The sequence below is a fragment of the Micromonospora sp. NPDC049230 genome (assembly GCF_040647875.1).
Lineage (GTDB): Bacteria > Actinomycetota > Actinomycetes > Mycobacteriales > Micromonosporaceae > Micromonospora.
The window spans coordinates 1-103,099 of record NZ_JBEZCZ010000028.1 but is presented as its reverse complement, the minus strand read 5'-3'; the positions used below and the strand labels follow the sequence as shown (position 1 = coordinate 103,099).

91 protein-coding genes, 1 tRNA gene, 1 other RNA gene and 1 pseudogene are annotated in these 103,099 nt (G+C 71.2%); 26 read left to right on the top strand and 68 right to left on the bottom strand.

From position 1 onward, the window contains the following. Window positions 1–97: 97 nt before the first annotated feature. Window positions 98–2,983 (top strand): annotated as a pseudogene (locus AB0A95_RS22760) (DUF3427 domain-containing protein); the annotation flags it as partial. Between the two features lie 64 nt (window positions 2,984–3,047). Here AB0A95_RS22760 and AB0A95_RS22755 read toward each other — a convergent pair. Further along, on the bottom strand, window positions 3,048–3,782 hold the full coding sequence (locus AB0A95_RS22755; protein WP_357557760.1) for an LPXTG cell wall anchor domain-containing protein: 735 nt from the start codon (window positions 3,780–3,782) through the stop codon (window positions 3,048–3,050). A 164-nt stretch (window positions 3,783–3,946) separates the two neighbouring features. Here AB0A95_RS22755 and AB0A95_RS22750 point away from each other — a divergent pair, with 164 nt between their 5' ends. Continuing rightward, window positions 3,947–4,252, top strand: a complete 306-nt coding sequence (locus tag AB0A95_RS22750) for a hypothetical protein (RefSeq protein WP_357557759.1) — start codon at window positions 3,947–3,949, stop codon at window positions 4,250–4,252. Here AB0A95_RS22750 and AB0A95_RS22745 read toward each other — a convergent pair. Next, a complete protein-coding gene (locus AB0A95_RS22745; protein ID WP_357557758.1) occupies window positions 4,249–6,348 on the bottom strand; it encodes an MMPL family transporter in 2,100 nt (699 codons plus the stop codon). The genes AB0A95_RS22750 and AB0A95_RS22745 overlap by 4 nt on opposite strands. A gap of 267 nt (window positions 6,349–6,615) precedes the next feature. On the opposite strand from AB0A95_RS22745, the gene AB0A95_RS22740 reads away from it, so the two are divergent. Then, window positions 6,616–6,765, top strand: a complete 150-nt coding sequence (locus AB0A95_RS22740) for a hypothetical protein (RefSeq protein WP_357557757.1) — start codon at window positions 6,616–6,618, stop codon at window positions 6,763–6,765. Here AB0A95_RS22740 and AB0A95_RS22735 read toward each other — a convergent pair. The 3 genes from AB0A95_RS22735 to AB0A95_RS22725 form a co-directional block, all read right to left on the bottom strand. Continuing rightward, entirely contained in the window at window positions 6,743–8,098 is a 1,356-nt protein-coding gene (locus AB0A95_RS22735) for a hypothetical protein (protein ID WP_357557756.1), read from the bottom strand. The genes AB0A95_RS22740 and AB0A95_RS22735 overlap by 23 nt on opposite strands. Window positions 8,099–8,341: 243 nt before the next feature. After that, window positions 8,342–9,580 carry a cellulose binding domain-containing protein gene (locus tag AB0A95_RS22730; RefSeq protein WP_357557755.1) on the bottom strand — a complete coding sequence of 413 codons (1,239 nt, stop codon included), beginning with the start codon at window positions 9,578–9,580 and terminating at the stop codon, window positions 8,342–8,344. After that, the gene (locus AB0A95_RS22725) at window positions 9,577–10,689 is read right to left on the bottom strand and encodes an RICIN domain-containing protein (RefSeq protein WP_357557754.1); all 1,113 of its coding nucleotides are present in this window, start codon (window positions 10,687–10,689) and stop codon (window positions 9,577–9,579) included. Before AB0A95_RS22725 ends, AB0A95_RS22730 begins: the two co-directional genes overlap by 4 nt. 281 nt (window positions 10,690–10,970) lie before the next feature. Here AB0A95_RS22725 and AB0A95_RS22720 point away from each other — a divergent pair, with 281 nt between their 5' ends. After that, window positions 10,971–11,408, top strand: coding sequence for a VOC family protein (locus AB0A95_RS22720; RefSeq protein ID WP_357557753.1), 438 nt, complete (start codon window positions 10,971–10,973; stop codon window positions 11,406–11,408). Window positions 11,409–11,448: 40 nt separating this feature from the next. Here AB0A95_RS22720 and AB0A95_RS22715 read toward each other — a convergent pair whose 3' ends face one another. The 3 genes from AB0A95_RS22715 to AB0A95_RS22705 form a co-directional block, all read right to left on the bottom strand. Further along, the gene (locus AB0A95_RS22715) at window positions 11,449–12,390 is read right to left on the bottom strand and encodes a hypothetical protein (RefSeq protein ID WP_357557752.1); all 942 of its coding nucleotides are present in this window, start codon (window positions 12,388–12,390) and stop codon (window positions 11,449–11,451) included. 86 nt (window positions 12,391–12,476) lie between these two features. Next, the gene (locus AB0A95_RS22710) at window positions 12,477–13,019 is read right to left on the bottom strand and encodes a hypothetical protein (protein ID WP_357557751.1); all 543 of its coding nucleotides are present in this window, start codon (window positions 13,017–13,019) and stop codon (window positions 12,477–12,479) included. 45 nt (window positions 13,020–13,064) lie between these two features. Further along, complete coding sequence (locus AB0A95_RS22705) at window positions 13,065–14,213, bottom strand: hypothetical protein (RefSeq protein WP_357557750.1); 1,149 nt, start codon at window positions 14,211–14,213, stop codon at window positions 13,065–13,067. A gap of 245 nt (window positions 14,214–14,458) precedes the next feature. Between AB0A95_RS22705 and AB0A95_RS22700 the strand changes: the two genes are divergently transcribed. Next, entirely contained in the window at window positions 14,459–16,012 is a 1,554-nt protein-coding gene (locus AB0A95_RS22700; RefSeq protein ID WP_357557749.1) for a gluconokinase, read from the top strand. A gap of 64 nt (window positions 16,013–16,076) precedes the next feature. Here the strand turns inward: AB0A95_RS22700 and AB0A95_RS22695 are convergent, their stop codons facing one another. The 9 genes from AB0A95_RS22695 to AB0A95_RS22655 form a co-directional block, all read right to left on the bottom strand. Then, window positions 16,077–16,361 carry an antibiotic biosynthesis monooxygenase gene (locus AB0A95_RS22695; protein WP_357557748.1) on the bottom strand — a complete coding sequence of 95 codons (285 nt, stop codon included), beginning with the start codon at window positions 16,359–16,361 and terminating at the stop codon, window positions 16,077–16,079. A gap of 125 nt (window positions 16,362–16,486) precedes the next feature. Further along, window positions 16,487–17,263 (bottom strand): hypothetical protein, encoded by a 777-nt coding sequence (locus AB0A95_RS22690; RefSeq protein WP_357557747.1) that lies wholly within the window; start codon window positions 17,261–17,263, stop codon window positions 16,487–16,489. A gap of 70 nt (window positions 17,264–17,333) precedes the next feature. Continuing rightward, the gene (locus tag AB0A95_RS22685; RefSeq protein ID WP_357557746.1) at window positions 17,334–18,092 is read right to left on the bottom strand and encodes a MerR family transcriptional regulator; all 759 of its coding nucleotides are present in this window, start codon (window positions 18,090–18,092) and stop codon (window positions 17,334–17,336) included. 39 nt (window positions 18,093–18,131) lie between these two features. After that, complete coding sequence (locus tag AB0A95_RS22680) at window positions 18,132–20,384, bottom strand: EAL domain-containing protein (protein ID WP_357557745.1); 2,253 nt, start codon at window positions 20,382–20,384, stop codon at window positions 18,132–18,134. A gap of 366 nt (window positions 20,385–20,750) precedes the next feature. Next, window positions 20,751–20,984 (bottom strand): zinc-ribbon domain-containing protein, encoded by a 234-nt coding sequence (locus tag AB0A95_RS22675; RefSeq protein WP_357557744.1) that lies wholly within the window; start codon window positions 20,982–20,984, stop codon window positions 20,751–20,753. A 108-nt stretch (window positions 20,985–21,092) separates the two neighbouring features. Continuing rightward, window positions 21,093–21,962 (bottom strand): SRPBCC domain-containing protein, encoded by an 870-nt coding sequence (locus AB0A95_RS22670; protein ID WP_357557743.1) that lies wholly within the window; start codon window positions 21,960–21,962, stop codon window positions 21,093–21,095. Continuing rightward, window positions 21,955–22,512, bottom strand: coding sequence for a helix-turn-helix domain-containing protein (locus AB0A95_RS22665; RefSeq protein ID WP_357557742.1), 558 nt, complete (start codon window positions 22,510–22,512; stop codon window positions 21,955–21,957). The genes AB0A95_RS22670 and AB0A95_RS22665 overlap by 8 nt, the downstream gene beginning before the upstream one ends. Before the next feature lie 101 nt (window positions 22,513–22,613). Beyond that, a complete protein-coding gene (locus AB0A95_RS22660; RefSeq protein WP_357557741.1) occupies window positions 22,614–23,957 on the bottom strand; it encodes a class I SAM-dependent methyltransferase in 1,344 nt (447 codons plus the stop codon). Further along, window positions 23,954–25,351: an FAD-binding oxidoreductase gene (locus AB0A95_RS22655; RefSeq protein WP_357557740.1), complete on the bottom strand. Its 1,398-nt coding sequence runs from the start codon at window positions 25,349–25,351 to the stop codon at window positions 23,954–23,956. Before AB0A95_RS22655 ends, AB0A95_RS22660 begins: the two co-directional genes overlap by 4 nt. A gap of 92 nt (window positions 25,352–25,443) precedes the next feature. Here AB0A95_RS22655 and AB0A95_RS22650 point away from each other — a divergent pair, with 92 nt between their 5' ends. After that, window positions 25,444–25,914: a YbaK/EbsC family protein gene (locus tag AB0A95_RS22650; protein ID WP_357557739.1), complete on the top strand. Its 471-nt coding sequence runs from the start codon at window positions 25,444–25,446 to the stop codon at window positions 25,912–25,914. A gap of 86 nt (window positions 25,915–26,000) precedes the next feature. Then, window positions 26,001–26,711 (top strand): RICIN domain-containing protein, encoded by a 711-nt coding sequence (locus tag AB0A95_RS22645; protein ID WP_357557738.1) that lies wholly within the window; start codon window positions 26,001–26,003, stop codon window positions 26,709–26,711. A 19-nt stretch (window positions 26,712–26,730) separates the two neighbouring features. On the opposite strand, the gene AB0A95_RS22640 is transcribed toward AB0A95_RS22645, so the two are convergent. Beyond that, on the bottom strand, window positions 26,731–28,035 hold the full coding sequence (locus AB0A95_RS22640; RefSeq protein WP_357557737.1) for an MFS transporter: 1,305 nt from the start codon (window positions 28,033–28,035) through the stop codon (window positions 26,731–26,733). Between the two features lie 52 nt (window positions 28,036–28,087). Here AB0A95_RS22640 and AB0A95_RS22635 point away from each other — a divergent pair, with 52 nt between their 5' ends. Continuing rightward, entirely contained in the window at window positions 28,088–29,095 is a 1,008-nt protein-coding gene (locus tag AB0A95_RS22635) for a helix-turn-helix domain-containing protein (protein WP_357557736.1), read from the top strand. A 64-nt stretch (window positions 29,096–29,159) separates the two neighbouring features. Here AB0A95_RS22635 and AB0A95_RS22630 read toward each other — a convergent pair whose 3' ends face one another. The 6 genes from AB0A95_RS22630 to AB0A95_RS22605 are packed head-to-tail and all read right to left on the bottom strand — an operon-like array spanning window position 29,160 to window position 35,561. Further along, window positions 29,160–29,624, bottom strand: coding sequence for a hypothetical protein (locus AB0A95_RS22630; protein WP_357557735.1), 465 nt, complete (start codon window positions 29,622–29,624; stop codon window positions 29,160–29,162). A 28-nt stretch (window positions 29,625–29,652) separates the two neighbouring features. Continuing rightward, window positions 29,653–31,605 carry a VWA domain-containing protein gene (locus AB0A95_RS22625; protein ID WP_357557734.1) on the bottom strand — a complete coding sequence of 651 codons (1,953 nt, stop codon included), beginning with the start codon at window positions 31,603–31,605 and terminating at the stop codon, window positions 29,653–29,655. 2 nt (window positions 31,606–31,607) lie between these two features. Beyond that, on the bottom strand, window positions 31,608–33,068 hold the full coding sequence (locus AB0A95_RS22620; RefSeq protein ID WP_357557733.1) for a sigma 54-interacting transcriptional regulator: 1,461 nt from the start codon (window positions 33,066–33,068) through the stop codon (window positions 31,608–31,610). A 48-nt stretch (window positions 33,069–33,116) separates the two neighbouring features. After that, complete coding sequence (locus tag AB0A95_RS22615) at window positions 33,117–33,767, bottom strand: response regulator transcription factor (RefSeq protein ID WP_357557732.1); 651 nt, start codon at window positions 33,765–33,767, stop codon at window positions 33,117–33,119. Continuing rightward, entirely contained in the window at window positions 33,764–35,008 is a 1,245-nt protein-coding gene (locus tag AB0A95_RS22610) for a histidine kinase (protein ID WP_357557731.1), read from the bottom strand. The genes AB0A95_RS22615 and AB0A95_RS22610 overlap by 4 nt, the downstream gene beginning before the upstream one ends. A 55-nt stretch (window positions 35,009–35,063) precedes the next feature. Then, window positions 35,064–35,561 (bottom strand): hemerythrin domain-containing protein, encoded by a 498-nt coding sequence (locus AB0A95_RS22605; protein ID WP_357557730.1) that lies wholly within the window; start codon window positions 35,559–35,561, stop codon window positions 35,064–35,066. 98 nt (window positions 35,562–35,659) lie between these two features. On the opposite strand from AB0A95_RS22605, the gene mgrA reads away from it, so the two are divergent. Next, window positions 35,660–36,655, top strand: a complete 996-nt coding sequence (gene mgrA / locus AB0A95_RS22600) for an L-glyceraldehyde 3-phosphate reductase (protein ID WP_357557729.1) — start codon at window positions 35,660–35,662, stop codon at window positions 36,653–36,655. Window positions 36,656–36,674: 19 nt separating this feature from the next. On the opposite strand, the gene AB0A95_RS22595 is transcribed toward mgrA, so the two are convergent. Further along, window positions 36,675–37,574, bottom strand: a complete 900-nt coding sequence (locus AB0A95_RS22595; RefSeq protein ID WP_357557728.1) for a lytic polysaccharide monooxygenase — start codon at window positions 37,572–37,574, stop codon at window positions 36,675–36,677. Window positions 37,575–37,737: 163 nt separating this feature from the next. Between AB0A95_RS22595 and AB0A95_RS22590 the strand changes: the two genes are divergently transcribed. After that, on the top strand, window positions 37,738–37,860 hold the full coding sequence (locus AB0A95_RS22590; protein WP_357071839.1) for a 50S ribosomal protein L36: 123 nt from the start codon (window positions 37,738–37,740) through the stop codon (window positions 37,858–37,860). A 52-nt stretch (window positions 37,861–37,912) separates the two neighbouring features. On the opposite strand, the gene AB0A95_RS22585 is transcribed toward AB0A95_RS22590, so the two are convergent. Continuing rightward, entirely contained in the window at window positions 37,913–39,304 is a 1,392-nt protein-coding gene (locus AB0A95_RS22585) for a fatty acid--CoA ligase family protein (protein ID WP_357557727.1), read from the bottom strand. After that, complete coding sequence (locus AB0A95_RS22580) at window positions 39,294–40,832, bottom strand: NAD(P)-binding domain-containing protein (protein ID WP_357557726.1); 1,539 nt, start codon at window positions 40,830–40,832, stop codon at window positions 39,294–39,296. Before AB0A95_RS22580 ends, AB0A95_RS22585 begins: the two co-directional genes overlap by 11 nt. A gap of 63 nt (window positions 40,833–40,895) precedes the next feature. Here AB0A95_RS22580 and AB0A95_RS22575 point away from each other — a divergent pair, with 63 nt between their 5' ends. The 8 genes from AB0A95_RS22575 (at window position 40,896) to AB0A95_RS22540 (ending at window position 49,843) form a co-directional block, all read left to right on the top strand. Next, window positions 40,896–42,410: an aromatic amino acid ammonia-lyase gene (locus tag AB0A95_RS22575; protein ID WP_357557725.1), complete on the top strand. Its 1,515-nt coding sequence runs from the start codon at window positions 40,896–40,898 to the stop codon at window positions 42,408–42,410. Beyond that, window positions 42,400–43,965: an NAD(P)-binding domain-containing protein gene (locus AB0A95_RS22570; RefSeq protein WP_357557724.1), complete on the top strand. Its 1,566-nt coding sequence runs from the start codon at window positions 42,400–42,402 to the stop codon at window positions 43,963–43,965. Before AB0A95_RS22575 ends, AB0A95_RS22570 begins: the two co-directional genes overlap by 11 nt. A gap of 1 nt (window position 43,966) precedes the next feature. Continuing rightward, a complete protein-coding gene (locus AB0A95_RS22565; protein ID WP_357557723.1) occupies window positions 43,967–44,956 on the top strand; it encodes an alpha-hydroxy acid oxidase in 990 nt (329 codons plus the stop codon). Next, complete coding sequence (locus AB0A95_RS22560; RefSeq protein WP_357557722.1) at window positions 44,953–46,203, top strand: cytochrome P450; 1,251 nt, start codon at window positions 44,953–44,955, stop codon at window positions 46,201–46,203. Before AB0A95_RS22565 ends, AB0A95_RS22560 begins: the two co-directional genes overlap by 4 nt. Continuing rightward, window positions 46,200–47,459: a cation:proton antiporter gene (locus AB0A95_RS22555; RefSeq protein WP_357557721.1), complete on the top strand. Its 1,260-nt coding sequence runs from the start codon at window positions 46,200–46,202 to the stop codon at window positions 47,457–47,459. The genes AB0A95_RS22560 and AB0A95_RS22555 overlap by 4 nt, the downstream gene beginning before the upstream one ends. 64 nt (window positions 47,460–47,523) lie before the next feature. Beyond that, entirely contained in the window at window positions 47,524–48,180 is a 657-nt protein-coding gene (locus tag AB0A95_RS22550; protein WP_357557720.1) for a response regulator transcription factor, read from the top strand. Next, window positions 48,177–49,388 (top strand): HAMP domain-containing sensor histidine kinase, encoded by a 1,212-nt coding sequence (locus tag AB0A95_RS22545; RefSeq protein ID WP_357557719.1) that lies wholly within the window; start codon window positions 48,177–48,179, stop codon window positions 49,386–49,388. The genes AB0A95_RS22550 and AB0A95_RS22545 overlap by 4 nt, the downstream gene beginning before the upstream one ends. A gap of 194 nt (window positions 49,389–49,582) precedes the next feature. Next, window positions 49,583–49,843: a YciI family protein gene (locus tag AB0A95_RS22540; protein WP_357557718.1), complete on the top strand. Its 261-nt coding sequence runs from the start codon at window positions 49,583–49,585 to the stop codon at window positions 49,841–49,843. Between the two features lie 87 nt (window positions 49,844–49,930). Here the strand turns inward: AB0A95_RS22540 and AB0A95_RS22535 are convergent. Next, a tRNA-Ala gene (locus tag AB0A95_RS22535) sits at window positions 49,931–50,003 on the bottom strand. A gap of 89 nt (window positions 50,004–50,092) precedes the next feature. Next, window positions 50,093–50,683 carry a YqgE/AlgH family protein gene (locus AB0A95_RS22530; RefSeq protein WP_357557717.1) on the bottom strand — a complete coding sequence of 197 codons (591 nt, stop codon included), beginning with the start codon at window positions 50,681–50,683 and terminating at the stop codon, window positions 50,093–50,095. A 320-nt stretch (window positions 50,684–51,003) separates the two neighbouring features. Here AB0A95_RS22530 and mdlC point away from each other — a divergent pair, with 320 nt between their 5' ends. Continuing rightward, window positions 51,004–52,599: a benzoylformate decarboxylase gene (mdlC, locus tag AB0A95_RS22525; RefSeq protein ID WP_357557716.1), complete on the top strand. Its 1,596-nt coding sequence runs from the start codon at window positions 51,004–51,006 to the stop codon at window positions 52,597–52,599. Between the two features lie 29 nt (window positions 52,600–52,628). Here mdlC and AB0A95_RS22520 read toward each other — a convergent pair whose 3' ends face one another. The 10 genes from AB0A95_RS22520 to pruA form a co-directional block, all read right to left on the bottom strand. Further along, complete coding sequence (locus AB0A95_RS22520) at window positions 52,629–53,582, bottom strand: hypothetical protein (protein WP_357557761.1); 954 nt, start codon at window positions 53,580–53,582, stop codon at window positions 52,629–52,631. Window positions 53,583–53,628: 46 nt separating this feature from the next. Further along, window positions 53,629–54,117 (bottom strand): hypothetical protein, encoded by a 489-nt coding sequence (locus tag AB0A95_RS22515; RefSeq protein ID WP_357557715.1) that lies wholly within the window; start codon window positions 54,115–54,117, stop codon window positions 53,629–53,631. 140 nt (window positions 54,118–54,257) lie between these two features. After that, window positions 54,258–54,932 carry a hypothetical protein gene (locus tag AB0A95_RS22510; RefSeq protein ID WP_357557714.1) on the bottom strand — a complete coding sequence of 225 codons (675 nt, stop codon included), beginning with the start codon at window positions 54,930–54,932 and terminating at the stop codon, window positions 54,258–54,260. Between the two features lie 72 nt (window positions 54,933–55,004). Further along, window positions 55,005–55,380: a transfer-messenger RNA gene (ssrA, locus tag AB0A95_RS22505) on the bottom strand. 104 nt (window positions 55,381–55,484) lie between these two features. Continuing rightward, the gene (gene smpB / locus AB0A95_RS22500) at window positions 55,485–55,964 is read right to left on the bottom strand and encodes an SsrA-binding protein SmpB (protein WP_357071795.1); all 480 of its coding nucleotides are present in this window, start codon (window positions 55,962–55,964) and stop codon (window positions 55,485–55,487) included. A 151-nt stretch (window positions 55,965–56,115) separates the two neighbouring features. Next, window positions 56,116–56,991: a permease-like cell division protein FtsX gene (ftsX, locus tag AB0A95_RS22495; protein ID WP_357557713.1), complete on the bottom strand. Its 876-nt coding sequence runs from the start codon at window positions 56,989–56,991 to the stop codon at window positions 56,116–56,118. 67 nt (window positions 56,992–57,058) lie between these two features. Beyond that, on the bottom strand, window positions 57,059–57,739 hold the full coding sequence (gene ftsE / locus AB0A95_RS22490; protein ID WP_030331491.1) for a cell division ATP-binding protein FtsE: 681 nt from the start codon (window positions 57,737–57,739) through the stop codon (window positions 57,059–57,061). A 118-nt stretch (window positions 57,740–57,857) separates the two neighbouring features. After that, window positions 57,858–58,979, bottom strand: a complete 1,122-nt coding sequence (prfB, locus tag AB0A95_RS22485; protein WP_357557712.1) for a peptide chain release factor 2 — start codon at window positions 58,977–58,979, stop codon at window positions 57,858–57,860. A 121-nt stretch (window positions 58,980–59,100) separates the two neighbouring features. Continuing rightward, window positions 59,101–59,616, bottom strand: a complete 516-nt coding sequence (locus AB0A95_RS22480; protein ID WP_091393967.1) for a PadR family transcriptional regulator — start codon at window positions 59,614–59,616, stop codon at window positions 59,101–59,103. Window positions 59,617–59,793: 177 nt separating this feature from the next. Further along, window positions 59,794–61,422, bottom strand: coding sequence for an L-glutamate gamma-semialdehyde dehydrogenase (pruA, locus tag AB0A95_RS22475; protein WP_357557711.1), 1,629 nt, complete (start codon window positions 61,420–61,422; stop codon window positions 59,794–59,796). A 429-nt stretch (window positions 61,423–61,851) separates the two neighbouring features. On the opposite strand from pruA, the gene AB0A95_RS22470 reads away from it, so the two are divergent. Beyond that, window positions 61,852–62,940 carry a hypothetical protein gene (locus tag AB0A95_RS22470; protein ID WP_357557710.1) on the top strand — a complete coding sequence of 363 codons (1,089 nt, stop codon included), beginning with the start codon at window positions 61,852–61,854 and terminating at the stop codon, window positions 62,938–62,940. Between the two features lie 34 nt (window positions 62,941–62,974). On the opposite strand, the gene AB0A95_RS22465 is transcribed toward AB0A95_RS22470, so the two are convergent. Continuing rightward, complete coding sequence (locus AB0A95_RS22465; protein WP_357557709.1) at window positions 62,975–63,484, bottom strand: hypothetical protein; 510 nt, start codon at window positions 63,482–63,484, stop codon at window positions 62,975–62,977. A 215-nt stretch (window positions 63,485–63,699) separates the two neighbouring features. Between AB0A95_RS22465 and AB0A95_RS22460 the strand changes: the two genes are divergently transcribed. Both AB0A95_RS22460 and AB0A95_RS22455 read left to right on the top strand, forming a co-directional pair. Next, window positions 63,700–63,927 carry a helix-turn-helix domain-containing protein gene (locus AB0A95_RS22460; protein ID WP_357557708.1) on the top strand — a complete coding sequence of 76 codons (228 nt, stop codon included), beginning with the start codon at window positions 63,700–63,702 and terminating at the stop codon, window positions 63,925–63,927. Window positions 63,928–64,278: 351 nt separating this feature from the next. After that, window positions 64,279–64,875: an Rv3235 family protein gene (locus AB0A95_RS22455; protein WP_357557707.1), complete on the top strand. Its 597-nt coding sequence runs from the start codon at window positions 64,279–64,281 to the stop codon at window positions 64,873–64,875. Window positions 64,876–65,207: 332 nt separating this feature from the next. Here AB0A95_RS22455 and secA read toward each other — a convergent pair whose 3' ends face one another. Beyond that, on the bottom strand, window positions 65,208–68,135 hold the full coding sequence (gene secA / locus AB0A95_RS22450) for a preprotein translocase subunit SecA (RefSeq protein WP_357557706.1): 2,928 nt from the start codon (window positions 68,133–68,135) through the stop codon (window positions 65,208–65,210). 177 nt (window positions 68,136–68,312) lie between these two features. On the opposite strand from secA, the gene AB0A95_RS22445 reads away from it, so the two are divergent. Together AB0A95_RS22445 and AB0A95_RS22440 are read left to right on the top strand one after the other, a co-directional pair. Next, window positions 68,313–69,455, top strand: coding sequence for a GNAT family N-acetyltransferase (locus AB0A95_RS22445; RefSeq protein ID WP_357557705.1), 1,143 nt, complete (start codon window positions 68,313–68,315; stop codon window positions 69,453–69,455). Continuing rightward, complete coding sequence (locus AB0A95_RS22440; protein WP_357557704.1) at window positions 69,452–70,564, top strand: GNAT family N-acetyltransferase; 1,113 nt, start codon at window positions 69,452–69,454, stop codon at window positions 70,562–70,564. The genes AB0A95_RS22445 and AB0A95_RS22440 overlap by 4 nt, the downstream gene beginning before the upstream one ends. 59 nt (window positions 70,565–70,623) lie before the next feature. On the opposite strand, the gene raiA is transcribed toward AB0A95_RS22440, so the two are convergent. The 8 genes from raiA to efeU form a co-directional block, all read right to left on the bottom strand. Beyond that, entirely contained in the window at window positions 70,624–71,265 is a 642-nt protein-coding gene (gene raiA / locus AB0A95_RS22435; protein ID WP_357557703.1) for a ribosome-associated translation inhibitor RaiA, read from the bottom strand. A 245-nt stretch (window positions 71,266–71,510) separates the two neighbouring features. Continuing rightward, window positions 71,511–72,215, bottom strand: a complete 705-nt coding sequence (locus AB0A95_RS22430) for a ComF family protein (RefSeq protein ID WP_357557702.1) — start codon at window positions 72,213–72,215, stop codon at window positions 71,511–71,513. A gap of 12 nt (window positions 72,216–72,227) precedes the next feature. After that, on the bottom strand, window positions 72,228–74,042 hold the full coding sequence (locus AB0A95_RS22425; RefSeq protein WP_357557701.1) for an LpqB family beta-propeller domain-containing protein: 1,815 nt from the start codon (window positions 74,040–74,042) through the stop codon (window positions 72,228–72,230). Further along, entirely contained in the window at window positions 74,039–75,796 is a 1,758-nt protein-coding gene (mtrB, locus tag AB0A95_RS22420; protein WP_357557700.1) for an MtrAB system histidine kinase MtrB, read from the bottom strand. Before mtrB ends, AB0A95_RS22425 begins: the two co-directional genes overlap by 4 nt. 12 nt (window positions 75,797–75,808) lie before the next feature. Beyond that, window positions 75,809–76,498 carry an MtrAB system response regulator MtrA gene (gene mtrA / locus AB0A95_RS22415; protein ID WP_110564421.1) on the bottom strand — a complete coding sequence of 230 codons (690 nt, stop codon included), beginning with the start codon at window positions 76,496–76,498 and terminating at the stop codon, window positions 75,809–75,811. Between the two features lie 208 nt (window positions 76,499–76,706). Further along, window positions 76,707–77,984: an iron uptake transporter deferrochelatase/peroxidase subunit gene (efeB, locus tag AB0A95_RS22410; RefSeq protein WP_357557699.1), complete on the bottom strand. Its 1,278-nt coding sequence runs from the start codon at window positions 77,982–77,984 to the stop codon at window positions 76,707–76,709. Between the two features lie 25 nt (window positions 77,985–78,009). Beyond that, the gene (gene efeO / locus AB0A95_RS22405) at window positions 78,010–79,143 is read right to left on the bottom strand and encodes an iron uptake system protein EfeO (RefSeq protein WP_357557698.1); all 1,134 of its coding nucleotides are present in this window, start codon (window positions 79,141–79,143) and stop codon (window positions 78,010–78,012) included. Between the two features lie 23 nt (window positions 79,144–79,166). Beyond that, complete coding sequence (gene efeU, locus AB0A95_RS22400; RefSeq protein ID WP_357557697.1) at window positions 79,167–80,069, bottom strand: iron uptake transporter permease EfeU; 903 nt, start codon at window positions 80,067–80,069, stop codon at window positions 79,167–79,169. A 171-nt stretch (window positions 80,070–80,240) separates the two neighbouring features. Here efeU and AB0A95_RS22395 point away from each other — a divergent pair, with 171 nt between their 5' ends. Continuing rightward, window positions 80,241–80,399 (top strand): hypothetical protein, encoded by a 159-nt coding sequence (locus AB0A95_RS22395; protein WP_357557696.1) that lies wholly within the window; start codon window positions 80,241–80,243, stop codon window positions 80,397–80,399. Between the two features lie 117 nt (window positions 80,400–80,516). Here the strand turns inward: AB0A95_RS22395 and ahcY are convergent, their stop codons facing one another. The 13 genes from ahcY to AB0A95_RS22330 form a co-directional block, all read right to left on the bottom strand. Beyond that, window positions 80,517–82,016: an adenosylhomocysteinase gene (gene ahcY / locus AB0A95_RS22390; protein ID WP_357557695.1), complete on the bottom strand. Its 1,500-nt coding sequence runs from the start codon at window positions 82,014–82,016 to the stop codon at window positions 80,517–80,519. Between the two features lie 282 nt (window positions 82,017–82,298). Continuing rightward, window positions 82,299–83,462 carry a mannose-6-phosphate isomerase, class I gene (gene manA, locus AB0A95_RS22385; RefSeq protein WP_357557694.1) on the bottom strand — a complete coding sequence of 388 codons (1,164 nt, stop codon included), beginning with the start codon at window positions 83,460–83,462 and terminating at the stop codon, window positions 82,299–82,301. 3 nt (window positions 83,463–83,465) lie between these two features. Continuing rightward, window positions 83,466–84,467: a cation diffusion facilitator family transporter gene (locus tag AB0A95_RS22380; protein ID WP_357557693.1), complete on the bottom strand. Its 1,002-nt coding sequence runs from the start codon at window positions 84,465–84,467 to the stop codon at window positions 83,466–83,468. Window positions 84,468–84,614: 147 nt separating this feature from the next. Next, window positions 84,615–85,814, bottom strand: a complete 1,200-nt coding sequence (locus AB0A95_RS22375) for an SIS domain-containing protein (RefSeq protein WP_357557692.1) — start codon at window positions 85,812–85,814, stop codon at window positions 84,615–84,617. Next, window positions 85,811–85,996 carry a Trm112 family protein gene (locus tag AB0A95_RS22370; protein WP_091394023.1) on the bottom strand — a complete coding sequence of 62 codons (186 nt, stop codon included), beginning with the start codon at window positions 85,994–85,996 and terminating at the stop codon, window positions 85,811–85,813. The genes AB0A95_RS22375 and AB0A95_RS22370 overlap by 4 nt, the downstream gene beginning before the upstream one ends. A gap of 94 nt (window positions 85,997–86,090) precedes the next feature. Then, window positions 86,091–87,476 (bottom strand): phosphomannomutase/phosphoglucomutase, encoded by a 1,386-nt coding sequence (locus AB0A95_RS22365; protein ID WP_357557691.1) that lies wholly within the window; start codon window positions 87,474–87,476, stop codon window positions 86,091–86,093. Between the two features lie 69 nt (window positions 87,477–87,545). Then, window positions 87,546–88,667: a hypothetical protein gene (locus AB0A95_RS22360; protein WP_357557690.1), complete on the bottom strand. Its 1,122-nt coding sequence runs from the start codon at window positions 88,665–88,667 to the stop codon at window positions 87,546–87,548. A gap of 367 nt (window positions 88,668–89,034) precedes the next feature. Beyond that, window positions 89,035–89,772, bottom strand: coding sequence for an endonuclease V (locus tag AB0A95_RS22355; RefSeq protein ID WP_357557689.1), 738 nt, complete (start codon window positions 89,770–89,772; stop codon window positions 89,035–89,037). Between the two features lie 56 nt (window positions 89,773–89,828). Further along, window positions 89,829–90,077 carry a hypothetical protein gene (locus AB0A95_RS22350; RefSeq protein ID WP_357557688.1) on the bottom strand — a complete coding sequence of 83 codons (249 nt, stop codon included), beginning with the start codon at window positions 90,075–90,077 and terminating at the stop codon, window positions 89,829–89,831. 95 nt (window positions 90,078–90,172) lie between these two features. Continuing rightward, window positions 90,173–90,817 (bottom strand): tetratricopeptide repeat protein, encoded by a 645-nt coding sequence (locus tag AB0A95_RS22345; RefSeq protein WP_357557687.1) that lies wholly within the window; start codon window positions 90,815–90,817, stop codon window positions 90,173–90,175. Window positions 90,818–91,292: 475 nt separating this feature from the next. Continuing rightward, on the bottom strand, window positions 91,293–95,258 hold the full coding sequence (locus AB0A95_RS22340) for a toxin glutamine deamidase domain-containing protein (protein ID WP_357557686.1): 3,966 nt from the start codon (window positions 95,256–95,258) through the stop codon (window positions 91,293–91,295). Window positions 95,259–95,273: 15 nt separating this feature from the next. Further along, on the bottom strand, window positions 95,274–95,606 hold the full coding sequence (locus AB0A95_RS22335; protein ID WP_357557685.1) for a hypothetical protein: 333 nt from the start codon (window positions 95,604–95,606) through the stop codon (window positions 95,274–95,276). Further along, a complete protein-coding gene (locus AB0A95_RS22330; protein WP_357557684.1) occupies window positions 95,603–96,025 on the bottom strand; it encodes a YbaB/EbfC family nucleoid-associated protein in 423 nt (140 codons plus the stop codon). The genes AB0A95_RS22335 and AB0A95_RS22330 overlap by 4 nt, the downstream gene beginning before the upstream one ends. A gap of 79 nt (window positions 96,026–96,104) precedes the next feature. Between AB0A95_RS22330 and AB0A95_RS22325 the strand changes: the two genes are divergently transcribed. Further along, window positions 96,105–97,346, top strand: a complete 1,242-nt coding sequence (locus AB0A95_RS22325) for an SUKH-3 domain-containing protein (RefSeq protein WP_357557683.1) — start codon at window positions 96,105–96,107, stop codon at window positions 97,344–97,346. A gap of 10 nt (window positions 97,347–97,356) precedes the next feature. Here AB0A95_RS22325 and AB0A95_RS22320 read toward each other — a convergent pair whose 3' ends face one another. The 6 genes from AB0A95_RS22320 to AB0A95_RS22295 all read right to left on the bottom strand — a co-directional run bounded on the left by AB0A95_RS22320 (window position 97,357) and on the right by AB0A95_RS22295 (window position 102,701). Continuing rightward, window positions 97,357–98,031 carry a hypothetical protein gene (locus AB0A95_RS22320; RefSeq protein ID WP_357557682.1) on the bottom strand — a complete coding sequence of 225 codons (675 nt, stop codon included), beginning with the start codon at window positions 98,029–98,031 and terminating at the stop codon, window positions 97,357–97,359. A gap of 57 nt (window positions 98,032–98,088) precedes the next feature. Next, window positions 98,089–98,766 (bottom strand): M15 family metallopeptidase, encoded by a 678-nt coding sequence (locus tag AB0A95_RS22315; RefSeq protein ID WP_357557681.1) that lies wholly within the window; start codon window positions 98,764–98,766, stop codon window positions 98,089–98,091. Continuing rightward, on the bottom strand, window positions 98,763–99,893 hold the full coding sequence (locus AB0A95_RS22310; protein WP_357557680.1) for a D-alanine--D-alanine ligase family protein: 1,131 nt from the start codon (window positions 99,891–99,893) through the stop codon (window positions 98,763–98,765). Before AB0A95_RS22310 ends, AB0A95_RS22315 begins: the two co-directional genes overlap by 4 nt. Next, on the bottom strand, window positions 99,890–100,903 hold the full coding sequence (locus AB0A95_RS22305; RefSeq protein WP_357557679.1) for a pyridoxal-phosphate dependent enzyme: 1,014 nt from the start codon (window positions 100,901–100,903) through the stop codon (window positions 99,890–99,892). The genes AB0A95_RS22310 and AB0A95_RS22305 overlap by 4 nt, the downstream gene beginning before the upstream one ends. A 71-nt stretch (window positions 100,904–100,974) precedes the next feature. Continuing rightward, the gene (locus AB0A95_RS22300; RefSeq protein ID WP_357557678.1) at window positions 100,975–102,039 is read right to left on the bottom strand and encodes a HAMP domain-containing sensor histidine kinase; all 1,065 of its coding nucleotides are present in this window, start codon (window positions 102,037–102,039) and stop codon (window positions 100,975–100,977) included. Then, entirely contained in the window at window positions 102,036–102,701 is a 666-nt protein-coding gene (locus AB0A95_RS22295) for a response regulator transcription factor (RefSeq protein WP_357557677.1), read from the bottom strand. The genes AB0A95_RS22300 and AB0A95_RS22295 overlap by 4 nt, the downstream gene beginning before the upstream one ends. Window positions 102,702–103,099: the final 398 nt, after the last annotated feature.

The window sequence follows — 103,099 nt, the reverse complement described above, 5'->3', positions numbered from 1 at the left end:
TCCCGGTTGACCCCCGTTGAATTCGAGACCATCATGCACCCACCGGCCAGTCAGGCCGCGTGACTACACCTGTCACCTGCCGGTGCAGCAGACCCACCAGATCAACCTGGCGAACCAGATCGCCGAAGCCATCGCCACCCTCAGCCCAAAGGCAGCGACAGCACAGGACCAGGTCACCGACACCAAGCACCTGCTGCACGCCATCGCCGCCCCGCCGACCCCGCCCGCGCAGCCCACCTTTCCGCAGCGCCCCACCACTCCCCTCTCCACCGGCGCGCTGCTGGTCAACGGCCGTCACCAGCCCCGCATCGGCCACGAGGTCAACCACGAGATGGCCTCCGCCGAGAGCGTCGACCTGCTGTGCGCGTTCATCAAGTGGTACGGCCTTCGCATCGTCGAGCCGGCCATCCGTGAGCTGATCGCCCGTGGTGGCAAGGTCCGCGTCATCACCACCACCTACCTCGGCGCGACCGATCAGCGGGCGCTGGACCGCCTCAAAGAACTCGGTGCCGAGGTCAAGGTGTCGTACGAGACGAGGACGACAAGGCTGCACGCCAAGGCGTGGCTGTTCCGCCGAGCAAACGGCACCACTACCGCGTACGTCGGCTCGTCGAACCTGTCGAAGACCGCGCTTGTGGACGGCGTGGAGTGGAACGTCCGCATCTCGAACATGGAGCAGCCGCACGTCATCGACACGTTCACGGCGACGTTCGAGGACTACTGGAACGATCCGGCGTTCGAGGCGTACGACGTGACCCGGGACGCCGAGCGGCTACGGCACGCGTTGAGCGGGGAGCGCCGCGACCAGGCGCCCACCGAGATCTCCAACCTGGACGTGCGCCCGTACCCGTATCAGGCCGAGATCCTTGCCGACCTGGACGCGGAGCGGTTGGTGCACGGCCGATGGCGCAACCTGGTGGTGATGGCGACCGGCACCGGCAAGACGGTGGTCGCCGCCCTCGACTACCGCCGGCTGCATCGCGACAACAGGGTGGATTCCCTGCTCTTCGTCGCTCATCAGGAGCAGATCCTGCGGCAGAGCCTGTCGACGTTCCGGCAGGTGATGGGGGACGGCAGCTTCGGCGAGACGCTTGTCGCGGGTGAGAGGCCGAACGGCTGGAAGCACGTCTTCGCCTCCATCCAGTCGCTGCACCGCCGGGAGGTGGACCCCGAGGCGTACGACATGGTGATCGTCGACGAGTTCCACCACGCGGAGGCGCCGACGTACGCGCGGCTGTTGGAGCGGCTGCGTCCCCGCGTACTCCTGGGGCTGACGGCGACCCCCGACCGGGCCGACGGCGGCGACGTGCGCCGGTGGTTCGACGGCCGTGCGGCAGTTGAGCTGCACCTGTGGGAGGCGTTGGAGCGGCAACTGCTCGCGCCATTCCAGTATTTCGGGCTGCACGACGACGTGGACCTGTCGCAGGTCACCTGGAAGCGCGGGCAGGGCTACGACCTGGCGGAACTCAACGTCCTCTACACCGGCAACCACGCTCGGGCGCGGTCGGTGCTGCGGGCGGTCGGCGACAAGGTGGACGTCGGGCGGATGCGGGCGCTCGGGTTCTGCGTGAGCATCGGGCACGCGGAGTTCATGACCGGCTGGTTCCGGCAGCACGGCGTCGCGGCGGCGGCGGTGACGTCAGGTGTCGACCGCACGACGCAGCAGGGGCTGCTGCGGGACTTCAAGGCCGGCAAGCTGCGGGTGCTCTTCACTGTCGACCTGTTCAACGAGGGCGTCGACCTGCCGATGGTCGACACGATCCTGCTGCTGCGACCCACCGAGAGCGCCACGATCTTCCTGCAACAGCTCGGCCGTGGCCTGCGCCTCGACGACGACAAGCCCTGCCTGACCGTGCTCGACTTCATCGGCGGGCAGCACGCCAACTTCCGGTTCGACAGGCGGTGGCGGGCGTTGACCGGGGTGAGCCGGCGGGCGATCATCGAGGCGGTCCGTGACGACTTCCCGAGCCTGCCCAGCGGCTGCCACGTCGAGCTGGACCGCGTGGCAAAGGAAAAGGTACTCGCCAACCTGAAGAGCGCGCTGCCCACCTCCAAGGCCGGCCTGGTGTCTGAGCTGCGGCAACTCGGCGACGTCAGCCTGGCGACGTTCCTGCGCGAGACCGGCCTGGAGATCGAGGACGTCTACCGCTCGGCAAGCATCGGCGGCTGGACCGGGCTGCGGCGACTCGCCGGCATCGAAACGTCCGCGCCTGGCGAGGATGACCGGGAGTTGGGCCGGGCCATCTGTCGCATGCTGCACATCGACGACACCGACCGGCTGGAGCTACTGACCCGGGTCGCGGCCGGACCGGCCGCGCCAGGTCAGCAGGTGTACGCGGGCAACGGCCGCCTGCTGGACATGCTGCACTTCAGCCTCTGGGGGCCGAACGCACCCCTGGCCACCCGCGACGAACGGCTCACCCGACTGTGGAAGGAGCCGGCGCGCTGCATCGAGTTGCGGCAGGTTGCCGAGGTGCTGCGGGACCGCATCCACCGGGTCACGCCGGCCACCGCCCCCGGTGCGGTGCCGTTGCGGGTGCACGCCCGGTACAGCCGCAACGAGGCGTGCGCCGCCTTCGGCATGACCAACCCGGGCTCGCTGCGGGAGGGGGTGAAGTGGCTGCCCGACGCGGGCGCTGACCTGTTCTTCGTGACCCTGGTCAAGTCGGAGGCGCACTACTCCCCCACCACGATGTACGCCGACCGGGCCATCACCGACAGCCTGTTCCAGTGGGAGTCGCAGAGCACCACCTCGGCGGCGTCGGCGACCGGGCGGCGCTACACGTCGGGCGGCTCGTCGGTGCACCTGTTCGTCCGGGAGACCCGGATCGCCGACCGCGATTTGGGGGCGCCGCCGTATCTCTACGCCGGCACCATGACGTACGAGTCGCACAGCGGCGACCGCCCCATGCGCATCCTGTGGCAACTCCACCACGCCCTGCCCGCCGACGTGTACGCCACCGCGCGGACGATCGCCGCCTGAGCCTTCCGCGCCGCACTGAACGCGCCCGGCCCGACGAAGCATCGGGCCGGGCGCGTCGAAAGAGCTATGCGACGAAGCGGGCCCGGCGTCGGCGCCCGATCACGAAGACCGCGCCGCCGATGAGCAGAAGCGCAGCGCCGATGCCGGCCATGGTCGCGGTTTGGGCACCGGTCACCGGCAGCCCGCCGTCGCCGCCGCCCGCGCCCGCGGGGGTGGTGGAAGAGGCAGGGGTCGGCACGACGGTCGTCGTGGCGCTCGGTGAGGCGCTCGGCGTGGCGGTCGGCGTCGCGGTGGGCCGAGACGTCGGGGTCGCCGTCGGCTGAGACTTGCAGTCCTCCACACGCGCGGCGTACAGACCTTCGTTCAGGTAAGCCAGGTAGGCATCGGCGGCTTCCTCGTCGAGCACGTCCTGCGCGGCGGCCTTCACGTTGGGGCCAGCGCCCGTCATCGTCTGGCCCACCGAGATCCGCAGAGCAGTCAGCCAGACTGTCTGCAAATCCTTCTTGAGGAACGCGCGAAGCTCATCCGGCGTGCCCTTCAGCCGCGCCTGGATCCTGTCCGGCAGGACGGGCAACGAGTCGGTCGCGGCCAGGATTTCGGCGCTCAATATCCGCAGCTGCTGATTCGTGGCGGTGTCCAGGTTGATGGTGACAAGCTCGCGAATGTCCTTGTACACGGTGCGCTCGACCGTCTGGCAGGCCGCGTTCAGGCCGGGCGCCTTGGTTTGCGCCATCGCCGGTGCCGCCGGAACCAGAAAAGCCAGCGCTATGAGGGCACCGGCCGTGAACTTCCGTCGCATGTGGATCTTCCTCCCCGTGTTGATCAAAGCATGGCGATATTACAGTCAGCCGGCGGAGAGGGATGCCCCACGGATCAGCGGAGTCGGGTAGGTCACCGGCACCCCGCCCGTCCAGCAGCCGCCGTTGAACGCCACCGTCTGATCAATGGAGGCAGCGAACCCAGGTGGACCTGTCGCAGGTCACCTGGAAGCGCGGGCAGGGCTACGACCTGGCGGAACTCGACGTCCTCTACACCGGCAACCACGCTCGGGCGCGGTCGGTGCTGCGGGCGGTCGACGACAAGGTGGACGTCGGGCGGATGCGGGCGCTCGGGTTCTGCGTGAGCATCGGGCACGCGGAGTTCATGGCCGATCGGTTCCGGCAGCACGGTGTCGCGGCGGCGGCGGCGGTGACGTCAGGTGTCGACCGCACGACGCAGCAGGGGCTGCTGCGGGACTTCAGGGCCGGCAAGCTGCGGGTGCTCGACTAGCTCGGTTGGTCGACGGCGCGGGCGTGTCGCCCGCCGGCTGGCCGCTCGTCCCCGTGGCCCGGCCACCACGCCTTGTGCCCGATCAGCGCGGTCAGCGCCGGGACGAAGAACATCGACATGACGAACGCCGACAGCACGATGCCGATCGCCACCGCGAAGCCCATCTGCTGAAGGAAGGAGATCGGCGCGAGCAGCAGCACCGCGAACGTGCCGGCCAGGATCAGTCCGGCTGCCGCGACGGTTGGGCCGGCGTGTTGCACACCGATGGCGGCGGCCTCGTGTGGTGCGTTGCCCTCCCGCGCTTCCTCGCGTAGTCGGGCGATCATCAGGATGTTGTAGTCGGTCCCGATCGCCACCACGAAGAGGTAGAGGATGATCGGCAACTGGAAGGTGACACCGGGCTCGCCCTGAAGCCCTTGGAAGAGGTAGACGGTCGCGCCCAGTGTGGCGGCGAAGTTGAGCAGCACCGCGATCACCAGATAGATCGGCGCGACCAGGCTGCGCAGCAGCAGCGCGAGGATGAGCGCGATCAGGCCGGCTGCGACCGGCAGGATCACCGACAGGTCGCGGTTGTTCGCCGAGTTGATGTCCGCGAAGATCGCGGTGGTCCCGCCCACCAGCGCCCGGGTGCCGGGCGGCGCCGACGCGTGCACGGCATCGCGCAGGTCCTCGCGGACGAGGGTGATCGCCTTGTTGGCGACCGGGTTCTCGTTGAGCAGCAGATTGACTCGGGCCACACTCGGGTCGGTGCTGCGCTCCGGCGGCTGCGCCTGGCCCACACCCGGGGCTTTCGCTATGGCCGCGGCGAACTCGTTGACCTGCTGCTCGGTCAGTTGTGACCCGTTACTGGTGGTCAGGTAGACCTCGGTGGGGGCGAGCGCACCGGCGGCGAACCCGCGCTGGAGGTCCTGCGCGGCCTTCGCCGACTCGGTGTCCTGCGGGAAGCCGGCGCTGAAGTCGTAGTCGGCCTTGTAGCTCAGCACGCCTGCGGCGAGCGCGACCAGGATGATGCCGGAGATCGCCGCGACGAGTGCCGGCCGGCGCCCGACAGTGCTGCCGAGCCGGTGCGAGATGGTGGCCTTGGGCGTACGCTGCCAGGCCTTCGACGGCCAGAAGACGTACCGGCCGAGCAGCGAGACGACCGCCGGGACGAGGGTGAGCGAGGTGACGAGCATGACGCCGACCGCGATCGCGAGCGCCGGGCCGAGCGAGCCGAAGAAGCCCAGGGAGGCGAGGAGCAGCACGAGGAACGCGACGATTACCGCTCCGGCGGCCGAGGTGATGACCTCGCCGACCCGCTGGACGGTGACGATCATCGCGGTGCGCTTGTCGTCGCCTGCGCGCAGCCGTTCCCGGTAGCGGAAGAGCAGGAACAGGATGTAGTCGGTGCCGATGCCGAACAGCACGATCAGCAGGATCGTCTGGAGGTCCTGACTGACACTGAGGTCGAATGCCTTGCCGGCGGCGGCGACAAGACCCGTCGTGATGCTCAGGACGACGCCGACGACCACCACGGGCAGCAGCGCGGCGATGGGGCTGCGGAAGATGATCAGGATCAGTCCGATGATCAGGATGATCGTCGCGATGCCGACCACGGCGAAGGCGTTGTTGAAGGTGTCCTCGTTGTCGACGAAGCTCGCCACGTCGCCGGCCACGCCCGCGGTCAGTCCACTGTTCGCCAACTCCGGGCCGATGTCCGCTCGCAGATCGCGGACGGCGTCGAGCAGGGTCGGGTCGTCGGGGGTGGGGGCGTCGAGCCCGACGTTGACGATCTGCACCGACCTGTCCGGTGCCACTGCTTGCGGACCGGTCTGGTAGCCGGACGTGTGCGGGATGTTCTTGGCCTTGAGCGCCTGGGCGAGCTTGCCCACCGTCGACTCGTCCGCCGGCGTCAGCTTCTGCCCGTCGGCGCGCTTGACCACGATGACCGCTGTCGCGGTGGCCTGCTGTGGAAACGCCTTCTGCCCGAGTTCGGTGGCCTGCACGGACTCGTACGAGCGGGGCAGGAAGCTTTCCTGATCCGCTGAGGTGATGTCGCCGAGCGATGGTGTGGTGAGGATGATGGCCGCCGCCACCACCACCCACCCGGCAATCACCCACCACGCTCTGCCCACAACGAATCTGCCCAGCCGCTCGAACATGGTTCCCCCCGTGCGTTCGACACCACAGTCGTCTGGGCCTGGAGCGCCCAGGGCGCGCGCCCCATCACTCTTCCGGGTGGTCTTCGCTACCCGCTGTGCAGACTACAGTCGCCCGCCAAGCCTTTTCGGATACTTGGCCGTCAAGGGTGGCGGGAGTTTCAGATGTCGGGGCAACACGAGGACCGGCAGCCCAGGTAGCTACGTCCGGGCCGCGAGTGCGGCTTGCCGACCTCCGCCGGTGAAGGTGGCTGGGAGGCGTACGTCGACGACCAGATCGACGTTGTGGCGCTCCGCGAGACGTACCCCTGCTGGCCGGCGGCCGAGCTGGCCCGCGCTGTCGCCGGCGCGCTCATCGTTGCAGCGTCGCGGTAGCGTAGCCGTCCGGGTAGAACTGGTAGTAGTCGCGGTACCGGACCGTGAAGATGGTGGTGCCGCGCGGCAGCGAGTAGGTGAGGGTGTATCTGCCGGTGGCGTCCAGCTTGCCGCGCCAGAACTCCCGCTCGGCCCCGCCGTTGGTCGACGCGGTGATCCACCAGTAGTTGTCGTCACCGATGGGCGAACTCCACGTCACGGTGAGCCGCGCGGTCTGCTTGTCCTTGCCGCCCCCGAGCTGGGCGGTGACGGCCAGGTCGGTGACCGGCGGCGTCGGCGGGTGCGCCGGCCCGAAGGAGTGCAGCAGCTGAGTTTCCTGGTAGGGATCGGTCGAGGTGACCGCCCAGGCCCGGGTGCCGTCCCGGTTCACCAGCAGCGTGCCCGCCCAGAGGCTGTCGTCGCTGCGGAAGTCGACGGCGTACGTCGGGACCGTGCTGCCCTTGGCGTAGAGGTAGACATCGGCGGCACCGGAGGCGGTCAAGGCGCGGCCGATGGCGACGGTCGAGCCGTCCCCGGACCAGGCGGCGTCCTGCGGATAGACGCCGCTCGGATAGACGTTGGCGTCGGCGAGATCCGGCAGCCGGTACGAGTGGTGCTCGTACGGGCTGCCCACCGTCTCCACCACTTCGGTGCCGTCCGGGCTCACGGCGTAGTCGATGAGGTTGCTGCCGGTGTAGTCCCGCTGTGCGACGATCGTCGGGCTGTCACCGGAGACATCGATGACATACGTGGTGACGGGCGAGTACCCGGTGTCGCCGGCGACGAGGAGACCGGGCGCGCCGGGGCTGGCGTCGATGATCGGATGGTGGTTGGGGCCCGCGGTGTAAACCACTGGCGAGGTTCCGGGCGCGGACCAGACCAGCAGACCGCCGGAGCCGATACCGGCGTCGATGAACCCGCCGACGACCTTCTCGCCAGTCGGTTCGACCGTGTACAGGTGGGCGCCGACGGGTGCGGGATAGCTGGCGATGATGGTGAGCGTGGCGGCATCCAACGCGATGATCCGGTTGAAGCCCTGGGCCGCGTACAGGAAGCGTCCGTCGGCACTGAGGACGAGGTCGGAAATGTCGGCGACCGCGGTGACCTGGGACAGCAGGCGGCCGTCGAGATCGGTCACCACCAGCGGCAGTGCGCCACCAACCCCCTGTGCGATGTATAGGCGGCCGCGCGCTTCGTCGAGCTCGATCGCCCGCAGGTCGTCCACCGGCAGCTGGACGCCGACGCTCTTCAGCACGGCCGGCTCGGCGGCGGCCGGGGCAGCTCTCAACAGCTCCCCAGCACTGAGCCCGATCGCCGCGAACACCCCGGACGCCAGCAGTTGGCGACGCCGCATGACACCTCCCCGTGTCGGCCAGCCGCATGCTGACGGCAAGGCGAGATCTTATTACCGGGCTCCCTGCTGGCGCTGTCCCGCACCGCTCGGCCCGCCCTACCGCAGCCGTCCACGGTGGGCGGAAGGGCGCACGAGCCGCCGCGCCCTCGACGCTGGCGTCGCGTGACGCTGGCCGGGGGCGCGGCGATCGACAGGTGGGCTCCGATCGGAGCCGCACGACTCGCGGTTACGTCCTGCGGCTGGTCACGGGCTCACGCAGGTCGGTGACGTGGTGGCTGGCGTGCCGGAGCCGAGGAAGCCGAAGCTCGTGGTGGCACCGGCGGCGAGCGAGCCGTTGTAGGAGACGTTGCGTACCGTCGCGGTTGACCCGCTGGTGCTCAGGGTGCCGCTCCAGACCTGGCTGATGCTCTGGCCGTTGTTCAGCTCCCACCTGACGGTCCATCCGTTGATGGCGGCGGTGCCGGCGGTCACTGTCACCTCGCCCTGGAAGCCGCCGGACCACGAGTTGACGGTGCGGTAGGTCGCGGTGCAGGTGGGGCCGGAGGGTGGTGGCGTGGTGGGCGTACCAGTGGTGGGCGGGGCGGACGTGGGCGGCGCCGGCGGGCCGTCCGACGGCACCAGCGGGCAGGTGGCGTTGTACCGCGAAACGCCGGTGCTGTCCGCCAGTGGGCAGAGGAACTGGGTGTAGCGGGTGTCGTTGTCCAGGAACGTCTTGAGCCAGGGGATCAGCAGCCGCATCTCGGTGGGGTTCGGCCTGGTGAACGAGAGGTGGTCGTTGCCGGCCAGTTCCGCCCAGGCATGTTCCACCCCGGCGGGCAGGGTGTTGTAGATGCCCTGCACGTAGGAGGGCGTGACAGTGCCGTCGTTCTGTCCGGACACAAGCATGGTGGGGACCTGGGTGGTGGACATGTTCAGGTTGTTGCCGGGCGTACCGGGTGCGAGGCCGACCGCCGCCTTCAGGGTCGGCCTCCGGAGGGCGGCGAGGAGGGTTCCGGCGCCGCCCGCCGAGTGGCCCATGACGCCCAGCCGGTTGGCGTCGACCCGGTTGCGCAGCGGGCTGGTTCGGGTGAGGTAGTCCAGTGCGGCGAGCAGCTGGGTGGCGCGGGCGTCGGCGCCGTCGGTGCGGCTGTTGGTCTCGATGCCGATCACCACGAACCCGAAGGACGCCAGCCAGGGGCCCATCCAGGCTTCCTCGTTGGCGAACAGGGCGGAGTAGCCGGGAACGATCGCCACCGCACCCCAGGTGCCCTGGCTGGTGTCGGTCGGGTAGTAGACGTACCCGCCGTTGAAGCCGTTGCCGGCGGGCACTGTCGCCTGCGCCGTGGCGAAGGGGCCGCGGGTGGCGGCGACGCTGGCCGGGGTCGGATCCGGACCTCGTTGGTACGGGCTGTCGGCGGCGGCCGCCTCCCGGGTCGTTGTCGCCAGCGCCAGGCCGAGGACCGCCGCGAGCGCGGCCGTCAGCCATCGTGTGGGCTGCTTCATCTGCGGCTCCACTGCTGGTTTGCCTGGCCGGTGCAGGTCCAGAGGACGAGCTTCGTGCCGTTGGCGGTGCCCTGGTTGTACGGGTCCAGGCAGAGGCCGGACTGCACGCCGGTGATGGTGCCGTTCGCGTTGACGTTCCACTGCTGGTTCGTCCCGCCGTGGCAGTCGTAGATGGTGACCTGGGTGCCCGGCGCGGTGCTGTTGCCGGCGGCGTCGAGGCACTTGTTGCCGTAGACGGTCAGCGCCTTGCCGGACGTGTACGTCCACTGCTGGTTCGTGCCACCGTGGCAGTCCCACAGGTTGACCTGGGTGCTGTTGGTGGTGGAGTAGCCGGGGACGTCGACGCACCTGCCGGACCGGGTGCCCACGATCGTGGTGGTCTGTCCACCGCCGCTGCCCGGATTGCCGATGCTTCCGGGCACCGACTGCAACGCGGCGTACCAGCGGGCGGCCATCTTGTCGTAGCCGCCAGCGGTGGGGTGGACGCCGTCGATCAGGTCGGCGGTGGTGAGAGCGCTGTGCATGTCGACAAGGTGCACCCGCTTGCCGGCGTTCACCTTGCTCTGCACGATGCCGGGGATCGCCGCGTTGAAGGTGCGGTTGGCCGCCTCCTGGCCGCTGTTGGAGAGCGGAATGAGCTGCGCCACGAACACCTCAGCGGTGGGCGCGGTGGTGGTGATCTTGTCGATCAGGGTGGAGAGCCGGTTCGGGGCGGTGCTCACGTTGTAGTTCTGGAGAATGTCGTTGGTGCCGATGTGCAGCAGGACGGTCTGCGGCCGTTGGGTGTTCAGCCAGTTGACGATGTTCGCGTCGATCTGGTCGATGCGCCAGCCGGGATGCCCCTGGTGGTCGTGGTCACCGAGGCTGGCCGGCCCGTTGAACTGCGACCCGACGAAATCCACTGTGTACCGATTGGTGGCGAGGCGCTGCCACAACCCGATGCGGTACCCGCCGGGCACCTGGGTGCCCTCGGTGATGGAGTCGCCGAGCGGCATCACCCGCACCCCGCCGTTGGATTCCGCGTTGGCCGGCCCGGTGGGTGTCACCACTCCGGCGACCACGACACCGAGCGCGGCGAGCGTCGCGAGCCATCGTGCCCTCGTTCGCATAGCTTTCTCCCCTGGTTTGGTCGAGCTGGCCGAGGGCATGGGCCGGCCGGGAGGGCCGCCACGGGCAGCCGGCAACCTCTGCAAGCGGGGCCGGCCGGACCGAGCAGCCGCCGGCTGCCGGGCATTTACCCGGCGGGCGCCGATCGTCACATCGGCATGGCGTTACTGCCTCAGCACTGGGACGAGTGTGAGCGTTAACAGAGAAGAGTGTAGATTCCTCGGATTGATCTGGTCTACTGTCTGCCGCGCCCTCCGAGTGATCGGAGCGTTAGGTTACGAGGATGGAGCAGCGGATCAGTCTGATCACCCTCGGCGTCTCGGACCTGGCGCGCGCCACGGCGTTCTACCGGCACCTCGGCTGGCACGGCCAGGAGGTCGAGGAGACGGTCTTCCTCCAGGCCGGCGGCCTGGCCCTCGTGCTCTGGGGTCGCGACAAACTCGCCGCCGACGCCGGCATCGACGATCCCGGCACCGACGGCTTCGGCGGGGTGACCCTGGCCCAGAACGTCCGCTCCCGGGCCGAGGTCGACGAGGTGATCGCCACCGCGATCGAGGCCGGTGCCACGGTGACCAAGCCGGCCGGGGAGACCCTCTACGGCGGCTACGCCGGCTACTTCGCCGACCCGGACGGTCACCTGTGGGAGGTCGCCTGGAACCCCGGCTTCACCCTCGGCCCGGACGGCTCCCTGACCGTGCCCGATTTCAACGCGATGGACTGAGCACGCCGCACGAAAGCACGCCCGCACGGAACACAGCCGATCAGGACGCCGGTGACGGACAGAGCAACGGGTCCAGCAACGAAGGTTGCGACGGATCCAGGCAGACGCGCACCAGCGCGGGATCGGGCGAGGGCGACGCGGGCGCGGTCGGCGAGACCGGCGGGGTCGGGGCGGTGGACGGGTCCATGGTGGCCTCCGGATCGGGCGTCGGACCGACCGACCCCATGGCGCTGGGCCCCAGCGCACCGGGACCCAGCGTCGCGAACACCACCGCCGCGACGGCGGCAGCGCCGAGTGCCCGGCGGTCGGGGCGGACCGCGGTCCGTGGTGCATCCTCCGGGCCCACCATCGGCAACGGCGTGGGCCGGGCGTGGCGGTGGGCGCTCCGCAACGCGTCGACCCGCGCGGCAACGTCGGCGCGCTCCCCGGCGGCCACGGCGACGGCGAGGGTGAGGTAGAAGCGGAAGTTCACCACGGCGTTGACCGGGACCAGCAGCCCCGACAGTCGACGGTGATCGGGCAGCAGGGTGACCGGGACGTGGGGGTGGTGGGCGGGGCCGACCAGGTCCGCGTGGTGCCACTCGCGCCGCTGCGCACGACCGGCGAAGGCGACCCGGTGGCTGGTCACGACGGCCATCCCCGTGTCGACCGCCCGCAGGCCTGCCGGCAGCGCCTCGGCCGAGGCGGAGGCGAAGTCGCACGGACCCGGCCTGGGCAGGCCCGGGACGTGCCGCGCCTCGGCCTCGACGAGTTGGGCGACGGGCAGGACGCGGAAGACGAGTTCGTCGTCGTCGAGATCCACCGGCAGGCCGGTGCGGGGCTGCGTACACCCGAGGAAGCCGGCGGCTTCGATGCGCAGCCGGGCCAGGTGGTCGTCGCGGCGCAGCCAGGCGTCGGTGGCGTCACGGTACACGCGCTGCCGGCGCTCGTTCTCGCGCTCGGCCCAGGCGATCCGCCAGGGGGCGCAGGCCACGGAGGTCACGGTCACACGCGATACAACCGCTCGTGTACGTGACAGGGAACGCCACCGCGATCGATGTATCCCGTTGCGCCCGAAAGGAGAGAGTTTCAGCCGGCGCGGCGCGGGAGGCGCACCGGCCCCTGCGGGTTCCCGGCGGGAAACCTCGACCGGGTACGCGGCGGGTACGCCTCGCAGTGCTCGGCCCACTGCTCGGCGGCGGTGGCGAGGGCGTCCGCCGAGACGGTGATGATCAGCGGGTAGATCGCCCCGGACGGGCGGCGCATCCACGGCGGCAGCGACTCGGCGGAGAACTCCACGATCAGCTCCAGCCGGCGGGGACGGAGCACCCGGCTGCGCAGGGCCAGGTTGGGTTCGGTGAAGCGGACCATCGCCGGTGGCGCGTTCGACCCGAGGGCCGCGGTGGCCTGCCCGTGCAGCCAGCCGCCGAACGCCCGGGCCTCCTCGACCATGAGGCTCGGGTAGTGGTGCGACCAGGTCTGACCGTCGGCGGTACGGGCGTCCACCTCGATGAGCAGCCAGTCGTGCCAGCCGGGTGCGGCCCGGTCGGGGTCGTCGGGCGGATCGATGCCAGGCTGGTAGCCGACGGGGCGTATCCGCACCCGCGCGCCATCGTCAGACCGGATCTCCACTCGATCATTGTGACCGACCAAAACGGGCTTAAGGCACCAAATAGGTTACTTCGTGATCGTTCGCCGCACGCCCCGGTGCTCGGCGCAGGCGTCGGACCGGCCGCCGGCCAGGCTGACCGAGCCGTCCCGACACTGCACGAGGTAACCCCGCCCGGCCCAGAACTGCGGCACGCAGTCGAACCAGTCGCACACCTCGGTGGCGGGCTTCCGGATCCGGGTGCCACCGCAGAAGCCGTACCCCAGGGGGTTTTGTGGCGCCCCGCAGCGCGCATCGCCGGTCGTGCCGGGTGCCGGGCGGGGCGACTTCGCCGGCTTCGGCGTTTTCGGCGCCGGGGTGCCGCGGGTGAGCGCCGGGGGCGCCGGACGGATCAGCACCGGCTCGCCGCTGGGGGTGGCGGCGGCGGCGACCTCCGGGCCGCCGGTGGGGTCGGACGGGTCCGACTCGATGAGCGCCGCCGGCACCAGCAGCGCCAGCGCGGCAGCCACCGCGATGGTCCGGCGACCACCGGGTACGAACGACGAGAGCCGGGCCTGTCCGGGGGTGGCCACGGCCGGCCGGAACGGCTTGAGCTGGGCGTGCTCCGCGATCAGCTCGTCGAGTTGGGCGAGCACCGCGGCGCGCTGTTCGATCGCGTCGGCGAAGGCCAGGGTCAGCTTGAACCGGAAGTCCGGTGCCGCGTCGGTGGGCAGCAGCAACCCGGCGGTAGGCCGGCGATCCAGCAACTGGATCAGGGTGACCGGCGACGCGGGGTCGTGAGCCAGGCCGGTCATCCGGCCGTACGCCCAGTCGCGCCGGCCGCGGCCGCCGAGCAGCACCAACCGGCGGCTGGTGATCACGGCCATGCCGGCGTCGGTGACGCGCACGCCGTCGGGGCGGCGCGGGCGTAGCGGTCCGGCCGGCAGGGCGACAGTGAGATCCGGGGCGGGCAACACCGCCGTGTGTCGTACCTCGACCAACTGCGCGGCGGGCAGCGCCCAGAGCACCACCTCGTCGGCGGTCAACTCCATCGGCAGGCCCGCACCGGCCGCGGCGGAGCCGTGGAAGTCGGCGGCCAGGGCGCGTAGTCGCCGCAACTCGTCGTCACGGCGTCGCCAGGCCGTCTCGGCCCCCCGGTACGTGCTGACCCGCCGCACGTTCTGCCGGTGCGCCCACCGGTACCGCCATGTGGAACCCGTCGAATCAGTCTTCGCCACGCCGACTCCTTCGCCGCGTAGGCCACCAAATCTGGGTGTCTCCTCGTTCAACAGCCACGGCGCGGCACCCGGAAACGCCGGATCGGGCGAAATACCCGATTGGCCGCTGAAACCACCCAATCGGCCGATACTGCCGCGTCGGCGGTCCTCCTGCGCGCGTGTCGCGCGGGGGCGGTCGCCGTCTCGGTAACGTCAGCCGAAGCCGGGTGGCGTCGCCGCCGCACCGCCGCGCGAAGGGGGTGAGCATGCCGCAGGAGACCCGGTTCGGCGTCGTCATCGGCGTCGACATCGGCACCACGAGCACCAAGGCCGTCGCGTACGGCACCGACGGGCGGCAACTCGGCAGCCACTCGGTCGGCTACCCGCTCGACGACCCGCAACCCGGCTACGCCGAGCAGGACCCGCAGCTCATCCTCGACGCGGTGCTCAAGTCGGTGAGCGTGGTCGTGGCCGAGCTGGTCCAGCCGGTCGCCGGGCTGTCGTTCAGCTCCGCCATGCACAGCCTCATCGGGCTGGACCCGGACGGCAATCCGCTCACCCCCTCGGTGACCTGGGCCGACTCACGCTCGACCCAGCAGGCCGAGCGGCTTCGGGCGGTCCCGTCCGGGCTGGCCCTGCACCGGCGCACCGGCACGCCGATGCATCCGATGTCGCCACTGCCCAAGCTGCTCTGGTTCGCCGAGCAGGAACCGAAGCTCTTCGAACGCGTCGCGCACTGGGTGGGCATCAAGGACTGGGTGCTGCTGCGGCTCTGCGACGCGCTGGTCACCGACCACTCGATGGCCTCGGCCAGCGGCCTGCTGGACATCTACCGGCTGGAATGGGACAGCGAGGCGCTGGCCATCGCCGGCATCACCGAGGAGCAACTCCCCCAACTGGTCGCCACCACCGCCGTACTCCCCGGCCTCACCCCGCAGGCGGCGGCCGCGACCGGCCTGCCGGAGCGCACCCCGGTGGTGGTCGGCGCCGGGGACGGGCCGCTCGCGAACCTGGGCCTGGGGGCGGTGCACCCCGGCATGGTGGCCTGCTCGATCGGCACCAGCGGCGCGATGCGGGTGATGGTCGAGCGACCCGGCGTGGACCCGCTCGGCGGCGTGTTCTGCTACGCGCTGACCGAGCACCGCTGGGCGGTCGGCGGTGCGATCAACAACGGCGGCATCGTCCTCAAGTGGGCCGGCGCGGCGCTCGCCCCGGACCTGGGCGAGAACGCCGAGGAGGACCTGGTCGCCCTGGCGGCCCGCGCGCCGGTCGGCTCGGGCGGGCTCATCATGCTGCCGTACCTGCACAGCGAACGGGCACCACACTGGAGCGCGCTGCCGCGCGGCGCGTACGTGGGGTTGACCCACAACCACCGCCGCGAGCATCTGATCCGCGCCGCGCTGGAGGGGGTCTGCCAGCAGCTCGCGCTGGTGCTCAGCTCGGTGCGGGCGGCCGGCAACGAGGTCCGCGAGATCCGTGCCGGTGGCGGCTTCGCCCGCAGCGGCCTGTGGCGGCAGATGCTCGCCGACGTGCTCGGCCTGCCGGTGAGCTTCCCGGCCGCGCACGAGGGGTCCAGCTTCGGCGCGGCGCTGCTCGGCATGCAGGCGCTCGGGCTGATCGCCAGCATCGACGTCGCCGCCGACCTCGTCCGGATCGAGGAGACGGTCCGCCCCGACCCGGCCGCCGCCGCCACGTACGCGGCGCTGCTGCCGCTGTTCGCCGAGCTGTACGAGGCGCTGGCACCCACGTTCACCTCGCTCCGCCGGATGGCACCCGGCCTGCCCGCGGAACCCGAGCCCGCGACCCCGCCCCCGATGTGACAGTTCGGCCGGCCCGCCTCGGGTCGACCCCGCTCCGGCTCGACCTGCCGCCGGGGCGAGCGGGTCAGGGGGCCTCCACCCCGGCGATCAGGTAACGCTGCACGTCGGCGTCGAGGATGGCCGCCTCCTGCGCGTCACTCGGCCCGGAACCACGGAACGCCGCAAGCTGCTCCGCGGACTCCCAGCGTTCGTAGACGTGGATCCGACCGGGCTCCAGCGGGTCGGCCGCGAGCAGGAAGTCGAGGCAGCCGGCGGCGGCACGCGCCTGCGTGATCACCTCTTCGCAGCCGGACAGGTAGGCCTCGCGCGTGGCCGGCTCAACCTGCAAACTGCCTGCGATGATCAACATGGGGACCTCCGGGGGTCGGTGCCTGATGAGGTTGATGCCCGTGAGTCATCGTTATACCTGTGAGTCATCACGCTTATGGGGACATCGCCGCCCGGACGGGTGCCGCCAGTCCCGTCGACCCCGCGTCAGGCGCCGGGAATGTTCGCCGGTGGGTCCTCGCCGACCAGGTCGGCCGCCGGCGGGTCGGCCGACACCGACAGCCCGAAATCCGAGTACGTCAGGTCGAGCTGGGCGGTCTGCGACTGCTCGCTGGCCAACTCGATGCGGTAGCGGACCAGCCGACCCTGCTCGTCGACGGCCGCCGTGAACGGCACCGCCCCGGCCCGGGCACCCAGCACGTTGCCGACCCCTTCGCCCAGCACCGCGCTTCTCTCACGCAGGTCCAGCGTGCCGGCGTACTCCCGCACACCGGTCTGCCGCACTGTCGTCGCCGCGGTGAGGGTGCCGGCCAGCTTGGTGTTGTCCAGGCCCTGCTGGGCGGGCGGCGACCCCGGAGCGCCGACGTGCCACCAGGTCTTGCCGTCCCAGACCGGGACGCGGCGGTCCGGAGCGCTGATCCGCACGTAGACGTCCGGCCCGGTGGTGAGCCGTTCGATCGTCACCGCACCGGCGGGCACCTTGAGCGAGGTGGTCTCCAGACCGCGCTTCGTCAACGGGTCCCAGAGCACCACAGTGCCGTCCCCGCCCGCTGTCCCGCCGGTGTCCAACGTCAGCCTGTAAGCCTGCTTGTCGATCTTCGCGGCGGCCGCCGACAGGACACCGGCCGGGTCGGTCGGGGCTGGCGACGCCCCGGCGCGACCCGCGTCGGGTTCGTCGCCGGTGGCCACCAGCAGTGCCCACACCCCGGCGGCCACCGTCACGGCCAGGACGGCACCAGCGGCGATCAGCTTCGGTTTCTGCACTGTCATCTCCCCGGGGGCGGTGCGGTCCGGCCAGAGTAGCCGGACCGCGAGCGCCGCCGATCCGGGCCGATCAGGCGCGGCTGATCGCGTTGGCGTGGATGGCCTCGTTCAGGTAGACGGCCAACCCCGGCGCCATGTTCTCGTAGTACGCGGTGAACCGCTCGTCGGCCAGGTACATGTCGGCCAACCCGGTGTGCATCTCGTACGGACACTCGTAGAACCAGCGGCTGATGAGCTGTCGGTGCTCCTCGGCCAGGTCCATCGCCTCCGGGCTGTCCGCCGGCACGCCCGAGCCGAACACCGCGACGATCCGCCGACCCCAGTCCTCGTTCTCCGCCTTGTTCCGCAGCCAGTCGGCCTTGGTGTAACGGGCGACCCGCCGGTTCGACTCCCGGTACGCCTCGGTGTCACCCCAACGCTGCTCCACCTCGGCCTCGTACTGCTCCGGGTCGACGTCACCGAAGACCTCGAACCGCTCCTCCGGGGTGAGTTGGATGTTCATCTTGCTCGCCTCCATCGCGAACTCGATCGCCGTGACCATCTCCTGCAACCGCTTCACCCGTCCCGTCAGCAACTCGTGCTGACGGCGCAGGTGCGCGGCCGGGTCGGCCGCCGGGTCGTCGATGATCGCGGTGATCTCCTCAAGCGGGAAACCCAACTCCCGGTAGTACAGGACGAGTTGCAGCCGTTGCAGGTCCGCGTCGTCGTAGCGGCGGTAACCCGCCGGGGTCCGCCCGCTGGGCGAGAGCAGACCGATCTCGTCGTAGTGGTGCAACGTCCGCACCGTCACGCGAGCGACCTTCGCCACCTGACCCACCGTGTACGCCATGGTTCCCCTCCCTTCCGGAAACCAGGCTCCCGCCTGCCGCTACGTCAGGGTCAAGCCCTGATTCTGGCCCACCTTGGCGGGCACGTCCGGCCGCCCGTACAGATAGCCCTGACCGCGCGGGCACCCGATCGCGGCGACCGCCTCGTGCTGCCGCTCGGTCTCCACCCCCTCGGCGACGACGGTCAGATCGAACGCACCGGCCAACCGGGTGACCATCTCCACAGTGGCGTACGCGCGGTCGTCCGACCCCAGCCGGGCCACGAACGACCTGTCGATCTTCAGCTCGGTCGCCGGGATGCGGTGCAGGTAGCTCAGCGACGAGTATCCCGTACCGAAGTCGTCGATAGCGATCTTGATGCCCAACTCGCGTAGCTGGTGCAGTCGCTCCAGCACCGCCTCGGTGCCCTCGATCAGTGCCGACTCGGTCAGCTCCAGGGTCAGCGCCCGCGGCGCCAGCCCGGCGGCGCTGGTGGCAGCGGTGACCGTGGCGATCAGGTCCGGACGGCGCAGGTGCGCGGCGGCGATGTTCACCGCCACTGTCGCGTCCGGCGCGCGGCCCCGCCAGGTCGACGCGGCCCGGCACGCCTCGTGGATCACCCACCGGTCGATGGGCAGGATCAAACCGGTCTCCTCGGCCAACGGCAGGAACCTCGACGGCGGCAGCATCCCCAGCCGGGGGTGCCGCCACCGCACCAGCGCCTCGGCGCTGCGCACCTCGCCGGTCGCCAGGTCAACGATGGGTTGGAACTCGAGACACAGTTGGTCCTCGTCGACCGCGCGACGCAGATCGGCGATCAGCTCGGCACGCGACACGGCCGACTCACGCAGCGCCGAGGTGCACGTCCGGTACGCGGACTTCCCGGCCGCCTTGGCCGCGTACATGGCGATGTCGGCGTCGCGCAGCAGGTCGGTGTGCGAGGCGTGCTGCGGACCGAACTCGGCGATGCCGATGCTCGCCGACGGGTGCACCCCGACGTCGTCCTCACCGTCGGAGGGTCGCAGCGCGTCCAGCAACCGCTCGGCGAGCCGCTCGGGTGAGACCGGTCGGTCACCGTCGACAAGCACCGCGAACTCGTCCCCGCCGAGTCGGGCGATGATGCCGTCGCCGTCCACCACGGCCCGCATCCGGGCCGCCAGTCCGGTCAGCAGGGTGTCGCCGGTGGCATGCCCGAAACGGTCATTGACCTGCTTGAACCCGTCCAGATCGAGCAGCAGCACAGCCACCGGCCGCCTCTCCCGCAGGGCCAGGCGCAGCCGCCTGTTGAACAGCAGCCGGTTGGGCAGCCCGGTGAGCTGGTCCCCGTACGCGAGACGGCGCAGCCGGACCACGAGCCGCAGGTTCTCGTTCGCGGCCAACCCCTGCCGCACGCCGAGGGCCGCGAGCAGCGCCATCATGGTCACGAAGACCAGTTGCGGGGTCTGCCCGGTGGGTTGGCGGGCCAACACCACAGCGACGACTGCCCCACCCACCGGCAGGTACGGCAACGCCACCCGCCACCACGGCGGCAGCGGCGACTCGGCGGCCTCGTCGGTGCCGTCGCAATCCGGCGGTGGCGGCTGACGAGTGGCCAGGCCGATCATCAGGTAGCTCACCGGCCAACACAGGTCGATCGGGTGACCGGCGGTGTAGTCGGCACGCGCGACAAGCGAGACGTAGACGACGTCGGCGACGACACGCAGGGTGAGGCTCGCCGCGAGCATGCTCATCGGCCGCCACATCGGGCGGGCCGGCCCGGACACCGCGACCAGGATCGTGAGCTGCATCAGGTCGAACATCGGGTAGAGCAGCCCCAACGTGCGCGCCGGGTCGGCCAACTCGGCGGCGGCCACCCCACGGAAGACCAGCACCCAGCCGATCGGCACCAGGGCCAGGGCGACGATCACGCCGTCCAACAACGTGCGCGCCCGCCCCACCGCGGTCCGCGGCGCGGACGGCGAGCTGAGCAACGCGGCCGTGCCGGTGAGGATGCCTGCGGTGAAGACCACCCCGACCACCGGCGTGTGCGGCAGGTCGCCGCCGACGAGACGCTGCACCGTCCAGATGGCCCGTCCCAGCGCGGCGAGCGCCATGGTGACGGCGAGCAGCGTCCAGAACCGGCGCAGCGGCACCGGGTGCCGACGCGCCACCCCGACGCACGCGACAGTTGCCCAGCCGGCCACCAGCATCCCGCCGACGTCGCTGACCAGGGCGGCACCCGGCAACGAGGCGAACAGCCAACACGCCTCCACGAGGATGACCGCAGCCGCCAGAATCGCACCGGCGGGGTTGAGCTTCCCCACAGCCTGCTTCACGTCCTGACGGGACACGGGTGCTCCGGCTTCGTCGTGCGTGCACCCTCGGAAGGACCGGTCCACGGCAAACCCCGAAAGCCTAACCAGCGCCCAGGTACGCCGCCAGAGCCGAGGGCCCGCGCCGGTCGAGCCATCGCCGGCCCCGCGAACCCGCGGCCCATCCCCGGGCCTCGACCTCGATCAACTGCGACCGCCGGAGCGGTTCCAGGGTGAGCGGGGCAACGCGGTGCCGGCCAGCGGGCGGCGAGGCCGTCGGCGTCTGCGTCGCCCCGGAGTGCAGGGCGGGCGGGCGACGGTGTGTACCGCCACGTCGGCCGGGGGCATCGGTCGGCCGAGCAACCAGAACAGGAGGCGATCCATCCCGGGTCAGCCGACCGGGAGGCGTTCGGCGTCGGACTTCGAGATCTCGTACTGCGCCGCGCAGAAGGTGCACTGCTGCGCGTACCGGGTGCGGATCGGGATGAGGGGGATGAAGAAGAGTGTGAATTTCGTCGACCGGCGGGTGATCACCTGCGCGGCGTGGTTGCCGCAGTGGCGGCAGACCTGCTGCACGACACCGGATCGGTCGACCTTGGTACGCAGACCAAAGATGAAGAACATCGCCCGCCAGTACCCACCCAACCGCGAAAAGTCACCCCGCAGCGCCGACGAACGCGCCGCGAGCGCCGACCTCTGCGGGGTCGGCGCTCGCGGCGGGGTGTCAGTGACTCAGTTGGCGGGCTGGGGCTCCAGGCCGGGGACCTCCTCGGCGATCCAGATCGGCTGCCAGTCCGGCACCTCGTGGTAGCGGCGCAGCTCGGCCAGGCCGGCAACCGACCCGCTCCAGGCCGCGTACGGGGGGTTGGCCTCGTCGAAGCCGCTCTGCACGAAGGTCAGCGTGGTGCGCCCGTCGGACTCGGCGAGCTCCCAGCTCGTGACGCCGACCGGGCCCCAGTCGACGGACATCTTCCGGCCCGGCTCCAGGTCGACCACCTTGGCCGCGTAGCCGCTCTCGAAGCCACCCATGGCGTACCGGCCGCCGACCCACGGCTCGATGCCGATCGGGTAGCCGAACCAGGCACTGGACTGCTCGGAGTCGGTCAACGACTCCCACACCTTGTCCGCCGGGGCGGCGATGACCAGCTCGCCGCGCAGGTCGGCGGAGGTGAAGTCGGTGCGCGGCAGCAGCGGCCGACCCTCCAGGTGGGCGGCCAGGTTGGCGATGGACAGCGCCCAGTACGTCTGGAGCACACCCCGGATGCTGGAGCCGCTCATCGCCTCGGCGAAGTCGAAGTGGCTCTGCGTCAGCGTCAGCACCGTGCTGTCCGGGCCCTCGGCGGTGAGCTGGAACTCGCTTGTCGTCTCCACCCCGTCGAGCAGCCAGCCGAAGCGCAGCGTGTCGTCGTCGGCGTGCAACAGCCGCTGGTGCGGGGCGTCACCCTCGGGCGTGTAGCGGCCCCAGAACTCGTACCGCTGGGGCAGCTCGACCTCGGCGTGCTCGGCCAGCCAGAGACGCAGCTCGGCCGGGTCGGTCAGCGCCCGGCGAACGCGCCCGACCGGCGCGGAGAGACGGGCCTGCACCTTCAGTGGTTCAGTCATTGTCGTTGCCTTTCGGATAGCAGGCCACGGCGAGCTTGAAGGCATCCCCTTCGCTGCCGCCGTAGCGGGTGAACAAGTCCTGAAGTGCGGTTTGCAGGTCGTGCAGGAACTGCTGGCGTTGCTCCGCCGGCACCCGGATCGCGCCGGAGACCCCGATCGAGGGCAGCTCGGGCGCCGCCCGGTCCAGGGCGGCGATGTCGGCCTGGACCTCTTCCATCAGGTCGAGCAGGTAGCCGAGGCTCAGCTCGTCGCCGGCCCGGCGCAGCCCGATCCGACCGACGAGCCGGGGGGACAGCCAGTACGACCGGGCAGCCGCCTGGTAGATGCCCTCGGTGATGCCGCGGACCTTGCGTTCGTTGACCAGCTCGACGAGGCCAGCCGCGACGAGCTGCTTGACGTGGTAGTAGACGCGTTGTGGCGTCTGGTCGAGTCGAGCCGCGACCTCGGTGCAGGTGCGCGGTTCGGCCAGTTGCCGCAGCACCTCGACGCGCTGCGGCTTGAGCAGGACTTCGGCCTGCTCGATCTGCTCCAGGTACAGGACATCTCTCATGGCAAAACCAGTTTGTACGTACAAAATTTGTTTGTCAATCGGTTCGCGAGAAGCCGCGCCGACTTTCTTCGGCGCGGCTTCAGGCAACGCTCAGCAGATGGTCAGGGCAACCAGTCGGGCCGCAACGGGTAGCCGTTCACACCGTCCGGGCCGTTGTGCGTGGCCAGCACCTGGTGCAGCTGGATGCCGTTGCGTTCGAACGCCATCCGTGACCCGGCCATGTAGAGCCCCCACACCCGGGCGGTGCCCGCGCCCACCTCGGACACGCAGAAGTCCCAGTGCTCCACCAGGTTGCGGCACCAGGCGGCAAGCGTCAGCGCGTAGTGCTGGCGCAGATTCTCCTCGTGGTGCACCTCCAACCCGGCGTCGTGCACCTCGCTGATCAGCCGGCCCGGGCCGGCCAACTCGCCGTCCGGGAAGACGTACCTGTCGATGAACGCGCCGGAGCGGTGCGGCGCCCGATTGTCCGCACGCGTGATGGTGTGGTTGAGGAGCCGACCCCCGGGGCGCAGCCGGGACCGCAACGCCCCGAAGTAGGTCGGGTAGTTGCGCACCCCGATGTGCTCGGTCAGACCGATCGAGGAGATGGCGTCGAACCGCTCCGCCGGCGCGTCCCGGTAGTCCAGGTGCCGCACCTCGGCCAGCCCGGTCAGCCCCTCCCGCTCGATCGCCGCCTGCGCCCACTGCGCCTGCGCCTTCGACAGCGTCACCCCGAGCGCCTTCACGCCGTACTCGCGGGCGGCATGCCGGACCATGCCGCCCCAACCGCAACCCACATCCAGCAGCCGCATCCCCTTCCTGAGCGCCAGCTTGCCGGCGACCAGGTCGTACTTGGCAGCCTGGGCCTGCTCCAACGTGTCGCCCGGAGACCGGAAAACCGCGCAGGTGTACGTCATCGACGGGCCGAGCACCTTCTCGTAGAAGGCGTTGGAGACGTCGTAGTGGTGCGAGATCGCCGTGCTGTCGCGCACCCGCGAGTGCCGCAGCCCGTTCATCACCCGCTTCCACCGCGGCTGCGCCTCCTGCGGTGGAGCCGGCGGTGGCATCAGCCGCTCCCAGCCCAGCCCACGGACCAACGCCAACCCGTCGGCCAGCGACGGTGGGCGCAGGCGCAGCTCGTCCTTGAGCACCCGCAACGCCTCGTACGGGTCACCCGGGTGCACCCCCTGCAACGCCAGGTCACCACTGACGTAGGCCCGGGCCATGCCCAGGTCGCCGGGGGCGGTGAGCAGGTAGGACAAACCCCGTTCGGAACGGATCGCCAGGGTGATACCGGCGTCGGACGGGCCGACGGAGCTGCCGTCGTACCCGGTGATCCGCACCGGCAACGGCCCGGCCGTGACCGCGCGGATGACATCCGCCACTGTCGGACCCGTCTGCCGGCCCCCCGCCGGCGGGGTGGCGGGGACGCTCGCCGCCCCCTGATCTCTGTCGGTCAGGCTCATGCTCGTGCTACCGCCTTTTCGTACAATCCCGTCAGCCGGTGGTCCGGGTCGTAGCGGTCTTTCACCGCCCGCCACGTGTCGCCGCCGTACAGGCGATCGAAGGCGTCCCGGTCGTAGTACGCGTCGGAGTAGAGCGACTTGTGCCCGCCCGACTCCGACACCCTGCGTTCGATCGTGCGGTTGACGTCGCCGTCGGCGGCGCCCGGCGCGATCGGCACGCTCCCCCAGAACCCAATGTTGACGTAGTCCTGCCCCGGCCGGAGTGGATACAGCGGCCAGGACCGTGCCGAACCCGCACCCGCCGGCTCACGCAGCCGCAACGGGCACAGCCACACCGGGTTCATCCCCACCGCGCCGGCGAACCAGCGCAGGAAGTCAGCCGTCTGGTCCAGTGGGATCTCCACGTCCTGCACGACCCGCTCCCGGGCCGGCTGCCCCCGCAGCCGGTCGATCCGGGCCGCCACCTGGTGCCGGTGCTCAAGGCGGACCAGTCGGTGGTAGAAGTCGCTGCGCCGGTAACGCGCCGGCCAGAGCCTGCGCATGACGGGGTGCTGCGCGCCGAACGCCGCCGAACACCAGAACCAGTCGGTGTCCCAGCGCCAGAGGTAGTCGTACGCGGTGAGCACGTCGCGGGTGCGCCGGCGCAGCGACCGGTAGTAGATCGCCTGCCCGGTGTAGTCGCTGGGCGGGCCGGCGGCGTCGGTGAACGTGGCGAACACCAGGTACGCCTCGCCGGGGCTGAACATCACCCCGTCCATCGCGTCGACCGTCTCGCCGGCCCAGGACCGGGTCGCGGTCACCTCGGCGATCGCGTCGGTGAGCGCCTCCAGGTCGGTGAACCGGACGTTGCGCAACGCCACGTACCGGCCGACCTGTTGCAACTCGATGCGCAGCCGGGTGGCGTAGCCGAGGCTGCCCAGCGAGTTGGGGAACGCCCGGAACAGGTCGGCGTGCTCGCCGTCGGGTCGGGCGGTGACGATCTCGCCGGAGCCGGTGAGCACATCCAACTCCCGGACCGACTCGTGCGGCAGGCCGTTGCGGAACGAGGTGGACTCGATCCCGAGGCCGGTCACCGCCCCGCCCAGCGTGATGGTGCGCAACTGCGGCACCACGAGCGGCATCAGCCCGTGCGGCAGCGTCGCGTCGACCAGGTCCTCGTAGGTGCACATGCCCTGCACGTCGGCGGTACGCCCGGCCGGGTCGACCGACAGCACGCCGTTCAGGCCACTCACGTCGAGCCCCGGAACCCGGGGAGCGGACCGGGGGCGGAACAGGTTGGAGGTGCGTTTGGCCAGCCGGACAGGCTCGCCCGTGGGCACCGCGGCGTACGACCGCCGCAGCGTGTCCACCGCTTGATCATGGTCAATGGGGTGATCCACACGCTCAGCGCGCATGTGATCACCTTACGCGCGTACTCGCGAAACCGTGGGATGTCGGCCCGGCAGTTTCCCGTCCGGGCGCGGGCCCGACGGTTACCGTGGCGGGCATGCCATCGCCCGCGATCACCGCCCTGAACGCCGCCGGATTGCCATATCGGCTGGTCAGCCATGGTGCGGCCGGCAGTCTCGCGGAGGCCGCCGCGGCCCGGGGAGTGGCGATCCCCGACGTGGTGAAGACGATAGTGGTCCGCCGCAGTGCGGATGATCACCTGTTCGTGCTCACCCCCGGCGACCGGGTCGTGTCCTGGCCCAAGCTGCGGACCCTGCTCGGGGTGCACCGACTCTCCATGCCGGACGCTGCCGGCGCCCTGGCCGCGACCGGCTACGAGCGCGGCACCATCACCCCGTTCGGTGCGAGCACGGCCTGGCCGGTGATCGCCGACGAGCGGCTGCGCGGCCGGGAGATCACGTTGGGCGCCGGGGAACGTGGTCTCGCCATCGCGCTCGACGCCGACGCCGCCATCGCCGCTCTCGACGCCACAGTGGCCGACGTCACCGACCCGCAGCCCACCCGCTGACCGCTGACCGCTGTCCGCGCCGGTCCGGGTCGTCGGCCGACCCACCGATTGGCCGTCCCCGCCGGCCGTGGGTGAGGATGGCGCCTATGTCCGCGCCCGAGGAACGCCACCCCGACCCCACCGGCGAGGAACGCCGCCCCGACCCCGTCGGCACCGTCTACGGCGGCGGCCGACGGGCGACACGACGCGGTCCACTGGCAGATCCGCTGTTGCGGGTGGCGCTGGCGGTCGGGCTGGTCGGCGTACTCCTCGGGGTGCTCTTCGCCACCGGGCTCTTCGACGGTGACGACGAGCCGAGCGTGCCGGCGACGGTCGGGGCCTCGTCCTCCGCCGCGGCGCCCACCGACGCGGCGGCCCAGCCGAGCCCGAGCGCACCCGCCGAGCCGCTGTCCGGGTCCCGCGTGTTCAAGGCCGACTCGGGCCTGTGCCTGGGGCTCTACGGCGAAGGCCAGCAGGCGAAGGCCCACCTGGCTGTCTGTACCGGCGACCCGGAGCAGGATTGGGTGATCACCCCGGTCGGCCCGGAGGCGTCGACGGTGGCCAATGCCGCGTCCGGGCAGTGTCTCGACGTCGAGGGTGGCAGTCAGGACGACGGCGCGCCGCTGATGCAGTTTCCCTGTCACGGTGGGGCCAACCAGCAGTGGCGGCTGAGCCCTACCGGGGGCGGCCCGGTGCTGATGGTCGCGGTGCACAGCGGCAAGTGCGCCCAGGCCGACGACGAGGGCACCGCGGCCGGCGACGACATCCGGCAGCGGCCCTGCGACGACGGGTCAGCCCAGCAGTGGACCCTGGGCTGACCGCCCACGCCGTGCCGTCTCAGCCCTGGAACCTCCACGCCTTCGGTGCGGTCGCGGCAGCCAGCACGGCCTCCGGGACCGCTCGGCCCGGCCTGCGACGCAGCAGCAACGACAGCCCGGCGGCGCCGATCGACAGCGCCCCGGCCACGTACCAGGCCACCGCGTAGTCGCCGAGGCGGTCCCGCACCAGCCCCGCACCCGTCGCGGCGAGGGCCGCACCGAACTGGTGGGCGGCGAACACCCAGCCGAACACCACGGCACCGGCGCCGCCGAAGTACTCCCGGCACAGCGCCACCGTCGGCGGCACGGTGGCCACCCAGTCCAGGCCGTAGAAGACGATGAACACGAGCATGCTCGGCTCGGCGGTGCCGGTGAACAGACTCGGCAGGATCAGCAGCGACGCCCCCCGCAGCGCGTAGTACATGCCGAGCAGCAACCGACTGTCCACCCGGTCGGTGAGCCAGCCGGAGGCGATCGTCCCGACGATGTCGAAGAGCCCCACCAGGGCGAGCAGCCCCGCCGCCGTGGTCTGGGGCATGCCGTGGTCGTGCGCGGCCGGCACGAAGTGCGTACCGACGAGGCCGTTGGTGGTCGCCCCGCAGATCGCGAACCCGCCGGCCAGCAGCCAGAACGGCCGGGTCCGGGCCGCGGTCGTCAGCGCGCCCAGCGCCCGGGTCGCCGCGCCGCCGGTCACCGGCGGCGCCGCGACGACCTCGGTCGCCCCGTAGGCCGGCAGACCGAGATCCGCCGGGTGCTCGCGCAGCAACCACACCACCAGGGGTACGACCGCCAGTGCCGCTCCGGCCACGACGAGCGCTGCGGTACGCCAGCCGTGGTCACGGACCAGGATGGCGACAAGTGGCAGGAACACCAGCTGGCCGGCCGCCCCGCCGGCGGTCAGCACTCCGGTGACGAGGCCCCTGCGCTGCACGAACCAGCGCCCGGTGATGGTGGCCACGAACGCCAGCGCCATCGAGCCGGTGCCCAGCCCGACCAGCACACCCCAGCAGAGCAGCAGCTGCCAGCTCGCTTTCATGAAGACGGTGAGTCCGCTGCCGGCGGCGACCAGCAGCAGCGCCACCGAGACCACCCGGCGGATGCCGAACCGGTCCATCAGGGCGGCGGCGAACGGCGCGGTGAGCCCGTAGAGCAGCAGGTTGACCGACACGGCGGCGGAGATCGTGGCCAGTGGCCAGCCGAACTCCTCGTGCAGAGGGTGCAGCAGCACCGACGGGGTGGCGCGGAAGCCGGCCGCGCCGACCAGCGCCACGAAGGCGACGGCGGCGACCAGCCAGGCCGGATGCAGAAGGCGGTTCTTGGTCACCCGACCAGTCTGGGCGGGACCAGGCACCGCAACGAGTGGCCGGAAAGCCATCATGCGCAATAATCGGGCCATGATGCCTCGCCCGCACCGGATCGCCGTACTCGCCCTGGACCACGTCGTCGGCCTGGACCTGGGCACCCCGTCCCAGGTCTTCAGCACCGCCCGGGCGGTCGACGACACGCACTTCTACGACGTCCGGGTGTGCACACCGGGCGGCCGGCCGGTCCGCAGCACCGCCGGGTTCCAGGTGCTACCCGACCATGGTCTGGAGTTGCTCGACACCGCCGACACGGTGATCGTCCCCGGCATCCACGACGGCAGCGCGTTGACCTCGGGCACCGTCGAGCCGGAGGCGGCCGAGGCGCTACGGGCGGCGTACGAGCGGGGTGCCCGGATCATGTCGATCTGCACCGGTGCGTTCGTGCTGGCCGCCGCCGGCCTGCTCGACGGGCGTCGGGCGACCACCCACTGGGCGTTCACTGAGCAGTTCCGTCGGCTGCACACCCGAGTCGACCTCGACCCGGGCGTGCTCTTCATCGTCGACGACCGGGTGTTCACCTCGGCCGGAGTCGCCGCCGGCATCGACCTCTGCCTGCACGTCATCCGCCTCGACCACGGCAGCGAGGTGGCCAACCGGGCGGCCCGTCGCTGCGTGATGCCGCCGTGGCGGGACGGCGGCCAGGCGCAGTACATCGAGCGACCGGTGCCGAAGGCCACCGACACCAGCACCGCGGGCGCGCGGGAGTGGGCCCGGCAGCGGCTGCACGAGCCGATCGCCCTGCGTGACCTGGCCGAGCAGGCGCGGATGAGCGTGCGGACCTTCACCCGGCGCTTCCGCTCCGAGACCGGCCTGAGCCCGGCGCAGTGGCTGTTGCAACAGCGCACCGATCACGCGCGGCTGCTGCTGGAGACGACAGACCTCACCGTCGACCAGATCGCCCACCGCACGGGTTTCGGCACCACCGCCGCCCTGCGCCAGCAACTCCACCAACGCATCGGCGTAGCCCCGTCCACCTACCGCCGCACCTTCCACCCCCGCTCCGAGGTGATCAACGGCTGATCCGCCGTGCACAAGCTGTCGCCAGCGTGCCGGGCTTCCCCGGCCGGCGCTCGACCGCCGCCGCTCAGGCCCGGAGCAGGTGCAGTTGGGACTGGTGCTTCGGGAGGTGGACCCTTGTGTGCAGGTCCAGGGTGCGGGACCAGGGCAGCGGCTCGTCCACGATGAGGTCGAAGCCCTCACGCAGGTGCGTCTCGACCGGGGTTTCCGCGGCCAGGCCCAACTGGTCGACCAGCCCGCACAGCCGGTCGCTCGTGCCGTGCAGCAGCGCGGCCAGGCCCCGCAGCCCACCCTGCTCGGCGGCGAGCGCGTCGAGCTGCGGGCGGTGCATGTCCTCCTCCAGCTCGTAGTAGGCGAACGGCGACCCGGCCAGCAGCGCCTCGGTGGCCTGGATCATCAGCTCGTCGTTGGCGACCAGGTGCGCGACGATCTGCTCGGCACTGAGCTGCCCGTCCGGAGCCGGACCGAATCCCCCGGCGTCGACCTCCGCGAACAGGGCACCGTAAGCCCGCCGCAATCCCCCGCTCTCCATTCCCCCAGTCAACAGGCCCCGCCGGGCGTTAGCGGCGGGATTGGCGGGAGCGGAGGTAGTCGCTGACCACGTACTCGCCCAGGTCGTCGGTGTCCGGGGTGAACATGCGGCCCCGGCTGCGCCGGGCCACGGCGTCGACGAAGCGGCGCAGGCCCGGGTCGTCGCCGAGCATGAACAGGTTGAGAGTGGCGCCGTAGCGGCTGAGCTTGTCCACCTCGCGGACGGTCGCCTCGATCGTCTCCGGCAGCGGCGGCCAGTGGAACAGCGCCTCCCCGTCGTCCGGGTCCAGGTGGGCCGTGGGCTCCCCGTCGGTGACCACCAACACCACAGGTTCGGCGTCCGGGTGCCGGCGCAGGTGCCTCCCCGCCAGCCGCAAGGCGTGCTGGAGGTTGGTGCCCTGCTCCCCGTCCGGCTCGACGGCCGCCAGCTCCTGCTGGGTGAGGGTCATCGCCTCCCGTCCGAAGCCCACGATCTGCAACGCGTCCTGCGGGAAGCGCGTCTCCATCAGGTGCGCCAGCGCCAGCGCGGTCTGCTTCATCGGCCCCCAACGACCCTGGGAGATCATCGAGTACGACAGGTCGACACAGAGCACCACCGCGGCCGAGGCCCGCCTCTCGGTCTCCACCACCTCGAAGTCGTCCACCGCGAGCTGCACCGGAACCGTCGGCCCGGCCCGGCTGACCGCCCGGGTCAGCGTCCGGACCACGTCCAGTGGCTGCTCGTCGCCGTACTCCCAGGGCCTGGACGCACCGCTGACCTCGCCGGCCGCCCCCGCCGAGCGCAGGTCGTGCTGGCCGCGGGGCCCGGCGGTCAGGTCGGAGAAGACCCGTCGCAGCGCGGTCCCGCCGAGCCGGCGCAGTGCCTTCGGGCTCAGCGTGAGCCCTTCGGCGTCCCGGCTCACCCAGCCCTGCCGGCGCAGCTCCCGCTCCAGGTCGCGTAGTCGACGGACGTCGTCGGCGGCGTCCCGCCCCAGCGTGCGGGCCACCGCGTCGACGTCGACGTCGTCCAGGGTCGCCCCCGGGTGTTCCTGGTCGAGCTGGTCCAGCAGGTCGTCCAGCTCGCCGATCTCACCGAGCGCGCCGGCCGCGTCGGCGTAGTCCAGTGGTTGTTCGCCCCGGACCCGCTCGCCGCGCCCCCAGCGCAGATCGGGGCGCAGTGCCCGCAGGTTGGCGTCGAGCGCTGACAACTCACCCGCGAGACGGTCGCCGAGTGACTGCTGCATGAGACCGGCCAGCTCGGCGCGCTGCCGCTCGGAGAGCGAGTTCATCAGCCGCTCACCGGCCGCCGAGCGGCGGGCCAGCACGTCGATCAGCTCGTCGACGGTTTGCGGTTGCTCCGGGAAGAAGTCGCCGTGCCGGCGCATGAACTCGGCGAACGCGTCGGTGGTGTCCTCCGCGCGGCCGTGCCGGGCCAGCAGGTCGTTCAGGTCCCGCATCATCTCGGCGAGCCGTTGCTGGGCGGCCGGGTCGGCGGACGCGCGCACCGCGTCACGCAGCCCGGCGAAGCGCTGACCGAGCACGTCGTCGCGGAGCTGGTCGAGGATCTGCTGGTACGAGCGGCGGGCTTCCTCGCTGGCCCACTGGTAGCCGGACAACTCCTCGACCGCCCGCGCGGTGGAGCGGGGCAGATTGTCGAGCACCGCCTCGGCGAACCGCGCGGCGTCGTCGTCGCGGCCGCGCAGCTCGTCCCGTTCGGCGGCGAGGGCCTGGTCGAGCAGTGCCTGAGCCCTGGTCACCGCGCCGTCCAGGTCACCTCGGCGCAGCGCCTCCCGGCGCAGCCGCCGCGCACGGGCGGCCAGGTCGTCCAGCCCGCCCCGCCCCTGCGGGCCACGGCGCAGCAGGTCACGCAGCGCCTCCCGCAGGCTGCCGCCGGCCAGCACCTCGGCACCGACCGCGTCCACCGCCTCACGCACGTCGTACGGGGGTGCGAGCGGGTCGGGCCCGCCGTTCCACTGCCCGTACCGGAACCGGTTGCCGGCCATGGTCAGCCCCGGCCGCCGTAGACGGTGCGCCCCGAGTCGGTGACGTCCTTGCCGAGCCGGCGGGTCAGGTGCAGCCCCTCCAGCACGAACTCGACGGCGGCCGCGGCCTCCTCCGGAGTTGGCGCGTCGCCCAGACCGAGCCGATCCAGCACCTTGGCCAGGCCGGGAACCGTGCCCACCTGGCGCAGCAGCTCGGTGGAACCGACCAGCTCGCCGGTCTCGATCGCCGTCCCGTCCTCGACCAGGGCGGTGAACCCGGAGAGGTCCAGGCCGGCCAGGTGGGCGCGGAACGTCTCGGCGGTGGCCGTCCGCAGCAGGTGGGCGAGAACCTCGATCTCCCGCCCCTCCTCGCCGCTCTCGAACTCCACCTTGCCGCGCAGCGTGCTGGTCACCGACACCGCGTCGCCGACCCGGGCCACCGCGGCCTCGGGCCGACCGTCCGGGTTGGCGGAGGCGGCGAGCAGGCCGGCGCGGCGCAACGCGGCGCCGGCGACGGTCTCGGCGGCGGCGATCGCGAACCGGGCGGAGACGCCGGAGCGTGGGTCCACCGACGGTGATTCCCGCACCGCCCGGGCGAACCGGGCCAGCACCTCCAGCACGTGCTCCGGCACGGAGGCGACCAGGTCGGCCTCCTGGCGGATCAGCGCCAGCTCCAACTCCAGGTCGATCGGGTAGTGGGTACGGATCTCGGCGCCGAACCGGTCCTTGAGCGGGGTGATGATCCGGCCCCGGTTGGTGTAGTCCTCCGGGTTGGCGCTGGCCACCAGCAGCAGGTCCAGCGGCAGCCGCAGCTGGTAGCCACGGACCTGGATGTCCCGCTCCTCCAGCACGTTGAGCAGCGCCACCTGGATCCGTTCGGCCAGGTCGGGCAGCTCGTTGACGGCGAAGATGCCCCGGTTGGTGCGCGGCACCAACCCGAAGTGGATGGTCTCCGGGTCACCGAGGGTGCGGCCCTGGGCGATCCGGATCGGATCGACGTCACCGATCAGGTCGCCGACGCTGGTGTCCGGGGTGGCGAGCTTCTCGCCGTAGCGCATCGAACGGTGCAGCCAGCCGATCGGCAGGTCGTCGCCGGCCTCGACGGCCTGGGCGCGGGACGCGGGGGTGAGCGGGTGCAGGGGGTGCTCGTTGAGCACCGAGCCGGGGATGACCGGGGTCCACTCGTCGAGCAGCGCGCCGAGGGCACGGATCAGTCGGGTCTTGCCCTGGCCGCGTTCGCCGAGCAACACCATGTCGTGCCCGGCGAGCAGGGCACGCTCGACCTCGGGCAGCACGCTGTCGTCGTAGCCGACGATGCCGGGGAAACGGGCCTCACCGGAGCCCATCCGGGCGAGAAGGTTGTCGCGGAGTTCCTGCTTGACGGTGCGGTAGTGGTGACCGGCTGCCCGCAGCGCGCCGAGCGTGCCGGGCAGGTCAGCCGGTGGAACCGGGATTACCGGGTTAGGCGCAGTCACCCGACCCACGCTAGCTCACATCCGCGCGGGTGCCCCGGGCATCAGGGGAGGGACCGATCAGCCGGACGGGGTGACGAAGCCGGACTCGTAGGCGGCGATGACCGCCTGGGTGCGGTCGCGGGCGCCCAGCTTGGCCAGCACGTTGCCGACGTGCGTCTTGACGGTCTCCACCCCGACCACCAGGTGCGCGGCGATCTCCGGGTTGGACCGGCCGGTGGTCATCAACCGCAGCACCTCGGCCTCCCGCTCGGTGAGTCGGGCGGCGCGCAGCCGGTCACCGCCGGCCAGCCCGTACGCCCCGACGAGCTGACGGATCGCGGCCGGGAAGAGCAGCGACTCCCCGGCCGCGACCACCCGGACGGCCTCCACCACCTCGGCGGGCCTTGCCCGTTTGAGCAGGAAGCCGGAGGCTCCGGCGCGCAGCGCCTCGTAGACGTACTCGTCGTTGGCGAACGTGGTGACCACCAGCACCCGGGGCGGGTTGGCGGAGGTGGCCAGCAGATGCCGGGTGGCCTGGATGCCGTCGATGCCGGGCATCCGCACGTCCATCAGCACCACGTCCGGCCGGTGCCGGGCGACAAGCGGCGGCACCTCGGCGCCGTCGGCGGCCTCGGCGAGCACCCGCAGGTCGGGTTGGGCGTCGATGATGGCTCGCAGCCCCACCCGGATCAACTCGTCGTCGTCGACGATCAGCACCCCGGTCGTCATGTCGTCTCCTCGTACGGCAGGCGGGCCCGGATCAGCCAGCGGTCGCCGTCCGGCCCCACGGAGATCCGGCCGCCGAGCAGCAGCACCCGCTCCCGCATCCCGTCCAGCCCTCGGCCGGGCCGACCCAGCTCGGCCCGGTCGGGCTGGCGCACGGCGTTGACCAGCTCCAACTCCAGCGCCCCCGGGTGCAGGTCCAGCCGCAGCGTCACCGGCCCGTGGCCGTACCGGGCGGCGTTCGTCAGTCCTTCCTGGACGATCCGGTAGCCCTCCCGGGAGACCGCCGGGGGCAGCCGCGTCGGGTCGCCGACGCGATGCGCGTGCACGGTCAGCCCGGCGGCGCGGGTGTCGGTGACCAGCCGGTCCAGGTCGGCGAGGGTACGCTGCGGCGTCACCGCCCGGGCTCCGCCGCCGGCGTCCCGGAGCAGCCCGAGCACGTGGTCCAGCTCGTCCATGGCGGTCCGCCCGACATCTTCGATGGCGGTGAGTGCCCGCCGGACGAACTCCGGGTCGGTGTCGAGGACCTGGCGTGCCGCACCGGCCTGGAGGGTGGCGACGGTCAGCGCGTGACCGACCGAGTCGTGCAACTCCCGGGCCAGCCGGTTGCGTTCGGCGAGCCGGGTGGCCCGCGCCTCCAGGGCGGCGATCCGCTCCGCCTGCGCGGGGCCGAGCAGCACCGGCGCCATCAATCCGGCGAGGGCACCGAGCCCCGCGACGGCGTAGCCGAGACCGACGAGCAGGGCCACCCCGGTCACTGTCAGCCAGCCGCTGTCCCGCCCGTCCAGCGGACCGAACCGTTCCCGGCTGGTCAGCTCGGCGCCGATGCCGAACTGCTGCGCGATGAAGGCCAGCGCCATCGGCAGGGCACTGAACAGCGCGAGCATCACCAGCGCGCCGACGATGAGGTGGGTGGCGATCCAGAGCGCGCTGCGCAGTCGGGTCTCCCGGTCGCCGCGGTGCCCCAGTGCCGGCTCGGGCAGGTCGACGCCGAGCAACGCCCGCACGGCGGCGATCTCCAGGGCCCGGCTGCCGTCCAGCAGCAGCGGCACCACGGCGATCAGCGCCGCGACCACCAGCAGCGCGTACACGAGTGAACGGGGGACCTCCGAGGCGGTGAGCATCTCGGCGAAGGTCACCGCGAGCACCCCGTACGGCAGCGCCAGCACCCCACCGAGCAGCAGGAACACACCGCGTCGCCAGGTGGTGCCGGCGACCAGCGGGGCCAGCGCCGCTCGGAGGGTCACCTCGTCATTCTGCGGCCGGGACCGGTTGCGACGGCTCCCCCGTGCCGGGGAGATCTCAGCGGTGGTCGGCCACGTACTGCTGTGGGTCCTTGTCGCGGAACGGAAGGTCGCGGCCGTTCTTGTGCTCACCGTAGAACGTCAGCCAGCGTTGGCCCAGCTCGGCGCGGAGGTCGGTGCTGGCGTGCCGGCGGAAGTCGGGCAGCGCCTCGTCCTCCTCCTCGGCCAGGTGTTCGCTGTTCTCCCGGCGGGCCGTGCCGACCGCCTCCCACCACTGATCCGAGCCGACCGGGTGCAGCTTGGACTCGGCGATGGCGTCCCGGATCTTGTTGTGGTCGCCGATCGCGTCGGCGGTCTCGTCCTCGCCGTCGTCACCGTGCTTGACCAGGTGCGGGTAGAGGATCGCCTCCTCCGCCTCGGCGTGGATGTCCAGGTGCAGGGCGAGCGCGTCCCAGATGGCGAGCAACTCCTGCTCGTCGCGGGCGTCGTCGAGGCGGGCGAAGCCGCGCCGGAAGGCGGCGTGGTCGTCCAGGATCAGTGCGGTGATGTCGTCCACGTAGCTCACTTTCCGCGAGGCCGGTCGTCGCGTCGAAACTACCCCGATGTTCGGCTTCCCACGCCCGATCTCGGGCACGTCGGACCGCGGTTAGGCTCATGATCGTGACCTACCTCGCTGCGGATGACCGCTACGACACCATGACCTATCGGCGCAGCGGACGCAGTGGCCTGCGGCTGCCCGCCGTCTCCCTCGGCCTGTGGCACAACTTCGGCCCGGACCGCCCGTTCGACAGGCAGCGCGACATCGTCCGGCGTGCCTTCGACCTGGGGGTCACCCACTTCGACCTGGCCAACAACTACGGGCCACCGCCCGGGGCGGCGGAGGAGAACTTCGGTCGGCTGCTCGCCACCGACCTGAAGCCGTACCGGGACGAGTTGGTCATCTCCAGCAAGGCGGGCTACCTGATGTGGCCCGGCCCCTACGGTGAGTGGGGCTCGCGCAAGAACCTGATCTCCTCGCTGGACCAGTCGCTGGGCCGGATGGGGCTCGACTACGTCGACATCTTCTACTCGCACCGGTTCGACCCGGAGACCCCGCTGGAGGAGACGATGGGCGCGCTGGACGCGATCGTCCGCTCCGGCAAGGCGCTCTACGTCGGCATCTCGAACTACGACTCGGAGCAGACCGCGCGCGCCGCCGCGATCCTGGGCGAGCTGGGTACGCCGTTGCTGATCAACCAGCCGTCGTACTCGATGCTCAACCGCTGGACCGAGTCCGACGGCCTGCTCGACACGTTGGAGCAGGTCGGCGCGGGTTGCATCGCGTACAGCCCGCTGGCCCAGGGCCTGTTGACCGACCGTTACCTGGGTGGCATCCCGGCCGACTCGCGGGTGCGCACGAGTGTCTTCCTCAACGAGAGCGACCTCAGCGAGGAGAAGATGACCACCATCCGGGGGCTCGGCGCGGTCGCCGAGCGGCGCGGCCAGTCCCTGGCCCAGCTCGCACTCGCCTGGGCGCTGCGCGACCCCCGGATGACCAGCCTGATCATCGGGGCGAGCAGTGTCGAGCAGTTGGAGACGAACATCGCCGCGTTGGACAACCTCGACTTCACCGCCGAGGAGCTGGCCGAGATCGACGGGTTGCTGGGCTGACCGGCGCGGGCGGGCCGGGTCACCAGATCCGGCGCCGCCCGACGCGGTGGTTGCGCACCTCGCACTGCCGGCCGGGTGGGACAGCGGCGCCGCGGCGTCGCCGCCCCGCGCCGATCAGCAGCGCCAGGACCAGCACGGTGGCGGCGCCGGCGAGCACCGGCCAGCGGGCGCCGAGGTCGGTCACCGACGCCACCGGCACGCCCGGGTCGGCCGCCGCCACCTCCGCCGGGTCGGTGGCGGCCGGCCCACTCGCGGGGGTACGCGGGGCAGCCGCCGCGCTCTTCGCCGCACCGCTCTTCGCCGCGCGGAACACCACGTCGGAGCAGGAGTAGTAGGTGTCCTGGGTGTTCGAGTTCTGCCAGATCGTGTAGATCAGGTGTCGACCCTCGCGCTTCGCCGGCAGCCGGCCCGCCAACTGGTACGCCCCGGCCCGCACCGGCGGGTCGGTGAGCGTCAGAAACGGGCGTGTTTCGAGGTCCGCCCAGGTCAGTGGCCTTGTGGGGTCGTACCCGGAGGTGGTGACGTAGAGCCGGAAGGTGCCCCGGTGCGCGATGGTGGTCCGATACCGGAAGGTGAACGTCGCGCCCGCGCTCAGCTCGGTGGACGGCCAGTCGGTGCGGGGCAGGTCCAATCCCCGGTACGCGGACAACCCGCCGCTGCACAGCTCGCCGTCCGGGATCCGCTCCCGGTCCCGCCCGTTGATCGCGGCGACCCGTACGTTGTCCCATTCCCGGACGGCGGCGCCGGCTTCGACAGCGGCCCGGCAGGCGGCGGTGGCCGCGTACCGGCCCTCGGGTCCGCAGGCCGCCGCCCGGCTGATCGGGTCGGTCGGGGCGCCGTGCGCGGCGGCGGGTGTGGCGGCCAGCGGCACTGTCGCGGCAGCGACGAGCACCGTGGCGAGGAGCCGGCGTACGGTCATGAGGTTGACCTCCCGCCCACTGGTACGGCCGGCGGAGGGCAAAGGTTCGACGTCGGCCGTTCGTGACCCCCAGGCAGCGCGAACGATCATCGCAGGTCGCGGGAATCCCCGGGGTGGACGCGGCGTTTCGATACTCGGAACCGCTGAGACCGAGGAGGCAGACATGAAGGTACGTACCTCGTTGCGTGCGCTGAAGCAGAAGCCGGGTTCGGTGGTGGTCCGCCGTCGTGGCCGGGTGGTCGTTGTCAACCGCGCCAACCCGCAGTGGAAGAGCCGCCAGGGCTGACCCCGCCCTTACCGGACATCGAGTCGACAATCGCCCTGACCGGGTCTCCCGGTCAGGGCGATTCGTTTGTTCGTGGGAGTTGACTCTTGTCCGGTTTGCCGCTGGGCGCGAGCGGCACACGCTCGATGACCGTGACGGTGCGCGGCACCGCGAGATCGTTCACCCGTGCGGCCACCAACTTGCGCAGCACGTCCGGATCGGGCGTTCTCCCGGCCACCGGCACGACGTAGGCGTGCACGGCCTCGCCGGTCATCTCGTCCGGACCCCCGACGACGTACGCCTCGGCGACCGCGGCATCGGCCGCGAGCGCCCGCTCCACCGGCCCGGCGTGGACCATCTGCGCGTTGACGATGATCACGTCCCGCGCCCGCCCGAGCAGCCGCAGGTACCCGTCGGGGCCCACCTCCCCCAGGTCACGGGTACGCACCCAGCCGTCCACGAACACCTCGGCCGACTCGTCCGGGTCCTGCCAGTACGAGGATGCCTGCGCGGGTGTGCGGACGTAGATCTCCCCGTCGCGAACGGAGACCTCCACGGCCGGACGACCGACAGTGCCGAGCGTGGCCTCGTCGGTCAGCATCTCGGCGGGAGTCACCATGGAGATCATCGACGTTTCGGTCTGCCCGTAGCCGTGGAAGAGCACCGGACCCAGCACGTCCAGCGCCTCCGCCAGCCGGGCCGGTGCGAGTGGCGACCCGGAGACCATCAGCGCCCGCAGGTGCCGCAGGTCCACCGGGTTGGCGCGCTGGTCCCGGATCAGTTGGTGCAGCTTGCCGACGGTGATCACGCTCGCGGTGGCCCGGTGTGCGACGAGGGCGTCCGGGAAGACCGGCCGGGGCGCCACGACGAGCGTGCCGCCCGCCGCCAGGGCGAGGATGCCGTACTCCAGCATCACCTGACTGGCCAGCGAGCCGAAGACCAGGTAGCGCCGCATCCGGGTGGCCAGCTCGGCGATGGCCGGCGGCCATCGGTCCGGGTACGGGACCCAGGCCGCCGACATCGCCGCATAGGTCTGCACCACGCCCTTAGGCGTACCCGTGCTGCCGCTGGTCCAGATGATCCGTGCCGGATCCTCGGCCCGTCCCGCCGCGACGAGGGGCACCCCGTCGTCGGGCTGCTCGGCGAGCGCGGCCAGTCGAGCCGAGTCGACCACCAGGGAGCCGGACAGCTGTGCCGGGCTCAGGTCGGCGCGCCACCCGGACACCCGGGCCCCGACGGCGAAGGCGGCCATCGTGGCGGCGAAGGCGGGGGCGGTGACCGGCAGGTCGAGGGTGACACCCACTCCGGGCCCCGCGCCGGACGAGCGCAGCCCGGCCGCGACGCGCCGGATCAGACCGGCCATTTCCGAGGCGGTCGTGACGGTCGGCCCGTCCTCGAAGACCGGCCGGTCCCCGCCGGCCGCCAGGAGGTCGAGGACGGGCTGCGGCCAGACGTCAGCGGGCATCGGCGAGGACGCCCTTGACGAAGACCTCGAGGGGCTGCCGGTGCACTGTGGGCAGGTCCCACTGGTTTTCCAGGTTCTCCGCCAGGTGGTGCTCGGCGATGACCTGCCCGTCGCGCAGCACCCGGACGACGGGGTGGAGATAGCTGGCGTCGTGCGCGGCGGTCGCGTCGTTCTCGGCCGGGCGCGGCACCGTGATGTCGAACGGATCGACCTGGTCGTGGTCGGGGCCGTACTCCAGGGTGACCAGGAACGCGAACACGTCCGGCTCCGCGTCCCGCAGATAGGCGACCGGCACCTCCTCGCGGTAGCGGGCGGTGTCGTCCTCGACTGTGACGACATCGCCGAGCACCGAGAACTGCTGCCACAGCGCGGAACTCACGTTGATCCGGGCGATTATCGAATCGGCGATCGCCTCGGGCGTCGGGGCGATCCGCCGGGACGGCCAGGGCTGCCCGTGGTGCCGCTCGCGCAGGATGTGGTGCAGGGCGCGGGTGGCGTAGCGGAAGCCGTGGATGAAGCCGTTCGTGGACTTCTTGAAATCACGCTGCTGGCTGAGGGTGCCGGCGAAGTAGAGACCGGGGACGTTCACCGACTCGAAGGCCGGCGTCTGCGCCGGGAACCGATCCTTGATGACCAGCTCCGGTCGGGCCGACTCGGCGAAGATGGACGCGTCGAAGCGGAATCCGGTGCAGAGGATGACCCGGTCGTACTCCAGCTCGCGCAGATTCTCGACCGTCCGGGCGTATCGGAAAAGCACCCGGAATCCGCCGCCCTCCCGCTGGCTGATCTGTTCCACAGTGCCGTCCAGGACGGCGTTCTGTGACTTCAGCTGATAGGTGTCCAGGAAGTTGTTGTTCACCGCGCGCAGATGCCCGACGTAATGGGTCTGCCAGGCGAGCCTGATGGAGTGCGGCCCGGCGACGTGAATCGTGGCGGCGGTCTCGACGAGCGCGTCCGCGGTCTCGAAGGCCGAGTTGCCCTTACCGATGATCAACACGCGCTGATTGACGAAATCGGCGGGGTCGACGCTGACTGTGTCGTAGCGCTCGGCCAGGTCAGCGCCCTCGATCGGCGGCTGGTAGAGCTGGGAGACGCCGGTGGCGACGACGACTCTCCGTGCCGTCCAGGTGTGGTCGCCGGCCCGCACGGTGAACACGTCGTCGGTCTTCGACACTGAGGTCACCCGCGTGTCGTAAACGACGTTCAGACCGCGCGCGAAGTCGGCGAGATAACGCACGAGATCCTCCGCGGCGGGAAAGTAGCGCGTGCTGTAGTACTTGAAGAGCATCCCCGGATCGTCGGTCAGCAACGAGTTCCAGTCCGACCGTAGATTGAACTCCGGATCGGTCGACCCGGTCCACACCTTGTTGATCGAGATCAGCTGGCGATGCCGGGGATAGGTCTCGAAGAATGTGCCCGCCCGGGGGCCACCCTCCAGCACCACGTAGTCGTGACCGTCGCGCTCGAGCAGGGTCGCGAGCTGCAGGCCTGCCGGCCCGGCTCCAATGATCAGGCAATCGTGCGTCATGCGCCGCAATTTACTGAGGCGATTTCAGAGCGCTCTGAGAAATTGCCTCTAGCATCCGCTCCCATGACGATTAAGGTGGATTTGGCAGCGCCGCTGCGCCTCGCCGACCTGCGCGTCGCGGCAGGCCCGGTCACTGTCGTGCTCGGCGAAGAGGTGCGGGCCCGCGTGGCGACCGGCCGCACGTTCCTCGGCAAGGCACTCGGCGACGACCGGGCGATCTACGGCGCCACCACCGGCTTCGGGGCGCTCGTCGGCTACGCGGGCCGAGCCGACCAGCGCGACCAGGCCGACAACACCCTCGCCCACCTCGGGGCGGGCCAGGGCCCGGACCTCGCCCCGGATGTCGTACGCGCGACGCTGCTGGTGCGCGCCTGGTCCCTGGCCCGGGGCGCGTCGGGGGTCTCCCCGCACGTGATCGACGCGCTCGCGGCCATGCTCGGCACGACGTTCACGCCGGCGATGCCCCGATTCGGCTCGGTGGGAGCCAGCGGTGACCTGATCCCGCTCGGTGCCGCCGCCCAGGCGCTGCGCGGTCGCGGGCACGCCTACGTGGACGGCGTCCGGATGCCCGCCGCGGAAGCCCTGACGAAGGCCGGCCTGGAGCCGCTGCCGCTCGACGGCCGGGACGCACTCGCGCTTGTCAACGGCACGTCGCTCACCACGGCGGCGCTGGCCCTCGCCCTGGACCGGGTCCGCACCTCACACCGCGTGGTGCAGACGCTCACCTGCCTGCTCGCCGACCTGCTCGGCTGCGATCCACAGTTTCTCGATCCGGCTCTCCTCACCGCCTACGGTCACCCGGGCGCCATCGAGGTCGGCCACGCGATGCGGGCGACCTCCGCCGGCCTGCGAGAGTCCGGCACGAGACCGTTGCAGGAGCCCTACAGCATCCGCTGCGCGCCGCAGTTGCTCGGAGCGGCCGAGGACGCCCTGCGCTATGTCGACGGCGTCGTGGCGGCGGACCTCGGCGGGGTGAGCGACAACCCGCTGTTCTTCCCGGCCGACGACAAGGTCGTGCACGGCGGCAACTTCTTCGGCCAGCCCGCCGCGTTCGCCGCCGACGTCCTGACCATGGTCATCGCCCAGGTCGGCAACCTCGCCGAGCGCCAACTCGACCTGCTCGTGGATCCCGGGCGCAACGGCGGCCTGCCGCCGATGCTCGCGGCCGGACCAGGGCAGCAACACGGGTTGCAGGGCGTCCAGCTCGCGTCGACAGCGCTCGTCGCCGAGATCAGGCGCGACTCCGTGCCGGCGAGCCTGCAGAGCCTCCCCACCAACCTGCACAACCAGGACGTGATCCCGCTCGGCACGCAGGCCGCACTCCGCGCCCTGGACCAGGCGGAGCTGCTGCGTCTGATCACCGGTTCGCTCGGGCTCGGGCTGCGCCAGGCGGTGCACGTCGGGGCGCGCCGGCCGACGGCGGCGGGCTGCGACCGCACCCTGCGGGCCCTGGAGGAGATCGCACCGATCGACCCGGACCGGCCGCTCGACGACGACGTGCGAAGAACAGCCGAGATTCTCCAAGAGCTTGAAATCTCTCTGATTTCCCACTCGTACGGTGATCGCCGTGACGCTTGATTACCTGATCATCGGGGCCGGTCCGGCCGGTCTTCAACTCGCCGCCCTGCTCCAGGCCGAGGGCAAGCGTGACTATCTGGTGTTGGAGGGCGCCGACGGGCCGGGGGCGTTCTTCGCCACCTATCCGCGGCACCGCCAACTCATCTCGATCAACAAACCGCACACGGGCACCGACGATCCCGAGCTGAATCTGCGGCTCGACTGGAACTCCCTGCTCACCGACGACCCGGCGCTGCTGTTCACGCAGTACACCGAGCGGTACTTCCCCGACGCCGAGGTGATGGTGCGATACCTCGCGGACTTCGCGGCGAAGACCGGCGTCACTGTCAGTTACGGCACCCGGGTGACAAGGGTGTCCAAGCACGACGACGTGTTCACGGTCGAGGCAGGTGACCGGCGTTGGGAGGCCCGCGCGGTGATCGTCGCCACCGGCGTGTCGAAGACCTACCAGCCGGACATCCCAGGATTCGAACTGGCCGAGGGGTACGACGTGATGAGCGTCGAGCCACGTGACTACCTCGACCAGCGGGTGCTGATCATCGGCAAGGGCAACTCCGCCTTCGAGACCGCCGACAGCCTCATGGAGACCACGACACTGATCCACCTCGCGGGGCCCAGCTCGGTCCGGATGGCGTGGCGCACCCACTACGTCGGGCACCTGCGCGCGGTGAACAACAACTTCCTGGACACCTATCAGCTCAAGTCGGCGAACGCGATCCTCGACGGCACGGTCCAGAGCATCGAGCGCGACGGCACGGGCTACAAGGTGCGGTTCAGCTTCTCGCGGGCGAACGAGGTCGTGAAGGAACTGCATTACGACCGGGTGCTGGCGTGTACCGGATTCCGTTTCGACGACTCGATCTTCGACTCCTCGGCCCGACCGCAGCTCACCATCTCCGACCGCTTCCCGGCACAGACCGAGGAATGGGAGTCGGTGAACGTGCCGGGCCTGTTCTTCGCCGGGACGATCTCCCAGGCGCGCGACTTCAAGAAGTCCACGAGCGGTTTCGTGCACGGTTTCCGCTACGCCGTACGCGCGTTGCACCGGATCCTCTCCCGCCGGTACGACGCCACGGCCTGGCCGTCCGACCCGCTCGCCGCCGAGCCGGCGGCCATGACCGCGGCGGTCATCGAGCGGGTCAACCGCACCTCGGCCCTGTGGCAGCAGTTCGGGTTCCTCGCCGACGTGCTCACCGTCGCCGGAGGAGAGGCCCGCTACCACGAGGAGGTGCCGGTGGACTACTTCCTGTCGACCGGCCTGCGCACCGCCGAGCACGACCACGACCAGGCGTTCGTGATCACTCTCGAGTACGGCCCCGACCACGACCAGGTCGACCCGTTCGACATCACGGTGACCCGGGTGGCCCAGGACGTCGTGGGGCAGGCGCACGACGCCGCGTACCTGCACCCGGTCGTCCGTTACCACCGCGCGGGCCAGTTGGTCAGCACGCACCACCTCGCCGAGAACCTGGAGAACCAGTGGGACCGGCCCGACGTCCACGTGCGGCCGCTGCGCGAGTTCATGGGTCGCTGTCTCGCCGGCGCCGAGGGCTGACATGGACCCGGTTCACCAGGACTTCTTCGAGGGCGGGGCCGAGCGGGAGCGCACCCTGGCCGCCAACGAGCAGGCCTTCGAACGACGGTGGATCGTGCCACGGGTGCTGCGGGCGACCGGCGAGCGGGACCTGCGGGTCACAGTGGCCGGCACGTCGCTGGCCGCGCCGGTCCTTGTCGCTCCGACCGCCTTTCATCGGCTCGCGCACCCGGACGGCGAGGCGGCCACCGCGCGGGGGGCCGCGGCGGCCGGCACGACGATGGTGGTCAGCATGGCCGCCACCCAGCCGGTCGAGGAGATCGCGACGGCGGGCGCGACGCTGTGGTTCCAGCTGTACCCGCAAACCGACCTCGACTTCACGGAGTACGTGGTCAAGCGCGCCGAGTCGGCCGGCTGCCGGGCGCTCGTGGTGACTGTGGACTCCCCGGTGTTCGGGCGGCGCGAGCGCGACAGGCGCAACGGCTTCACGGACCTGCCTCCCGGCTACGCCTGCGAAAACATGCGCGACGCGACCGGCCGGGTACGCCCGATCGCGATGGACGCGACGGCGGGCTGGGATCGGATCGCGTGGCTGCGCGGCGTCACGGGACTACCGATCCTGCTCAAGGGCATCCTGCATCCCGCGGATGCCCGCCTCGCTGTCGAGCACGGCGCCGCCGGTGTGATCGTGTCCAACCACGGTGGACGACAGCTCGACGCGACGATTCCCACGCTCGACGCGCTGCCCGCCGTCGCGGCAGCCGTGGGTGGGCGGGTCCCGGTGCTGCTCGACGGGGGTGTCCGCCGCGGCACCGACGCGGTGATCGCGCTGGCGCTCGGGGCCCAGGCGGTGCTGGTGGGGCGTCCGGTGGTGCGGGCGCTCGCGGCGGGCGGGGCCGCTGGCGTACGCGAAGCTCTCGATCGACTCACCACCGAGCTGGATCAGGCCCTCGCCCTGGCCGGGGCGCGGCGGCCGGCCGATCTGACACCCGACCAGGTGGCGATCCGGTGAAGGCAGTTGTCGACCTCCGGGAGTGGATCTTCGAACGGGTCAACGGGGCCGAGGGCGTTCCCGTCCCCGGGCCGCTGGTGGGGCCGGAGGACTTCGAGCGGGTCTACAGCGATCCGGCCGCCGACGGGCGCAGCCGCGGGGCCGGCCTGTCGGACCTCTTCTGGTACTGGCTCGCGCCCGGCCCGCAGATGCACCAGGAGCACCTTGAGCCCGGCGAGCGGTACCGGACGGTCGCCCGGACGACCCGGCAGGTGCTGGCCATTCCGCACGCGCGCTCCGACGAGCTGGCGACGGCCGCGACCCGGCGGATCCTCGACGCGCTCCCGGCCGACCGGATCAGCCACGTGCGGCTACGTGACCTGATGATGCCGGTCTGGGCCGAGGTCTCGTACGAGCTGGTGTTCGGCGCATCCTGCCCGCGCGACGTCCGCGATCTGATCGTGGCGAACGCGGACGACGTGGTGACCGCCCTGAAGGGGATGGGTCTGCGGCACATGTCCCGGCGGGTTCGTCTGACCCGCTACCTACTGGACCGGATCGCCGCGGGAACCTGCCCGGTCGTGCTGCCGCCGCCCTTCACCGCCCTGGAGACCGCCTGGTACCTCCAGGGCGCGTTCTTCAACACGGCAGTGGTGCAGATGTCGGAGGCCATGGCGCACATCCTGCTGTGCTCCGGGCCCGGCACGGACACCTCGGACGAATCGCTCGACCGGATCATCGACGAGACACTCCGGGTCTACCCGCTCTTCGGCATCGCGCACCGGATCACCTCCGGACCCATCAGCGTGGGCGATCACGTGCTCCCGACCGGGTCCGTGCTCCTCTTCAACTATCGGGCCTATCAGCGCACCGGTCCCGCCGCGGACGACGAGTTCGACCCGGACCGCTGGCTGTCGTTGCGCCGGCAGGACGCCCATTTCATTCCGTTCGGCGTGACTGCCAACCGGGCCTGTCCGGCGCGCGGTTCGGCCCCCGTCCAGCTGCGCGCGGCGACCCGGGAGGTGCTGCGGCGCTTCTCGGTCAGCTCGTCGGCGGCGCACACCCGCTCGCTGCCGAGTCGCGGGCCCGCGTACCTGACGCCCCGGGGTCTCCCCGGCCCCGGCCGCGACCGGCTCACCCTCATGCGGCAGCGCGACCGGGTCTTCGACGTGGGGCGCTCGGTCAAGCAGCTGGTCTGCGGTACCTGGATGGTCGTCGACGCCCGACGACAGAAGTTGTGCACCCGACACTTTGAGGAGAGCTCATGACTCCCAGCGAACTCGCCCCGCGGTTCTTCATCGCGGTAGCGGTCATTCTGCTCTTTTGCAGGCTGGTCTCCTGGCTCCTGGGCAAGGTGGGCCAGCCTCCCGTCGTGAGCGAGATGCTCGCCGGGGTGCTGCTCGGCCCGTCGCTGCTCGGCCTCTTCTGGCCGGGTGCCCAAGCCGCGCTCTTTCCCGCGCCGCTGCTGCCGATCCTGTACGTGGTCGGCCAGGTCGGCCTCGTGCTGTTCATGTTCCAGGCCGGGTACGCCTTCACCTCCCACCGGGTGACCAAGCTCGCGGGCACGGCGGGAGCGGTGTCGCTCGCGGGTGTCGGCGCTCCGCTGGTGCTGGGGATCCTGCTGGTCGTGGGCACGGCGAGCTTCGTCCCGATCCGCGCGGACGGCGTGTCGCTCGGTGTGTCCGCGGCGTTCGTCGGTGTGGCGCTGGCGATCACGGCCTTCCCCATGCTCGCCCGGATCATCACCGAGCGCGGCCATACCGGCACCCGCCATGGTCTGCTCGCCATGGCCAGCGGCGCGATCGACGACATGGTCGCGTGGATCATGCTCGCCGCGGTGCTGGCGTTCGCCTCGGGCTCGGTCGGCCCGGCCCTGGTCTGCGCGGGTGGTGCGCTGCTGTTCGGGCTGGCGCTGTGGCTGGGTGGGCGGCGGGTGACCGGCTTCGTCATGGGGCTCCCGGGCGATCGCGCACGGCTGCTCGGCACTGTGGCGCTGCTCTTCCTGGTCGCCTGGTACACCGACGAGATCGGGCTCTACGCGGTCTTCGGCGCCTTCGCGGTCGGTGTGGTGATGCCGCGCTCGGAACAGACCGACAAGGTGGTCGACACGCTGACGCCGATCGCCGCGACGGTGTTCCTGCCGCTGTTCTTCACCTTCTCCGGGCTGCGCACCGAGTTCGCGCTGCTGGGCAACCTGGCCGTACTCGGCTTCGCCGCCGCGTGCGTGGCCGTGGCGATCGTCGGCAAGTTCGGCGCCTGCTGGGCCGCGGCCCGGATGCGCGGCGAGCCGAACGGCGTCGCGCTGCGCGTCGGCGCCCTCATGAACGCCCGGGGCCTGATGCAGCTGATCGCCCTGAACGTGGGACTGGAGGCGGGCATCGTGAACACGTCGCTGTTCACGGTGCTGGTGGTGGTCGCGCTCGTCACCACACTCATGACGACGCCGCTGCTCACCTGGATCGAGCGACGCGAGGCACGCGTTCCCACTTCTACACCGTCGCTCGTGCCCGCCGGAACCCCCTAACTTGTTTGTTTGAGGAGACAAGCTTCACAGACAATCACACATATCTATCTGCCACCATCGCTGTATGACTCGACTCCTGCTCGTCGAGGACGACTCGGAACTACGCGGCATGGTGGCTGAGACACTGACCGGCGAGGGATACGTCGTCGACCAGGCCCCCGACGGCCAACGCGGCCTGCACCTGGGGCTCACCCGGCCGTACGACGTCATGGTGATCGACCGACGCCTGCCCGCCCTCGACGGGCTGGACCTGGTCGTCCGGCTGCGCGCCCGTGCGGTGGTCGCCCGGGCACTGCTGCTGACCGCGCTCGGCACCGTCGAGGACCGGGTCGCCGGCCTCGACGCGGGCGCCGACGACTACCTGACGAAGCCCTTCGACCTGGACGAGTTGAGCGCCCGCATCCGAGCCCTCTGCCGCCGGACCACCGAGTCCACCGAGGTGCTGCGGCTCGGGTCGGGCCAGCTCGACCTCTCCGTGCGCGACGCCGTCCTGCCCGACGGCACCCGGATCGCCCTGTCCGCACGCGAGTTCGAGCTGCTGCGGGTCCTCGCGGCCCGGCCGCACACCGTCCACTCCCGCTCCGAGCTGCGCAGCCGGGTCTTCGACGAGGCGGGCGCGGCGTCCCTTGTCGACACGTACGTCTACTACCTACGCCGCAAGCTCGGCCGCTCGGTGATCCGTACCGTACACGGCCTTGGCTACCGCCTGGGAACCCTGTGAGCTTCGAGGACACCATGCTGCGCCGGACCAGGGCGCGGGTCAGTCTGCTCGTCGGACTCACCATGACGGCGCTGCTCGCCCTGGGTGCCGCCATCTCCTATGCCGCACTGCTGCGCTATCAGCACGAGCAGATCGAACGAGAGCTCAACTACGGCGCGGTCCACGGCACCATCGCCGGGCCGCCGGGATGCAGCTGGATCATCCTGTACGACGGCAACCGCACCGACTCGGGCCGGAACCCGCCCCCTCCGGGCTTCCCGCTACAGTCCGCCATCGACGCGGTGGCCCTCGACCACCAGGTCCGCAGCGACAAGGTCGACCGCAACGGCACGACCTACTACGTCCGCACCCAGCCCCGCGGCACGGGCGTCGTGCAAGCGGTGTTCGACGCACGCTTCCAGCTCTCCGACCGGCGTCACCTGCTCGCCGCGTTCCTCCTCGCGGCGGTGGTCGGCCTCGCCGCGGCGGTGTTCACGGGCATCGTCGTGGGTCGCCGAGCCGTGGCGCCACTCGCCGAGGCGCTCGGCCGGCAACGCCGCTTCGTCGCCGACGCCAGCCACGAGTTGCGCACCCCCATCGCCCAGGTCCACACCCGCGCCCAGATCCTGGCCCGGCGGGCCGGGGCGGAACGCGCCGACTACGACCGCCTGATCGAGACCACCCGCCGCCTCGGCGAGATCGTCGACGAGCTCCTGCTCTCCGCCCGCCTCGCCGCCACCCCGGCCGACCGACACCCCTCCGAACCCGTCAACCTTGCCCTCCTCGCCGCCCAGGCCGTCGACTGCGAGGCTGACCGCGCCGCGGAGCAGGGCGTCCACCTGCACCTGTCGGTCCCGGACACTCCGGTCCTCGTCCCCGGCATCGCCTCTGCCCTGCGCCGCATGGTCGGCGAACTGCTCGCCAACGCCCTCACCCACACCCCGACCGGCGGCCGCATCGACGTCGCCCTGCGCACCTCCCGCCGCGGCGCGGACCTGGTGGTCAAGGACAGCGGAACCGGCTTCGACCCCGCCGACGCCGAACACCTCTTCGACCGCTTCCACCGCGGCGCGGGGGCCAAGGACCGGCGCTTCGGTCTGGGCCTGGCCCTCCTGCGCGAGGTGGTGACCAGCCACGGCGGGACGATCTCCACCGACAGCCGGCCCGGCGCCGGGGCGACATTCACCGTCCGGCTACCGACGATTCCGCCACGGGCCGCCGCGGGCTGATGCCACTGATGGGCCAGCGCCCGCGCGTTGCCCGGGTCGCAAGATCGCACTATTTCCTGGTTGTCGTGGCCTCCCTGCCGTCCGAGGCCACGACAACCAGGATCGAGCGTGATCGGGATGCCCTCAGTGCGCCCGCGCTGGCGCAACGCATCGACTAGGGTGCTCCGGAAGCCCGCCCCGACGAGGAGGAACACGTGTTTGTCTTGGAGTTGTCCTTCGGCGACGAACCCGACCGGCTTGCCGCTCGGCCCGCGCACCGGGAACGTCTCCAGGCACTACGTCAGGAGGGCCGGCTGGCCATGGCCGGGCCGTTCGCCGACGACTCCGGCGCACTCCTCATCTTCGACGTCCCGGACGCCGAGGCGTTCGCCGCGATCGTCGCCGAGGACCCCTACTACCGCACCCCCGGGGTGACGATCGTCAGCCAGCGGGAGTGGTCACCGATCGTGCGCTAGGTGCGCATGCCGGCCCGGTCGGGGTCAAATAGTCAAGGGCCTGCCCGCCATTATTGGCGAGCAAGCCCTTGACCTGCTACAACAAGGTGGAGCCGAGGGGACTCGAACCCCTGACCCCCACACTGCCAGTGTGGTGCGCTACCAGCTGCGCCACGGCCCCTTGCTGTCGTCCCGGTCGCCCGGGCACTGGGAAACTATACACAGACCGGCTCGCATGGTCATCTCGCGGGGTCCCCCGCCCGCGCCGGGTCAGTTGAGCGCGACGTCCGGCGGGAAGTGGGCGACGGCGGCCATCATCCCACCCTGGCGGCGCAGCACCATCGGCCACAGATCGTCGGGCCGGTCGACGAAGGCGTCACCGGGCAGACCGTCCAGCACGAACCAGGAGCCGTCGGCGATCTCCTGCTCCAACTGGCCGCCGCCCCAGCCGGAGTAGCCGGCGAAGACCCGGATGCCACCGATGCTCTCCCGCAGCCGCTCCGGGTCGACCGAGAGGTCGATCGTGCCGACCGCTCCGGAGACCTGGTGGAAGCCCTTGAGCCGGCGCATCGGGTGCCGCATGCGGGCCAGGCAGATGGCCGAGTCGGGCTGCACCGGGCCGCCCTCGAAGAGCACCGCCGGGTGGCGGGCCAGGTCGCTCCAGTCGCCGAGCACCTCGGACACCGGCACCTCGGTGGCCCGGTTGAGCACCACGCCCAGCGCGCCGCCGGGCTCGTGGGCGACCAGCAGCACCACCGTACGGTCGAAGTTCGGGTCCTTGAGCGCCGGAGTGGCGACCAGCAGCCGCCCGGTCATCGACTCCATCGCTCGTCCGCCGATCGCCTGACCCTCTCCCTGCATCCCACACACCCGTCAACCGTGAGCCCGCGCCGGGGATCGGTCATCTACCGTATCCGCCCGGTGCATCGGGATCAGCCGCGCTGTCAACGCCATGCCTGGCACCATAGCCTGCGTCCCGGGTGCTGGCTAAGGGCTGACCGGCAGGTGATCAGACAGTTAAGACCGCAGTTAGCCAGTTCCGATGCCCTGACCAGGCACGGGCCCGGTCCGGCGGATGGACCCGCCGGAAACACCCGAAAGGTCCGTCACATCCGGATAGATTCGGCTGATCGGGAGGGACGACTGCTGTCGTCCCTCCCGCGACACGGAGGCGGGTGGCGATGGCAACGGTCCGGGACGCGACGTACGACGTGCTCCGCACCCTCGGCATGACCACAGTCTTCGGTAACCCCGGCTCGACGGAGGAGCCGTTCCTGGCGAACTTCCCCGCCGACTTCCGTTACGTCCACGCCCTCCAGGAGGCGACGGCGGTCGCGATGGCCGACGGCTACGCCCAGGCCGGCGGCACACCCGCCCACGTCAATCTGCACACCGCCCCGGGCACCGGCAACGGCATGGGCAACCTGGTCACCGCCTGGCACAACAAGACGCCGCTGATCGTCACCGCCGGCCAGCAGACCCGGGAGATGCTGCTGCTCGAACCTCGGCTGGCCAGCCGCCGGCCCACCGAGCTTCCCCAGCCGTACGTCAAGTGGGCCTACGAGCCGGCCCGCGCGCAGGACATCCCCGCGGCGGTGCTGCGGGCGTACGCGACGGCGGTGCAGCCACCGGCCGGGCCGGTCTTCCTCTCCCTGCCCATGGACGACTGGGCCCAGCCGGCCGACCCGCTGCCCGCACCACGAACGGTGGCCACCCGGTTCGCGCCGGACCCGCGACGGCTTGACGAGTTCGCCCGGATCCTGGCCGGCAGTGACAACCCGGTGCTGGTGTACGGGCCGGGGGTGGACCGCTCCGGGAGCTGGCCGACAGCCGTCGCGCTCGCCGAGCGGCTTGCCGCACCGGTCTGGTCGGCCCCGGCACCCGAACGGGCCGTCTTCCCGGAGGACCACCCGCACTTCCGCGGGGTGCTCCCGTACGCGATCGGCCCTCTCGCCGAGGCGCTGCGCGGGCACGACACGGTGCTTGTCGTCGGCGCACCGGTGTTCCGCTACTACCCGTACGTGCCGGGTGGGCACCTGCCGGAGGGCGCCCGACTGCTGCACGTCACGGACGACCCCGACGAGGCCGCGCGGGCACCCGTCGGGGACAGCCTGCTCGGCGACCCGGGGCTGACCCTGGCCGCGCTTGTGGACCGGGTGCCGCCGGCCGACCGGCCACCCCCCGCCCCCCGGGACGCACCGACCCCGCCGGAGATCACCGCCCCGCTGAGCGCCGACGCGCTGTTCGCCGGGCTGGCCGCGCACTGGCCGGCGGACGGCGTGCTGGTGCAGGAGTCACCGTCCAATCTGTCCGCACTGCGCCGGCAGCTGCGGATCACCCGCCCGGCGTCGTACTTCACGATGGCCAGCGGCGGCCTCGGCTACGGCCTGCCGGCCGCGATCGGCGTGGCGCTGGCCGAACGGGACAGCGGGCGCGACCGCCCGGTGGTGGCGGTCGTCGGTGACGGCTCGTTCCACTACTCGGTGCAGGCGTTGTGGACCGCCGCGCGTCTCGCACTACCGGTGGTGGTCGTCGTTCCGGTCAATCAGCAGTACGCGATCCTCAAGGCGTTCGCCGAGCTGAAACACACTCCCGGTGTGCCCGGCCTGGACCTGCCGGGGTTGGACATCGTCGCCATCGCGACCGGCTACGGCTGCGCCACCGAGGTCGTCGAGACCCCCGACCAGCTCGGTGCGGCGCTCGCCACCGGGCTGCGGGCCGACCGGCCGACAGTGCTACCGGTGCCGATCAGCACCGACGTGCCCAGCCTCCTCTGAGGCGGCCCGTCGGCTCCGGCGCCGGTCGGTCAGCGTGGGGCGATCGACAGGGGGGCTCCGGTGGCGACGTCCAGGACCGGCCGGACGCCCAGCGGCGCCCCCAGGGTGACGGCGACCGGTGCCAGCTTGAGCACGGCGGGACAGTCGCCGGTGGCCCGGGTGACGCGGCCGCCGACCACCACGACGTCCGGCCGTTCCCACACCAGCGGCGTGATGTCGGTGTCGCAGGCGCCGACGCCGAGCCGCACTGTCATCCGGGCATCGTCGACCGCCTGAAGGTTCTGAGCGCCCACCAGACCGTCGGCCAGCGGGCCGGCCGGCGCGGAGCTTTGGGGGACGGGCGTGACAGCGGTCGGCGCGACGGCGAGCCGGGCCACCGGGGTGGCCAGTTCCTTGATGGTGAACAGCCAGGCCGGGACCTGCGCCGTGCCCCGGCTCGTGCGGACCGGCACGGCACCGAACGTGACAGCGGTGACGGTGAGCGAGAGACAGGCCGTCTGCGTCGCGCTGGTGGCCCATCCGTCCGGCCCTGGTTCCACGCGGGGGCCGCCCGGACTCGGCAGGCCGGGCCGCTTCGGTCGCCCCGGGCAGGGCAGCGGATCACCCTGGTCCAGCTGACGGTACGCCTCGGCGGCGCTGACCAGCGGCAGCGTCAGCCGGCCGTCCGGGAATCGGATCTCGCCGCCGACCCGGGTGGGCGGTATCGGGACCTGCGCCCGATACCACCCGGCCCGGTAGGCGGCCTCGGTGTCCGGGGTGAAACGCGGGTCACCGGTGAGCACCGTGGGCCCCTCCAGCGGGACGTACCCCGTACTCCAGTCGGGGCCGGGTCGCCACGCCTCGGCCACCTCGGCGGCCCGGTTGTCGAACGCCTCGCCGCGGGGCGACTGGTGGCGAGGCCCGACGGGCGGATCCGCCACGGGTGTGGCGCAGCCCGCCGTGAGCAACAACGGGAGGACGAGAAGCAGGGCCGGTCGACGCATGTACGGTTCGACGCCACCGCCGATCCGCCGGTTCCCGGTCGGCCGCTCAGGTCTCGCCACCCAGGTCCGTCTGGTACGCCTCCCAGAGCAGGTCGGCGCCGCGCCGCCGATGCCGGGCCAAGCGCCGCAGCAGGTGCCCGGCGCGGTGCCGCAGCTCGTCGGGGTGCACGTCGGGACGCTCGGCGGCCCGTTGCACCGCGAGGATCGCGGCGACGATCCCCGCGTGCTCCCGGGTCAGCAACCGCACCCCGTGGGCCAGCCGGGGCGACTGGGTGAGCAACTCCCGGTAGAGGCCCGCCGGGCCCTCGGTGACCCGGACGTGCTCGGCGAACCCGTGCCCCACCGGACGCAGCCGGAGCAGGACCTCTTCCCGCCAGCGCGGCTCGGTGGGGGCCACGGTGACGGCCCGGCCGAACGCGTGGACGTCTCCGGCCAGGCCGGCCGGGCGTGGCTCACCGGGCAGCCCGATCGGATGGTGCGGTACGGCGGGCGGGCGGGCGACGAGTGACGACTGCTGGACCGGACCGGTGACCATGGCACCTCCCGTGCTGTGCAGCTACCCCACACCACGATGGTGAGCCTGCCCGCCCGGCCGGTAAAGCCCCCGGGGGATGCTCATCTGTCCCGTTGGTCCCAGGGGTCTCGCAGGTCCCTGTGGAAACGGACAACCGCCGCTCAGCCGAGCCGGGGGTGCTCCGCCCGGCGGCGCAGTTGGCGGGCGACGGCGTGCGCGTCGCCGTCCCGACCGTCGGCCGGCCGGCCCGTCGTGATCGCGTCGGCGAGCGCGCGCAACTCCGACGGGGGCAGGCTGGCCAACCCCATGCCCCGCAACGCGACGGTGACCCGCCGTCCATCCGCGGGGTCGGTCGCGATGATGGCGGCTGTCCGCTGCCGAGGCGCCGGAATGTCGTCCCCCGGCTCGTCGTACGACAGCGCGGCGGCGTCGATCCGGGCGGTGGCGAGGTCGACACCGCGCGTACGGAACGCGCCCCGGACCCGGACGTGGCTGCCCTCCAGCCAGGCGGCAGTGCGGAGCACCCGCAGCACGAGGTAGATGCCGAGCAGGACGAACGGCAGGCCGCAGAGCCCGATGAACGGGCTCGGCCCGGCCTGTTCCGCGCCACCGTCCCGTAGGGCGGGTGGCAGCATCCCCGGCGGCAGGTCGCGAGCCTCCTCGTAGGAGGAGAACGGGTCACCCGGACCGGACAGCCGACCCAGCAACCCGCCGGCGACCAGCGGCAGCACCACGAATGCCGACGCGACGGCGGTGATGAAGACGCCGACCACCACCGCCCACGTGCGCTGCCCGGGTGAGGCGCCGACCGACAGGCGCAGCTCCTGGTTCGTCACAGGGGGCAGCGTAGGCGAGCCGCGGACACGACGAAGCGCCCCGGCCGATGGGCCGGGGCGCTTCGCTCGAGGTGGTGGAGGTGCCGGGAATCGAACCCGGGTCCTTCGCCGGTTTGTCAGGGCTTCTCCGAGCGCAGCTCGCTGTGCCTCTACTCGGCCCCACCGCTCACGCGAGCAAGTTGGTGTGACGGGCCCAGTCGCTGATTAATCTCGCCGCACGGACCCCGCGACCGGGTCCGGTTGGCCAGCCTCCTAGCTGATGCCGGCTACTGGGACGAAGGCGTTCCCAGGCCGACAGACTTAGCTACTCGCCTCAGGCGGCGAGAGCGAAGTCAGCGCGATTTTGCTTGGCGCTTATAAGTTTCCGACGACCGATTCTCGAGACGACGTCGGCTTCCTCGGCTCGCTTCCCCTGTCGCTGCGTACGAAGTCGAAACCAGTCACCCCCTCGACAGGCCGCCGATGTGGCGGCACTGACAAGACTAACGCCTGCCGCAACAGCTTTCATCCCGAGCCCCGGGCCGGCACGCCGACCCGGACAAACAGGATGAACTAGTCGTCCATGCCCTTGCCACGTCGACCGGACACCCGGGCGATCTCCCGGTCCGCGTCCCGCTTGGCGAGGTCCTGCCGCTTGTCGTACGACTTCTTGCCCTTGGCCAGGGCGATCTCGACCTTGGCCCAGCCGTCGGAGAAGTAGACCTGCAACGGAACGATGGTGAAACCGCCCTCGCGGGTCTTGCCGACGAGCTTGTCGATCTCGACCCGGTTGAGCAGCAGCTTGCGGGTGCGCCGGGGCTCGTGGTTGGTCCAGGTGCCCTGCGTGTACTCCGGGATGTGCAGGGCGTGCAGGAACAGCTCGCCGTCACGCTCCTGGGCGAACGCGTCGACGAGCGACGCCCGCCCGGCCCGCAGCGACTTGACCTCGGTGCCGGTCAGCGCCATGCCTGCCTCGTACGTGTCGAGAATGGCGTAGTCGTGGCGCGCCTTCTTGTTGGAGGCGACCACCTTGCGCCCCTTTTCCCGTGGCATCGGTGCCACCCCCTCTCTCCGCTGCCCGTGGGCCGAGCGCACCTCGGCCGGACAACCGATCATGCTACCCGAATGACAAGGACCCTCCCGCGCCGTTTATTTCCGGCTGCGGGAGGGTCCTCGGGAGACGACGGGACGACCCGTACGGTGCCTAGACCCGCAGGTAGAAGCGCAGGGTGATCCAGGCGGTGCCCGCGCTGATCAGGCCACCGACGCCGGCCATCAGCGGGAAGACGACAAGGATGTCGCCCCAGGAGATCGGCGAGAGCAGACCCTGCAACGCGCTCAACGAGCGGTCGAAGAGCAGATACTTGGCCGCGACCAAGGCCACCAGACCGAGCAGCGAGCCGATCAGGCCGGCCACCACGGCCTCCAGCACGAACGGTGCCTGGATGAACCAGTTGGAGGCGCCGACCAGCTTCATGACCGCCACCTCACGCCGCTTGCTGTACGCGGCGACCTGGATGGTGTTCGCGACGAGCAGCAGGGCGGCGATCGCCATCACGATGGCGGCGGCCAGGGCGATGTTCTGGATCGAGGTGAGGATGTCGAAGATCTTGTCGAGCAGTCGACTCTGGTCGATGATCTCGTCGACACCCGCGGTGTTCTTGTACTGCTCGTAGATGTCCTTGTACTGCTCCGGGTTGTTCAGCTTGAGCCGGAACGACTCGGGCAGCTGGTCCGGCTTGACCACGTTCACCAGGTCTGGCGCGTCCTGGTACATGACCTTGAACTTCTTGTACGCCTCGTCCTTGTTGACGTAGAAGACCTCCTTGACCAGGGGGTCGCTGTCGAGCTTGGCGTTCAGGTCGGTGCGCTCCTGCTCGCTCACCTCCTGCTTCAAGAAGATCGAGACTTCGATGTTCTTGTAGTAGGTGACCTTCATGTCGTCGACCTGGCGGTACATGAGACCGCTGGCGCCGAGCATGGTCAGCGAGACCGCCATCGTGATGATCATCGCGATGGACATGGTCACGTTGCGCCACAGTCCGACCAGTACCTCGGACAGGACGTATTTCACGCGCATCGGGATTTCCTCCGGGTCTCCGGCATGAAGTGTTCGTCGTCAGGCTGCGCAGGGGTGGAGAGCCGGCTCACCCGTAGACGCCGCGGGCCTGGTCACGCACGATACGACCGCTCTCGATCTCGACGACGCGGCGGCGCATCTGGTTGACGATGTTGGAGTCGTGGGTGACCATCACGACGGTCGTGCCGGTGCGGTTGATCCGGTCCAGCAGGCGCATGATCTCGATCGAGGTGTCCGGGTCCAGGTTTCCGGTGGGCTCGTCCGCCAGCAGGATCAGCGGACGGTTCACGAACGCCCGGGCGACGGCGACCCGCTGCTGCTCACCACCGGAGAGCTCGTGCGGGTAGCGGTGCTCCTTGCCACCGAGCCCGACCAGCTCCAGCACCTCCGGCACGACCCGGCGGGCAACCGCCTTGGTCTTGCCGATCACCTCGAGGGCGAACGCCACGTTCTCGTACGCGGTGCGGTTCGGCAGCAGCCGGAAGTCCTGGAAGACACAGCCGATCGAGCGCCGGAAGTGGGGTCGCTTCCACGAGCGCATCGACGTGACGTCCTTGCCGTTGACGACGACGCGGCCCTTGTTGGGGGCGACCTCGTGCAGCAGCATCTTGATGATTGTGGACTTGCCGGAGCCGGATGGACCGATGAAGAAGACGAACTCGCCCTTCTCGATCGAGACGGACACGTTGTCGAGCGAAGGCCGGGACGCCTTCGGGTACGTCTTCGTCACTTGCTCAAGCTGAATCACGGGTGGTGAGTCTACGCGGTGTAACAACTGAGCCAAGCCCCACGCCCCGCCGATCCGGCACGAGTCGTCGAATCAGGCCTCTACCTGGAGATCGACGAAGCGTTCCGCCCGCGTCTCGTTACGCTCCGTCGCCGGCGAGTTGCCGTTGCTTACGCCAACGGATCCCCGCCTCGATGAAACCGTCCAGGTCCCCGTCGAACACCGCACTCGGATTGCCGGTCTCCTGCTCGGTTCGGAGATCCTTCACCATCTGATACGGGTGCAGGACGTAGGAGCGCATCTGGTCGCCCCACGAACCGGCGGCGTTCTCCTTGAGCCCCTCCAGCTTGGCCTGCTCCTCCTGGCGCTTGCGCTCCAGCAGTCGGGCCTGGAGCACCCGCAGCGCGGAGGCCTTGTTCTGCAACTGGGACTTCTCGTTCTGACAGGTGACCACGATGCCGGTCGGGATGTGGGTCAACCGGACCGCCGAGTCGGTGGTGTTGACGCTCTGCCCACCGGGCCCGGAGGAGCGGTAGACGTCGACGCGTACCTCGTTCTCCGGGATGTCGATGTGGTCGGTCTGCTCGGTGACCGGCAGGACCTCGACACCCGCGAAGCTGGTCTGCCGGCGGCCCTGGTTGTCGAACGGGCTGATCCGGACCAGCCGGTGGGTGCCCGACTCGACGCTGAGCGTGCCGTACGCGTAGGGCACCTTGACCGCGAAGGTGGCCGACTTCAGGCCCGCCTCCTCGGCGTAGGAGGTCTCGTAGACCTCGGTCGGATAGCCGTGCCGCTCCGCCCAGCGCAGGTACATCCGCAGCAGCATCTCGGCGAAGTCGGCGGCGTCCACACCACCGGCGCCCGCGCGGATGGCGACAAGCGCCTCCCGGGAGTCGTACTCGCCGGAGAGCAGGGTGCGGACCTCCATCTCCTGGATGGCCTTGGTCAACCCGGTGATCTCCGACTCGACCTCGGTCAACACGCCCGGGTCGGCCTCGGCCTCGGCCAGCTCCAACAGCACCTGGGCATCGTCGAGGCTGGACCGCAGGCTGCCCAGCTTGCTGATCTCGCCGTTGACGTACGACAGCTGCGAGGTCACCTGCTGAGCCTTGGCCTGGTCGTCCCACAGGTCGGGGGCGGAAGCCTCCTGCTCAAGGCGGGCCTTGTCCTCGTGGAGTCGGTCGAGGTTGAGGACGGCCTCGATGTTTCGCAGGGTCGCGTCGAGTTCCTTGAGCTGTTCGGCGTAATCGGCAGCGGTCACGACAGGTAAGCGTACTGCGCGAACGAGGATTGAGCTTGCGAGCCCCGCGGTCCCGCGCAAAAGCCACACCCCGACGCCGCCGGCTGAGCAGCTCGTTCCCTCTGGGCTAACCCGCCGGAGGTCACCCGACCGGAGCGGACTTCAACCAGGACAGGGCCGCCCGGTGGTAGGCGACGGCGAACTCCAGCGCGCTGGCGTCGTACGTCTCCCCATCCCGTTTGGCGTTCTTCACCTGCTCCCGGACCTGGGCGAGGGCCTCGGTGTGGTATTCGTTGGCCGAGGCGTACAGGCCCTTGAGCTGGCTGGCGGAGTGCAGGTTGCCGAAGGCCATCCGCAGCGCGATCGGGTTGCGGATGGTGTCCCGCCCCGGGTTCTCGGCCAGCCAGCGGGAAAATGTCCGTTTCCCACTTGCGGTGAGCGCATACGGCTGGCTCATCCGCGGCCCCGGCTTACCGAGCCGCACGAAACCCCGCTCGGCCAGCACCGGCAACTCGCGGTAGACCTGACTGCGCGTCATCGACCAGTACGGCGCCAGACGGCGCTCAGCAGCGGCCATCAACTGACCACCTGTCATCGGGCCCTCGTGGAGGAGGCCGAGCAGGGCCGCCGCCGTAGGGTTGACTCCGGAATCCGCCATGCCCCCTACGCTGCCACTTTGCGCACCCGGCGTCCAGGATTTGCCGGTTTGCCACCCAACAGGACTTCCTAAGTGCACTGTCGGCGACAGACTGTCCGTTGAGGACTATCGATGGATCACGGCCCCGGGCCGACCCGCCGGCGGCACCGCGCGCCGCCGGCGGGTCGTCGCCGCAGTTCAGCCCATGTGCGGGTACGTGTGGTCGGTCGGCGGCACGAAGGTCTCCTTGATCGTGCGCGGCGACACCCAGCGGACCAGGTTGAGCCAGGAGCCCGCCTTGTCGTTGGTGCCGCTGGCCCGCGCGCCGCCGAACGGCTGCTGCCCGACGACCGCCCCGGTCGGCTTGTCGTTGATGTAGAAGTTGCCCGCCGCGTACCGCATCCGCTCGGCGACCGCGTCGACCACCCGGCGGTCGGTGGCGAACACCGAGCCGGTCAGCGCGTACGGGGCGATCGACTCGGCCTGCGCGACCACGTCGTCGAACCGGGCGTCGTCGAACACGTGCACGCCCAGGATCGGCCCGAAGTACTCGGTGGTGAACGTCTCGTGGGCCGCGTCGGAGCACTCGAAGAGCGTCGGCCGGACGAAGTAGCCGACCGAGTCGTCGGCGGTGCCGCCGGCCAGCACCCGGCAACTCTCGTCACCGCCGATCAGCTCCAGCGCGGCGGTGTGCCGGGCGAACGCCCTGTCGTCGATCACCGCGCCGCCGAAGTTGCCGAAGTCGGTCACGTCGCCGTAGGTCAGCGAGTCGGTGGTGGCGGCCAGCCGGTCGCGCAGCCCACCCTCCCAGATCGAGCGCGGCACGTACGCCCGCGACGCCGCCGAGCACTTCTGGCCCTGGTATTCGAACGCGCCGCGGATCAGCGCGGTGTGCAGGGCGTCCACGTCGGCGCTGGTGTGCGCGACGACGAAGTCCTTGCCGCCGGTCTCGCCGACCAGCCGGGGGTAGCCCCGGTAGCGGGCGATGTTGTCGCCCACGGTCCGCCACAACTGCTGGAAGACCTTCGTCGAGCCGGTGAAGTGGATGCCGGCCAGGTCCGGGTCGGCGAGCACCACGTCGGAGACCTCCTCACCCCGGCCGGTGACCATGTTGATCACGCCGGGCGGGAGGCCGGCCGCCTCGAACAGCCGCATGGTGAAGTGCGCGGCGAACTGCTGTGTCGGGCCCGGCTTCCAGATCACCGTGTTGCCCAGCAGGGCCGGCGCCGACGGCAGGTTGCCCGCGATGGCGGTGAAGTTGAACGGGGTGACCGCGTAGACGAAGCCCTCCAGCGGGCGGTGGTCGAAGCGGTTCCAGACGCCGGGCGAGGACGCCGGCTGCTCCTCCAGCAGACGCCTGGCGAAGTGCACGTTGAACCGGAGGAAGTCGATGAACTCGCACGCCGAGTCGATCTCCGCCTGGATCGCGGTCTTCGACTGGCCCAGCATGGTGGCGGCGTTGAGGGTGTCGCGCCACGGGCCGGCGAGCAGCTCGGCGGCACGCAGGAAGATCGCGGCCCGCTCCTCGAACGGCAGCGCCCGCCACATCGGAGCGGCGTCCTTGGCCGCCTTGATCGCGGCGTGCGCGTCGTCGTGGGTGGCGTGCGCGGTCACGCCCAGCACGTGCGCGTGCCGGTGCGGCTGCACCACGTCGATCGGGTCACCGGCGGCCATCCGCTGGTCACCGCCAATGGTCATCGGCAGGTCGATGCGCTCGGCGGCGAGCTCGGTCAGCCGCCGCTGGAGCCGGTCCCGGTCGGGGCTGCCCGGCTCGTAGTTGCGAACCGGCTCGTTGCGCGGCTCGGGAACGGAGAACACGGCATCCATCAAAGGCTCCTGGCGATCTCGACAGCAGTGGCGAAACCGGACCCGCGGGCACCGACCGGGCGGCCGGACACCGGACGCCACGCGGAAGGGCCGAGCAGCGGCGGGACCTCGCACAATTCTCCCACGAAGGGCAGCACACCCTGCCTCCGCCATCGCCTCGCACCAAGGACCGGCCCACCCCTCCTCCCCTTACCGACCGAGGTCGATCCGACGACCAGCGCGCCGACTCGCCCCTGCCCCGGGCGGCCACCCGGCTCCCACACCGCGCCTTGCCTCGCCTCCGCACCGCAGTGCCTCGCTGTGGCGTTCGGCTGGGCGTCGGAAGGGCCGGCCGGGCCGCGGACGTCTCGGCCGTCCCGGGGCGGCGGAGGGCGCAGCGGGCCCGCGTACCCTCAATGGTCGGTGACCTGCCGCCTCGAAGGGGAGACGATGACCAAGCAGCCCGGCCGCGTCCCGGCCGCGGAGTCGCACGACCCGGCGGACGACGCGGCAACCCCCGGCAGCCGGCCGCTGCCCGCGCCTGGCGCGGCGGTGCTCGCGCTGCTGGCCCTCGGGTGGCTGACCGCCATGCTCTGGTCCACCCGGGAGGCCATCACCTCGGCGGCGGCCGGGGTGACCGCGATCAGTCTCTCCGCGTTCGCCCTGCCCGGTGTGATCTCGGCCGCGCTGGTGTGCGGTGCGGCAGTCGCGCTGGCCGGCGGCAACCTGCTGGCCCGCCGGTACGGCGACTGGGCCACCCTGCGCTACGCCGGGGCCATCGGCGGCGGGATGCTGGTCGGGCTGGCCGCCGCGGTGGCCATCAACCTCACCTACTTCGACACCTCGACCACCAACGTGATCGCCGGCACCACCGCCGCCGCGGCGATCATCGGTGGTGCGGTGGCCGCCGCGCGGACCGCACCGGCGGTCGGTGCGGTGGTGACCGCCGCACTGGGCACGCTGATCTTCGTTGTCGCGTTCAGCCAGGCCCGGGACCCGCTGTTCGACCTCTTCGGGGCCGGCGACAGCCAACAGTCGCTTGTCGACGCGGCCAAGTGGGTGTCCCGCACCGAGTCGCTTGTCGCCGGGCTACTCGCCGGGCTGCTCGCCTTCGGATACCTGACCTGGGCGCGACGCCGGATGCTGCGCCGCGATCCTGCGGTCCCGACGCTGCGCTGGCCGTCGTACCTGCTCGCCGGTGCCGGGCCGGGTCTGCTCCTGCTGCTCGCCGAGGTGATCATCCGGATCGGTGGCCGGTCGCTGCTCGACCTGGCCAGCGCCCTCAGCGAGGCGGACGCGGTGGCGCAGACCTCGCTGGGCACCTCGCGGGTGGACAACGGCATCTGGGTGCTCTTCGTGGGGGCGCTCACCGCCCTGATCGCGTTCGGCCGCACGCTCGGCCCGGCCCACACCGACGACGACGCACCTGCCGACAGCCCGGACATCGCCGTCGGGGACCGGGTCGACCCGAAGGACGACGAGCCGGACCCCGCCGAGGTGTTGGACACGGGCCCGGCCAAGGCCGATCCGGCCCGCTGACGCCGGGCTGACTCCGGCGTTCCGGCGGGCCGGCTCAGCTGGCGGCGTTCAGCAGCAGGTCCAGCTCTGTCACGTCGTACCACTCCAGCTCGTGATCCTCCGCGCTGTCGACGGTGAACTGCGCGTCGGGGTCGCCAGCAGCCGCCTCGGCCACCACCTCGACCGCCGCGGCGACCTCCTCGGCGGCGTCCGCGCCGTCCACGTGGAGGGCGGCGACGGCACCCACCGGCACGGCGTCGGCCAACGTCACACTGCTGGAACCCAACTCACCGTCGCCCCGCCCGAGCGCGCTCGCCGGGAGGTCGACCGAGACGACGACGCGGCGGCGGGGAGCGGTCGGGTCGGCCCGGAGCAGGTGCAGCGAGTCCTGGGCGGCCCGGGTGAACGCGACGTACTCCAACTCCTCCTCGTCACCCTCGGCGTACCACTCGCGCAGCGTCGGGGTCACCGCGTGCGCCTGGTCGGCGGCCAGCCCCTCCGCCCGCAGGCGGGCCACCATCGGTACGGTCGCCGGCACGTACACCCGGACAAGCTCGTTGGTCACCGGTCGTCTCCCCGCGTCGTCCTCCACCGGCGTCCGCCGGCACGGGCGCAGATCATGCCGCACGCCGTGATCGTCATACACCCCGACTCCGGCCGGTGGAAGTTCCCGCCCGGTGTGTCCCGTACGGTCGATCCACCGTCAGGTCGGCGGGGCGTTGGGCGGTCGGGGCTGTCGGTGGCAAACTGAGCCAAACGACATCAACCTCGGGAGTCCCTGTGGAGCCACGGTTCCTGCTGCTCTCCGACGTCGCCACCGAGCTGAACGTATCGGACTCGCAGGTCTACCACATGGTGCGCAGTGGCGAACTGCCGGCGATCAAGATCGGTGGACGCGGTCAGTGGCGCGTCGAGCGCGCGCGACTGGAGGAGTACATCGCGCGCAAGTATTCCGAGACCGCCGATTGGGTGCAGAGCAACCCACTCATCGACCGCGACCCCGAGTAGCAGAGCCCGACCTGGGCCCCGGCGCAGCCCGCCTACCCGCCCGGCGCAGCCCGCCCGCCCGGCGCAGCCCGCCCGCCCGCCCGGCGCAGCCCGCCCGCCCGCCCGGCGCAGCCCGCCCGCCCGGCCTGGGCCGCCCGGCCTGGGCCGCCCGGCCTGGGCAGGGCATGATCCACTCGGCTTTCATGAAGTTGGGGTGTCGGGGGCGCTGGGACCCCGCGATATCAAGAAACCCGAGTGGATCATGCGCCTTGACGGGTGGAGGCTGCCATCGGGCCATTGACCGAAGCCGCTCTGTCGCTCAGAATCGAGCTTGTCAGAGGCAAACGAAGGCAAACGCAGGGTTCGGGGGTCATGATGAGTGGAGCGCGACCCGGTCCTTCCCGACCACCAGTGCGGCTGCGCCCCGTCCCGCCCTTCGACCCGCCGTACGTCGACGAGACCGACGGGTCATACTGGCCGGCGCAGACCGACGGTCAGCTCGCCCTCGACCTGTTCACCTCCGCCCGACCCAGCCCGGTCCGGCCGCCGGAGCGGCGAGCAACCCTGCGCCCGGTGCCCCGCAGGTCCACCACCACCCACCCGGTCGCGTCGTTGCCGCCGTCGACCGCTCCGGAAACCACCCGAGCCGCGCACCGCTTCGTCGGCACCTGCCTGGAGGTGGTCAACGGCTACCGTTCGCCGACCCAGGTGCGGGCGCTGCTCGACCCGGCCCGAGCGGGCGACCTGCTGACCGAACTCGCCCGCGCAACCGGCCGGGCCGGGACATCCCGGCGCCGTACCGGCCGACCACTGGTCCGGCTGCTACGCCTGCGAGTCTGCGAGCCCCGGGAAACCGCGGTGGAGGCGGCGGCCGTCCTCACCGGCGCCGGCGGTCGGAGCTGGGCAATGGCACTGCGCCTCGAACATCGCCGGGGCCGCTGGCTCTGCACCGCCCTGCACGTCCTCTGACCACATCCGACGCACCCAGGGGCACGCCGCCCGCCCTTAATGGACGAGGTGGCCTCGCCGACCCTGGCACAGCCACCAGAGCGGCCCAGGCCTCGCCGATCGACCGACGAGGTGGCCATGCCGACCCTGGCGCGGCTCCAGACCGGCCCGGGCCTGGCTGATCGACTCGGGATTCGGGAAGTCGGGGCATCAACGACCATCCGATGCTCCGGTTTCCTTGAGGTCGGGATGATCACCGGGCGGCGGCGCTTGGCCGGAGGTCACGTGGGAGACGCCGAACGGGTCCCGGCCTGGACGGCCGGGACCCGTTCGGTCAGGTGCTGTCGGGTCGGTCAGTTGCCGCCGTTGGGGGCGCCGTGGCAGCGCTTGTACTTACGGCCCGAGCCACACGGGCACGGCGCGTTGCGGGACGGGCCGTTGCTCGCCTCCGCCTGGTTGGCTGCCGGTCGACGGGAGGCGACCGACGGAACCGCCGGGCCGCGGAGACCGGCGGCCGGACGTTGCGGAGCGGACGGGGCGGTCCGGCCCGGTGCCGCCGGAGCGCCCGGGGCGGGACGGCCCACACCGAGCGCCGGAGCCTGCTGTTCGGCCTGCTCGATGACGGGCGCGCCGGGGCTGGCCTCGCCGTCGATGGTGGGCGCGGAGTATTGCAGGCCCTGCCGCCGCGGCGCCTGGTTGAGACCCTTGGCCCGGATCTCCACCGGCTTGTCGAGCAGCGCGACCTCTTCCGAGCCCGACTCCGGCTCCGGCTCGGTCACCTGGACGTCGATGTTGTAGAGGAAGCCGACGGTCTCCTCCTTGATGCCCTCCATCATGGTGGCGAACATGTCGAAGCCCTCGCGCTGGTATTCCACGACCGGGTCGCGCTGGGCGTACGCCCGGAGGTTGATGCCCTCCTGGAGGTAGTCCATCTCGTAGAGGTGCTCGCGCCACTTGCGGTCGATGACCTGGAGCAGCACCATCCGCTCGAGCTGACGCACGCCCTCGGTGCCGAGCTGCTCCTCGCGCCTGTCGTACGCGGCGTTGGCGTCGTCCTTGAGGCGGGCGACGAGGAAGTCGGCGTCCATGCCGGCCCGCGAGCCGCCGGCCTCCTCCTCCAGCTCCTCGATCGTCACGCCGACCGGGTAGAGCTGCTTGAGGCTGGACCAGAGCTGGTCAAGGTCCCAGTCTTCGCCGTAGCCGTCGGAGGTGGCCCCCCGCACGTACGCCTCGACGGTGTCGTCGATCATGTTGCGGACCTGGTCGGAGAGGTCCTCACCGTTGAGCACCCGGAGCCGCTCGGCGTAGACGACCTGGCGCTGCTTGTTGAGCACCTCGTCGTACTTCAGCACGTTCTTGCGGATCTCGGCATTTTGGCCCTCGATCTGGGCCTGCGCGCTCTTGATCTGCCGGGTGACCATCTTCGACTCGATGGGCACGTCCTCCGGGATGTTGAAGCGCTCCATCACCGCCTCGACCGCGCCGGCGCGGAACCGCCGCATCAGCTCGTCCTGGAGGGACAGGTAGAAGCGGGACTCGCCCGGGTCACCCTGCCGGCCGGCGCGACCGCGCAGCTGGTTGTCGATGCGCCGGGACTCGTGCCGCTCGGTGCCCAGCACGTAGAGGCCACCGGCCGCCGCGACCTCGTCCGCCTCGGCGTCGCAGGCCTGCTTCCAGGTGGGCAGGACCTCCTCCATCGCCTTGGCGTACTCCTCCTCGTTTTCCAGCGGGTCGAGGCCGCGCTGACGCAGCTCGTTCGCGGCGAGGAACTCGGCGTTGCCACCGAGCAGGATGTCGGTGCCACGGCCGGCCATGTTGGTGGCCACGGTGACCGCGCCCTTACGCCCGGCCTGGGCGACGATCTCGGCCTCCCGTGCGTGGAACTTGGCGTTCAGCACGTTGTGCGGGATGCCCCGTCGGCGCAGCAGCTGGGAGAGGATCTCGGAGTTTTCCACCGAGACGGTGCCGACCAGGACCGGCTGACCCAGCTGGTGCCGCTCGGCGATGTCCTCGATGACGGCGTTGAACTTGGCCTTCTCGGTCTTGTAGATGACGTCCGGACGGTCCTCGCGGACCATCGGGCGGTGGGTCGGAATCGTCACGACGCCAACCTTGTAGACCTTGTTGAACTCACTCGCCTCGGTCTGCGCCGTGCCGGTCATCCCGGACAGCTTCTCGTAGAGGCGGAAGTAGTTTTGCAGGGTGATGGTGGCAAGAGTCTGGTTCTCCTGCTTGATCTCCACCCCCTCCTTGGCCTCGATCGCCTGGTGCATGCCCTCGTTGTAGCGACGGCCGTGCAGGATGCGACCGGTGAACTCGTCGACGATCAGGACCTCACCGTCGCTGACGATGTAGTCCTTGTCGCGCTTGTAGAGCTCCTTGGCCTTGATGGCGTTGTTGAGGTAGCCGACGAGCGGAGTGTTGACCGACTCGTACAGGTTGTCGATGCCGAGCCGGTCCTCGACCTTGGCGACACCGCGTTCGGTCACCGCGATGGTGCGCTTGGAGTGGTCGACCTCGTAGTCGCCCTCGCCGTCGGTGCCGGGCTGGAGGCGGGCCACCACGCCGGCGAACTCGCCGTACCAGCGGGCGGAGTGCTCGGCCGGGCCGGAGATGATCAGCGGGGTGCGGGCCTCGTCGATCAGGATGGAGTCGACCTCGTCGACCACTGCGAAGTTGTGGCCGCGCTGCACCAGCTCGTCCTTCGACCAGGCCATGTTGTCGCGCAGGTAGTCGAAGCCGAACTCGTTGTTGGTGCCGTAGGTGATGTCGCACTCGTAGGCGGCCTTGTGCTCGGTGGCTGGCCGGTTGGGCAGCACCACGCCGACGGTCAGCCCGAGGAACTCGTGCACCCGACCCATCCACGCCGCGTCACGCTGGGCGAGGTAGTCGTTGACCGTGATCACGTGCACGCCCTTGCCGGACAGCGCGTTGAGGTAGACGGCCATGACCGAGGTCAGCGTCTTGCCCTCACCGGTCTTCATCTCGGCGATGTTGCCGAAGTGCAGCGCCGCGCCGCCCATCACCTGGACGTCGTACGGGCGCTGGCCGAGCACCCGGGCGGCCGCCTCGCGGGCCACCGCGAACGCCTCCGGCAGCAGGTCGTCGAGGGTCTCCCCGTCGGCGAGCCGCTCCCGGAACTGCTCGGTCATGCCGGCCAGCTCCTCGTCGGTGAGGTTGACGTAGTCGTCCTCGATCGAGGTGACGGCGGCGGCGATGGCCTTGAGCCGGCGCACCATGCGGCCCTCGCCCGCGTTAAGGACCTTTTCCAGAATCGACACGGATCAACGCTCCCCTAGACAGTCTCGAACCATCGTAGGCGCTCCATCGGCGCGATGGTCACTGGTGGCGGTGGTCGACTCCGCCGAACCCGACATACTTCGCGTCCTGCGCACACCCCAAACGTTATCCGGTTACGCCGTCGGCGAACGCTGCGGCAGGATGCACGGGTGGAGCCCGTGGAGATCACTGAGGACGGCGTGCTGTTGCGGCCCTGGCGGGACGGCGATGCCGAGGCCGTACACAAGGCGTGCCAGGATCCGGACATTCAGCGCTGGACCACGGTGCCGCGCCCGTATCTGCCCGAACACGCCCTCGGCTTCGTCACCGAGATGAGCGGGACGGCCTGGGCGGAGGGCACCGGGGCGCCGTTCGCGGTCTGCGACCCGGCGACCGGTGAACTGCTCGGTTCGTGCGGGTTGATCTCCATCGACCGGGACGGCACCGGCGAGGTCGGCTACTGGACCGCTCCCTGGGCGCGCGGCCGGGGCGTGATGGTCCGCGCCACCCGGGCGGTGGCCCGCTGGTCCTTCGACACCCTCGGGCTGCGCCGGCTGATCTGGCAGGCCGAGGTGGGCAACCACGCCTCCCGGCTGGTCGCCCTCCGGGCCGGTTTCCGGATCGACGGCCGGCTGCGACTGGCCAACCCGGCGACACAGTCCGGCGCGGACGGCTGGATCGGCTCGCTGCTGCCCGGCGAGGTGCCCGCCCCCGGGGCGACCGGACCCGCCGGTCACGGCACCCTCGCGGCCCGCCGCGCCGCGGTCTTCGGCCGCCCACAGCCCACCCTGTTCGCCACCACCGGGGCCGGTGAGCTGCGCCTGCGACAAATGGAGGAGCGTGACCTCGACGCCGTGGTGCAGACCTGCCGGGATCCGGAGAGCATCCGCTGGACGACAGTGCCGGACCCGTACGAGCGATCCGACGCGCAGGGCTACCAGGTCTACGGCCAGGACGCCTGGGCCCGGGGTGAGGCCGCCTGCTTCGTGGTCGCCGACCCGGACGACAGGTACGCCGCCACTGTCGACCTGCGGCTCTCCCCCACCGACGCCCTGCTGGCCGACGTCGGCTTCATGACCGCCCCGGTGGCCCGTGGCCGGGGCTACCTGCCGGCCGCGCTCGTCGCGCTCAGCGCCTGGGGCTTCGCCACGCTGGGTCTGGCCCGGATCGAGTGGAGGGCGAACGTGGGCAACACCGCCTCGCGCCGGGTGGCGGAGAAGGCGGGCTTCACGTTCGAGGGGACCGCCCGCGGCGGGGTGCAGCACCGCGGCGAGCGGGTCGACGTCTGGGTGGCCGCGCTGCTCGCCGAGGACCTCGCGTGACGCTCCGGCAGGTGGTGGAGGCGCACGGGGTGCGGCTGCGTCCCTTCCGGGCCGAGGACACCGCCGACGTGGTCGACGGCTGCACGGACCCGCTGACCCAACGGTTCGTCTCGAATCTGCCCACGCCGTACACCCGGGCCGACGCCAGGTGGTGGATCGACGTCGGCGCCCCGGCGGCCTGGACCGGCGGCGGCGCGGCCTACGCCGTCGCGGACCCGGCCACCGACCGGCTGCTCGGCGCGGTGGGGCTGAACAACCCGGTGCCCGCGCGTGGCCAGGCCGAGATCGGCTACTGGCTGCGGCCGGCGGCGCGTGGGCGCGGACTGGCCGCCGCGGCCACCCGCGCGCTGAGCGAGCACGCGTTCGCCACCGGAACCGCTCGGCTGGAGTTGCTCACCGAGCCGGAGAACGGCCCGAGCCAGCGGGTCGCGCTGGCCGCCGGGTTCCGCCACGAGGGTTCGCGCCGGTCGGCCGGGTCGGGCCGGGACGGGGGTCGGCACGACCTGCTGGCCTGGGTACGTCTCGCCGAGGACCCGCCCGGACCGGTCGCCCGACTGCTGCCCGACCTGCCCGGCGGGGTGCTCACCGACCAGGTGGTGACGCTGCGCCGGCTCGCGCCGGACGACGCCGACCTGATGTACCGGCTGCACAGTCGACCCGAGGTGGTGGCGAACCAGGCGCCGCCGGTGCCGCCGACGCGAGAGGCGATCGAGCGACGCTGTCGTCTCGCGGAGAGCGGATGGCTGACCGGGAACATCGCCCGACTCCTGATCACCGACGCGGCCAGCGGGGAGCCGGTCGGCAGTTGCGGGTTGTCGTACACCGACGTGGCAGCCCGCGAGGCGTCGGTCGGCTACGCGTTGCTGCCCGACTGGCGCGGCCGGGGCTACGCGACCCGGGCGGCCCGACTACTGGTGGACTGGGCGTTCGGGGCCGCTGGTGTCACCCGGCTGACCGCCGGCACGGTGCCGGACAACACCGCCTCGCACCGCGTGTTGGAGCGGATCGGGTTCCAGCGCGAGGCAGTGCAGCGTGGGCGGCTGCCCGGCCTGGCCGGTGCCCGCCTGGACGACCTGACCTTCGCGCTGCTGTCGGCCGACCCGCGCTGACGGACCACGGAGTTGTGGCAGGCGTTCCCCTGCCACAACTCCTGGTCGACGTGGCTCGGTTATCGGTCGGTGGCGAGGGAGATGATGCCGTAGTCGTACGCGTGGCGGCGGTAGACGACGCTCGGGCGGCCGGACTCCTTGTCCTGGAACAGGTAGAAGTCGTGGCCGACAAGCTCCATCTCGAACAGCGCGTCGTCGATGGTCATCGGTTCCGCCGGGTGCACCTTCTCCCGGGCGATGTGCCAGGGCTGGTCGTCGTACTCCTCCTCGACCCGCTCCGCGACGGCGGTGCCGGCGCGGGCGCCGTCGAGCGGCCCGCTCAGCGGGGCGGCCACCAGGTCCGCGACGGGCAGACCCGCGGTGGCCTCGGCGACGGAGATTGGCGCGTGTCGCCCCCGGTGTACGCGGCGGCGGTCGGCCGCGCGGCGCAGTCGGGTGTCGAGCTTCGCGATGGCCGCGTCGAGTGCGCTGTAGAAGTCGTTCGTGCAGGCCTCGGCCCGCATGACCGGGCCGCGGGAAACGCAGGTGATCTCCACCCGCTGGCAGTGCTCGGCCTGGCGCGGATTGCGCTCGTGAAACAGCTCGACATCGACGCGAATCAGTTTGTGGTCGTAGCGTTCGATCTTTGCGAGTTTCTCGGCTACGTGCACCCGGTAATGGTCCGGCACTTCGACGTTTCGGCCCTTGACCACGATGTCCACGTGACCTCCCTTGTTCGGACGGTCTTCGATCCGGCAACCCGGTCGCGCGCCGTGGGGGGACCCGCTGGCGTCGACCGGTTGGTACGGCTACGCCTCCTCTCACCGCCGGGGGGCGTTGGAACGACCTCCTACCCCCGACAGCGAAACGCTAACGCCTGTTCGCCCGGCAGTCACCCCAAGTTGCCGAGACTGCCCAGGATTTTTCGCAGCTCATACACCAATGGGTGAAACGGAAACACTGTCTGTTACAAGTGGTGTCTTTTTTGGGTCGCCGCGAGCACCGCGGCGACACTCGGCACCCATCCGGTCGCACTCAGCACCCGGGTCGCGGCGGCCAGGGTCACGCCTGTGGTGACGATGTCGTCGAGCAGCACCACGACCGGCGCCGCGCCGGCCGCACGACCCCGACTCGCCGTGGAACGCGGCCGGAAAGCCGCCTCGGCCGCCGCCGCCCGTCCGGCGCTGTCCAGGGTGACCGAATCGGGCCGGGGCAGGGCACGCAGCGGGCGGTGTACCCGCGCCGACCAGCCGCACCGGTTGAGTCGGGCCGCGCAGTGTCGGGCCAGTCGGTCCAGGTGGTCTCCGTAGCGGGACCGGGCCGCCGCCGCCGTGTCCGGGACCGGCACCAGCGCCACGGGACGCGCCACACCGACCGCTTCGGCGACAACCTCGGCGAGCAGCGCGCCGAGCGGGCGGGCCAGGCCGTGCCGGCCGTGTTCCTTGTACGCCAGCAGAGCCTCGCGCAGCGGACCGGCGTACGGGCCGAGAGCGACGCAGGACGGCAGGCCCGGCGGCGCGGGCGTCGGACGGACCACCCCTGGGCGCAGCGCGCCCAGAGCCGCCACGCAGGCCGGACAGACGCCGTGCCGCAGGCCGGGCCGGCGCTCCCGACAACCCGCGCAGGTGGCGGGCAACACCAGGTCGGCGAGGTCCGCCCAGAGGCCGCTCACCACGTCACCGGGTCAGTAGAGGAAGAACGGCGCCGACGGGTTGCTCGGTCGGACACCGGCCGGGACCGGGGCGATGTCGCGTACGCGGCCGGGCTCGATCCGTTCGAAGGGGCTGCTGCGGTAGGCCACCCCGTTCGCCTCGTACATGTAGGCCCCGCTGGGCACCCGTACCGTGCGATTGGTGGGATAGGCGGTCAGGTGGTTGACCTTGGCGCCGAGGTCGGTCCGCAGCGGCGTCTCCAGGGCGCCGTCGACGCTGATCTCGTAGATCGCCGGCTGGCCGACGGACCCCGCCACCACCAGTTGGTCCTCGCTGCCCCAGTCGACAGCGGTGAGGGCGGTCAGCGAGGTGGCCAACTGTCGGGGCGGGCCGACGGAGACGCCCCCGCCATCCGTGTTGACGGCGGCGACGTAGAGCCGGCCACCGGCGATCAGCGCGACCCGTTGGCCGTCCAGCGCGGCGGCCACCGCTGTGACGTCGGCGGGCAGGTTGAGCGGCACCTGGTACATCCGCGCCGACTCGTCGAACCGGTAGAGCTGCCCGTCGGCGACGACCAGACCACGGCCGGGGCGCGCGTCGACGGTACGCAACCAGACCGGACGGCTCATCGAGGAGTATTCGGACGTGCTGCGGTTGAGGGCGGAGATCGGCGCGGCGCTCGCGCCCACCGCGAGGCGGTGCCGACCGTCGCCGCTGCCCTTGACCACCATCGCGGCGAGGACCCGCTGCCCCTTGGCCACCGCCAGGTCGGCGGAGACGATGTTGCGGTTGGCCTCGGGCGCCAGCGGCACGGCGCCGCTGAGTTCGCTGCCGAAGTCGAGCGGATGGATGGCGCCCTCGTACACGCCGAACCGCTGCGGGCTCTCGGCGTTCGGGTAGAGCTCGACGGAGTCCCGTCGCTCGCTCAGGTCCTGGACGGGGAGCGAGTTGTTGCGGATCCGCAACTCCAGCTCACCCGGCAAGTCCCCCAACGACCAGGCGATCTGCTTGATCAACTGGTCGATGCCGTTCTGGTCGTCGCCGGACATGTCCAGGTTGACCTCCCACCGGCCGTTGCCGCCGGTGGCATTGTTGATCAGCTCGGTGCGGTCGGGCAGCCCGACGACACCCGGGCGCAACCAGTCGGACGGGCCACCGACCAGCCACTTCACCACCTCGTTGACCCGGCGCTCGTCCGGCACCGCGAGCGGCCGGTAGCGCTGGTCGGGCACGAGGCGGGTGCGGTCCGAACTCCAGAAGTAGATCGACTCGTCCTGGTAGTAGCGACGAAGGGCGACGTCGCTGAGCAGCAGCACGTTCGGCGGGTCGAGAACGTACAACCCGGCACGCTCGTCGTTGACGCCGCCGTTGAACGCCGCGCTGCGGAGACCGAACTCGTACTCCGTCTCGGTCGCCACCGGTGGTGCCAGGATGCCGTTGGCCCGCAGCACGCCGATCTGCTGCACGGTGATCTTCACGGTGGTGGTCGAGTCGCTGTTGAGGGTGTAGACCGACTCGCGCAGCCGGACCACGTTCAACGCGACCTCGCTGCCCTTCTTGTCCTGGAGGCGGGACTTGTGCTCCGGGGCGATGTACGCCTTGACCCGCTCGTACGCCCGATCCGACTCACCGGCGGCGGCGGACAGGAAGTTGCGGACGAACGCCTCGTTGACGCTGCCGCTGGCCGTTCGGGTCGGCGGCTCGTTGCCCGGACCGTTGACCATGCCGGCCTCGGTCGCGGCCCCGCCCTTGCCGTCCACCCGCACGTCGGAGGCCGCCGGGATGCCGCAGCCGGCGCCCAGCAGCACCACCACGCCGAGCGCCGCGACAAGAGTCGGTCGTCTCATGAGCGCACCTCCGCCCGCTGCCCGTCCCCGGTCGGCGCCGGGTCGATCGCCAACGCCCCGCCCGTGCCGGGCCCGATGGCCAGCGGGCCGCCGTCGCGGGGCCCGCCGAACGGCAGCGCGGCGTCGGCCGGCACCAGCCGCAGCGGCGAGGTGGTCAGCCGGTCACCGGCCCGGGCCGGCAGCGTGAGCCGGAACTGCGCGCCCTGCCCGGGAGCGCCCCACGCCTCCAGCCAGCCGCCGTGCAGCCGGGCGTCCTCCAGGCTGATCGACAGGCCCAGCCCGGTGCCCCCGGTCTGCCGGGCCCGGGACGGGTCCGCCCGCCAGAACCTGTTGAACACCAACTTCTCCTCGCCCACCTTGAGCCCCACACCACGGTCCCGGACGGTGATCGCCACGGCGGTGTCGTCCACGCCGAGGGTGATCAGCACCGGACGGGCCTCGCCGTGCTCGACGGCGTTGCCGACCAGGTTGCGCAACACCCGCTCGACCCGGCGCGGGTCGACCTCGGCGATCACCGGAGTGCCCGGCAGGTCGAGCTCGATCGGTACGCCCACCCGCTCGGCCAGGCCAGCCAGCCGGTCGACCACCCGGTGCACCACCGGCACCAGGTCGGTCGGCTCGGAGTCCAGCATGGCGAAGCCCGCGTCGAAGCGACTGATCTCCAACAGGTCGGTGAGCAACTCCTCGAAGCGGTCCAACTCGGTTTGCAGCAGCTCGGCGCTGCGGGCCACCGCGGGGTCGAACTCGTCGCGCTCGGCGAAGATCAGGTCGGCGGCCATCCGGACCGTGGTCAGCGGGGTACGCAGCTCGTGCGAGACGTCGGAGGTGAACCGGCGCTGTAGTCGGGACATCTCCTCCAGACGCAGGATCTGCCGTTGCAGGTTGGTGGCCATCTGGTTGAAGGAGGCGGCGAGCAGGGCGAGGTCGTCCTCACCGTTGACCACCATCCGCTGGTCGAGCAGGCCGGCGGAGAGCCGCTGGGCGGTCCGTGCGGCGACCCGGACCGGGTTGACGACCAACCGGGTGACGAGCGCCGCGAGCAGCCCGAGCAGGATCACCAGGGCGACACCGGTGGCCACGACTGTGGCCCGCGCGTCGGCGGCGGTGACGTCCTGCCGGCTCAACGGCACCAGATAGTAGAGCTCGATCTGGCCGAAGCGGGTCGGCACCGGTGAGCCGTACACCAGGTATTTGGTGGACTGGCCGGTGAGCCGCCCGGTGCGGATCTGGCTGGCCACCTTGCCGTCGGCGATCGCGGCCCGCAGCTCCGGGCTGATCAGCGACTGGACGTTCGCCGATGGCGCGGTGCGGGTCTGGATGTCGTTGTGGTAGCCATCGGCGGTGATCGCCACCACCACACCGCTGGTCTGCTGGGGGTCACCGCCGGCCAGGTAGTTGACAGTGCCCTCGATGGTCTCCTGGAGCTGTGCCTCCTGCGGCTGACCGTAGAGGGAGACCTGCTTCGCCGCGTAGCTCGCACCGCTGATCACCCGCTGCCGGACGTCGCTGCGGGCGTTGTCGAGCAGGATGGTGCTGATCTTGTCAGCGATCAGGAACGCGAACCCGCCGACCAGCAGGCTGGACGCGACGAGCGTGATGGTCACGACCCGGACCTGTAGGGAACGGCGCCAGGTCTGGTGCACCCGGGCCACCACCCGGGCGACCCGGCCAGTCACCGCGCGCCAGAGCTCCCCGCCGGCGCTGGGCCGGCGGGCAGCCGTGCTCTGGGGGTGCGGGGGCGGCGAGGTCGACACAGTGCGACCAGGCTATCCGGTCCCCGCCTTGTATCCCACGCCCCGCACGGTGAGGATGATTTCCGGTCGCTCCGGGTCCGGCTCGATCTTGGCGCGCAACCGCTGGACGTGCACGTTGACCAGGCGGGTGTCGGCCGCGTGCCGGTAGCCCCAGACCTGCTCCAGCAGCACCTCGCGGGTGAAGACCTGACGGGGCTTGCGGGCGAGCGCGACCAGGAGGTCGAACTCCAGCGGAGTCAGCTTCACCTCCTCGTCGTTGCGGCTCACCGTGTGCGCCGGCACGTCGATGGTGATCTGGTTGTCCGGTGGCCCGATGGTCAGCATCTCGGGGGCGACGTCCTCGCCCCGGCGCAGGCGGGCCCGCATCCGGGCGACCAGCTCCTTGGGCTTGAACGGCTTGACCACGTAGTCGTCGGCACCGGACTCCAGGCCGAGCACGACGTCCACGGTGTCGCTCTTGGCGGTCAGCATGACGATCGGCACGCCGGACTCCGCCCGGATCGACCGCGCGACGTCGATACCGCTCATGCCCGGCAGCATCAGGTCGAGCAGCACGATATCGGGACGGCTGTCACGAAAGGCGGCCAACGCTCGCTCGCCGTCCGCCACGAACGAGGGCTGGAAACCTTCGCTGCGCAGGACGATGCCGAGCATCTCGGCGAGCGCGGGGTCGTCGTCGACCACCAGTACGCGGGCTCTCATGGGATTAATATTGCATCCTCAGTCAGTTCGGTGGGACCGGCGTCCGCCGGTAACGCATGTCGCCGCCGAAGAACCTGTCACCGCGACCCGCGGCGGCGGCGCCACGTGCTGCGGTGCCTGGTGCACGGAAGAGCCCCGGGCCAGACTGCCACCATGATCCCCCTTCGACGCCAACCGGCGCCACCACGGCCTGGGAACCGGACCCGGGTCAGCCGAAGAGGGCGCGCCCCCAGTGGTCCCCGCCGTCGCGTACCCCGGGCGGGCAGGCGAACACGCCGCTGGAGACATGCCGGAGGTACTCGTTCATCACGTCGTGCCGCGCCAACCGGGTCTGGATCGGGACGAACTGGCGGCGCGGGTCACGCTGGTAGGCGATGAAGAAGAGGCCCGCGTCGAGCCGGCCGAGGCCGTCCGAGCCGTCGACGAAGTTGTAGCCCCGGCGCAGCAACTGGGCACCGCTGTTGCGGCTCGGGTGGGCCAGCGTCACGTGCGCGTGCTCGGCGATCACCGGCTTGCCGTCCGCGCCGCGCGCGGCGAAGTCCGGTTCGTCGAACTCGTCGGTCCGACCGAGAGGGGCGCCGCTGCCCTTGGCCCGGCCGACGATCTCCTCCTGCTCGGCCAGGGAGGTCCGGTCCCAGGTCTCCACCAGCATCCGGATCTTGCGGGTGACCAGGTACGAGCCCCCCGCCATCCAGTCCGGCCCGTCGCCCGGCTGCACCCACAGCTGGTCGCGCAGCAGCTCGGTGTCCTCGGCCTTGAGGTTGGCCGTGCCGTCCTTGAACCCGAAGAGGTTGCGCGCGGTGGCCTGGTCACGGGAGGTGGACGAGGTACGCCCGAAGCCGAGCTGCGACCAGCGGACGCTGACCACGCCCATGCCGAGCCGGGCCAGGTTGCGGATCGCGTGCACCGCGACCTGCGGATCGTTGGCGCACGCCTGCACACAGAGGTCACCGCCGGACAGCTGCGGCTGGAGCGCGTCGCCGGGGAACTTCGGCAGCTCGGCGAGGGCGGCGGGCCGCCGGTCGGCGATGCCGAAGCGGTCCCGGCCGTCGGCGTCGCGGAACAACGTCGGCCCGAAGCCGATCGTCAGGGTGAGCTGCGACGGGGGCAGGCCGAGCGCCTCGCCGGTGTCGTCCGGTGGGGCCTCCGGCATCCCGCCCACCGCGCCGAGCACTCCGGCGTCCCGCCCGGCGGTCATCCGGGCGGCGGCGGCGGTCCACTCCTCGAGCAGCTCGACCAGCCGGGCCCGGTCCTTGGTGATCACGTCGAAGGCGACGAAGTGCAGCCGGTCCTGCGCCGGGGTGACGATGCCGGCCTGGTGCTCGCCGTGGAACGGCACCGCCCCGGCCGGGTGGTCGCTCGCGGCAGCCGGGCCGTGGGAGCCGTTCAACAGCGCCCCCGCGCCCGCCGCCACCCCGGCGACCCCTGCCACCCCGGCGCCGGCCAGGGTGATCGCCCGGCGCCGGGTCAACCTGCTCCCACTCATCGACTCGACTCCTTCTGCCGGAAGGTCACTTCGCGACGGCCGCGGCGACCTTGCTGATCGGCTCGGCGAGCGCGTTGATCCCGTCGGAGAGATCCTTGAGCTCGGCCTTGCTCAGCGCGGTGTGCAGCTTCCACCCGTCGCCGTCGCGGTGCTTGCCGAGCAGCGTCTCGACGTTGGCGAACTCGGTGTCCAACTGCTTGACCAGCTCCGGGTTGCGCTGCTCGAGGGCCGGGCGCAGGGCGGACACGGCGGCCTTGGAACCCTCCAGGTTGGCGGCGAAGTCCCACAGGTCGGTGTGCGAGTAGCGGTCCTCCTCGCCGGTGATCTTGCCGCTGGCCACCTCGTCGAGCAGTTCCTTGGCACCGTTGGCGAGTTGCAGCGGGGAGAGCTTCTCGGCGTTGGCCTTGGTCACGATCTCCTTGACGTCGACGAGCAGGCGATCCGCGATCGGGCCGTCCTTGCTGATGTCGCCGGACTGCCAGAGGTCCTTCTCGATCCGGTGGAAGCCGGTGAACTCCATCCCCTCCTCGATGACCTCCTCGCGGCCATCGATCTTGGGGTCGAGGTCGCCGAAGATCTCGGCCACCGGCTCGATCCGCTCCCAGTAGGTGCGGGCGACCGGGTAGAGCGCCTTGGACTTCGCCACGTCGCCGGCCTTGACCGCGGTCACGAACTCCTCGGTCTTGTCCAGCAGCGCGTCGGTCTGGCTCTTGACGTAGCGCTGGTAGTTCTCGGCCGCACCGGCCAACGCGGCGTCGGCGGTGAGCGGCTGCGCAGAGCCGCTGACCTTGAGCGCACCCCGGATGCCCTTGCCGCTCATGCCAGGCTTGCAGGCCGTCTGGTACGTGCCGGCGGGCAACTCCACGTGCAGCTCACGGCTCAGCCCCGGGGCGATGTTCTCCACCTCGCCCATGACGCGGTCGCCGTCGGCGTACACGTAGAACTCGGTCACCTTCGCACCGGAGTTGGTGATCTTGAAGGTGGCGGTGCCGGCGCCCAGGTCGGTGGTGCCGACCTCACAGGCGGTGTCCGTCGCCTTGACCGCGATCGGGCCGCCGGCCACGGCCGGGTCGTCCTTGTCGCCGCCGGAGCAGGCGGTCACACCGGCCGTCGCCAGCACGCCGACGGCGGCCAGCGCGAAAAATCGGGTGGTACGCATCTGAGCTGTCTCTCCTCGTGGGATCAGGCACGCTGCGGCGTGGTTGCCGCCTCGGCCTCGGCCTCGGTGCCGGTGTCGGCCCCGCGCTCGGTGACGGTGGTGGTCGGGGCAGGTGCCGGCTTGCGCCGGGCCGGCCGCAGGAAGAGCAGGAGGACCGGCACGGCGTACCCGATCCAGGCGATCGTCTCCAGCACCGTGGGTGCCGGCGTCACGTTGAACATGCCGGCGAGCAGGGCCGCGTACCAGGTGGTCGGGTCGAGCACGCCGGTGATGTCGAAGGCCAGATCGTTCAGGCCGGGCAGGACACCGGCCTCCTGGAAGTCGTGGACGCCGTACTTGAGGATGCCGGCGGCCACCAGGATCAGCAGCGCGCCGGTCCAGGTGAAGAACGTGCTGAGATTGATCCGCAGGGCGCTGGCGTAGAGCAGCACGCCCAGCACCACGGCGGTGACGATGCCGCCGACCAACGCGAGCAGCGGACCGCTGTCGCCGGCCGCGCCCTGGGCGGCCGAGTAGAAGATCAGCGCGGTTTCCAGGCCCTCCCGGACGACCGCGAGGAAGGCCATCCCGGCGACCGCGAACGAGCCGACGGCCAGCGCCTCGGTCAACTTGCCGCGCAGCTCACCGGCGATGGTCCGAGCCGCCCGGCGCATCCAGAAAATCATCCAGGTGACGAAGACCACGGCGGCGACGGAGGTGATCGCCTCGAACAGCTCCCGGTCCTCGGAGCGGGACAGCAGCGAGGTCGACGTGTACTCGATCAGCCAACCGAAGAACACCGAGAGCACCACGGCCAGGCCGACGCCCGCCCAGACCTGGGGCAGCCGATCCCGGCGCTGCGACTTCACCAGGAAGGCGACCAGGATGCTGACCACCAGTGTGGCTTCCAAGCCCTCCCGCAGGCCGATCAGATAGGTGGCGAACATCCGGGCTCCGAGTTCATCAGGTACGCCTCAACCAACTTAGGGCAGGCATACCTTGCTCCCTGTTCAGGAGCCTCGTCAAGTCGTACCCGACAAGCTCACTCGTCCCCTGCGCCGCAGGCCAGGCCGGTGCGCGACGGGACACCACCGCTCGGCTGTGGCAGGATCCCCGCCGTGAGGGGATTCCTGCCGTGGCTGGCGGTGCTGGCCGTGGTCCTGCTGCTCAGCGCACTGCGAATGCGGGCCCTGGCGACCATCGTGTCGCTCGGCTGGCTGGCCTGGTGCGTCTGGACGTGGATGCGCCCCACCCGCCGCGACCCGCGGTCGGGCTGACCCGCCGGGCCGAGGGCGGAGCCCGCCGAGCCGAGGGCGGAGCCCGCCGAGCCGAGGGCGGAGACGACGAACCGGGCCGGCTGCGAACAACCGACCCGGTCCGGTGCGGAGCGTCGATCAGTAGCGGTAGTGATCCGGCTTGAACGGGCCCTCGATGGAGACGCCCAGGTACGCGGCCTGCTCCTTGGTCAGCGTGCTCAGCTTGGCGCCGAGCGCGCCCAGGTGCAGCCGGGCCACCTTCTCGTCCAGGTGCTTGGGCAGCACGTAGACGCCGATCGGGTATTCCTCGGTCTTGGTGAACAGCTCGATCTGGGCGATCGTCTGGTTGGCGAACGAGTTCGACATCACGAAGCTCGGGTGCCCTGTCGCGTTGCCCAGGTTGAGCAGGCGACCCTCGGACAGCACGATGATCGCGTGCCCGTCGGCGAAGCGCCACAGGTCGACCTGCGGCTTGATGTTGACCCGCTCGACGTCGGAACGCTTGGCCAGGCCGGCCATGTCGATCTCGTTGTCGAAGTGGCCGATGTTGCCGACGATGGCCTGGTGCTTCATCCGGGCCATGTGCTCGTTGGTGATGACGTCGAAGCAGCCGGTGGCGGTGATGAAGATGTCCGCCTGCTCGACCACGTCGTCCAGGGTGGCGACCTGGTAGCCGTCCATCGCGGCCTGCAACGCGCAGATCGGGTCCACCTCGGTCACCACGACCCGGGCACCCTGGCCGCGCAGCGACTCGGCGCAGCCCTTGCCCACGTCGCCGTAGCCCATGACGACCGCCATCTTGCCGCCGATCAGCACATCGGTGGCCCGGTTGATGCCGTCGATCAGCGAGTGCCGGCAGCCGTACTTGTTGTCGAACTTGCTCTTGGTCACCGAGTCGTTGACGTTGATGGCCGGGAAGAGCAGGGTGCCCGCCCGGTGCATCTCGTAGAGGCGGTGCACGCCGGTGGTGGTCTCCTCGGTCACGCCCTTGATGCCGGCGGCGATCCGGGTCCAGCGCTGACCGTCCTCGGCGAGCGAGCGGTGCAGCACCTCCAGGATGACCGCGTACTCCTCGGAGTCGGCGGACTCGACCGGCGGGACCGACCCGACCTTCTCGAACTCGGCGCCCTTGTGCACGAGCAGGGTCGCGTCGCCACCGTCGTCGAGGATCATGTTGGGGCCCTGCCCGTCCGGCCAGGCGAGCACCTGCTCGGTGCACCACCAGTATTCCGGGAGGGTCTCGCCCTTCCACGCGTACACCGGGACGCCGGCCGGGGCCTCCGGGGTGCCGTTCGGGCCGACGACGATCGCCGCGGCGGCGTGGTCCTGGGTGGAGAAGATGTTGCAGGACGCCCAGCGCACCTGCGCGCCGAGGGCGACCAGCGTCTCGATGAGGACGGCGGTCTGGATGGTCATGTGCAGCGAGCCGGTGATCCGCGCGCCGGCCAGAGGCTGCGCCTCGGCGAACTCTCGGCGAATCGCCATCAGGCCGGGCATCTCGTGCTCGGCGAGCTGGATCTCCTTACGCCCGAACTCGGCGAGCGACAGATCCGCCACCTTGAAGTCGCCTTCGGCGAGGGTGCTCGGCCGGGCCTCGGACGGCGTGCCGCTGGGGGACGCCGGGAGGGTGCTGGTCATGAAAGCTCCTGTCGAACGATGTCTGCGCCGACCTTCCACCTTACGCGCGCCGTCGACCTCTATCGGTGGACGGTCCGCAGACAGCGCACGGGGCGGTCGGTGCTGAACGGACTTTCCCGCCCATGCCCCGCCCGCCCCGTGCATCCCCCCGGTTTGGTTCCCCGCACGTTCTCGGACCGTCGTCGCGATAACGCTGCGTACTCATAGCGTCACACTCGGACACCACTTCGTCAAGCTATTCCGGGAAAAGTCGGACTTGTGTCGTCCACGGTTCGTGTGGGGTCACCGCAGTCCGGAGGTCGCCACGTACGCCTCACCGGCGCCGCTGATCCGCAGCGGCTCGCCGGCCGCCGTGCCGATCGCCGCCTCACCGGACGCCAACGTCAACGCGCCGGCACCGTCGTCCACGGTGATCGAACCACCGGCACAGAGCACCACCCGAGGGCCGGGCAACGGCAGCGTGGCCAAGGGCACCGCCGCGCCGACCCGCACCCGGTGCAGCGCGAAATCGTCCACCGGCACGGGCCACCAGTCCACACCCGGGCCGACCGGCTGCGCGGCCCGCACCGGATCGTGCAGCACCTCGAAGCGCAGCACCCGCATCAGCTCGTCGACGTCCACCCGCTTCGGGGTCAGCCCGCCCCGCAGCACGTTGTCGCTGGCCGCCATGATCTCCACACCACAGCCGCTCAGGTAGGCGTGCAGGTTGCCGGCGGGCATCCAGATCGCCTCCCCCGGCACCAGCCGCACGTGGTGCAACAGCAACGCCACGAGCACGCCCGGGTCCGCCGGATACGCCTTGGTCAGCCGGCGGGCCAACTCCGCGTCCGGACCGTCGGCGGACGCGGCCACCACCGAACCCAGCAGCCCGTCGCGTTCGGTGACCGGCCAGTCGAGCAGTGTCCGCACCGCCGTCCGCAGCCCCGCCGGCCCGGCGCGCAACGCGGCGACCACCGGCGCCAACTCCGGTACGCCGAACGCGGCGAGCGCCTCGGCCGACTCCGTCGGGTCCCGGAAACCGCACAGCGCCTCGAACGGGGTGAGCGCGACAAGCAACTCCGGCTTGTGGTGCGGGTCGGAGTAGTTGCGCCGCCCCTCGGGAAGCCCCGCCTCCGCCGCGTAGCCGGCCCGCGCCTGTTCGGCGTCGGGGTGTGCCTGCAGGCTCAACGGCGCGTCGGCCGCGAGCACCTTGAGCAGGAACGGCAGTCGGCTGCCGAACCGCTCGGACACCCGCTGGCCGAGCCACTGCCCCGGCTCGTCCCGCACCAGGTCGCAGAGGCTCACCCGCAGGCCGGCACGGTCCACACTGGCCGGGGCACCCGGGTGGGCGCCCAACCACAGCTCCGCCTCTGGGCCCGCGCTGGGCACCACCCGGCCCTGGAGGAGGGCGATGGCCGAGCGCGAGCCCCAGGCGTAGTCGCGGATCGGTCCGTACAGTGGCTCCACCCGTCAGCCCCCGGGCCGCCCGGCCGCCTCGCCCGACGCGTCCTGCGGCACGGCGGTGTCGGCGGCCGCACCGGTGCCGGCCTCGGCAGCGGCGACGCTGTAGACGTCCGGCTCCAGGTAGATCACCCGGGCGATCGGCACTGCCGCGCGGATCCGCGCCTCCACGGCGTTGATGCCACGGGCCAGGTCGTGGGCGCTCTCCCACTCCGGGACGGCGATCTTCGCGGCCACCATCAGCTCCTCCGGCCCCAGGTAGAGCGTCTTCATGTGGATGATCCGCTCCACCTCGGGGCCGGCGGTGACGGCTCGCTCGATGGCGGCCAGCTCGGACGCCTCGGCACCCTCACCGAGCAGCAGGCTCTTCGTCTCGACGGCCAGCACCACGGCGATGACCACAAGCAGGATGCCGATCATGGCGGTGCCGGCGGCGTCCCACCGACCGTTGCCGGTGATCAGCGTCATGCCGACACCGAACAGGGCGAACACCAGACCGACGAGCGCGCCGAAGTCCTCCAGGAGCACCACCGGCAGCTCCGGCGCCTTGGCGCGGCGGATGAACCGCACCCAGGACTGGTTGCCCCGAATGTGGTTGGACTCCTTGATGGCGGTCCGGAAGGAGAACGACTCCATGATGATCGCCGCCACCAGCACGGCCACCGGCAGCCAGTGCCACTCCTTGATGCCCTCTTTGTGGTCCCACTTGTGGTAGGCCTCGTAGAGCGCGAACAGGCCACCGATGCTGAACAGCACGATGGACACGATGAACGCGTAGATGTAGCGCTCCCGGCCGTACCCGAAGGGGTGTTCCGGGGTGGCGGCCCGCTTCGCCCGCTTGCCGCCGAGCAGCAGGAGGCCCTGGTTGCCGGAGTCGGCGACCGAGTGGACCGCCTCGGCCAGCATCGACGACGACCCGGAGAGCAGGAACGCGATGAACTTGGTGACGGCGATGCCGACGTTGGCCAGCAGGGCGGCGACAATCGCCTTCGTCCCGCCGTTCGCGCTCATGCCACCGCTCCGCTTCGCTTCGCGCTGACCTGAGACAACCCGCTGCTGAGCCACCTGGTTCGCTCGCTGCGCTCGTTCACGCCGCCGCTCCGCTTCGCGTCACGAAGCTGCCCGGTCCGCGCATGCCGCGCCGCCCCCTACGGTCGTTCACTGGTTCGACAGCTCCTTCATCTCGGTGATGGCCGGAACGGCCATCGGGTCCAACCCATGGGCCAGGGCAAGGTAGATCGAGGCGAAATCCGGGACCGCGATCAGCGAGGCCAACCGCTCCAGGGCGGAGCCACCCTCGGCGGTCACCACGTCGCACCGCACACCACGACGCTCGGCGAGGGTCTGCACCGCGTCCGCGCGGCGCTCCTCGACGGCGAGCGGCTCGTCGGTGTCGTCCTCGGCGTTGAGCCCGCCGTCGCGCAGCAGCACCAGCCGCAGCCGGGTGCCCTCGCCGTCGTCGTCGTCGGCCGGGTCGGCGAAGATGTCCCGCTCGCCCTCGGCCAGGCCCCCGAAGACGCCGTCGAGCAGCCCGACCCGACCCCGACCGGCCTCACCGAGCGCCCCGGTGACCACCGGGTAGCGGGCGTTTGCCGACAGGGTGTCACCGAACCGGCGGGCGGCCACGGTGGCCAGCGGGGACGAGCCCCAGACAATCGGGATCGAGCCGGCCAGGCCCAGGGCCAGTGACTTCGCCGGGTTGACGAAGGACTCCGCGGCGGAGCGGCAGCGGTCGGCGTCCGCGTCGAGCCGGGCCGCGGTCTCCGCCAGGTCCGCCTCGTTGACCTTCACGAGCCCGAGCGAACGGGCCGCGAGCAGGACCGGCACGGTGAGCGCCCACAGGCTGGCGCGCGCCGGCGCGCGGCGCGGCACCGGGATGAACGGCGCCCGGGCCTGCTCGGCGATCGACTGCAACTGCGAGTCGGGGGCACCCACGGCGACCAGGCGGGCACCGCGCCGGTGCGCCGCCTCGGCGGCGCCGAGCGCCTCCGGGCTACGACCGGACGCGCTCACCGCGATCACCACGTCCGCCGCGCCCACCCAACCGGGCACCCCGGCACTGCGGTGCCCGATGATCGGGACCGGGCAGCGTGGTCCGGCGACAGTGGCCAGCACGTCTCCGGTACGCCCCGCGGTGCCGATGCCGGCGATCACGACGGCTCGGGGACGCCCGTCGTCGGCGAGCACGGCCAGGTTCGCCTCGGCGGCCAGAGCCGCGCTCTCGCGAACCTGCGCACCGGCCGACGCCGTGTGCCGGAGCATGCCGCCCGGGTCGTGCTCGGCCAGCGCCTCCGGGTTGTCGAGCAGTGCCTCGTCGGCGTCGCGACGACCGCTGACTCCGGCCGTACCGTCGATCATGAGGACTGCCCCGGGCCGCCGCGCGCCTCGTCGAGCAGCAGCACCGGCACGTCGTCGCGGACCTCGAAGATCCGGCCACACTCCGTGCAGGTCAGCGTCTGCGCCTCGGCGTCGTAGGTGAGCGGGGCATGGTGCGTGTCCGGACAGGCGAGAATCTCGAGCAACTGCGGATCCAGGGCCATGGCACGGCTCCTTCCACGTGTGCGGCTTGACCGGCGGCGGTGCCAACCGGATGTGCGGCTTGACCGGCGGTGGTGCCGACCGGCGCAGGCGATCTTATCGGCGAACGCGGTCGAGCACGTCGTCCCGGAGCGAGACCATCCGATCCTGGGTGGGTGCCTCGACGTTGAGCCGCAGCAGCGGCTCCGTGTTGGAAGCGCGCAGATTGAACCAGGCGCCGTCGGGGAATCGCAGGGTGAGCCCGTCCATCTCGTCGGCCACCGCGTCGGGGTACGCGGCCCGCACCTCGGCCACCGCCGCCGCCTGGTCGGCCACCGTCGAGTTGATCTCGCCGGAGGCGACGTAGCGCTCGTACTCGCCGGCCAACACGGACAGTGGCAGCGACTGCTCGCCCAGCGCGGCCAGTGTGTGCATCGCCGCGAGCATCCCGGTGTCGGCGAACCAGAAGTCCCGGAAGTAGTAGTGCGCGGAGTGCTCGCCGCCGAAGACGGCGTTGGTCCGGGCCATCTCCGCCTTGATGAAGGAGTGCCCGACCCGGGCGACGACAGGCTTGCCACCGTGCTCACGGATGATCTCCGCGACCGCGTTGGAGGTGATCAGCCCGTAGATCACCGTGGAACCGGGGTGCTTGGCCAGCTCCCGTGCGGCGACGAGGGCGGTGATCGCCGACGGCGAGACCGGCTCGCCGCGCTCGTCCACCACGAAGCACCGGTCGGCATCGCCGTCGAAGGCCAACCCGATGTCGGCCCCGTGCTCCACCACCGCGCGCTGGAGGTCGACCAGGTTCGCCGGGTCCAGTGGGTTGGCCTCGTGGTTGGGGAAGGTACCGTCCAACTCGAAGTAGAGCGGCACGATCTCCAGCGGCAGCGGCGACAGGGCGGCGTCGCCCAGCACTGTGGGCACGGTGAAGCCGCCCATCCCGTTGCCGGCGTCGACGACGACCTTCAACGGCCGGATGCCCGAGAGGTCGACGAGCTTGCGCAGGTAGCCGGCGTAGTCGGGGAGCAGGTCGCGCCGCTCGGCCGGACGGGCCGGCGCCCCCGCCGGGCGGGCGTCGCCCGAGTCCAGCAGAGCCTGGGCCCGCTCCCGGATCTCCGCCAGACCGCTCTCCTGCCCGATCGGGCGGGCACCGGAGCGGCACATCTTGATGCCGTTGTACTGGGCGGGGTTGTGACTGGCGGTGAACATCGCCCCGGGCAGGTCGAGCGAGCCGGAGGCGAAGTAGAGCAGGTCGGTGGAGGCCAGCCCGATCTCGATCACCGAGCGACCCTCGGCCCGTACGCCGGCGGCGAACGCGGCGGCCAGTCCGGGCGAGGTGGCGCGCATGTCGTACCCGACGACTACCGCGTCGCCCGGCTCGTCGGTGGAGTTGAGAAGCTGGGTGAACGCGGCGCCCAGCGCCTCGGCGACCCGTTCGTCCCACTGGTCCGGCACCGTCCCTCGGACGTCGTACGCCTTCACAATCTGGGACAGATCAGACACGTGTTCCACTCCTTGGCCGCAGGTAGACACCGAGCCTGAGCGTAACGGAGGGTCCGGGTCGAGCCCCGCTCAGCCGGGGAGCCGGGGCATGATCACGGTGTGACCGCCATCGTCGGGAGGCGGATTCCCGGGCGACTGCCGGGTTTCGGGTGCTCCCGGCATCGGCTGCGTCCGGATTTCGGGGCCTCCCGGCATCGGCTGCGTCCGGATTTCGGGGCCTCCCGGCATCGGCTGCGTCGCCTCCGGGGGCGTGCCGGCACCCTCTGGCCGAGCCCCGTAGACCCCGCCGGCGGCGGGGCGCGGGGACGGCACGGCGCCCCAACCGGGGGTTGGCGGCTGCTGCCCGTACACCTGGCCGGGGCGACCTGGCGCGGCCGGCGGCCCCCCGGCGGCCCGGTAGGTGGTGCCGCCGGGGTTGGCCGGCAGCGTGGCAGGCGGCTCGTCGGACGGTTTGCGGTCCTGGCGCGAGCGGCGGAACAGCAGCACGATGAGCAGCAATCCGATCGCCACCATGACGACGCCGAAGATCATCACCGGTGACGTGCCGGACGATGCCGCGGCGGCCGCCGAGGTGTCCGGCGCAACGGACTCGCCCCCCAGCGCCGCCGGAGTGGCCGCGTCGTCGACTGTCGCGACGTCGGTCGGGCTCGGGGTGGGCGTCGCCTTCCTCGACGGCGTCGGCGACGGGGTGACCCGCGCGCCGGTCACCCTCGCCGCGTCGCTGCCCCGGCCGACCTCCTGACCGGCCGCGCTGACAGCCACGCCGGTCACGGCGAGCCGGCCGCCCGGGGCACCCGCACCGAAGGTCACCCGGTACCGCACCGTGATGCTCTTGCCCTTGCACAGGGTCGGCCTCGACGGCGACGTCTGCGCGGTGCCCACGGCACCGCCACCGCCGGTGACGGCGACCTGGTTCCAGCGCCCGCCCGCGTTGACCTCGACCTTCAACTGGTGCGGCTGGAGCTCCTCGAGGTTGAGAAACAGCACGGTACGCAGCAGCACGCAGCCGTCGGTGCGTTTGCGCACCGCCACGTTCACCGCCTGCGCGGAACCGCCGGCGGCGAAGCTGCTGGCCGCACCCACCCGGACCGAGTCCTCGTCGGCCAGCGCCGGCGACGCGCCGAGCATCACCAGGCCGCCCACCAGACCGCAGACCGCCGCGAGCCGTGCCGCGCGTCGACGCACCGTCATGATCACCTCGCCGTTCTCCCCGGGTGGGGTCCGCGGGTCAGGCTACTACCGGCCCACCCACCCCGCCGGTCATCGAGCGGCCCGGATGTGTGCCGCGTTACGGTTTGCGACCCGGCCCGCCGCCCTGCTCCTGGTGCGGTTTCCGACCGGTGCGCACATCGACGCCAGCGCCGCTTGGCCCCCATGATCGACTCGGTTTCCTGGAAGTCGGGCTATCCGATGGCCTCGGATGCCCCGACATCACCAAACCCGAGTCGATCATCCAAGACGCGGCGGTCCTGATGCCCGCCGACCGCCCAGGCCGGGTGACCGACGGCCTGGGCGGCCGGGTGACCGACAGCCTGGGCGGCCAGGTGACCGACAGCCGTCAGTCCGGGTGCTCGGCGCGGAAGAGGGCGTCGCGGCAGAGGCGGTCGGCGGTGCGGGTGCTCTCCGGCAGTCGGAATCGCGGGGTCAGCGCAAGCACCCGCGCGGTCGCGTTCTCCAGACTCATCCGATGCCCGACACTGACGAAGACCGGCTTCACACCCCCCTGGGTCCGCAGCACCCGGCCGACGACGTCACCTCCGTCGCGCAGCGGCGACCAGGCACCCCGCTCGGCGGCCGGCGGATCCCACGTCCCGACCAGCGCGGTCTTCCCCACCCCGAGCGCGGGCAACCCGGTGACCACACCGAGGTGACAGGCCAGCCCGAACCGACGCGGATGCGCCAGCCCGTGCCCGTCACACACCAGCAGATCGGGGACCGTGGCCAGGCGGTCCAGTGCGGCGAGCAGCGCGGGCAACTCACGGAAGGCGAACAACCCCGGCACATAGCCGAACGCCGGCCGCCCCACACTGACCGCCGAGTCCACCACCGCCAACGTCCGGGCATCCAGCACCGTCACGGCCGCCGCCAGAAGGTCACCACCCAGGGAGTACGCGACGTCCAGGCCGGCCACCGTCTCCGGCGCGCTCGGCCCCGGCCCGACCAGGTCGACCAACGGCCGCAACTCCTCCTGTACGGCCACCGCCTCCGCCACACTGCCCGGCCCCGCCACCTCGTCCGGCCCCGCCACCTCGCTCGGCCCCGAGACCGCCGCGCGCCATGATCCACTCGATTTCATGAAAGTCGGGCTATCCCATCGCCCGGGATGCCCCGACTTCACCAAACCCGAGTCGATCACGCTGGGCCGAGGCCATCAGCGCCCTCCCCGCTGGCACTGCCGTCCGGTGCACCCTGGGCAGGGTCGTCCGCGGTTCGCCCTCGGGCCGCCCCGAAGACGATCGCGAAGACGACGCCGAGGGCCACACCGAAGGCGACGCCGCCGGTCGAGCCGAACGTGGGGATGCCGATCGCCAGTCCGATCAGGATGCCAACCAGCCATGCCCAGACATTGAACTTGCCGCTCTGCGTGTCGGAGGTCGCCATGCGTCGATGCTATTCGGCCCGGCCAGTTCCCCAGCTTCGCGCCGGCGACGACGCACCGTCAGGCCGGGAACCCACCGCCAGGCGGCGAACCACCGTCAGTGCAGGCCCAACCCGTCGCGGGCCTCCTCGGCCCACCTGGTGATCCCCTGCGCGCCGCTGCCGGCCGCGAGTTCAGCCGCCTCGTCGAGCAGGGCACAGGCAGCTTCCCGGTCACCGACGTCTGCGGCCAGGGCTGCCAGACCAATCAAATTCGCCGCGACTCCCGGAGTGAATTCGAGGTCCCGGCGCAGCCTGGTCGACTCGGTCAACAACTCCCGCGCCGCGTCAATGCGACCGGCCGCCTGCTCTCCGAAGCAGAGGTGCCGCAGCACGTACGACAGCGTCAGTTGATCCCCCGCCGCGGTGGCCAACTGTCGGGCCCGCACGAAGAAGGGCTCAGCGGTGGCCTGATCCTGCCGAATCACCTGGTGAACCGTGCCCACCCAGAAGAGCGACTCGCCCTCACCTCGGGCATCGCCCATCTCCCGGTAGAGCCCGGCCGCCCGCTCGAAGAGCGCCAACTCCGCCGCGTCCTCAACCCTGCTGTCCAGAAAACGGGCATGCAGGATTCGGCCCCGCGCCAGCGCCACATCGGCGTCCAGCGCGGTGAGCTCGCGCTCCGCCTCGTCCAACACTTTCGCGTCGCCACCGAAGACCGCCTGCTCGTACCGCTCCCGCGCCCGCACCAACCGAACGTCCAACCCTTCGATCATCACTGACCCGCCAGCCCATCGCCTCACTCGCTGCTTCACTTTCGCCCTACCCGGGTCACGGCGAGATCGCCGACCGCGTGAGCCCGGTTCTCCCAACGCAACGAACATCCGGGGCCGAATTTCATGAGGTAACTGCTCACGTGTTGCCTCGGGGCATGCGACAGTGTCCGCTAGACCTCATGGATACGCAGCCATTCTCCGCGATCACTGTTACTGCCCATCCCTGAACATCGCGCGAAATGAACTCTCGTCAGGCAACTTCCCGCCCCCGGTGACTGCCTCGGCCACTACCTCAACCTCAGCGCGGCTGACGTTCCTATAGCGGTCCGCATTACGGTAGTCATCGAGGAAGCGTACAACGAGTTCTGGGTCATAGGCCCAGGCTTGAGCGCGATGATCCCAAAGAACGGCCTGGCCGGGTCCCGCATCCATAACAAAGATGCCAACCGGCCTTTCCTCCTCATCAGTCCGGTAGATTACGTAGTAACTCAACAATCTCCCGCTCCAAATCCTCTGCAATGTTCGGCGCTACTGGGAAGTCACGAGTCCCGAGCCCCAGGTCCTGCACAACCTGCGAGAGACTCGTCCCGCGCTGGGTCAGCCACGCATGATACTTGCGCCACACGTCAATATTCTGGCTAATCCATTTGGCGAAGGTGGCGTCCTTGGCAGGGAAACGAATATCCAGCCCGCCTGGCAGGGAATCCGGGAGGCCACGTTCACGGTTCGCGGCAAGCATCCGCAGCAACGCCTCGAATCGTCGTTCGGCGCGGTTCGACGGCCGCCGCACCACCTCATACTCTTCGTGAGTAGCCAGCCAGGCCTCTCGCGATGCCGTGGTGTGCAGCTGCAACTCGACCAGCATCCCGCTGGGCAAACGAAGGGTACAGTTCAAGCCGTAAAATCGATTACCCTCCCGCCAAAAGTTCTTGCAAGCTGAGGTCGGCACTGAGAACCCGACTCCACCCAGGCCCGCCAGAATCAGATCTACGGCTTGGGTGTAGTGCTCAGCGGATGGTATCTCGAAGCAGAATCTCAGGACGTCATTGACGCTCAGTACGAACTCGGTGACATCGATCTGGGCGACACGCCCCTCGTCAAGGTACTTCCGTGCCAACGATTCGAGCCCTTTTACGCGAAAATCGCGGTCCCGCAGTTGAATCGGATGACTCAGGCCGAGCGTGTCGGTCACGCGTTGCCCGATTTGAGCCAAAGCATCCTCGACCCGGTCAGCGGCACCCAGGGCGCGTTCGCGGAGGTCTGTCAGCGCCGCCAACTCCGAGGACGTGAGCTGGGCGAGATCGGAAGTTGGCCGACTGGGATTGCCGGAATTCGCCCCGCCGTCATCGGCACCGGCAGCCGAACCCGGGCCGTCCAGCAGCAGGTACATCCGGTTGATGTACGGGTCACCGTGGCCGCCGTCATCGTCCGCCGAAGGGTGGTCCGGCAGGTCGGGCCGTTCGCTGAACCGGCCGCGGGGCAGTCCGCCGAGCGGCATCGGTCGGCCGTCTCCGCTCAGCGCCAGCGCGTCGATGCCGACGACGTCGGGGTACAACGGCCGGTCTCGGACCACGCCGTTCTGCGGGTCCACGTAGAGCACAGTGCCGTTCTGGTTGAGCGCCACCCACGCGTGCGAACCGCCGTGTGGCCACTCGGTGACCAGGAACGCGTAACTGCCGTGGCCGCCCAACAGCAGTTGGTCGTGCAGGTTGCGGTAGCCCCGGTCGGCGGCCTGCCGGGCCTGCTCGGTGTACGGGCGCTTGCCGGGCGGCGGGGCGAGGAGTTGCTGGAATCGACCTCCGGTCACGTCCTCCACCCGGCCCGGGCCACCTGCCTCGCCTCGAATCGGGCGGCGGATGTCCCCGTCCAGGTAGCCGTCGAAGGTACGCGGCGCCGACACCCGTGGCCGCCCGTGCACCCAGGTTTCGAACATCGAAAGCGTGCAGTCCAGGCAGTTGATGCCCCGGGTGGCGTCGGCTGCGGGACCTCCATCGTTCAGCAGCCGGAACCAGCCGCCCTGGCGGGGATCGGCGGTGCGGGTGACGGTGCCGTCCGGCTCGCGGGGCATCTGCCGTTCGACGTCGACCTGGTGCAGGGCGAGCGGTGGCCGCAGTCCTCCCGGCCGCCCGTACGGCCGGGAGTCGTCGATCGGTGGGGGTACGTCGTCGCCGGTGAGCCGGGACGGACCGGAGGTCTCCACCGCGCCGAGCGCCAGCGCGCCGACGTCCCGGTTGGCGTACTCGAATGTGGTGTCGCCGAGGTCCACGACCGCCGGCGCCGTGGTGCCGGTCAGCACCGCGTCGGCCAGGTCACGCCACTGGGCGTACGCGCGTGTCTCGTCGTTCGCGGCCCGCTGCCAGCCGTCGGCCCACTGCCGACGCCCGGCCTGGTGCAGTTGCCGGGCGTAGGTGGCGTACTCGTTGGCCCGCCGATCGTGCTCGGCGGCCCGGGCGCGCAGTCGGGTGGCCTCGGCCTGCCGGCGGTTGCGCTCGAAGCCGGTGCGTTGCGATTCGTAGTGCCCCTGATAGCGCCGCCGCTCGGCGGCTTCCGCCTCGGCGGCCCACTGCGCGGCGTACCAGTCAGTCGTGGTTGCCACCGGATCGCCGAACGCCACGACGTCGACGGGGACCGACGCCCTGCCCCGGGCCGGATGGTCGGGCGGGATCACCTGCCGCATCGGCGCGTGCGGTCGCCCCACCTCCGAGGTGGCGGAGGTGACCGGCGCTGACGGGCCGGGACTGGCCACCGGCGCTGACGGGCCGGGACTGGCCACCGGCGCTGACGGGCCGGGACTCGCCACCGGCGTCGCCGTGCCGGTCGACGGGGACCAGGCGACCGGGCCGGAGGTGGCGGCGTGCGGTGGGTCGCCACGGTGACCCGGCGCTACACCGATGGCCGGCCCGAAGGTCCCGGCCGCGGGTGCGGCCCCGGACGCAACCCCGGAAGCGACCACCGACGGCAGCCCCGGACCCACCACCGACGACACCCCGGGAGCCCCCGCCGGCGAGGGTCTCGGTTCGGCGGCCGCTGGTGGCAGCGTCGGATCGGCCGTGACCGCAGGTGTGGCGCTGGCCTCCCGCAGGAGAGGTCCGTCCGCCGACGGCATCGGCTGCGACGAACGCTCGACAGCGGCCACGTCGGACATCGCATTGATCGGCGGTGGTGACGACACGTGCCCGTCGGAGGCGGTGGCGGACGGCTGTGCCGTCACCTGAGCCGTGGAGACGCCCGGCAGGTCGCCGCCGAGCGCCGGCACGTGGTCCGGCGGCGACGTGGCGGCGAAGGGCGTCGCCTGCACCGGAACACCGGCAGCCGAGACCCCGCCAGTCGAGGCCGCCGGATCGGCGGCGATCGACGCCACTGGAGGGGACGACGGACCGGCCGCCAAGGAAGGGAGCAGAGGACCGGCGAGGGCGTTGGCCTGCGCGTCGAGCCGGGCGCGTAACGCGTGGTCGGTCTGGCCGGTAGCCGAACCGGTGGCCCCGGAGGCGGCCGCGCGCGCCACGTCCTCCACCGAGGTCAGGCCCTGCCCGGTGGCCAGGCTCGCCGCACTGTCGGCGAGCACCTCGCCGGTCATCTCCCGCCCCAGGTGCTCCCCGACTCGCGCCACCCGCCCGGTCGCATGCCGGCCCAGGCCGGCCAGCGGTGCCACCGCCCCGCCGGCCAGGCCGCCGACCGCCGACGCGCCGAGATCGGTCAGGTCCAGGCCGTGTGCCCGCCCGCTGGAGTTTTGGTACGCCTGGGTGGCCAGGGTGACCCCGGACTCCTCGGCGGCCTCCTCCAGCCCCTCCCGGGCGGCCCGCTTGGTGAACCCGCGCACGCCATCGCGCGCGACGTCCTTGGCCGCGCGCTCGCCGGCCTCCTTGAGGCCGTGTTTGAGGGACTTGCTGGCCAGTTGGCTCATCAGCCGCCTGAAGATCTGTTGGACCAGCAGTCGGGTCGCGGTGATCGCCGCGCCGGCGGCCGGGGTCGCCGCACCTGCGGTGAGCACCGCCGCCACCGCCACCGACAGCAGCTCGACGACCAGGATGCCCAGCTCGATCCAGACTTCCAGTTTGGCGCCCTCGATGTCGCAGCCGCACTCCTCGACCAGCCGGCCCAGGTCGGCGCTGACCGCGAGCAGCACGGGTAGCGGGGCGTCCGCACCCTCGGCGAGGCCCCGCCAGGCCGCCTCGAATGCCTCGTCGACGGACCCGACACCGCCGTACCCGCTGTGCACCTCGGCTGCGGCCGCGGCGGCATCGGTGTACGGGCCGGAAAGCGCGCCGGCAACCGCGTACCACTTGTCGGCGACGTCCCAGACGGCCCGCTCGTTGCCCTCCGGCCACTGCACACCGACAACCCAGTCGAGGGCCTCGTAGATCCAGCCCGGCACGTCCCAGGGTGCGAGGTCCAGTGGGTGCGGAATCGGGCTCGGCAGCACGCTCATCGCAGTCGCCGGCCGTCAGCGCCTGTCGGCGGCCCGACCGAACCGGGCGGCGCTCGCCCCGTCGGTCTGCACGCTCGCGTCCACGGCGCGGACCACGTCGCTGCCCAACTCGGTGAGCCCGTGCCCGACACCCGCCCAGGCCCGCAGCACGGTCTGCTCGAACCCGCGGTAGTTGCGCTCGAACGCGGCACCGATGTCGTCGCGACCCCACGGCCGGGCACCGCTGGCCGCCTCGATCGCACCGCCTTCCGTGACTCGGCGGGCCGTCACCGCCTCACCGGCGAGCGACAGGTCGGTACCGCCGCGGCGGGCCCGGGACGGATCGAGCCAGAGCTGCCCGTCGGTCATGGCTGCACCGCGCCCCTGCCGATCACGGCATCGGCGCGGCCGAGCAGGGCGGCGTAGTCTCCGGTGCGCAGGAAGTCCGCCGACCCGGAGCCGGCCGGCATGGTCTCGGCGACGAGGTCGCGGGTGGCGTCGGCGGCAGCGGTCGCGGCGGCGCGGACCGTTTCGGTGATCTTCCGGCCGAGCGCCCCGGCGTCCCGCTCGCGGTAGACGGCCGGCGTCAACTCGACGTCGATGAGCTGGCCCTGGGCGCCCACTGTGGCCGTCACCTGGCCGTCGGCCGAGCGTCGGGTCACCCGCAGCTCGGCGAGCCGCGCCTGTAACGTGTCCAATCCGGACCTGAGCTGCTGGTACTGCCCGTACACGTCGTCGAATCGGGCCCGTAGCTCACGATTGGCGCCCCGGTCCACGTGATCGCTCACCGCTGCTGCTCCCGTCACCGTCAGTAGAGCGAAACCATACCGGCCGCCATCGATCCGCGTGGTCCGGTAGCTTCGGTGTGTGATCGACCGACGACAGGCAGAGCAGCTCGCGGCCACCTGGGCCCGCCGCGACTCGCAGCGCCTCGGCCACGAGTGCACGGCGATGGTCGACGAGTTCGACCTGGGCTACGTCATCACGTCCGTGGTGCCCACCGAGGCACGCACGGTCCCCGGCGACCTGCCGACGACAGTCATCGACAAGCAGACCGGCAAGGTCAGCACCTGGCCGCGGGTGCCGAGCGACGTGGTGGCTGATCTGTACCGACGCAGCCGGCCCGCCGAGCCGACCGCTCCGCGCACTGTCGACCCGTCGAGTCTGCTGGTGCGGGAGATCAATCGGATCGGCACACCGAACACCGCCGCACACCTGACCCTCGAAGGTCGAATCTGGACGGCCCAGGGCACCAAGGCGGACGTGCCGCTGAACCACCACCCGCTGGTCCGCGCCTACCTTGACCAGTTACCTCCGGGCGACCTCGTCCGTGGCGGCGAGGCCCACGCCGAGCTGATCGTGGTCTCCGACGTGCTGCACGAGTACGACCACCGCCGGGCTGCCGAGGGCATCGCGCCGATGGGCCGGGCGGAGGCGGCGGCACTACTGGAAGGCGCACGGTTCGAGATCTTCCGCGTCCGGGAGCCAGGTGATCCCGCTGGCGGCCCCGCGGATCTGCCCTGCGATTCGTGCATCACCTTCCTGGTACGCGCCAACGTCCTACCGGAGTCCGCTCGGGCGTACACCGAGACCTGGCGTGCGCCTGCGGAGCCGGACCCGGATCCGGGTCGTTTCCCGGCGGAGGTCGCCAACGCGCTTGTCGCGGCCGGTTGGCGACCGCACATCGGCGATCAGATCATGGCCGCCGCTGCCGTACGGGACGTCACAGCGGTGCGGGGGGCGACCCACCAGCACGCGGTCTTTCCCGCCGCGGTCGAGGCGCTGACCGCGTTTCCCAGCCTGGTCGGTGCCCGACGTGGCCGGGGCGAGCAGGTGTGGATCTCCCGTTTCGACATCCGCCCGCACCTGATCGCGCACACCGCCGACACACTCGCGGACTTCGGGGCGGTGCTCGGTGTCCGACTCTTCCCGATCGGCACCGAACAACAGGACAGCATCCTGGCGGTGGACGAGCGTGGCCGGGTCTTCGCCCTCGACCAGGCCGGCGAGTGGTTCCTCGGCGACACCATCGACGCGGCGCTGACCACGCTGCTGCTCGGCCGCGCCCCCGCCCGGGTCCGCGACAACGGCACCTGGCAGTCCGGCTGAGGCGGGAACGTCAGCGCAGCACCTCGACAGTGTTGCGGCGGATGAGGTTCTTGCCGGGTTCACGGATCTGGTCCATCGCCGCCGAGTTGAGCAGCACACAACTGCCCGACGGGCCGGTCACCGTCACAGTGGTCGCCCGGTTGTTGTCCAGGTTCGTCACCCGCAGCCGCGTACCCACCGGGAACTGGCCACTTGTCGCCGCCGGCACGCCACCCTCGGCGAAGAAGGTGATCGCCCCGGAGCAGGCCGAACGGGGAGCCGGGCCGGACGCCCCCGGAGACGCCGCGCCGGGGCGGATCGTGCCGGCGGTCTGCTGCCCGGCCGGCGGCACACCCCCGTCCAGCCGTTCCACAACGTTGCGGCGGATCACGTTCTTGCCCGGCTCCCGCACCAACTCCATGGCGGCGGAGTTGAGCAGCACACAACTGCCCGACGGGCCGGTCACCGTCACAGTGGCCGCCCGGTTGTTGTCCAGGTTCGTCACCCGCAGCCGCGTACCCGCCGGAAAGCGGTCGCTTGTCGCCGCCGGCGCACCACCCTCCGCCGAGAAGGTGACCGAGCCGGAGCAGACCGACGACCGGGCCGGGGCGGTGTCGGCGAAACCGAGGTTGGTCCCCACCGCCACACCGGCCGCGGCGAGCACCGCCACGCTCGCCGCCAGCACGTGCCTGCGCTGCACCCTCATCGCCGTCACTCCCGTCCTCGGTGGTGTCCTTCACCCCCAGGTACGGATGGGAACCGTCTACCGTTCAGCAGGTACCGGCACCGATCGTGCGGCGGCCAGGTCCACCGGCCCGTACCGGGTGTGCGGCGCTCCGGTCAGCAGCGCCCAGTAGCGGTCGCCGTACGACCAGTGCCACCACTCGGTCGGGTAGTTCACCATCCCGGCGCCGCCGAGAGCGTCCACCATGATCTGCCGGTGTCGTCGAGCGGTGGCGCCGATCGTGGGTGCGTCGGTGAAGCAGGCGTCGGCGCTGTCCTCCGGGGTCGCGTCGATGGCCGTACCCAGGTCCAACTCCACACCGTCGTCGGTGCACAGCGTCAGGTCCACGGCCCCGCCGGTGCTGTGCGGGGCCACCTCGACCGGTGAGACGAACTTGGCGGTCTCCCGGTGCAGCCGCTGCGGGGACCAGTCCGGGTGCCGTCGGCGCAGCTCGTCCCGGTAGCCGGTGAAGATGGCCAGCTGGGCCTGGTACGGCCGGTAGCCCTCGACCACCAGCAGGCGCAGCCCGGCCGGCAGGGCACGCTGCGCGGCCAGCAGCCGGTCCACGACCCCGGCGCGCAGCCGGGCGTACGCCCCGGCCGGGTCGGCCGCGCGGCCGTCGAGCCGCAGCTCCGGCAGCTCACGCAGGTCCAGCAGGGGGTCGCCGTCGTCGGCGCTGGGCACCGCCGCCACCCGGGGATCGGAGAGCAGGATCATCGGACGGCTCCCGCGGTGATCGCGGTCCGTTCCGCATGCCGGGTACGGGCCAACTCGACGAGTTGATCAACCACCTCGCGGTAGCCGACACCGACGGCCGCCCACACCTTCGGATACATCGAGTGCGCGGTGAAACCGGGCATGGTGTTCAGCTCGTTGACGTACAGCTCACCTGTCGTCTCGTCGTAGAAGAAGTCGACCCGGGCCAGGCCCCAACCGCCGATCGCGGCGAACGCGCGCAGCGACAGCTCGCGGACCCGCGCGGTGACCTCTTCCGGCAACACGGCGGGGACGATCATCGGGTCGGCGTCGCCGAAGTACTTCTGCTGGTAGTCGAACCACCCGCCGGCGACCCGCACCTCGCCCACCGCCGACGCCTCCGGGCGCCAGCCACCGAGCACCGCACACTCCAGCTCGCGGCCGGTGACCCCCTGCTCGACCATGACGAGTTGGTCGTGGCGAAGCGCCTCCCGCACGGCGGCGGCCAGGTCGTCGCCCTCGCCGACCCGGGAGATGCCGATCGAGGAACCCATGTTGGCCGGCTTCACGAAGAGCGGCCGGCGCAGGCCGAGAACCAGCTTCTCCGGGTCGTCGGCCGCCCGGTAGGTGTGCGCGTCGAACGCCACGTACGGGGTGACGGGGATGCCCTCGGCGCGCAGCGCCCGCTTCATCGCCACCTTGTTCATGCCCACCGCCGAGGCGAGGATGCCGCATCCGACGTACGGCACGTTGAGCGACTCCAACAGCCCCTGCACCACGCCGTCCTCGCCGAACGGGCCGTGCAGCACCGGGAAGACCACGTCCAGCTCGGCGTGCACCGCGCCGGGCGCGTTGCCCGCGTACACCTGCACGACACCGGGACGCGGACCGGCCCGCAGCTCGACGGCCGGGCCGGTCACCAGCAGGCGGTCGTCGATGGCCCGTTCGCCGGCTGGCCGGTCGCGCAGCTCGGCCAACAGCGCGTCGGGCATCAGCCGCAGACCGCCGCTGCGGGTCACGCCGATGGCGAGCGTGCGGTAACCGCCGCCGCCCAGCGCCCGGGCCACCCCGAGCGCTGACGCACAGGACACCTCGTGCTCCGCCGACGGTCCACCGAACAGGATTCCGATCCGCGTCGGCGCGCTCACGCCGCCACCTGATCCATAGCCGGCACCTCGGCGAGCGGTTGGACCAACAGCCGGGCCACCAGCGCCGCCTCCACGTTCCCGCCGGTCAGCACCACTCCGACCGTCCGCTGCCGACCAATTGTGGGGGCGAGCCGGAGCGCACCGGCCAGACCTGCCGCACCGGACGGCTCGGCGAGCACCTTCAGCTCCGTCAGGATCAGCCGGAACGCCGCACCGATCTCGTCGTCGTCGACCCGGACGACCCCGTGCAGCGCATCGCGCACGATGGCGAACGGCAGCTCACCCACGCAGGACGGCCGCAGCCCGTCCGCGATCGTCGGCACCGGCGCCACCGGGACGCGAACACCTGCCGCCAGGCTGCGGGCGAGCGAGTCACAACCAACCGGTTCCACGCCGTACACCTCGATGGTCGTGCCGGCGGCGGCCAGGCAGCCGCCGGCGACCCCGCCACCACCACCCACCGGTACGACAAGCGCGTCCAGCGGTGTGCCCGCGCGCTCGGCCTCCTCGATCAGTTCGAGGCTGGCGGTGCCCTGCCCGGCGATGACGTCCGGGTGGTCGTACGCGTCGACGACGGGGTGGCCGCTCTCGTCGCTGAGCCCGTCGGCCGCCGCCACCCGCTCCTGCACGCTGGTGCCGGCGAACACCACCCGCGCCCCCGCCGCGCGGGCCCGGTCGACCTTCGTCGGTGCCGCGTCGACCGGCAGCACCACCGTCGCCGCGATCCCGTGCCGCCGGGCCGCCAACGCCACCGCCACCGCGTGGTTGCCGGTGCTCTGCGCGATCACCCCGGTGTGACCGGCCGCGGCGAGCCGACCAACCGCCCGCAGCGCGCCACGCATCTTGTACGAGCCGCCGTCCTGGAGGTTCTCCGCCTTGAACAGGACTCGCGCCCCGGCCAGTTCGTCGATCACCGGGGACCGCAACACGGGGGTCCGGACCACGCGGCCGGCGAGCCAGCGGGCGGCCTCCCGCACATCGGCCCGGGTCTGGGCAACGGTGTGTGACATCGGTTTCTCCTTTCGGGCACACCACGGGCCGGATCCAGCGGTACGCGGACCCGGTGGACGACGGTGCGGCGCTAGGTCACATTGGGTAGTTGGACGTCGACGCGGAGGCCCCCGTGTTCGGCGGGCCGGGCCGCGATGATCCCGTCGTGCGCCTGGGTGATCGAGCGGGCGATGGCCAGACCGAGGCCCGCGCCGCCGCCGTGCGAGGTGCGATCCCGGGCGAGACGGCGGAACGGCTCGAAGAGACCGGCCACCGCCTCGGCCGGGACGGGCTGGCCGGTGTTGACCACGGACAGCGCGGGCACCTGGCCCACGGCGACGGTCAGCGAGCCGCCTCGGCGGTTGTACTTGATGCCGTTCTCCACCAGGTTGCTGACGAGACGCTCCAGCAGCACCCGCTCCCCCGCCACGACCCGGGGTACGAGATGGGTGTCGATGGTGACAGCTGCCTCCCGGGCCCGGTCCTGGTACCCGGCGAGCACCGATTCGACGATCGTGTCGAGCCGCTGCGGTATCCGCGAGCGCAGGCCCTGGTCGCTCTCGCTGAGGGCGAGCAGGCCCTCGATCAGCCGCTCGTTGCGCTCGTTGGTCTCCAGGAGTTGGCCGGTCAACAGCTCCAACTGCTCGGCGGACAGCGCCCGAGCCATGCCGACCTCGATGAGCGTCCGCTGCACCGCCAGCGGGGTACGCAGCTCGTGCGAGGCGTTCGCCGCGAACCGTCGCTGCCCCTCGTACCCGGCGGAAACGCGTTCCATCATCTCGTCGATCGCCCGGGACAACTGGGCCAACTCGTCGCGCCCCCGAGGTCGGATCCGGTGACCCAGATTCTGCGGGCCGAGTTGCGCGATCGGCCCCGCCAGGTCACGGACCGGGCGCAGGCACCAGACCGCGCCGAACCAGAGCGCCACCAGGACCGCCACACTCACGAGCAGCACGGCAATCAGGGGCAGCACGAAGGCCCCCGAACGCGCCTGGGCACACGGGCTGCTGAGCCCGGACACGGGCACGTCGCAGATCTGCTGCCCCCAGGCCCAGGTCACCCCGGCCAGCCACTTGCCCATCGTCGGCAACACTGGCCCGGCCAGCAGCGCCAGCAGGCCGACGAGCAGCACCCGACGTCGGGGGGTCCAGGTCACGCCGTACCGCCGATCCGGTAGCCGGCCTTCGGAACCGTGTGGATGACCGCGGGATCGCCGAGCTTCTTGCGCAGGGTCATCACTGTGACCCGTACCGCGTTGGTGAACGGGTCGGCGAACTCGTCCCAGGCCTGCTCCAGCAACTCCTCGGCGCTGACCACCTGCCCGTCGGCCCGCAGCAGCACGTGCAGCACGGCGAACTCCTTCGGGCTCAGGGCGAGCGAATGGCCGTCCCGGGTCGCCACGTGCCGGCCCACGTCCAACGTCAGGCCGTCCCGGGCGAGCACCGGCGGCAGCGCCGGGGTGGACCGTCGACCGAGCGCCTGCACCCGGGCCACCAACTCGGCGAAGGCGAACGGCTTGGTCAGGTAGTCGTCCGCGCCGAGCCCGAGACCCTCCACCCGGTCCCGAATGCCGGCCGCCGCGGTGAGCAGCAACACCCGGGTGCCGACCTGCGAATCGGCGATGCTGCGGCACACCTCGTCGCCGGTGTGCCCGGGCATGTCCCGGTCCAGCACGGCGACGTCGTACCGGTTCACCCCGATCCGCTCCAACGCACCGACGCCGTCATAGCAGACGTCGACGGCCATCGACAGACGGCGCAGCCCCTCGGCCACCATGTCCGCCAACAACCGCTCGTCGTCTGCCACCAGCACCCGCACGTCGTCCGCTCCCCCAGAGTTCCCCTCTACCCGGCATACCGTGGCAGGCTCGGGTTAAGGGTTCTGTAAGCACCCACCGCAGCCATCCTCCACGCGAACGTCCAGCGGGCAAACCAGCGCAAGCCAGACCCCGCCGGTTTCGTCCCCACCCACGCCGTCCACACCATCCGTCCCCAACAACCACGCCGCCGTCAACAACAGTGACCCCCACCACACCCCCACCCACACCCCTCAACCCCGCCCCGTCAACACCCCACTCCACCCCGCCCCGCCCCACCCCACCCCACCCCGCCCCGCCCCGCCGGGTCTGTGGATCTAAGGGTGTTTCCGGCCTGACCTGCCGGGCGTTGTGCCTGGTGAGGAGGGTGCCGTGATGACCGCGACGCTGAACGACCAGA

What these genes read in the sequence shown, in the direction of transcription:
- AB0A95_RS22595 (WP_357557728.1), bottom strand. Translation starts at nt 37,574, where the DNA reads ATGACCGTACGCCGGCTCCTCGCCACGGTGCTCGTCGCTGCCGCGACA.
- AB0A95_RS22585 (WP_357557727.1), bottom strand. Translation starts at nt 39,304, where the DNA reads ATGCCCGCTGACGTCTGGCCGCAGCCCGTCCTCGACCTCCTGGCGGCC.
- AB0A95_RS22660 (WP_357557741.1), bottom strand. Translation starts at nt 23,957, where the DNA reads ATGAGCCTGACCGACAGAGATCAGGGGGCGGCGAGCGTCCCCGCCACC.
- AB0A95_RS22635 (WP_357557736.1), top strand. Translation starts at nt 28,088, where the DNA reads ATGCGCAATAATCGGGCCATGATGCCTCGCCCGCACCGGATCGCCGTA.
- AB0A95_RS22355 (WP_357557689.1), bottom strand. Translation starts at nt 89,772, where the DNA reads ATGAAATCGAGTGGATCATGGCGCGCGGCGGTCTCGGGGCCGAGCGAG.
- mgrA (WP_357557729.1), top strand. Translation starts at nt 35,660, where the DNA reads ATGATCGTGACCTACCTCGCTGCGGATGACCGCTACGACACCATGACC.
- efeU (WP_357557697.1), bottom strand. Translation starts at nt 80,069, where the DNA reads ATGTTCGCCACCTATCTGATCGGCCTGCGGGAGGGCTTGGAAGCCACA.
- AB0A95_RS22700 (WP_357557749.1), top strand. Translation starts at nt 14,459, where the DNA reads ATGCCGCAGGAGACCCGGTTCGGCGTCGTCATCGGCGTCGACATCGGC.
- ahcY (WP_357557695.1), bottom strand. Translation starts at nt 82,016, where the DNA reads ATGACCAGCACCCTCCCGGCGTCCCCCAGCGGCACGCCGTCCGAGGCC.
- mdlC (WP_357557716.1), top strand. Translation starts at nt 51,004, where the DNA reads ATGGCAACGGTCCGGGACGCGACGTACGACGTGCTCCGCACCCTCGGC.
- AB0A95_RS22670 (WP_357557743.1), bottom strand. Translation starts at nt 21,962, where the DNA reads ATGACTGAACCACTGAAGGTGCAGGCCCGTCTCTCCGCGCCGGTCGGG.
- AB0A95_RS22630 (WP_357557735.1), bottom strand. Translation starts at nt 29,624, where the DNA reads ATGGAGAGCGGGGGATTGCGGCGGGCTTACGGTGCCCTGTTCGCGGAG.
- AB0A95_RS22650 (WP_357557739.1), top strand. Translation starts at nt 25,444, where the DNA reads ATGCCATCGCCCGCGATCACCGCCCTGAACGCCGCCGGATTGCCATAT.
- AB0A95_RS22320 (WP_357557682.1), bottom strand. Translation starts at nt 98,031, where the DNA reads ATGAGGGTGCAGCGCAGGCACGTGCTGGCGGCGAGCGTGGCGGTGCTC.
- AB0A95_RS22305 (WP_357557679.1), bottom strand. Translation starts at nt 100,903, where the DNA reads ATGTCACACACCGTTGCCCAGACCCGGGCCGATGTGCGGGAGGCCGCC.
- pruA (WP_357557711.1), bottom strand. Translation starts at nt 61,422, where the DNA reads ATGGATGCCGTGTTCTCCGTTCCCGAGCCGCGCAACGAGCCGGTTCGC.
- AB0A95_RS22575 (WP_357557725.1), top strand. Translation starts at nt 40,896, where the DNA reads ATGACGATTAAGGTGGATTTGGCAGCGCCGCTGCGCCTCGCCGACCTG.
- AB0A95_RS22735 (WP_357557756.1), bottom strand. Translation starts at nt 8,098, where the DNA reads ATGCGGCGTCGCCAACTGCTGGCGTCCGGGGTGTTCGCGGCGATCGGG.
- AB0A95_RS22730 (WP_357557755.1), bottom strand. Translation starts at nt 9,580, where the DNA reads ATGAAGCAGCCCACACGATGGCTGACGGCCGCGCTCGCGGCGGTCCTC.
- AB0A95_RS22625 (WP_357557734.1), bottom strand. Translation starts at nt 31,605, where the DNA reads ATGGCCGGCAACCGGTTCCGGTACGGGCAGTGGAACGGCGGGCCCGAC.
- AB0A95_RS22580 (WP_357557726.1), bottom strand. Translation starts at nt 40,832, where the DNA reads ATGACGCACGATTGCCTGATCATTGGAGCCGGGCCGGCAGGCCTGCAG.
- AB0A95_RS22655 (WP_357557740.1), bottom strand. Translation starts at nt 25,351, where the DNA reads ATGCGCGCTGAGCGTGTGGATCACCCCATTGACCATGATCAAGCGGTG.
- AB0A95_RS22615 (WP_357557732.1), bottom strand. Translation starts at nt 33,767, where the DNA reads ATGACGACCGGGGTGCTGATCGTCGACGACGACGAGTTGATCCGGGTG.
- AB0A95_RS22375 (WP_357557692.1), bottom strand. Translation starts at nt 85,814, where the DNA reads ATGATCGACGGTACGGCCGGAGTCAGCGGTCGTCGCGACGCCGACGAG.
- smpB (WP_357071795.1), bottom strand. Translation starts at nt 55,964, where the DNA reads ATGCCACGGGAAAAGGGGCGCAAGGTGGTCGCCTCCAACAAGAAGGCG.
- AB0A95_RS22480 (WP_091393967.1), bottom strand. Translation starts at nt 59,616, where the DNA reads ATGGCGGATTCCGGAGTCAACCCTACGGCGGCGGCCCTGCTCGGCCTC.
- AB0A95_RS22360 (WP_357557690.1), bottom strand. Translation starts at nt 88,667, where the DNA reads ATGACGGTGCGTCGACGCGCGGCACGGCTCGCGGCGGTCTGCGGTCTG.
- AB0A95_RS22555 (WP_357557721.1), top strand. Translation starts at nt 46,200, where the DNA reads ATGACTCCCAGCGAACTCGCCCCGCGGTTCTTCATCGCGGTAGCGGTC.
- AB0A95_RS22530 (WP_357557717.1), bottom strand. Translation starts at nt 50,683, where the DNA reads ATGCAGGGAGAGGGTCAGGCGATCGGCGGACGAGCGATGGAGTCGATG.
- AB0A95_RS22755 (WP_357557760.1), bottom strand. Translation starts at nt 3,782, where the DNA reads ATGCGACGGAAGTTCACGGCCGGTGCCCTCATAGCGCTGGCTTTTCTG.
- AB0A95_RS22315 (WP_357557681.1), bottom strand. Translation starts at nt 98,766, where the DNA reads ATGATCCTGCTCTCCGATCCCCGGGTGGCGGCGGTGCCCAGCGCCGAC.
- AB0A95_RS22695 (WP_357557748.1), bottom strand. Translation starts at nt 16,361, where the DNA reads ATGTTGATCATCGCAGGCAGTTTGCAGGTTGAGCCGGCCACGCGCGAG.
- AB0A95_RS22455 (WP_357557707.1), top strand. Translation starts at nt 64,279, where the DNA reads ATGATGAGTGGAGCGCGACCCGGTCCTTCCCGACCACCAGTGCGGCTG.
- AB0A95_RS22470 (WP_357557710.1), top strand. Translation starts at nt 61,852, where the DNA reads ATGACCAAGCAGCCCGGCCGCGTCCCGGCCGCGGAGTCGCACGACCCG.
- AB0A95_RS22720 (WP_357557753.1), top strand. Translation starts at nt 10,971, where the DNA reads ATGGAGCAGCGGATCAGTCTGATCACCCTCGGCGTCTCGGACCTGGCG.
- mtrA (WP_110564421.1), bottom strand. Translation starts at nt 76,498, where the DNA reads ATGAGAGCCCGCGTACTGGTGGTCGACGACGACCCCGCGCTCGCCGAG.
- AB0A95_RS22590 (WP_357071839.1), top strand. Translation starts at nt 37,738, where the DNA reads ATGAAGGTACGTACCTCGTTGCGTGCGCTGAAGCAGAAGCCGGGTTCG.
- ftsX (WP_357557713.1), bottom strand. Translation starts at nt 56,991, where the DNA reads ATGCGCGTGAAATACGTCCTGTCCGAGGTACTGGTCGGACTGTGGCGC.
- AB0A95_RS22350 (WP_357557688.1), bottom strand. Translation starts at nt 90,077, where the DNA reads ATGGCGACCTCCGACACGCAGAGCGGCAAGTTCAATGTCTGGGCATGG.
- efeO (WP_357557698.1), bottom strand. Translation starts at nt 79,143, where the DNA reads ATGCGTACCACCCGATTTTTCGCGCTGGCCGCCGTCGGCGTGCTGGCG.
- AB0A95_RS22340 (WP_357557686.1), bottom strand. Translation starts at nt 95,258, where the DNA reads ATGAGCGTGCTGCCGAGCCCGATTCCGCACCCACTGGACCTCGCACCC.
- AB0A95_RS22425 (WP_357557701.1), bottom strand. Translation starts at nt 74,042, where the DNA reads ATGAGACGACCGACTCTTGTCGCGGCGCTCGGCGTGGTGGTGCTGCTG.
- efeB (WP_357557699.1), bottom strand. Translation starts at nt 77,984, where the DNA reads ATGAGTGGGAGCAGGTTGACCCGGCGCCGGGCGATCACCCTGGCCGGC.
- AB0A95_RS22645 (WP_357557738.1), top strand. Translation starts at nt 26,001, where the DNA reads ATGTCCGCGCCCGAGGAACGCCACCCCGACCCCACCGGCGAGGAACGC.
- AB0A95_RS22380 (WP_357557693.1), bottom strand. Translation starts at nt 84,467, where the DNA reads ATGAGCGCGAACGGCGGGACGAAGGCGATTGTCGCCGCCCTGCTGGCC.
- AB0A95_RS22550 (WP_357557720.1), top strand. Translation starts at nt 47,524, where the DNA reads ATGACTCGACTCCTGCTCGTCGAGGACGACTCGGAACTACGCGGCATG.
- AB0A95_RS22675 (WP_357557744.1), bottom strand. Translation starts at nt 20,984, where the DNA reads ATGTTCTTCATCTTTGGTCTGCGTACCAAGGTCGACCGATCCGGTGTC.
- AB0A95_RS22685 (WP_357557746.1), bottom strand. Translation starts at nt 18,092, where the DNA reads ATGGCGTACACGGTGGGTCAGGTGGCGAAGGTCGCTCGCGTGACGGTG.
- AB0A95_RS22565 (WP_357557723.1), top strand. Translation starts at nt 43,967, where the DNA reads ATGGACCCGGTTCACCAGGACTTCTTCGAGGGCGGGGCCGAGCGGGAG.
- AB0A95_RS22515 (WP_357557715.1), bottom strand. Translation starts at nt 54,117, where the DNA reads ATGGTCACCGGTCCGGTCCAGCAGTCGTCACTCGTCGCCCGCCCGCCC.
- AB0A95_RS22335 (WP_357557685.1), bottom strand. Translation starts at nt 95,606, where the DNA reads ATGACCGACGGGCAGCTCTGGCTCGATCCGTCCCGGGCCCGCCGCGGC.
- AB0A95_RS22665 (WP_357557742.1), bottom strand. Translation starts at nt 22,512, where the DNA reads ATGAGAGATGTCCTGTACCTGGAGCAGATCGAGCAGGCCGAAGTCCTG.
- AB0A95_RS22725 (WP_357557754.1), bottom strand. Translation starts at nt 10,689, where the DNA reads ATGCGAACGAGGGCACGATGGCTCGCGACGCTCGCCGCGCTCGGTGTC.
- AB0A95_RS22520 (WP_357557761.1), bottom strand. Translation starts at nt 53,582, where the DNA reads ATGCGTCGACCGGCCCTGCTTCTCGTCCTCCCGTTGTTGCTCACGGCG.
- AB0A95_RS22370 (WP_091394023.1), bottom strand. Translation starts at nt 85,996, where the DNA reads ATGGCCCTGGATCCGCAGTTGCTCGAGATTCTCGCCTGTCCGGACACG.